Raw genomic sequence first — 115,343 nt, 5'->3', positions numbered from 1 at the left:
CACCACCAAGTTGCTTTCAGCCAACTGGTTTGACAGTCAATAATATTACTGGAAATGCCGCTTCAATTTCTTGGGTAGCATCACCATCTTCTCCTTCTGGAGGATATGATATTTATTACTCAACAAGCAATGTAGCTCCCATTTCTTCTACTACACCTACTATATCTGGTTTTATGGGGCTTACCACTACAATAAGTTCATTAGCCTCGTCTACCATGCATTATGTTTGGATAAGATCAAATTGTGGATCGGGTAATCTTAGTGCTTGGACGCTTTATCCGGTACTATTTAATACAGAATGTCAATCACCTACACTTACTTCTACAACAGGAGCAACAGTTTGTCCGAACCAATCGGCTACTTTATCAGCAGTTGCGCCAACAGGTGCTAATGTAATTTGGTATGATGCGCCAACAGGTGGAAATATTGTAGGAACCGGAAGTAATTTTACGACTCCGGTTTTAGCATCAACCACAACATATTATGCAACAGCATCCACAGGAAGCGGAACTATAACTACAGCAAAATCAACATATACTCCTAATCCTTCAAGTGGAGTAGGACTTGCAAATTTTGGGTTATTATTTGACGTAACGGCACCATTCACATTGAAAAAAGTAACCATTTATCCTATTAGTTCGGCGGGATCAGTGCTGGGTAATGTAACTATTGATGTAATTGACGCTGCCGGTACAGTCGTGCATACTAAAACAGTTGATGTAATTACCTCACCTTCTTTTGCGCCAGTGGCACAGGTTATTAGTCTGGATTTTCCGATGGCTGTAGGGACAAATTATAAATTAAGACCTAGTGCAAAGTCAGCTACTGTCGGGAATTTGCTTTTTGATCCTTCTGCGAATGCTACTGCCGGAAATTTTGGTTTCCCATATAATGTTCCTGGTTTTTTAACTATTAATTCAAGTACTTTGACCGCTGCACCGACTAATACACCTAGAACTGATTTGTATTATTATTTTTATGACTGGAAAATAGGATCAGGCTGCGAATCTCAACGTGTAGCGGTAACTGCTACCGTAGACTCAAACTGTCTTTCAACTTCAGAAAATGAAGCTAAAAATGTTATAAAAGTATATCCAAACCCATTCTCAGAAGTGGTTAATGTCACTAAACCGGAATTGGTGAAATCGGTAAGAGTTTCTGATCTTTCAGGGAAATTGATAGAGACAATTAATCAACCTGAATCAGTTTTAAGATTAAATGATCTTTCTGCAGGAATGTATTTACTGCAACTTGATATGAAAGATGGTTCTAAGCAAACCATTAAAGTAATTAAGAAATAATACTTTAACCATCAAATAAAAATCGGCTCTAAATTTTTAGAGCCGATTTCTTTTTATCTATCTTATTGTTGCAAGATTCCACCTGTGGTTTCGCTTTGGGTAGTTTGCTTGATCATGTTCGGATCTTCTTTTGCTAGTTTATTTTTGGTCGGGATTTTATAATTGACCGTAATTCCGAAACTTCGGCTGTCGAATTTGTTTGATGTAAAGACTTTCCCTCCTAAAGAATTTGCCACAATTACACTTTTATTCTGATTAAAAATATCTCTAGCGTAGAGCGAAAGATTAAGACGATCCGCCATGAATTTTTTTGATATCGTTAAATCAAAAGCATTATTCAAAGGTTTCTCAATTTGAAAATAATAGAAATTTCCTCCCTTTGGTATCACGTTATAATTCGCCTGAAGTCTGATGTCTTTTGGAAGAATAAACTGTCCCATTAAACTGAAAACCCAGAAACCTTTTGATTTAATATCAGGCATTTCCTGGATCTGATAACCTGCATAAACATATAATAAGTTCATTTTATCAGGATTTACATTAAATTTCATCAGCTCGCTGAAAGGCGTTGTGAAAAGCATAAACGGAATCGGCATTCCGAAATTGAAGTTGTGTGTTCTGATACTGTTTACTTGTACCTGTTCGTTTCTGATTAAATTACCTTCTCTTGAAACTTTCTGAACAATCTGATTTTTCACCCAACTCGTGTTGTAGCCAATGTACGCATAATCAAATGCGCTGATTTTGATTTCAGCATTGTCATAAATTGTTGGCTGTAGATCAGGATTACCACTTGTTGTAAGCGTTTCTGTACTAAGTGTTGTGTTATTTGGGTTTAAGAGCGAAACACTTGGCAGGCTGATTTTTTTGTTATAGTTTAAATTAACGAAAAGTTGTTTCATTAAATTATACTGCACACTTGCGTTTGGAAAAACTTTAAACTTTTTAAAAGGATTTAAATTATCCTGTTTCAGATTACCGGTCTTATCAATCATTCTGGTAATCCCTGTAATATCATAATTTTCGGCTCTTGCTCCGGCGATGAAATCAAACTTCTTTAAAGTTGCCTGAAATTCTAAGTACGCAGAAGTAGTCTGCCTTGTGTAATCAAGATTTACAATATTTCCATCTTTCGTTTCAAAATTTTGCTGGTCAAATAAACCTCCGAAGCTTACTTTTCCTTCATCCAAAATCTTCAAAGGCTGAGAATAATCGATTCTGAAATTGTATAAATTAAATAAAGAAGAGTTGTTTAATGATTTATCTCCAAATTGATTAAACTCTGAATCGCTGTTGGTATAAACTGCTTTAAAATCAAGCTTCTTATTTTTATCCTCAAATTTTTTCTGATACGTAGCAGCAACTTCTTGTCTTAACCCTTTAGAATCACTTCCAAAATTAGATGTTGAAGTACCATTTACAAAATTATCAGTCGCAATATCTGCGCCTCCATTGTTGTGATTGACATCGTAGTTCAACAACAATCTGTCTTTCCCAAGCTCAAAAGTGAAAGCAGAATTCATATAATACGTTCTTCCAAGCGAGTTGGAATGGTTTCTGGTAAGTGAATCAAACTCAGAAAGAGATAAACTTTCTCTATAATACTGCCCCAGATTGACCTGCCATCCGAACCATTTATTTCTTGAATTTAAGGCAATTGAATTATTAAATCTACTTCTGTATTTATCATAGTTCGAAAAACGGTAACCTCCGTTGTAAACAGCAGTAAGGTAATTTTTCGCAGATTTGCTTGTAATAATGTTTAAAATAGCACCTCCAGAAGTTGCAGGAAACTCTGCGCCGGGTTGCGTAATGATTTCAATCCTGTCAACCGAGTTTGCGGGCATGCCTTCCAGAAAAGCATTCAATTCGTTACTTGAAATGTTCAAAGGTCTTCCATCCATATAAACATCCAATGGTTTTCCCTGATACATCATTCCTACCATATCAGATACCACCAAACCTGGAAGTTTTTTGACCCCTTCCATTAAAGATCCTGAATTTAAGCTGGGCTGCTCAGAAAAATCAAAAATTGTACGGTCTGCTTTTTGTTCAACTGCTTTTTTAGTTTTGGTTATGACGACGCCTTCGATTTCTTTTTCCTTGGTTTCTTTGTTGTCTTTCGTTTCCTGTGCGAAACCTAAAATCGAACCTAAAATTGAGAGAGTAAATAAAGTTTTCTTCATAATGTGAGTAAATCTATTCTGTTAGACGAAGAAAAATCTGATTTGTTACAAAATTTTACTGTGCTCTATCTTTTTCTTCAAAATTGATGCTTTTAGTATTGATTTTCTTTTTGTTATTTCCTAACTTGTAATTTACGCTTAGACGAAAACTTCTGCCATCCCAATAATTATTAAAATGCTGGCTGTTGTCGCTGAAATACATATCACCACGATATTTTTGAGCAAAAATATTGGTTACGGTTGCGTTAATCTGCAGTTGTTTTTCCATCAGAGAAATTTTTATTCCCGAATTTAAATTTGAAAAATTATGAAAAGAAGAATTGACATTTTGGTAAGGTAAATTCTGACTGTAATTCAGAAAAAAGTATAAGGTTTTGTTTTTGTTCAGAGTGAATGTATTGTTAACCGAATAACTTAGAGAATGACCTTTTTGGGCTTCAGCTTCGATGTTATATACTTTAGAATCTGTGAGCGATCCGTTTACCGAAAGGCTTGCTTCCCAGAATTTGAAAAATTGATCAGTGTAAGAAACATTGAATCCGTAAAAGTTATTATCATAATAATTAAGATACGTTCCGATTTGCGAAATTTCGTCTATTAAAGAGATTTGCCCAAAACCGTTTTTAAGTTTTAAATAATAAATACTCGCAGAAAATTTGTTGTTATAAGTATATCCCAATTCTAAATTATTGATATAAGATGGCTTTAACAAAGGATTTCCTGAAGAATAAGAGTAAGGATTTTCATACCATCTAAAGGGATTCAGATTGCTCATGCTTGGGCGGTTAATTCTTCTCGAATAAGAAAGACTGAATACATTTTTCTTTTCTTTATACGAAACAAAAGTCGATGGAAACCATTGTCCGTAATTGTATGAATTACCAATATTGGTCGAAGGAGTGAAACTTTTTGCCTGTGTGTTTTCATAACGAAGTCCAGCTTTTGTTTCCCAATGTTCTCCAAAACTTTTAGCATAACTAAAATAAGCAGCATAATTTTCTTCCTGATATTCAAATAAATTAGTTCTTTGCAAGTCTGGAATATATTTGTTGTTGATGATGTTGAAATACTGAAGATCCGTAGAATTTTTAAACTGGTTAAATTTTAATCCGGTTTCTATCGTTCCAAATGAAAATGGAAGCTCGAGATCTCCCTGCACAGAAAAAACCTGTGGTGCCACAATTGAAGTCGTCTTTACATCCTGAATCGTTTGATCACTCAGTTTTAAAGTGGAAAAATTAACTTCCGTATTAGAATCATTCTTAAAATAGTTTCCTGCGAAGCTTAGTTTTTTTCCTAAGGAATCTAATTTCAAATCATAATAGGCACTCAATGTATGAGTAGGATTTTTCTCACGATGAAAGTTGCTGGTCAAAAGATTTTCAACTGTATAATCTGAGCTGATATTTTTTGTTTCATTAACGATATCCATTCCAGATTTTTCGTGAGCATAAATGTATTCCATCCCGATTTCAGAATTTTTATTAAGCTTATACGAAAGATTTAGGTTTGGCGTCAATTCTTTCCACATGTCTTTTCTTACGGAACGGCTGTAGTTTTGTACAACTCCTAAAATCGTATAGTTTTCTTTTGAACGTTTTGCTCCGTCCAGATAACCTGTTCTTAATGATAAACTCAATTTTTCAGTTTGATAATTCAGCGTTCCGTTTATGTTTCCGCTTGAATACGTTCGTTGATTTAATCCTGTGTTTACAGAGCTACTCCAGCCTAAGTTCGGATTTTTTCTCAAAATAATATTAATCAATCCGCTGTTTCCCTGTGCTTCATATTTTGCGGGTGGAGTAGTAATCACTTCAATTTTAGCAATATTTTCTGAGCGAATTATTTTCAGATAATTTAAAAGAGCCACTCCTGAAAGATTAAGCATCCTTCCGTTAATCATAACATTTACGCTACTTTTCCCTGTAATTGATATGCTTCCGAGATTATCATCAACTTTCAGCATAGGAACATTGGCTAAAGTTTCTGCGGCATCCATTCCCTGTGAAGCAATTGAAGCTTCTACATTGAAAATAAGTCGGTCAGCTTTCCTTTCTAAGAGTAATTTTTTCTTTCCATTAATGGTAACAACATTTATATTTTTGACTTGTAAAGTATCTTGTTTTTGAGCAAGAAAGGAAATGTATAAAAATGAAGCAGCGATGATGAATGTCTTTTTCATAGGATAAGAATCGTTTAGTTTTTAAAATAGAAGAATTATTTTTTTTGACCTAAGTTGAAAACTCAACATAATCATATTCAGGAGAAGAAGTGAAAAGTTGTCTTAAGACTGAGGCATGACCGTTCCCTACAATAACCAAAATCCTATCTTCAGCATTTTTCGGAATCTGCTGAATTTTTCTGAATATTCTAAGATTTCTGCTATACCAATATAAAGCAAGCAAGTCTGCACCGTCATGTTCCCTCAGTTTAAAATCTCCTGTTAAATACGCTCCGTATTCATATTGATGATATTCTCTGCTGTTCATATATTTGAACATATCAAGAAGTGATTTAAAGTTTTTTGGTTCTGTATTTTTAATGAAAGTAGTATACTGTTTAGAAATTTTGTCATCATTTAAAAAATCATAATCTTCAAGGAGGTTTTTAAAATATAATGAGTCTTTCTTTCCAAATTTTTCGGTAAAATCATCCAAAACTGATTTTGCATCAATACTGTATAATTCATTGATTTTCAATTCTGCTGCGATACGCATTGCTAGTTGATAACGCTCGTCTCTCTGATCTCTTTTTTTACCGTCTTTGTATTCTTTTAATTTTTCGTTGGCTTTCCAATCTGGCCAGGCTTCAATAGCAATTTTTGTAGGCTTGAATTTTTTAATGTAATTAACCAATTCTGTCACTTCTGCTGCTGTCTTAGGTTCTAAAACATCTACCTGGTCACTTTTTGCAGTCTTATGAGCATCAAAATTGGGATATTCAAAATGAAATGAACCAACAACCAAGACTTTGGTTTTAGGATCTGGAAAATATTCAGATGGCTTTTTCTGTCCGAATAAAAAAGTTGATATAGTTAATAATACTATTAGAATTGACGATTTCATAATGTTTTGTTTTAAATATTTTTGACAAATTTATATCTCACGACAATTTGATGAAATAAGGTTTCGACCAATCAGGAATTATCTCAGTTTAAAATATTTTCATCGGGAAAAAGCGGGTGTTCATAGATTTGAAAGGTTTTAGAAATGCTTTTGTATCTATTTTTGGTAAATGAAAAATATAATTCTTCTTTCGGGAGTGATTTTTATACAGTTTTTTGCGGGTAATCACAAAGTGGATGTTTGGAAAACAATAACAATTACTCCAAACGAAAGTATTGATATTAATAAAGTAAAAGCGCCAGTAACTTTAGAAATAAAAAATTTTTCAGATGAAAATATAGCCTTAGTTTCTGAGCTAAAGATACCTGCTGAAATTTCGGGAAAGTCCGAATTCAAATATAGATTGCCTAAAAAAGGTAGTTTAAAGTTAGAAAACAGAAATACAAAACCTGTTTCAATATATTTGCATCATTACTCTTCCAAAAGTATTTTTATTAACAACAAAGAATTAAGATGAAAAAAAAGCAAGTCATCCTTTTGCATCTTTTATATTGGTTATTTTTTATTTATTACCAATTTAGATTTGCATTTTTACCGAAAGAATCAGGTGCAGAACTTCAAAGCTATATTTTAAGTTATTCTTTTCTATTTGTTAATCTGTCAACTTTTTATGTTAATTATTTTATTTTAATGCCTTGGGTATATAAGAAGCAGAAAATGTATGCAATTATTGGTGGAATTGTTAGCATATTTTTATTTTTCAGTTTGTTAAGGTATTCGATTGAAGAGGTTCTTTTTCCTATTGTTTTAGGTTTTAGAAATTATCATGAGAAAACAACTTTGGTTTACTATATTTATGATAATATTTTCTTCAGTTACAATGCTATTTTTGTGGCTACTTTAATTTGGTTATTGAATAATGCACTAAAAACAGAAAGAGAAAAGCGTCAATTAATTGAAGAAAATAAAAATTCACAACTCCAGGCTTTAAAAACTCAAATCAATCCGCATTTTATTTTTAATACTTTAAATAATATTTATTCCTTAGTCTATCAAAATTCAGAAAAAGCGTTGCCTGCAATTGAAGAATTAGGGCAATTATTAAGATACAGCACAAAAGATCTTGAGAAAGATTTTATTACTTTAGATAAAGAAATCGGCTATCTCGACAGTTTAATAGCTTTAGAAAAACTAAGAATCAAAAACCCTGAATTATTGAATGTTGAAAAAACACTAAATCATCCATTACTAAATATTTCGCCAATGCTTTTAGTTCCGTTTGTTGAAAATGCTTTTAAACATGGAGATTTTAGAAATAAAGGTTTTGAAATGAAAATTTCAGATGAAAATAAAATGCTGCATTTTTATCTTTTCAATTATAAAAAAGAGAAAATGAAAGACGTTGTTTCAGGAATCGGGATTGAAAATGTTAAAAAACGTCTCGAAATTTTGTATCCTAAAAAATATGAACTGAATATTGTTGAAACTGAGACTGATTTTACAGTAGATTTAAAGATTGATTTGAAGGATGAAGAAAATTAAATGCATTATTGTTGACGACGAGCCGCTTGCTGTTTCACTTCTTGGAAATTATGTCGAGAAAATCCCGTTTCTCGAACTTGTTTTTTCTACTGAGAATCCAATTGAAGCTTTAGAATTTATTCAAAAAAATGAAGCTGATCTTGTGTTTTTAGATATTCAGATGCCGGAACTGACGGGAATTAATTTCATGAAAATTCTCGGAGACAAGCAAAAATATATTTTAACAACTGCTTATTCCGAATATGCATTGGAAGGCTACGAACACAATATTGTTGATTATCTTTTAAAACCTATTTCTTTTGAACGGTTTTATAAAAGTGCTTTGAAGGCTCAGGAACGTTTTGCAATCAATGAAAACAAAGAAGATTCCCATTTCTTTGTAAAATCTTCCGGACAGCAATATAGGATCATTTTTGAAGATATTTTGTACGTGGAGAGTATCAAAGATTATGTGAATATTAAAACTTCAGAACAGGAATATATTGTTTTAGATACCTTAAAATCTATGGAGCAGCAACTTCCGGAAAGTTCTTTTGTTAGAATTCATAAATCGTTTATTATTAATTTAAATCAGATTAAAAGTTTAGGAACGAAGAAAGTCACGATAATTTCTGAACAGGAAATTCCGATAGGAGAGAGCTATCGAATGAATCTTTTGGCTAGGATAAGGTAAATTTAATTGGTTGGGAGATGGAAGATAGAAATCGGAAGTTTTTTGATAATCGTTTTCCTAATATCGTCAATAAAAGTATTTCTTTAACAGCTAAGAATTTTAATTTTATGTTATTAGAATTTAAATTATTTTAGCATTCTAAAATTATTCCATGAAAAATTCATTATTATTAACCATTATGATGGTTTTTGGATTATGTTTAATCCCTTTTCAATCTTGTGCACAAGGAGCAGGAGCTTATATTTCTTACAAGGTAGATGGAGTACAGTATAAATTGCCGGAGAAGCAACTTATAACTTTTTCAAGCTCAAATACCGATTCATCAGATCAGACTAAAAAACTCAGTAAGTATATTCATTTGGGCATTTTGGATATCGAAACTGTAAAATATGCAATAGAGCTTTCTTTAAGTATTGATTTAAAGAAGGAGTTTGAGCCGGGACAGTATCGTTGGCAGAAGACATTGCATTCTACAATGTATTGCCAATCGGAAATCTTGCATTAATCAGAAAATTTGATGGCGATAAATATGAACACTTTAGTACAGAAGAAGGTGCCATTGGAAATATTACCATCACAAAAATAAATGGAAAATATATTGAAGGTACATTTGAAGGAGAGGTAATCCCCGCAGTATCAGGAAACGAAAGTTCCTTTAAAAATTACGGAAGGCAAGTTCAGAGCAACCTTTGACTGGCAGGACTAAAAAAGATAATAAAAAACAAAAAAGCAACTCCAAATTTGAAGTTGCTTTTTCTATCATTAATTAAAATCTAACAATTAATTTCCCTGTTGTTTGATCAAATTAAGGGCAGAACCAGCTTTAAACCAATCAATCTGTTGATCATTATACGTGTGATTTGCCATGATAATATCCTTCGTAGAATCTGTGTGAATGAATTCTAAAGTTAACTGTTTCCCCGGAGCAAACTGATCCAGATCTAAGAAGTTAACCACATCATCTTCCTGAATTTTATCATAATCTGCTTCATCAGCAAAAGTTAATCCCAACATCCCTTGTTTTTTCAAGTTAGTTTCATGGATTCTTGCAAAAGATTTTACCAAAACGGCTTTTACACCAAGATGTCTTGGCTCCATCGCTGCGTGCTCTCTTGAAGAACCTTCACCGTAGTTCTGATCTCCCACAACGATTGAAGGAATTCCCGCAGCTTTGTAAGCTCTTTGTACGGCTGGAACTTCACCATAAGCACCATCTAATTGGTTTTTTACTTTGTTGGTTTCCATGTTGTAAGCGTTTACAGCACCGATCAACATGTTGTTTGAGATGTTATCAAGGTGACCTCTGTATTTCAACCAAGGTCCTGCCATAGAAATGTGGTCAGTCGTACATTTTCCGAAAGCTTTTATTAAAATTCTCGCTCCTGTAATGTTTTTACCATCCCAAGCCGGGAATTCTTCTAATAACTGAAGTCTGTCAGAAGTCGGGCTTACCTTTACTTCTACGCTAGAACCATCTGCCGAAGGTGCTTGATAACCATTGTCATCAACTGCAAATCCTTTTTCAGGTAATTCAAAACCTTGAGGCTCGTTTAATTTTATCTGTTCACCGTTTTCAGCGGTTAATGTATCCGTAATTGGATTGAAATCTAATCTTCCTGAAATTGCAATAGCGGCCACCATTTCCGGTGAAGCTACAAATGCATGGGTATTCGGGTTTCCGTCTGCTCTTTTCGCAAAGTTTCTGTTGAAAGAGTGAATGATTGAGTTTTTCTCTCCTTTTTCAGCACCTTCTCTGTCCCATTGCCCGATACAAGGTCCACAAGCATTGGTAAAGATTCTTGCATTTTCAAATTTTCTGAAAGAATCTAAAAATCCGTCTCTTTCTGCGGTAAATTTCACCTGCTCAGAACCTGGGTTTATTCCTAAGATAGCTTTTGGTTTTACGCCTTTCGCGACTGCGTCTTCTACAATGGAAGCGGCTCTCGATAAATCTTCATAAGAAGAATTGGTACAAGATCCGATTAATGCCCATTCAACTTCAATTGGCCATCCGTTTGCTTCAGCTTTCGCTTTAAACTCAGAAACGGGAGTTGCCAAATCTGGAGTAAATGGTCCGTTCAAATGAGGAGCTAATTCTGAAAGGTTTATTTCAATGACCTGATCAAAATATTGTTCCGGGTTTGCATACACTTCTGCATCACCTGTTAAGTGTTCAGCTACTTTATCGGCAGCGTCTACAACATCCTGTCTTCCAGTAGAAGCTAAATATCTTCTCATAGAATCGTCGTATCCGAAAGTAGAAGTGGTCGCACCAATTTCGGCTCCCATGTTACAGATAGTTCCTTTTCCTGTTGCGGATAAAGAAATAGCACCGTCACCGAAGTATTCTACGATGCATCCGGTTCCTCCTTTTACGGTAAGAATTCCGGCAACTTTTAGGATAACGTCTTTTGCTGAAGTCCAGCCAGACATTTTACCGGTTAATTTTACACCGATTAATTTTGGCATTTTCAATTCCCAAGCCATTCCTGCCATTACGTCTACGGCATCTGCACCACCAACACCGATGGCAACCATTCCTAATCCTCCTGCGTTTACCGTGTGAGAGTCGGTTCCGATCATCATTCCACCTGGGAATGCGTAGTTTTCTAAAACAACCTGATGGATAATTCCGGCTCCCGGTTTCCAGAACCCAATTCCGTATTTATCACAAACAGAACCTAAGAAGTTAAAAACTTCAGAGTTTTTATTAATTCCTTCCTGTAAATCTGATTCTGCACCTACTCTTGCCTGAATCAGGTGATCGGCATGAGCAGTTGAAGGAACGGCCACTTTAGGTTTTCCAGCCTGCATAAATTGTAAAAGAGCCATCTGAGCTGTTGCATCCTGCATGGCAACTCTATCCGGAGCGAAATCCACATAAGAATTTCCTCTTTCATGTTCTTTTGTTGCGTTTCCTTCCCACAAATGTGTGTAAAGAATTTTTTCTGAAAGTGTTAATGGTTTTCCTGTAATTTGTCTTGCTGCCGCAATACGTTCAGGATAACGTTCGTACACTTTTTTGATCATGTCAATGTCGAAAGTCATATCTTAATTTAATTTTTCTGTTTTTTGTAAATTCTCTATTCTTAATCTTGAACACAAAGCACACAGAGGCTTTTTTTCACTACTAAATGCTTTTAAGGTTCACAAAGCCGTAAACTTAAAGAAGAACTCAAAGGTTCATCAATCATTCAATCTAAAGTAGAAAATTTTAATCCTTTATAATTCATCAAATACCGTTCCTCCATCTATAATAAAGGATAAATATGATGAATGACTGAGATTATTTCTAACTATCAAGTTAAGAAAAAATAAAATTTCGGTTATTGATTTAAGATAAAATAAATAAGATGAGGCTTAAATGGAAACGTTCTAAACAAAAAATGGAAGACTTCAAAAAGAAATCTTCCATTTATATTTAAAAAAGTCTTTTGACTAAAAGTTAAAATCTATTAGTGACCAACTGTGACCAATTCTTTTATAGAGGGAACGAAAGTCGTCAAGTCAATACCTTCAACTGCTGTTTTGTATTCTTCAATATTAGGAATTCTTCCCATAATGGCAGAAAGTACGACAACTGGTGTAGAAGCCAATAAAGATTCTCCTTTTTTACGTTCTGAATCTTCAACCACTCTTCCCTGGAAAAGTCTTGTAGAAGTTGCCAAAACAGTATCTCCTTTTTCAGCTTTTTCCTGGTTACCCATACAAAGGTTACATCCCGGACGCTCAAGGTACATCATGTTTTTGTACTCAACACGTGCTGCACCTTTTGGAGCATTGTCGTCAAATTCAAAACCCGAATATTTCTCCAATAATTCCCAATCACCTTCAGCTTTTAATTCATCGATGATGTTATACGTCGGAGCTGCAACAACAAGTGGTGCAAGGAACTCAACTTTACCATCTCTTTTTTCGATGTTTCTTAGCATTTGAGAAACGATTTTCAAATCGCCTTTGTGAACCATACAAGATCCTACGAAACCAAGGTCTACTTTTTTGTCACCTCCGTAATAAGTCAAATCTCTGATGGTGTCGTGAGTATATCTTTTAGAAACATCTTCGTTGTTTACATCCGGGTCAGCAATCATTGGCTCAACAATAGTGTCAAGGTCAACAACTACTTCTGCATAATAACTAGCATTTGAATCCGGAGTTAACGCTGGTTTTTCACCAGATTTAATTTCTGTGATTCTCTTGTTTGCTTTGTTGATTAATCCCTGAAGAACCTGATTGTGGTTATCCATTCCTTTGTCGATCATGATCTGGATTCTGCTTTTTGCAATTTCCAATGATTCAATTAAAGTATCGTCTTCAGAAATACAGATCGAAGCTTTTGCTTTCATTTCGGCAGTCCAGTCTGTAAATGTAAATGCCTGATCAGCAGGAAGCGTTCCGATATGAACCTCAATGATTCTACCCTGGAAAACATTTTCTCCACCAAACTGTTGTAACATTTGCAATTGAGTTGCATGAACCACATCACGGAAATCCATATGATGTTTCATATCACCTTTGAAAGTTACTTTTACAGATTCCGGGATTGGCATCGATGCTTCACCAGTCGCTAATGCTAAAGCAACAGTTCCTGAATCAGCTCCGAATGCTACACCTTTTGACATTCTTGTGTGTGAGTCACCACCAATGATGATTGCCCATTCGTCAATCGTAATATCATTAAGTACTTTATGAATCACGTCTGTCATAGCGTGATATTCGCCTTTCGGATCTCTTGCGGTAATCAAACCGAAATCATTCATAAATTTCATCAATCTAGGAATGTTCGCCTGAGCTTTTTTATCCCAAACTGATGCAGTGTGACATCCAGATTGGTAAGCACCGTCAACAATTGGAGAAATTACGGTCGCAGCCATAGATTCTAATTCCTGTGCAGTCATCAAACCGGTTGTATCTTGTGATCCAACGATGTTAACTTCTACACGAACGTCTGAACCAGCGTGTAAAACTTTGCCCGGAGCTAAACCAACAGCATTTTTATTAAAGATTTTTTCAACAGCAGTAAGACCGACTCCTTCTTTAGTAATTTCTTTTGAGGGAGCATAAACGGTAGGAATTTCAATTCCTAAAATACCTGATGCCCAAGTTTGTAATTTTTTACCAAAAACAATGGCGTAAGAACCTCCAGCTTTGATGAATTCCATTTTTTGCGGCGTGAATGACTTAGAAATGTCTTTCAATTCCTGGTCGCCGTTGTATAATTTTTTAGTCTTTGTATTAATAGTAAGAACAGTTCCTGTGGCTACAGAATAAACTTCCTCAAGAATCGGTTCGTTGTTTTCGTTACGGATAACATTTCCTTCTGCATCCAGTTTTTTCACCCAGTTTTGAAGGTCAATACCAATTCCACCAGTCACGTCAACTGTAGTCAGGAAAATCGGAGAAATCCCGTTTGTTCCACCAACAATTGGTGCGAAATTCACAAATGGAATATAAGGACTCGCTTGTTTACCCGTCCAAAGTGCCACGTTGTTTACACCAGACATTCTTGATGAACCAACTCCCATCGTTCCTTTTTCAGCGATCAACATCACGCTTTTGTCAGGATGTTGTGCCTGCAAAGCTTTAATCTCCTCTTGAGCTTCCGGAGTCATCATGCACTTTCCGTGAAGTTCACGGTCTGATCTTGAGTGCGCCTGATTTCCAGGAGATAATAAATCTGTCGAGATATCACCTTCACCAGCAATATAGGTAACTACTTTGATTTCTTCAGGAGCTTCAGGAAGTTTTGTGAAGAATTCAGCCTGTGCATAACTTTCAATAAGTTCTTTTGCAATTTCGTTACCGTTGTGGAATGCTTCTTTTAAACGATCCGTGTCAGCTTCGTAAAGGAAAACCTGAGTTTTTAGAACGTTTGCAGCTTCTTTAGCAATATTAGTATCGTTACTTAGAGCTAAATCCAACAATACTTTGATTGAAGGACCTCCTTTCATGTGAGATAATAACTCGAATGCAAAAGCAGGAGTTATTTCTTCTAATACGGATTCACCTAAAATGATTTCTTTTAAAAACTGAGCTTTCACAACTGCAGCAGGTGTTGTACCCGGTAAACTGTTGTAGATAAAGAATTTCAGAGAATCTGCTCTGTATTCGTTATTCTTATCTTTAATTTGTGCAATGATTGCGCTTAAAAGTTCTGCACCATCAATTGGTTTTGGGTGAAGACCCTGAGTTTTTCTTTCTTCAATCTCTTGGATGTAATCCTGATAAATATTCATAAATAGAAGTTCTTTTTAAAATTAAAGGTAGATTAAGAGATAGTTGTCATCTGAAAAGTACAGAAGCAAGTTGTATAATCTACATCATTTCTAAAAATGTGAGATAATAATCTGTCCCGATGGGTAAATAGTAAAAGGACTTTCTCTGAAAATATAAGTGGTTTACCTGCAATCTGTCTCGCCGCAAAAACTCTTTTCGGATAAAACGTTTGGTGGCTTTTGATGTATTACAATCAAATGTTGTGGCTTAAAAACGTTTTAATATTATCAAACATTTAAAAATGTTCCCAAAAATACGGAATTTTAATATTTTTTTTGGTCTAAATTATTTAGATTCTGTATAAATATGTGTTTTATATTTTCTATTTTTGGCAGATATTTTGAACACAAACAGCCATGAAGAAAATTTTCTATGTTATTTTTATTCTTTTATCGATAAGTTTCGCTGCTCAGTCTAAGGTTTTGAAAAGTAATAAGTTAGTTGCTAAGAAGAATCCGACAAAACAGATTGTTAAGAAAAAACCTGAGAGTAATTTGGTGGTTATTAACGAAAATATTCCTTTGCTAATTCCGCAAAGATTGAATGGTAGTTTTGGATATGTCAATCAAAAAGGGAAATTAGTTATCGCTCCTGAATACCACATCGCCATGTTTTTTGCTGAAGATTGCAATCTTTTAAATTCACCCAACCCCAAAGCCAAGAAATTTGGTACAGCTCATTTTGCCACCGTTGAAAAGAACGGTATTTCATACAGAATCAATCAGGCTGGAAAGAGGTTATACCAATTTAAAAATGCAGATTTGGGAAAATGCCAGACTGAATTTAAAAAACAACTTTTTCATGCTTATATTTTAAATGGCTCTTATGGAATTATAGAAGATTCAAAGTTTAGCAATCCTGCAGACCGCTCACATTTTAAAATTTATCCAAAATATGAATATTTACATATTTTAGAAGGAGATGATTTGTCAAATCCTATGATTGTGGCTTCACATAAGGATAAATTTGGTATCATCGATGTCAACAACAATATTATTATTCCATTTGAATATGCTGATATTAAACGAAACTACAGCTGGAAATTGGGGAAAATGTTTGAAGTAACCAAAGATGATATCAACTATTACTATATTGATTCCAATAACAAATCCTATTAAATTTGCAACATCATCAAATTTTTGTAATTTTGCGCTGAAATTAAAGGGGTGCTCCAATGGGGGCTGAGATTATACCCAATGAACCTGGAACGGGTAATGCTGTTTAGGGATGTTGTATCATAATATCTTATCGATCCCCTTTTATTCCATTAAATTTTAAAAATTTATAAGAATGAAAGGATTTATTTTTTTAGGACTTACCGCAAGTTCTATGGGTTTTGCACAAACTCAGAATACAGATTCTCTGAAAGTCAGAGAAATCGAAACTGTCAACTTTACCAAAAGGTTGCCGGTTGCCAAAGAAATTATCAATGTACAGAAGGATTTAGACGGCAGAAACCTTGGGCAGGATTTACCAATTCTCTTAAAAAATCAAACCTCAATTATTTCAACTTCCGATGCCGGAAATGGCGTTGGATACACGGGTTTTAGAATTCGTGGGGTTGCAGGAAGAGGAATTAATGTGATGATGAATGGTGTTCCGTTCAACGATTCTGAAAGTCAGGGAACTTTCTTTGTCAACGTTCCGGATCTTACGAGCTCAGCGTCTCAGATTGTCATTCAGAGAGGAGTAGGAACTTCCAACAACGGAGTTTCGGCTTTCGGGGCAAGTATCAATGTGATTTCTAAAGAGCCTGAAGAAAAGTTTTATTTTAAAACAGATGACAGTTACGGTTCATTTAATACCTATAAATATTCTGCTGAGGTTGGCTCGGGGAAATTTTGGGAAAACCGTCTTTCTGTGATGGGAAGATATTCGCATATTCATTCTGATGGATATATCGACAGGGCTTTTTCAGATTTGCATTCTTACAACTTTACAGTATTATTTGAAGAAGGGAAAACAAAACTTCGTCTCATGGCTTTTGGTGGAAAAGAAAAAACCTATCAGGCATGGAACGGAATCGACAGGCAGACTTTAGAAACGACTCCAAGATTCAATACAGCAGGTGCTATTTACAATAATAGTGGTGGTATTTCGGGTTTTTATGATAATGAGACAGACAATTACAGACAAAATCATTATCAGTTACTTTGGGAACAGGGAATTAATGATACATGGAATTTAGAAACCACGGTACATTATACCAAAGGACGAGGTTTTTACGAAAACTACAGACAGGGTAACACATTTTTAAGATACAATCTTCCGAATATTACGGAGGGAACAACTCTTTTGGAACGTTCAGATTTTATCAGAAAAAAATGGTTGGATAATGATTTCTACGGTGTAGTTTCTACTTTATACGGAAAATTTGAAAATCTCGATATTAATTTCGGAGCCGTGGCCAATCAATATAAAGGATCGCATTTTGGAAATGTAACAGGCGTTTTTCTTCCGCAGATTAATGAACACGAATATTACAGAAATAAATCTGTGAAAAATGAAGTTTCCGGTTTTGCAAAAGCTTTAATAAAAGTTAATGATTTTGAGTTTTTTGGAGATTTACAATTAAGAAACATCGATTACGATACTGAAATTTTAATGGCTGGGGACAAAGAAGGAGCAGATTTAAATAAAAATTGGTTATTCTTTAATCCAAAAGCTGGAGTCAATTACAGAATAGGCAATGGAAAGGTTTTCCTTTCGTATGCGCATGCACAACGTGAGCCAAACAGAGCAGATTTACTCGCAAACAGTGATGTAAAAGTCGAAAAATTGCACGATTTTGAAGCTGGTTTAGAAAGACAGTTTGGAAAGGTATCTGTAACTGCCAACTTATATTATATGTATTACGTCAATCAATTGGTTTTGAATGGGCAATTGGATGATGTCGGAGCAGTGATTCGAACTAATTCTGGTGAAAGTTATAGAAGAGGAGTTGAGTTGGGCGCTTTGGCGAAACTTTCTAAACAATGGGAAATCTCAGGAAATGTAAGTTTAAGCCAAAACAGAAACCTTGATTTTAATATAGAAAACAACAATGTCGTAAGAGAATTAGGCAACACGGAAATTTCTTTTTCACCCAACGTCATTGCGAATTTAGGATTGAGATTTACACCCAATAAAAACTTCGAGTTTGCTTTGATGAATCAATATGTTGGAAAGCAGTATTTAGACAATACAGAAGATAAAAATCTACAGCTGAAAGATTATTTTCTAACCGATTTTAATGCACAATATCATTTTAAAATAGCTAAAAATGATATCGCGTTAAAATTATTGGTTAATAATTTATTCGATAAAAAATATGTTAACAACGGAGCAGTTTGGGAAGGCAAGCCGTCGTATTATTCTCAGGCAGGAACCAATTTCATGTTTGGGATCAGCTGGAAAATTCAGTAATAAAATTAAACACCATTTCATATCATTATATTTTCAGTAAAGTTCAGATTAAATTTTTGAAGACTGCTTTGGCAGTCTTTTTTTGTTTTAAATTAAAAAAGAGAAAATAATTAACTCTCAAAGGTTAAGAAGATTTGAGTGTTTAAAGCTGTTCAGACATGCAAAACATCTTTGTAAAGTTGATTTGCAAATAAAAAGATCTGTGTTGATCTGTGTAATCCGTGGGAAACAAATTTCATACTGTATGATACAAACAAATCTCTGAAAAAGTCACGAAAAAGTTATAAATTTGCCGTCAAATGAATATTTCAGCTTACATTTTAGACTATTTGAAACAATTTGGAACGGCCACCGTTCCGAAGTTTGGTGTATTTTCTCTGGAAAATTCTAAAGCAGTCCTCAACTCAGAAAACGGAAGCATCCTTCCACCTTCTACCAAAATTGCGTTCCATTCTGATTATCAGGTTTTATCTGATGATTTGGTGCAGTTTATCAGCAGTCAGAAAGCGGTTTCAAGAGAAGCAGCAGAAAATGAATTGCAGATTCAAACTGATTTTTGGAAGAAAAAACTACAGTCAGAGCAGGTTTTGGAGATTCAAGATCTTGGAACTATTTTCATCGAAGACGGACAGCTTCATTTTAAAGGAAACCGTTTAGAATCTGATCATCCCGATTTTTATGGTTTAGAAGAAATTCACTTTTCAGATATTAACAAAGGGGAGACTTTCGAAACGCCTAAAAATATAGAGAAAGATTACAAATTCAATAAATCAATCCTTTGGATTTTCCTGTTCATCGTTCCGATTTTAGGAATGTTGTATTTAGCATACACTCAGCAGGAGTTGATTTTTGGAAAAAAATCTTTTGATGACGTTTCTGTACAGACCAAAACGAAAAGGATTGAAAAGAAAATTCCTGTAAAAATTGATTCAGTTCAGATAAAGAAAGCAGATTCTGTAAAAGCTTTTAAGGCAGATTCTTTAAGAAAAGATTCAATAAAACAAGCTGCAAAAACTTGGAAACCAAGCTCCCAAAAAAGAAAATCAAGATGGCAAAAATAAAAAAAGCGTCAGAATCTCTGACGGTGATGACCAATATCGTACTTCCCAATGATACCAATCAGTTGAGAAATCTTTTCGGAGGCGAATTATTGGCAAGAATGGATCGCTGTGCTTCCATTTCTGCAACCAGACATTGCGAAAGAAGAGTAGTAACAGCTTCTGTAAACCACGTTTCATTTGATCATCCAATTCCAGAAGGAGGAATTGTTGTAATGGAATCTAAAGTTTCACGTGCATTCTCAACATCAATGGAAATTTATGTTGATGTTTGGTTGGATGACCCAATTAATCATAAAAAAATTCAGACGAATAAAGGAATTTATACTTTCGTGGCCGTGGATGAGTTTAATAGACCAATTCCAATCCCGGCAATGGAACCTGAAACCGAACTTGAAGTGGAAAGATTCGATGCCGCGTTAAGAAGAAAAGAGCTTTCTCTAATTCTTTCAGGAAGAATGAAGCCATCAGAATCTGTGGAACTTAAGAAATTATTTCAAGATCCGATTTAAAAACAAACCCTAAGCGATAATCATTACGGATTTTCTGTAAAAATAAAGTCATGCGAATTCTCCTTTTAGATAAAAACCATCCCCTAATTACTGATCAGCTCTTGGCTAAAAACTTTATTCTGGAGGAAGATTTTACGTCTTCTTACGATGAGGTTTGCCAGAAGATTGAAAATTATGAAGGGGTCATCATCAGAAGCAGAATTCCTCTAGATCAAAATTTTTTAGAAAAAGCAAAAAATCTGAAATTCATTGCAAGAGTGGGAGCGGGAATGGAAAATATTGATATTCCTGTTGCTGAAAAATTAGGAATTCAATTGATCAATTCTCCTGAAGGAAACAGAGATTCTGTTGCAGAACACGTTGTCGGAATGTTATTGATTTTAATGAACCGACTTTTCATTGCCTCAAACGAAGTGAAAAACGGAATCTGGTTGCGTGAAGAAAACCGTGGTGACGAATTACTCGGGAAAACTGTCGGGTTGATTGGTTATGGAAATATGGGGAAAGCAACTGCCAAAAGACTTTCGGGTTTCGGGTGCAAAGTAATTTTTCATGATATTCTTCCTGGTCTTTCAGATGAATTTGCGACGCAGGTTTCTTTAGAAGAATTGAAAGAAAATGCTGAGGTTTTGAGCCTGCATATTCCTTTGACAGATTCAACAAATTATTTAGTGGATGCTGAATTTATTTCTGAGATGAAAAATGATTTCTACTTTGTCAATACGGCAAGAGGAAAGAATGTAGAAACGAAAAGTTTAGTTAAAGCTTTAAAATCAGGAAAGGTAAAAGGAGCTTGTTTGGATGTTTTAGAATACGAAAAGGCTTCATTCGAAAATCTGGAGACAGATAATGAAGATTTAAAATATCTTTTAAACTCTGAAAAAGCTATTGTGACACCGCATATTGCTGGTTGGACGCATCAGAGCAAACAAAAATTAGCTCAGGTAATTGTTGATAAAATTTTAGCTTCTTATTTGAATTAAGCATTTTCGGATTATGTTAAATAATTCACAATTTACAATGATTTTTCACGATTCATTTTGAGTTTTATTAAATTGCCACTCATTTTTGAAACTCATGAAGAAGCTTACTTTTGTACTTGTTACAACCTTATTTTTATTCCTTTTTTCCTGTAAAAACAAATCCGAAAACCAAGAGTCTGTCTCAGAAAACACCACAAATCTGCCCAACTACGGAAATGTAGATTTGGGGAACGTATTTTCTCCGGAAGATGCTATTCTTTCAAACAAAGACTTTATTGTTAACTATATCGATCAGTATTATAAGAAAGTTTGGGAAGGAAGTGACCTAAGCGGCGGAATTCTGATTGCAAAAGGAAATGATATTCTGTTTGAAAACTACAGAGGTTTTGCGAGAGAAGGTAATCAAATGCCTATTGATAAAAATACTCCTCTGCATGTTGCATCAGTTTCAAAAACTTTGACTGCGATGGCAATGCTGAAATTGATAGAGGCAGGGAAAATAAAATTGTCAGATCATTTAACGCAATATTTTCCCGGATTTCCTTATCCGAACGTGACGGTTCAGACTTTATTAGACCAAAGAAGCGGGCTTCCGAAATACGAATATTTTATCACAAAAATTCAACCGGCTCCGGCAGAACTCTCAAAAAAATATATTACCAATCAGGATGTTTTGAATATGATCATCAAATATAAACCTGAATTGGCGAGAGACACCGACACTGGTTTTATGTATTGCAATACCAACTTTGCGCTTCTCGCTCTGTTGATTGAGAAAGTAACGAAAACACCTTTTCCACAAGCAATGCAGGAGATGGTTTTCACACCTCTGAAAATGACAAATAGTTACATTTTTCAAGAAAAAGACATTCCAACTGCGGCTCAATCATTTTATTACGGGGGAAACAGATTATATCCTTTGGATCGTTTAGATCTAATTTATGGGGATAAAAATGTTTACACCACGCCAAGAGATCTGTACAGTTTTTCAAAAGCGATGTTTTCAAAAGATTTTTTAAAACCTGAACTGAAAGAGATGATTTTTGCACCTTATAGTAATGAAAAGGCAGGACAAAATAATTACGGCTTAGGATTCAGAATGAAAATTTTTGATAATGGTGAAAAATTGACGTATCACAACGGATGGTGGCACGGAACAAACTCGGTGTTTGCTCATCTTTTAAAGTCTAAAGTGACCATCGTTGCCATTGGTAATAAATATTCAGGGAAAGTATATTCTGCGTTGGCGCTTTCAGGGTTATTCGAAGATTTTCCGCCTCAGAAAGATAAGCTGAATCACATTATGAATGATAATAAGGATACTTTGAAAACTGGAACTGAGGTTTTTGGAGAATAATGTTTATTTTTGCTCAAATATATTCATGAAAAGAATTCTTCTCTTACTGATTGTCAGTTTTCTTGTGTATTCTTGTGCAAGAGTCGGTTCGCCGGTTGGTGGGCCGAAAGATACTTTGGCTCCACAGTTTTTAAGTTCAAATATTGACACGACCAGAGTCAATGTGAGAAGAGATATTAAAGAACTGAGAATAGATTTTGATGAATACATCACATTAAAAGACATTAATAAAAATCTAAACATCTCTCCGCCAATAGAGAATATCACGAGAATTCTACCTTCAAATATTGCCAATAAATATTTAATCATTCAGTGGTCAGATACGCTTCAGGCAAATACGACTTATAATTTTAATTTCGGAAATTCAATTGCTGATAACAGCGAATCTAATATTTTAAGATATTATAATTTTGCTTTTTCTACAGGTGAAAAGTTAGATGATCTTTATATCAGTGGTGAAGTAAAAGACGCTTTCACCATAAAAAAACAGAACAGCAGCGAAAATAAAATGGTTGTCGGCTTATATCAGTTGAAAGACACTATTGATTATAAAAAGAAACCTTACTATATCACAAAGGTAGATGACGACGGATATTACGAGCTTAATTATCTAGCTCCGGGTAAATTTAAAATCATAGCATTTGACGATGAAAATGGGAACTCCATTTATGATCCGGGAAAGGAGAAAATAGGTTTTCAAAAGGATACGGTAAACATTGAAAAGTCGATTTCAGGTTTAAATTTAAAACTTTATCCATCTAAAAAGCTATTCAAAAAACCTGAACTGAAAGAAATTCAGGGTGGTATTTTGATGTCATTTGAAGGAAATCCGGGTGAAGTGAAAGTTGTTTCTAAAAACGAAAAACTTCAGGATTATAAAGTGACGCATAGTCCAAAATCAGATTCTGCACGAATTTGGTTTGATGCAGTTAAAAGCAACATCGGACAAACGGTTACTGAGAATCTTAAATTTGCTTATGAAGCAGACGAGAGAAAAGATTCTACATCGGTTTTTTATAAGTATAATGCAAAAAATACAATGACAGTCGATAATAATATCGGCGGTTCTATACTTCCTCCCAAAAGCGATTTCAGGTTAGTTTCAAATTATGTGGTGGATAAAATAAGCCCAGAAAAATGGACTTTAAAAGTAGACAGTCTTACCACCCAGAATTTCATAGCTAAAATTTCCGAGTCAAATCCTTACGAGATTTTGGTTCAGTCTGATTTTATTGCCGGGAAAAAATATCAGTTGACAATTCCTAAAACCACCGTTTCTTCTTATTATGAAAAGAATGCTGAGTCTAAAAGATTTGATTTTGAAGCCGATAAAGTTGAAAATTATGGAAGTTTTAATTTTATGCTTACCAATGCGCCAACTACAAAATATTGGATTCAATTATTAGATACATCAGAAAAGGCAGTTTATCAAAAATATACCAGTGGAAATGCTGTTAAATTTGATATTGTAAAACCGGGTGACTACATCGTAAGAATTTTGGTTGACAATAATGGCAATAAACGATGGGATGAAGCCGATTTCGTCAATCAGGTTTTTGCAGAAGATTCATATTTGTATTACAAAATGGTTGTCGCGAGGCCTTTGTGGGAGTCTAAAGAAGAGTGGGATCTCAATGATAAAAGAACTTTTGAAGGCATTAAAGAAGCTCCTAAAAAGAATAATGAAGATACGGAACAACCGCAGCCAGGTTTTAATAACAACAATGGTACTTTAAATAATCCTACACAGTCAGGTACAAGAACTAGAACGCCACAACTTACGAGATAATGGAAACATTCAAAAAAATAGTGTTCTGGAGTCTGGTGGCTTTTGCGCTGATTCAGTTTATACCCACCGATAAGATCAATCAGCCCGTAAATAGTTCTGTCAACTTTATCGAAGTTAAAAAATCACCTTCAAAAGTTGTCGGATTATTGAAAAGCGCTTGTTATGATTGTCATTCTAATGAAACAATTTACCCGAAATATGCTTACATAGCACCTTTCTCATGGTCGGTGAAAGATCATGTGAATGAAGGAAGAGAACATCTCAATTTTTCAGTCTGGAATACTTACAACAAAGATTTGAAAGAAAATATGCTTAAAAATGCTGTACAGACTCTTCAGAATAAATCAATGCCGATGCCCGCATATATTGTTTATCACGACGAAGCTAATTTATCTGAAGCGGAAAGAACTGTTTTGATCAATTATTTCGAGGAAATTTTGAAGTCTAAATCTTATTAGACCAAAAACAAAAATCCCACACCTTTTAAAAATTTACCAAAATTTTGGTTGTTTTAAAACGTGTGGGAAATTATTTTAAGCTTAAAAATTCTTTAAGTATTCTTCAAAAAATATTTTTTGAGAATCAAAGGCAATATCATCAAGGTTAATTTCCAAAACAGGAATCCAATGAGTTTCTGAAATTTCAGAGAGTTCTAAATTAACTTTAAATTTTTCTGAAACTTGGTATTCATAAAACAAATCAATAGTGTTGTAATCAATTTCTTTATACTGATAAACATTTGGAAGGCTTGTTAGATATTTTAGATTTGTAATGTCAATTTCTAACTGAAGTTCTTCAAAAAGTTCTCTTTTGCAAGTGTTTTCTGCGCTTTCTTTTGGATCTACAAAACCACCTGCGAGGTCAAGTTTTCCCTTTTTAGGTTCCTGATTACGTCGGGTAAGATAAATTTCGTCGCCACATCTTATTACGACGGCAACAGCTCCTGCAACGTTATTGTATAAATTGAAATTGCAATTGGGACAACTCCATTTTTTTTCGCCGTCCCAATTCAATGATTCTTTGCCACAGTTTGGGCAAAATTTCAATATTTTCATTCAGTAAGTTTAGCCTTATTTCGCGGATGATAGTTTAAGATAACATCACGAAGTTCTTCAGTTTTCAGATGCGTATAAACTGCGGTTGTTGTAATACTCGAATGACCGAGCATTTCCTGTATATAACGTAAGTCTACCCCGTTTTGAAGCAAATGCGTAGCAAATGAATGTCTGAAAGTATGCGGTGATATTTTCTTGCTTATTCCGGCTTTGTCAGTAAGTTCTTTAATAATAATAAATACAATCACACGAGACATAGAGGTTCCTCTGCTGTTTAAAAACAAAGTGTCTTCATGCTTTTTATTGATTTTAATGGCAGAACGTACCTCACTAATATAGTTTTGTAGTAAGTCTGCAGTGTAACTTGCTAGAGGAACAAAACGCGTTTTATTTCCTTTACCTACAACTTTAATGTAATTTTCTTTAAAATTGATATTGGATATTTTAAGATCGATCAATTCAGAAACACGAATTCCGCAGCCGTACAAAACTTCGATGATGCAATGATTTCTTTTTCCAAGATCAGTGTGAATTTCAATAGCATCAATAATTTTGTTGATATCTGAAAGGCTCAATGTATCAGGTAAATATAAACCTAATTTTGGGCCTTCCAGCAATGCTGAAGGGTTGTCTTCACGAATTTCGTCTTCCAAAAGAAATCTGAAAAATGCTTTTATGGAAGAGATCCATCTTGCCTGTGATCTTTCACTGAATTTCTGTTTAGAAAGTGTGAAAATGTACTCCTGAAGATTTTCATACGCAATCACGTCAGGACCAACATTTTGAAGGTCTTCTTCTGCGTAATCTTTAAGTTTTTTGATGTCGCGAACGTAAGCGTCTAGTGTGTTTTCTGAAAAGTTTCTTTCAAATCTTAGAAAAATTTCGAAATCTTTAATTTTTTCATCCCAAGTCATTGTGTTGTGTTTTTTTTTAAGTTTTTAATTCATTTTCGGAAACTTGTATTATTTCAATACCATGGCTTTGTAAAAATGATATTCCTTCGTTATCTGAATAAGCATTAATATATACGAGTTTTTCAATTCCTGCTTGTAATATCAGCTTACTGCAGTCTTTGCAAGGTGAGAGCGTGAGGTATAAAGTCGCTCCCCGGGCTGATTGATTAGAACCGGCTAGTTTTAAAATCGCATTTGCTTCTGCGTGTAGGACGTACCAGTGTGTTTTACCGTTTTCGTCCTCACAGCAATTCTCAGATCCAGAAGGGGTACCATTGTAACCATCTGAAATAATCATCCTATCTTTTACGATAAGAGCTCCTACTTGTTTCCTTTCACAGTAGGAAAGTTTTGCCCATTCAAGAGCCATTTTCAGATAAGCTTTGTCAAACTTATTGTACATCTGCATTGCGTTTTTTCGAAATAATTTGTGATATTAGAAGTTAGGCTTTCTTTTTTCAATGAAAGCAGAAACTCCTTCTTTTTTGTCTTCTAATTCAAAAAGTTCTCCGAAATATTTAATTTCAGTTTCAAAACCTTTATCAGTGTCAGACAGATTGGTGGCTTGTATTGCTCTGGAAATTGCCATTGGAGAATTATTCGCAATTGTTTTTGCTAATTCTTTCGTCTTGGTCAATAATTCTTCGATAGGGAAGACTTCATTGACAAGACCAATTTCTTTTGCTCTTTGCGCAGGAATCATTTTAGCTGAGAAAATCATCTCGTTGGCTATCCCTTTTCCTACTAGTTTTGGAAGTCTCTGTGTACCTCCGTATCCCGGAATCAATCCTAAAGTAACTTCAGGAAGACCAAGCTTTGCATTTTCAGACGCATATCTGATATGGCAAGACATTGCTAATTCTAAACCTCCGCCCAAAGCGAATCCATTTACAGCAGCAATTACTGGTTTTGATAAGTTTTCAATCTTGTTGAAAAGAATATTTTGCCCATTTCTTGCTAATTCTTCAGCTTTTTCTTGATTAAAATCACTGAATTCTTTAATATCTGCTCCCGCTACGAAAGATTTTTCTCCGCTTCCTGTCAATATAATAACCCTTACCTCATGGTCAGACGCTAACTCATCTAACGCAGAACTGATTTCTTTTATTGTCTTTGCATTCAGTGCATTTAGGCTTTCAGGTCTGTTGATGGTGATGATAGCAGTCTTGTCTTCTCTGCTTAAAATTATATTTTCGTAGCTCATTAGCGATCTATATCTTTAATAACCTGCAAATTAAAAATTATTTTGCAAAAAAAAGGGAAAAAGTTTAATTTTTTCCCTTTTTCTTTTATTTATAATAGTTTATTTTAAATGATTCATCATGTTTGAGTCAATATTGATGTGTAAACCGGAAGCTACTTTCATGCCAAGCTCAATGTTTGCACGGAAAAAATGACACAATTGGCGGTTGATAATTTCATCTCTTTTCGGTCCGTCGATACCGCTCATATTGTCAATAATATTATGAATCAAACGGTCTCTGTCTTCCTGATTCATTGCTTTTGTATACAATAATCCAGGTTGGGTGTAATGATCGTCATCATTTTCGTTACGATTGTAGTTTGCAACATGATTGCTGTCTAATTCATATTCGAAATTTTTATAAGATGAATCGGGTTGAATATCGTCAAAGCTGTTAGGATGGTAATTAGGTTTATCCTGATATTCACTGGAATCTGCCATAAATCCGTCTCTTTGATAATTATTGACTGCGAAAGGGCATCTGTTTACTTCCAATTGATGTGCATTTACCCCCACTCTGTATCTGTGAGCATCGGGATATGAGAATAATCTTCCCTGAAGCATCTTGTCTGGTGAAAAACTGATTCCGTTTATTAAGTTACTCGGAGAAAACGTAGATTGTTCTACATGTGCAAAATAATTGACAGGAACTTCGTTCAATTCCATTTCGCCCACTTCAATTAACGGGAAATCTGCCTGAGACCATACTTTTGTAACATCAAAAGGATTCCATCTGAATTCTTTTGCCTGCTCTTCAGTCATTACTTGGATGTACATCGTCCATTTTGGGAAATCACCGTTATCGATTGCGTTGCAAAGGTCTTCCTGAGCAAAATCAGGATTTTCTCCTGCCATTTTTGTAGCTTCTTCGTTGGTGAAGTTTTTAATTCCTTGTTTTGTTTTAAAATGAAATTTCACCCAAGTTCTCTGATTGCTTTCATTAATCATTGAGAAAGTGTGAGATCCAAAACCATGCATGTGACGATAGCCATAAGGCGTACCTCTTTCAGACATTAAAATAAGAACCTGATGAAGCGATTCCGGATTTAAGCTCCAAAAATCCCACATCATCGTTGCACTTTTCAAGTTCGTTTTAGGAACTCTCTTTTGAGTATGAATAAAATCAGGGAATTTTTTAGCGTCTTTAATAAAGAAAACCGGAGTGTTGTTTCCAACTAAATCCCAATTTCCGTCTTCTGTGTAGAATTTTAAAGCAAATCCACGAGGATCTCTTGCGGTGTCTGCGCTTCCTTTTTCACCACCAACGGTTGAAAAGCGGGCAAACATTTTACAAGAATTTCCTATTTTTGAGAAAAGTTTTGCTTTTGTGTATTGTGAAATGTCATGAGTAACGGTGAGTTTTCCATAAGCGCCGCTACCTTTCGCATGAACAATCCTTTCAGGAATTCTTTCTCTTACAAAGTGAGCAAGATTTTCCTGTAAAATAAAGTCCTGTAACAAAACTGGGCCTCTTGAGCCTACAGTTTGAGAATCCTGATGCTCAAAGTACGGAGCACCGCTGCTTGACGTTAATTTTTTCGAATCCATAGAGTTATAATTTGATTGATTTTTTCATTTTTCAAGAGCTGTATTCAGCTTAATAATTATCAAATTTAGTAGAAATTTTTATTGGTTATGCTAAAAACGTCATATCTTTGTCATAGATAATATTAATCAAATGAACATTCAGCAATTGGAATATCTTATCGCTGTCGATAAGTATAAACATTTTGGTAAAGCTGCTCAGGCTTGTTTTATAACCCAGCCGACTTTGAGTGCAATGATACAGAAGTTTGAAGATGAGCTGGATGTGAAGGTTTTTGACAGGACGACCCACCCGATCCGTACTACTGATGTGGGATTACAGATTATTGATCAGGCTAAAGTCATTATTGAAGGGGTAAATGAACTTAGAAATAAAGCGAATTTATTAAACAATATTTTAGGAGGAACAATTAACTTGGGAATTATTCCAACGGTTTCATCATTTATCTTACCAACAGAAATTTTCCATTTCTTGGAAGAAAATCCTAAGATTCTGATGAATGTAAAGGAGATGACCACGGATAATATTATCAAAGCTTTAAAAGCTGGTGAATTAGATGCAGGAATTATTTCTACTCCATACGATAATGCCAACGAATTTTATCAGGATTTCTTATTTAATGAAGAACTGATGATTTACAGTTCAGATACTGAAGCCAACAAGAAAAATACATTTATTGTTCCTGACGAATTGAATGTAGAAAAAGTTTGGCTCTTGGAAGAAGGAAACTGCTTGAGAAATCAATTTGAAAATATCTGCCATTTAAAGGAAAACAGATTAAAGCCTAAAAATCTTGAGTTTTTAGCTTCGAATATTCAGACTTTGGTTCACATGGTTGATAAAGTTGGCGGAATCAGTATTTTACCGGAATTGGCTCTTAATCAGTTGTCTGAAGAACAAAAAAATAAAGTTTTCAGATTTAAAAAACCTTTTCCTTACAGAGAAATCAGTATTATTTATTACAAGCCAACTTTCAAACAAAAAATCATCGATGAATTGAAAATTTTCATTAAAGATTCATTGACTACAAAGCTGAATTTTAATGAAAATCCTAAAGATTATGTGAGCATCAAGCCTCAATAGTCTTATTCAAGCTTACGTAACCTAGTAATTTCAAGAAAAGTATAAATACCACGCAAAAGTTTTGAGTATTAGGAAAATAGTACTTAAATTTGCTGACGTTTATAACGAGGAAAAATTTGACCTGATTGCAACCTCTCTAAAAAAATGCTAAAACAGTATATTCTTTTTAGCTTTTCTGGGCAATTATTCATTTTTTTCTTCTACATTTAATTTTAAAAATACAAGAATAATATGTCTTATTTATTTACGTCTGAATCAGTTTCAGAAGGGCATCCTGATAAAATTGCCGACCAGATTTCCGATGCGTTAATCGATAACTTTTTAGCATACGACAAAACTTCAAAGGTAGCTTGTGAAACTTTGGTTACTACAGGTCAGGTTGTTTTGGCTGGTGAGGTAAAATCTGATGCTTATCTTGACGTTCAGACGATCGCAAGAGAAGTAATTAACGGAATTGGTTATACAAAAGGTGAATATATGTTCAACGGTGATTCTTGTGGAGTAATTTCTGCTATTCACGAACAGTCACCGGATATCAATCAAGGTGTTGACAGAGCTGTAAATGACGAATCTTTCGAAGCTAAAGCAAACGCTCAAGGTGCAGGAGATCAGGGAATGATGTTTGGGTATGCAACGAATGAAACGTCTAACTATATGCCTTTGGCTTTAGATCTTGCACATACGATTCTTAAAGAACTTTCTGCAATCAGAAGAGAAGATTCTGCAATCAAATATCTTCGTCCTGATGCAAAATCTCAGGTAACAATTGAATATTCTGACGATCACAAACCGGTAAGAATTGATTCTATCGTAGTTTCTACTCAGCACGACGATTTTGCTGCTGAAGAAGAAATGCTGAATAAAATCAGAGAAGATATCAAAACTATTTTGATTCCTAGAGTTGTTGCTTTGCAGACTGAAGAAATCAAAGCGTTATTCAACGATCAGATTAAATATCACATCAATCCTACAGGAAAATTCGTAATCGGAGGTCCTCACGGAGATACAGGTCTTACAGGAAGAAAAATCATCGTTGATACGTACGGTGGAAAAGGTGCTCACGGTGGTGGTGCATTCTCAGGAAAAGATCCTTCAAAAGTAGACAGAAGTGCTGCGTATGCTACAAGACACATCGCTAAAAACTTAGTGGCTGCAGGGGTTGCAGACGAGGTTTTAGTACAGGTTTCTTACGCTATCGGTGTTGCTGAGCCTTGTGGCTTGTACATCAACACGTACGGAACTTCTAAAACTGGTTTGAATGATGGAGAAATCGCTAAAAAAGTTTCTACAATTTTCGATCTTAGACCTTATGCAATTGAGCAAAATCTGAAGTTGAGAAATCCTATCTACCAAGAGACTGCTTCTTACGGTCACATGGGAAGAGAGCATTTCGTTGCTGATAAAACTTTCAACAAAGGTCATAAAAATGAATTGACTCTTACAGGTCTTGAATTTTTTACTTGGGAAAAATTAGACAAAGTAGAAGAAATTAAATCCGCTTTTGGAATTTAATCTTTTCTTTTAGATATTTAAACTGCTTTATCTTCATGAGATAAAGCAGTTTTTTTTAATTTTACGTTTTAAATAAAATAAGATGAAGAACTTTCGTTGGGTAGCGGCAATTGTATGTGTATGTTTTCTAAGTGTTTTTGCAAAAGCTCAGGTTACAATACATAAAATGTTGAATGTAGGATATGTGTATCAAAACCAAAGTTTTGGTGAAGTAGGAGGGAAGTTGCTTTTCTTGAAAACAGATGATGTCATCTACCGATTAGGTGCTTCCGCATTGATGGGCTCTGCCAATTCTGAATTTGCGATCATGCCGAAGGTAAACGCTGATATTTTATTGAATTTTGAAAAAAATGTAGATTTTAAACATTCCTATTATTTTCTTGCTGGAGTTGAAGGAACCAACAAATATGTAGCTCCAAAAATTGGTGTTTCATTATTTGGACTTCTGGATTTAACCGGAGGATATGCCTTTTCTATAGCAGATTCAAGATTAAATGGAAAAGAATTGAAAGGTTTGAATATTAATTTCACACTAAATATTCCTACGACGTTCTTACATGATATGTTTAAGTAGGTTTTATTAAATATTTATTCTAAATATTTAATAATTACTTAACAGTTATTAAAATTTTATTTATATTTACAGCATAATTTAATGCTTATTGATAAGACTTTACTCTAACAAACCTTGTAGCGGAAAATAAACCAGTCAGAATGACGGGAGACAGTTTGGCTACGGTATATACTGAGAAGAAAAGTCATGAAATCAACAGATAGCCTATTAATATCTCTTTACCAGAAAGGAGACGAAGAAGCATTGTCAACCCTTATACATCGTCATCAGAAAGACCTCTTTTCGTTTATTCTCTATAAGATAAACGATGAAGATTTGGCAAATGATGTTTTCCAAGATACTTTTATCAAAATCATTATTATGCTAAAAGAAGGGCGATATAATGAAGAAGGAAAATTTATTCTTTGGGCAAAAAGAATTGCACAAAATTTAATTATCGATCATTTCAGAGCAAAATCCAAAAACGTAAAAGTTTCGGAGACCACTTTTGATAATGATGAGTTTTCTATTTTTGATTTAATCAGAGAGCCTTCAGAAAATATTGAAGATCAGTTGGTCAGTATGCAGATTCAGGAAGATTTGCTGAAAATGCTGCAGTTTTTACCACAGAATCAACAAGAGGTGATAAAACTCAGGTTTTTTGACGGACTAAGTTTTAAAGAGATTGCAGATCATACAGATATGAGCATTAATACGACTTTGGGGCGTGTTCGCTATGCTTTGATTAACCTACGAAAAATCATGGAAGAAAATAATATTGTCTTAACGAGATAATAATTCACAATGTTTCACGTTTTAAAGAAAAACATTTTTTGCCTATGAAAAATAACGATTCTTTAAAAATTAAAAGTTTGAAACCCAAAAAACAAACCATTGATTTTTTGCTTAGTTTCTCAAAAAGTCTTGACGTTGTAAAGATTAAAAATAATCATTATCACGTTTCAAAAAATTAATCATTAATTTTGTGCTGTATGAAAATTCAGCACATTTTTTTTGACCTCGACAATACCCTTTGGGATCACCGCAAGAACGCATATCTTACCATTAAAGACCTTTTCGGAAAAGAAGAAATTACCTTAAAATACAATATAGATTTTGAAGAGTTTCATTCTGTGTATCATGAGATTAACGAAAAACTGTGGGAACAAATAAGAGATGGTGAAATTGATAAAGAGTATCTGAGAAAACATAGATTTTACGATACATTTAAACGTTTTGGGATTGATGATTTGGAATTGTCTATGTTTTTTGAAGAACATTTTTTAGATAAAATTCTAAATTACAACCACCTGGTTGAAGGCGCAGAGTATATTTTAGATTATTTAAAAGCTAAAAATTACACACTTCATATTATTTCAAACGGTTTTCAGGAAGTGACCGAGAGAAAATGTATTTTGTCTGGTATTGATCATTATTTTAATACGATTACGAGTGCAGATTCTGTTGGTGTAAGAAAACCAAATCCAGCGATTTTTGAGTATTCTTTAGATCTTGCTAAGGCTCAGAAAGAAGAAAGTATTCTGATTGGCGACGACTGGATTGCAGATGTTGTAGGAGCGCAGAATTGCGGAATAGATGTTATTTTCTTTGATGTTTTAAATGAAAATCCGGAGCAGGAAAATTTAAAAGTGATTAAGCATCTTTTACAGATCAAAGAATATTTATAAAAAATTGCTTTTGTGATTCATTCCTAATTCTTTCCTAAATTAATATAGAATTTTGCTTCATAATAACGAACAAAAAATTTTATATTATGAGAAAATTAAAAAAAATCACAGGAGCATTTACTCTTATTTTCCTATTAATGGCGGGCTTTGTTTTTGCACAGGAGAAAGTAATAAGTGCAAACCAACTGCCAAAAACTGCCAAAAACTTTCTAGCTGTCAATTTTAAAGGAGTTGCTGCAGGTTCTGTAATTGAAGACCGTGAAATTTATGGCGTTGACGAATATAAAGTACGTTTGGCCAACGGAATAAAAGTTGAATTTGACAGCAAAGGAAACTGGAAAGAAGTGGACGGTGAGCATCAGAAAGTCCCTTACGGATTTATTCCTGCCAATATAAGAAACTACGTGGCCAAAAGTTTTCCCAATACCCAGATTACTAAAATAGAAAGAAAAAGCTGGTCATATAAAGCCGAACTTTCTAACGGAATAGATCTTGAATTCGATAAAAACGGAAATTTTAAACGAATTGATGATTAATAACGAAAATTATACACCAACAAATAAAGACAAATTCTTAAAGGATATACAACCTCCTGTAATCAGGAGGTTGTAATTTTATATATTTGATAGAGCTTAACCATAAATGCAGATATGAAGATTTTAATTATAGAAGATGAGCCAGAATTAAGAAATGTGGTGAAAAGTTTTCTTGAAACAGAACATTTTATCGTAGAATATGCTGATGATTATCAATCAGGATTAGAAAAGATCATTTCTTATGAATATGACTGTATTCTTCTGGATATAATGCTCCCGGACGGAAACGGGATGGATCTTCTGAAGGAAATTAAAAACATGCACAAAAAAGATCCTGTGATCATTTTATCTGCGAAAGATTCTGTAGATGATAAAGTGAACGGATTGGAAATCGGAGCAGACGACTATCTCGCTAAACCTTTTCATCTGGCGGAATTGATGGCTAGAATTAAATCTGTCATCAGGCGAAAAAATCAGGATGGAGAAAATACAATTAGCTATAAAAATATTCACATCGACCCGGAAAGCAGAATAGTGAAGATCGATAATAATGAATTGATCCTTAATCGTAAAGAATATGATCTTCTCTATTATTTTGTTATAAATCCTGAAAAAACATTGCAGAAAACAATGCTTGCAGAAGCGATTTGGGGAGATTATATTGATCAGGCAGACAGTCTGGATTTTATTTATTCCCAAATAAAAAATCTTCGTAAAAAATTGAAAGAACTCAAATCTGAAGCTGATTTTCAGGCTGTTTATGGGATTGGTTATAAATTTATTTAATGAAAGTTTCTTTAAAATATTATACAATAAAGTACCTCATCACGATCTTATTATTGATCATTGCTGTTTGGGCCGCGTTGTTTTATGCTTATATTTTAGATGAAGTGTATGATAATGTAGATGATGGCTTAAAAAACAGGAAAATACAAATTATTAAGGCTGTATATCTTGACGAAAATTTATTAAAGTATAATGAATTTGGCTTTAATGAATTTAAGATAAATCCTATTTCTGCGTCAGAATATAAAGATAAAAACAGTCTGTATAATAAAATGTATTATATGGAATATGATGACGAAGAACAGCCATACCGAGTTCTTACAACTGATTTTATCGACCAGTTTGGAAAACATCAGCAGCTTATCATCAGAACGTCTACCGTAGAAGAAGATGAGTTGGTATACGACCTTACAACAGCATTGATTGTTCTGTATCTTCTCTTGGTAATAAGTATTGTTGCCGTTAACGGATTTCTGCTTCATAAAGCCATGCGGCCATTTTATTTAATTTTGGATAAGCTTAAAAAATACCAGTTTGGTGTTTCTTCTTTTAATGAACCTCAAAATTATTCTATAAAAGAATTTGAGGAATTAAATATTGAAATTAATGAAATGATCGAGCGTAACGAACTCGTTTTTCATCAGCAAAAGCAATTTATAGAAAATGCCTCTCATGAATTACAGACTCCATTGGCAATTGTGATTAATAAAATTGATCTCTCCATTCAGAATGGCGAGCTCGATAAGAAAAATCTCAACTTTTTGAATGACGTAAAAAATGATCTCAGAAGAATGGCGGGATTGAATAAATCTTTGTTAATGCTTTCTAAGATTGAAAATAATCAGTTTAATAAAATATCCAATGTCAATTTTAATGTATTGATCAATGATTTGGTAAAAAGCTATGAAGATTTTATTGAATATAAAAAGATCGATCTCAATGTGGTTGAAAAAGAGGTTTTTGAAGCAGCTTTTGATCCTGATCTTGTCAATATTCTTCTTTCAAATTTACTTAAAAATGCAGTAAAATATAACAACCAAAACGGAATTGTTAATATTATCACAGAAAAAGAAAGACTAATATTTCAAAATACAGGCTCAGAAATTCCTTTAGATAAATCTCAGATTTTTAATCGTTTTTATAAACAAGGTTCAGATCAGGGATCTACAGGATTGGGACTGTCTATCATTAAGACTATTATAAAACAATATCCGCAATGGGATGTTACATATAAATTTGATGATGGTATGCATTATTTTATTCTTTCGAAAAATTAATACACAATTAAAAAACAAAAGCCTTTCAACGTGAAAGGCTTTCCTATATTTAAAAAATTTAAATTAAATTCCCAAACTTTCTCTTACTCTCTGAATGGTCTGTGTGGCGATTGCTCTCGTTTTTTCTGCTCCTTCCTGAAGCTTTGCTTCCAGTTCATCAAGATTGTTCATGTAGTAAGAAAATAGCTCTCTTTCTTTTTCAAATCTTGTTAGAATTAAATCTAAAAGTTCTTTTTTAGCATGACCGTAACCAAAATTTCCGGCTAGATATTTGGCTCTCAATTCTTCAGTTTGTTCAGGTGTAGCAATTAATTCAAAAATAGCAAAAGTCTTATCTGTAGACGGATCTTTTGGCTCTTCTAAAGATTTAGAATCACTTTCTATACTCATTACCTGTTTTTTCAATTCCTTTTCAGGCAAGAAAATATTGATGATGTTTCCTCTAGATTTAGACATTTTGTGTCCATCAAGTCCGGGAACATATTTGGTGTCTTCCTGCAATTCGGCCTGAGGCAAAACTAAAACTTCACCCATCTGATTATTAAATCTTGAGGCAACGTCACGGGCAATTTCAAGGTGTTGAAGCTGGTCTTTTCCTACAGGAACGATCTCTGCGTCGTACAATAAGATATCTGCCGCCATCAAAATCGGATAGGTAAATAATCCAGCATTAACATCTTGTAAACGATCTGCTTTATCTTTAAAAGAATGCGCTAAGGTCAGTCTCTGATAAGGAAAAAAACATGATAAATGCCAAGATAGTTCACAGGTTTCAGGGATGTCGCTCTGTCTGTAAAAGAATGTTTTTTCAGTATCCAATCCGCAGGCAAGCCAAGCTGCAGCAATTTCGTAGGTGTTGTTTTTTAATTCTTTTGCGTCTTTGATCTGCGTAAGTGAGTGCAGATTCGCAATAAATAAAAATGATTCGTTTCCTGCTTGCTTTGATAGCTCAATCGCAGGAATAATAGCACCCAAAAGGTTTCCAAGGTGCGGAGTTCCGGTGGCTTGTATGCCGGTAAGAATTCTTGACATTTGTTTAAAATTGTTTGTGCAAAAATAGGGAAAATTTAGAATTTATCTTGTTCAAAACTACCGTAGAGTAATATAAAATTATCTCTATTAAAAAAGTTAGTTCTATTCAAATTTAGAAGAATTATTTCTTCAATTCAATTGTGTATTTAAAAGTTAAAACCTTTAAATGCCAGAGTGTTAAGGTCTGTTCTGCTGAGATGATATCGTTTTGTGAACCAATAATCAAACGGTCACGGAATGAACTGATGAATTGCGACCAATAATCACCCTTAGAATCTTTTAGTAAAAAATAAAACCCGGCATCACCAAATTTTTTTCCTGAAGAATCTAAAATCAATTCCCCATTTTCTCCAATACTTGGATTCATCAACACTGTTGCATTCCCATTGGGAAGGGGGAAAACGGCTTTTACACAGGTTTTTCCTGAAGGTAAATTGCTAATTCCATAAACGCCGGAGTAGATCACCTGTCCGCTTGATTTAATAGAGCGAAACCAAAATGTGTATTTTATCTCATTGCTTTTTGTATCGACCAGATTGATAATCTCGCTTTTTAAAGATTCTGATTCATCAATATTCTTGGTAGGAATATTTAATTGATTGATTCTGTTGCTGAATAATTTATTAATCAAAATCCCGAAAAATTTGAAAAACGGATTCCATTGTACGGAAAATTGCAAGTTGTGATTGTCTGTTTTTTCATAAAACCCAATCACACTTTTAGATAAATTAGAAAATTCGGCTTCAGATAAATTCAATTTCTGCATTGAGGGGATAATGCCTTTTGCCTTAGAATCTTTTTGAATAGTTAAATTTTCTTTTTCCGCAAATTTGAAAATGAAATCTTCACCTATCGCATCCAGATTTCCAAACGGTCCCATAAGCCAAGGAAAATCTTCTGGCTTTATTTTTCTTCCACGCAGAATCACCCATTGCTGAGTCATCCAATCCTGAAACTTCTGCATCGGATAAGCGAATCTCATTTAATTACTTTTGAGATTTGGAATAATGTTGCGTCGTCCGTTCCATTCACCAAATTCCGAGATGGGTTTGAAGCGCAACGTTGTAAATTCAAAATGAAAATCTTTTCGATTTCTTTCTTTCATTGCATCAGCGTGTCTTTCTGGCTTTGAAACTTTGCTGTGTCCATGAACCATATCGGTCATTTCTTTCTGCGTTTTCCAAATTGAAAAAGTAGAAACGGTATTTGGGAATTTAATGGAAGCTAAAGACAAGGTGGTTGCGGGATGATCTCTAACCAATTTCTCAACCGGTCTTCCCCAATGAATAAATCTTGGGATTTGCAGAAATTTCATTCGTGCAATAGTGACAGCGACAACTGGAGAATCGGGATTTTCAAATTCTAAAGTTTCATCCGGAATTTCAAACTTATTGAATTTCCCCCATTTTCTCATAAAAGTTAATCTTGTATGCCAACCTTTAGATAAGATTTTTCCAAAGTTATTTTTAGCTAAAAAATTATCAACATCACTTTCCTTTTCCCATTTAGCAAATACTGCGATTTGTCTGATCAGCATTCGTGAAGGTGAAAATATAGCAGAGCCAAGCGTCATTGCGGTCATATATTCTGCATGAATCAAACCCGGAGTATTTTTTGGCTTCGGTGAAAACAAAAGAATTCTAAGCGCAGAAAAGTAGTTTGTTTTTACTAAATGATAAGTGAAGACACTCATTTTTCTCAAGAGTATTTATTAGTTTTTATATTAAATTTTAAAAAAACTAAGGAATTAAAATTTTATCTCCACCAAACTTCGGTTCAACTCCAAAAATGAAATCCCAGAAAACCTTTGCTCGCGCCAGTTTTTCTCTTGCATTGGTTTTAAAGCCGGCATATTTATTCACATCGGCAGCATTGTAACCGAATGCTGCAATTCCATTTTTTCTGGCAAGAAAAACGGCTCTCTCATTGTGAAAATTCTGTGAAATAATGATGTAAGAATTTTGCCCGAAAATTTCTTTCGCCCGAACGACTGAGTCTAAAGTTCTGAAGCCTGCAAAATCTTCAAAGATTCTTTCTGCAGGAACTCCGGCTTTGATGAGTTCGTTTTTCATTTCCTCCGGTTCATTGTAATCCTTTTGAGAATTATCTCCGCTTACAATAATATTTTGAATTTTTCCGGATTTATATAAGTCTGCAGCGGCTTTTATTCTGTTAAAAAAATATGCGTTCGGATTTCCGTTTGAAAGTGTTTTGCTCGTTCCAAGGAGAAGTCCTGTTTTCTCGGTAGGTAGTTTTGAAAGATCTGAAGTAACGAAATTTTCCGCCTGATCTTTAATGGTGAAGTTTGACCAGATGACAAAAATAATTCCTGCCACAAAAAGCAGCAGGAAGATTTTGATTGTATTTTTTATAATTCTTTTCATACATTTTAAACCCTAAAAGGTTTCATAAAAGTATGAAATATTTTAAAATTCTAATCCATTCGGGAAAGCTTTCTTTCTGAAAATCAATAAAAATGCAGCACCCACAGTTATTGCAGAATCGGCAACATTGAAAATGTATTTAAAGAATTCGAAGTGCTTACCTCCAATTAACGGCCAGCTTTCGGGAGCAGTCCAGTCTACCAAAGGAAAATGAAGCATGTCTACCACGCAACCTTTCATAAATGTAGAATAACCCTCACCGAAAGGAACCAATTTAGAAACTCCGCCGTAACCAATCCATTGATTAACGCTTTCGTCATAAACCATCCCGCTGTCGAAAATTAATCCGTAAAACATTCCGTCTATAAGATTTCCGATAGCTCCGGCAAAAATAATGGACATTGGAATAATCAGATAATTAGATTCACCTCTTGCCAACCATTTTTTAAACAGATAAACCATTCCGCCTATCAAGAAAATACGAACGATTACCAAAAAATATTTGCCAAGCATTCCTCCAAAATGAAAGCCATAAGCCATTCCTGGATTTTCGACAAAAGTTAATTTAAAACCTGGAAAAACAGAAACACTGTCATTAAGGCTAAAATTAGTTTTAATATAAATTTTTGATGCCTGATCGATCAATAAAATAAGAAAAGTGATAAGTGCAATCTTCTTCATTACAAATTCGGCTTTGGTTTGTCTTTAAAGTTTCTTACAGGCTTATCCTTTTTTACTGCAGGAGTACGAGGTTCAAAAGTTTGAGTTTTTGCGCCTCTTGTGTGAAATTTTTCGTAACGAATTCCCATATCTTTCATCACGCTTTTCAGCGCATTCAGCTCCATTTGGTTTTTTGGGTGTACAATTAATGCTTCCATTTTAATTTATTTGAAACGCTGGTAAAGGCTAAAGCTTCACCAACGCTTTATGTTTAATGTTAATGCTTAGAAAGTTCGTCTAATCTTTTTCTGTCTTTTGCAGACAGGTCGTTGATTCCGTTCTTGCCCATTTTACTGAGAAGTCTGTCGATTTCCTTTTCCCTTTCTCGCTTGTCTGAATTGAACTGTTGATCAATGGTCAGGTTTTTAGGCTTGTCGGGATAGAATCTATTTTTGATTCTGTCTCGGTTAAAATACCATAAAACTGCCACAAGGATGATTCCTAAAATCAAATATTCACTCATAGATATAATTAAAAATTAGGTTTATACAATGTTGAATAACATCATATAAACCCAATTAATTATTTACAAAAATAAGATAAAAATAATTATCTCTGCATATTTTTAGCTTCGATGCTCAAAGTAGCGTGTGGAACTGCTAAAAGCCTCTCTTTCGGGATCAGTTTTCCGGTTACTCTGCATACACCGTACGTTTTGTTTTCAATTCTGATTAAAGCATTTTTCAGATCTCTCACAAACTTCTCCTGTCTTCCTGCCAAAATAGAGTTTTGCTCTTTGCTCAGCGTTTCAGCACCTTCTTCAAAAGCTTTGAAAGTTGGTGATGTGTCGTCAGTTCCGTTGTTTTGATCGTTGATGAAACTTTCTCTAATCAACTGCAAATCTTTCTCTGCTTTTTCTATTTTATCTTTGATTAACTTTTTAAATTCCTGTAAATCAGAGTCGTTATATCTTACCCTTTCGTCTTGCATTTTCTTTTTCTTTTTTAATAAATTTATGAAATGGATTTTGAAAAAACAATAATTAAATATTAATTTTTTTCAACATTTACTTTAAAATTAAGGTCATCGATGTCGATTTCGTTAAAATTTGAAAGTGAAGATACAATTTCTATTTTATTTGACAAGACCTCAGATGAAATATATTCTTCATTTTGTTTGATTTGTTCCAAAAATGGTGTGTTTTCTTCCAAAATGATGCTTATTCTGTCTGTTAATTCAAAATCTTTCTCTTTTCTAAGATTCTGGATCCTGTTAATAAACTCTCTTGCGATACCTTCAGATTTTAATTCTTCTGTTAGCGTCAAATCTAATGCCACAGTTGTTTTCCCGTCAGAAGTTACTGTCCATCCCGGGATATCTTTTGTCGAAATTTCTACATCGGTTGTTGTAATTTCATACCCTTGAATTTCTGTTTTTCCTTCTTTTTCTAAAGATGAAATTTGCTCTGGTGTGAAATTAGAAATCTCATTACCAACAACTTTCATATCTTTTCCAAGTCTTGAACCCAGAGTTTTAAAGTTTGGTTTGATTTGTTTTACAATTAAATGCGACGCTTCTTCGGCATTGATTAACTGCAATTCTTTAACGTTAACTTCTTGTTTAATTAATTCTGAAACCGCTAAGATCTGCTCTTCAGTTTTCTTATCCAAAACAGGAATCAACACTTTTTGTAAAGGCTGACGCACTTTTATATTTTCCTTTTTTCTCAGAGAGAAAACCATACTTGTAATGCTTTGTGCTAAATGTGTTTTTTCAACCAAATCCTGATCGATTAAACTTTCATCGGCAACAGGGAAATCTGTCAAGTGAACTGATTCAAATGCTTCTTTTCCGGTAGCTGCATTCAAATCCTGATACAATTGATCCATAAAGAACGGAGCGATTGGTGCAGATAGTTTAGCAACAGTTTCAAGGCAAGTATATAAAGTCTGGTAAGCAGAGATTTTGTCATCAGAATAATCTCCTTTCCAGAAACGTCTTCTGCATAATCTTACGTACCAGTTACTCAAGTTATCATTCACAAAATTGCTGATCGATCTTGCCACTCTTGTCGGCTCATAATCTTCGTAGAATGCTTTTACTTCTTTAATTAAAAGATTCAATTCAGATAAAATCCAACGATCGATTTCCGGTCTGTTTTCAATATCTTTTTCAGAATACTTAAATCCATCTACATTCGCATATAAAGTGAAGAACGAATAGGTATTGTACAATGTTCCGAAGAATTTTCTTCTCACTTCGTCAATTCCTTCAATGTCAAATTTCAGGTTTTCCCAAGGGTTTGCATTCGAAACCATGTACCAACGTGTTGCATCCGGTCCGTAAACTGCTAAAGTCTCGAATGGATCCACTGCATTTCCTTTTGATTTTGACATTTTAAGACCATTTTTATCCAAAACAAGTCCGTTGCTCATTACATTTTTATAAGCAACTGAATCAAAAACCGCAGTTCCAATAGCATGAAGTGTATAGAACCATCCACGAGTCTGGTCAACGCCTTCAGCGATGAAATCTGCTGGGAATGCTTTATTGTTATCAATTAATTCTTTATTTTCAAAAGGATAATGCAACTGTGCATAAGGCATAGAACCTGAATCGAACCAAACGTCAATCAGGTCGCTCTCACGGTGCATCGCTTTTCCTGATTCAGAAACCAAAACAATTTTGTCAACAATGTTTTTGTGCAAATCAACCAATGAGTAGTTTTCTTCAGACATATTTCCGATCTCAAAACCTTTGAACGGATTTTCTTTCATCAATCCTGCTGCGATAGATTTTTCGATCTCATTGTATAGTTCTTCAACAGAACCGATAATGATTTCTTCCTGTGCTGAGCCTGTCGAAGGATCTGTTCTCCAAATTGGCAACGGAATCCCCCAATATCTTGAACGGGAAAGATTCCAGTCATTAACGTTTTCCAGCCAATTTCCGAAACGACCTTCTCCTGTAGCTTTCGGCTTCCAGTTGATTTCTTTGTTTAAATCTACCAAACGGTCTTTTACTGCCGTCATTTTGACAAACCAAGAATCTAACGGATAATATAAAAGAGGCTCATCTGTTCTCCAGCTGTGTGGGTAACTGTGAACATATTTTTCAACTTTAAAAGCTTTATTTTCTTCTTTTAAACGAATTGCAATTTCTACATCAACAGACTTTTCTGGTGCTGTTCCTGCATCATAATATTCGTTTTTCACATATTTACCTGCGAAATCTCCCATTTGCGAAGTGAACTTTCCTTGCAAATCTACTAATGGAACCGGATTTCCGAATTCATTTAAAACCAACATTGGCGGAACTTCAGGTGTCGCTTCTTTAGCAACTTTCGCATCATCAGCACCGAAAGTAGGCGCAGTGTGAACGATACCTGTACCGTCTTCAGTCGTAACGAAGTCTCCTGAAATTACTCTGAAAGCATTTTCCGGGTTTTGGTACGGTAAAGTGTAGGGTAATAGCTGCTCATATTTAATTCCAACCAAATCAAAACCTTTGAACTCCCCAAGAATTTGGAAAGGAATGGTTTTGCTTGATGAAGTATAATTAGCGAAATCTTCGTCAGTTCCTTCGATGAATTTTTTCCCGAACTGTTTTCCAACCAAAGGTTTAGCCAAAACAATATTAATCGGCTCAAAAGTGTATTGGTTAAATGTTTTTACTAAAACGTAATCGATTTTTGGACCTACCGTCAAAGCAGTGTTCGAAGGCAACGTCCATGGAGTGGTCGTCCATGCTAAGAAATGCACGTCTCCAAAACCTTGCAAAAACGAAGGTAATGTTTCAAGAAGTGTCTTGAATTGTGCTACAATTGTTGTGTCGGTCACATCACGGTAAGCTCCGGGTTGATTAACTTCGTGAGAAGAAAGTCCCGTTCCTGCTTTCGGAGAATACGGCTGAATCGTGTACCCTTTATACAACAAATCTTTGCTGTACAATTGCTTCAACAACCACCAAACGGTTTCCATGTATTTTGATTTGTACGTGATGTACGGATCTTCAAGATCTACCCAATAACCGATTTTCTCGGTCAGGTGATTCCAGACATCTGTATAACGCATTACTGCTTCACGACAAGCTTTGTTGTAATCTTCAATCGAAATTTTTTTGCCAATATCTTCTTTTGTAATTCCGAGTTCTTTTTCAACTCCTAATTCTACGGGAAGTCCGTGTGTGTCCCAACCTGCTTTACGGAAAACCTGTTTCCCGTTCTGAGTTTGGTAACGACAGAAAATATCTTTCAACGCTCTTGCCATAACGTGGTGAATTCCGGGCATTCCGTTTGCTGAAGGCGGACCTTCATAAAACACAAATTCAGGATTTCCTTCACGAGTTTCAACACTTTTTTCAAAGGTTTTATTGGCTTTCCAGAATTCCGCAACATTCTCGGCTACGTCTATCAGGTTGAGGTTTTTATATTCTTTAAATTGGCTCATTGTAATTTCTCAATTTCGTTGATTAATCAAGTTTGCAAATTTAGTGATTTTTGTCGGTTTATAATATATGTTTTATTTTGATTCGGATTATTGAAACGTTAGTGAAAATTGAAGCGTTTTTGAAAGTGAATTTTAAATTGTCAAATGTGAATTTTTAAATTGTTTTACTAATAAAATCTGTGATTTTCATCAATAGAAGCAGGCTTTAGCCCGCTTTCAATGTTGCTGCACGATATTGGCTTTAGCCAAAACTTACATTTCTCTCGCAGATTTTGCAGATAGCGCAGATTTGTTAGATGAATTTTTAAAACAATAATCTGTGAAAATCTATGTGATACGTGGGGAAAAATTTAGCATCCAACTTTTAATTTTAATTTAAATAAATTTGTCTTCTAAATTTAAACTATTGGAACTCTTCCCACTCATCGAGAAATCAAGTATTCAGGACATCAAAAAATTTCAGGAAGAAAAACTTCAGGAGCTTTTGAGATATTTGGAAGCAAATTCGCCTTTTTATCAAGGGTTATTTAAAGAAAATAATATTCAGATTTCTGATATCCGGACTTTAGAAGATTTGCGGAAAATTCCGACAACATCAAAAAATGATATTCAGCAGAACAATAACGACTTTTTCTGTGTTCCACAAAATAAAATTGTAGATTACAGTACGACTTCAGGAACATTGGGTGATCCTGTAACTTTTGGACTTTCTGAAAATGATATGGAAAGAATTGCTTACAACGAAGCAATATCTCTTGCCTGTGCTGGAATTCAAAAAGGCGATGTTGTACAAATGATCACGACCATTGACAAAAGATTTATTGCTGGGCTCGCCTATCTTTTAGGTTTAAGAAAAATGGGAGCAAGCGTCATCAGAATGGGACCGGGAATTCCTGAATTGCAATGGGATTCAATTTTTAGATACAAACCTAAATATTTAATTACGGTTCCCTCATTTCTTTTAAAAATGATTGACTACGCTGAGAAACACGGCATTGATTATAAAAATTCAAGTATTTTTGGTGCAGTTTGTATTGGTGAAAGTATCAAGAATCAGGATTTTACGGATAATATTCTTTCACAGAAGATTAAAGAAAAATGGAATATTCAATTATATTCTACTTACGCTTCAACGGAAATGAGCACAGCTTTTACAGAATGTGAATTGCAAATTGGCGGACATCAGCATCCGGAATTAATCATCACAGAAATTCTTGATGATGAAGAGAATCCTGTGGAAAATGGAGAAAGCGGCGAACTGACAATTACCACTTTAGGTGTTGAAGCACTTCCTTTATTAAGATTTAAAACGGGAGATTTAGTTAAAGCCCATTATGAACCTTGTCAATGCGGAAGAAATACAATGCGATTAGGTCCGGTTGTTGGTAGAAAACAACAGATGATTAAATACAAAGGAACTACTTTGTATCCGCCTGCGATGAATGATATTCTGAATGATTTTAACGGAATTTTATGTTATCAAATTGTAATTCAATCCAATGAAATAGGTTTGGATGAAATTATCATTAAACTCAGTACAGAAAGAGAAGATGAAAGTTTTGAAGGCGAAGTGCGCGATCACTTTAGAGCAAAATTAAGAGTAAGTCCAAAAATTGAAATGGTCGATTTTGATGTTTTGTCTAAAGTGGTTCTGAATCCAAATAGTAGAAAACCGATTAATTTTTTAGACTTAAGATGAATTCAAATAAATAAGAAATATTTTTATTCTGCTAAAGCTTAATTTTATCTGAAATCTTATATTTGCTAAAATTTAAATAAAATATGAAAAAATTATTTCTTGTCTTGATACTTGCTTTTAGTACAGCAGTTTTTGCGCAAAACCAAATGAATGTTGTGCAGGGAAACTTTGATTTTCTTAGAGAACAGGCTGATGTAAATGTCGAAATCAAATTCGAAAATGCAGTCTTTCAGGTAGAAAATTTTACTGAAGAGAAATATCTTGAAAAAAGAAAAACAGAAACTTTAGCCAAAAAAAGTGAACTTGCTTGGCAAAAGTGGATTGCTGACTGGGAGAGATTTAAATCAACAGAGTATAACGCTTATTTTTTAAAAGGTATTAATTCTAAGTCAAAAAAAATAAATTTTAAAAATGACGGGAATTCAAAATACACTTTGATTATTGACTCAAAATGGATATACGCAGGATGGCACGGAGGTTTGATTGGTCAGGAAGCGAAATTGACGTCGGATCTAATATTCGTAGAAACAGAGAATCCTTCAAAAGTAGTAATGAGGTTAAAAGGAGATCAGATTTTAGGAAAACCTCAAAATAAAGATTTTGTAATGGAATATGGTAGAATTGCTGGGGCGTATGAAGCAACAGGTAAGGAACTAGGAAAAATGATAAAAAAAGCAACTAAATAATAAAATAAAAACGGTCTGAAAATTTTCAGACCGTTTTTTTATGCTTGTTGTTTTTCTGCTTTAATGAAATTCGCAAGGTTTACGATTGCAGTGTCGTGTATTCTTACAAACGTATTCTTTTTGTCCCAAACGTAACCAGCCAAAACAGCACAGATTTTTCTTTTCACATCAGGGTTTTCCGGCTGATGGAAAAATAATTCTTGAAGATTCCCGGTGTACCATTCCTTCACATAAGTTGTAAAAACGTTGACGCCGTACAATATATAATCTGCAAATTCTGTTTGCCAATCTATTTTTTCACCGTTTAATTGTCTAATCGCAAGTTTTGCTGCAGTCATTCCGCCTTCGGTGGCAAATGCCATTCCTGATGAGAAAACAGGATCTAAAAATTCTGAAGCATTTCCAGTCAATGCAAATCCGTCTCCGAATAAACTTTTCACCGAACAAGAATAATCTTTTAGATGTCTCGGTTCAAATAAAAATTCCACATCTCCGAAACGTTTTACGTAATAATCGGAAAGTGAAATTGCTTTTCTCAAAGCTTCTGCTGTATCTCCGTTTTCAGATAACTGATCAATATATTCAGTCGGGCCAACAATTCCTATACTTGTATTTCCATTCGAAAAAGGGATTACCCAAAGCCAAACCTCCGTTTCAATAATATCAAATGAAATTAAAGTTCCCTCTTCGCCTTCTTCTCTGTTAATATCTTCTACGTGAGCAAAAATCGCAGAGTGTGGAGATAATTTTGAAGGTTTTTCTAAATCTAAAAGTCTTGGGAGAACTCTTCCGTAACCACTCGAGTCAATTATAAATTTTGCATGAATTTCCTTTGTTTTTCCGTCTTTGTTTTTTACGGTGGTGATAGAATCAGTTCCGTTAAATTCAATGCCAATCACTTCAGTTTCAAATTCAAGATCAACTCCTTTATTAATCACTTCCTGAGCCAAAGTATTGTCGAAATCAGCTCTCGGAACCTGCCACGTCCAGTCCCAGCCTTCTCCGAATTTGTTGCTGAAATCGAAAATGCAGACTTCGTCTCCACGCATAAAACGTGCGCCAAGTTTTTTTTCGAAGCCCATTTTATCTAATGCAGGAAACAGTCCGGCCTCGTCAAAATGATCCATCACTCGCGGTATAAGGCTTTCGCCAACTACAAGTCGAGGAAATTTTGTCTTTTCGACTACCTTTACATTGATCCCATTCTTCTTCAGATAAGCAGAAGATACGCATCCGGAAGGTCCAGCTCCAATTACTAAAACATCAACAATTTCTTTGTCCATTTGTTTAATAAAACTTTTTATCTTTGCGCAAAATTAGTGACAATTAATTATATTTTACAAAAATATCTCTTATTACTTTAATTAATGAAAATAAATAAATTTTTAGAACTGAAAGATTTTCAGAGAATTATTATTGAAAACGAAAGCATAGAATTAGATCCATCACTTCTCCAAAGAGTGAATGAGAGTTTTTCTTTTCTGAAAGAATTTTCAAAAAATAAAGTAATTTATGGTGTGAATACAGGTTTCGGACCGATGGCTCAGTTCAAAATCAGTGATGAAGATACACACCAGCTTCAATATAATCTGATCAGAAGTCACTCTTCGGGTATCGGAAATCCGCTTCCGGCAGATGAAGTGAAAGCTTGTATGTTGGCAAGATTAAACACTTTGTCATTAGGGAATTCAGGAGTTCATGAATCTGTTGTGAATTTACTTAAAGAATTAATAAACAGAGATGTTACGCCACTGATTTTCGAACATGGCGGAGTAGGAGCAAGCGGTGATTTAGTACAGTTAGCCCATTTAGCTTTAGTATTAATTGGCGAAGGCGAAGTTTTTTATAAAGGCGAAAGAAAATCGACCAAAGAAGTTTTTGAAAATGAGGGATTAGAACCGATTCAGGTGGAGATCCGCGAAGGCTTAGCTTTAATGAACGGAACTTCGGTTATGTCTGGAATTGGAATTGTAAATGCATACAAAGCCAATCAGTTAACTGAAATTTCAATTAAACTATCTTGCGCTATCAACGAAATTGTTCAGGCTTACGATGATCATTTTTCGGAAGTACTGAACGGAACAAAACTTCACGTAGGTCAGCAAAAAATCGCAGAAAAAATGCGTGTTCATCTGTCAGATAGTAAGTTGATCAGAAAAAGAGCCGATCATTTATATACTCATTTTGAGGAGCAAGAAAAGGTTTTTAAAGAAAAAGTACAGGAATATTACTCGCTAAGATGTGTTCCTCAGATTTTGGGTCCCGTCTTAGATACATTAGAATATACCGAGAAAGTGTTGGAAAACGAAATCAACTCGGCAAACGATAACCCGATCATCAACGTGGCAGACCAACACGTTTACCATGGCGGAAATTTCCACGGAGATTATATTTCTTTGGAAATGGATAAGCTGAAAATTGTGGTGACGAAACTCACAATGTTGGCAGAAAGACAATTGAATTACCTTTTAAATTCAAAAATCAACGAAATCTTGCCTCCTTTCGTAAATTTAGGTAAATTAGGTTTTAATTTCGGGATGCAGGGCGTTCAGTTTACAGCAACTTCTACTACGGCGGAAAGTCAGATGTTATCGAACCCGATGTACGTTCATAGTATACCTAATAATAATGATAATCAGGACATTGTAAGCATGGGAACGAATGCTGCGGTGATTTGCAGAAAAGTAATTGAAAATGCGTTTGAAGTTTTGGCAATCGAAGCCATTACAGTCGTTCAGGCAATTGAATATTGTGGGTATCAGGATAGAGTTTCATCTAAAACAAAAGAATTGTATGATGATATCAGACAATTAATACCGGCTTTTTCGGATGACATGGTAATGTACCCGTATCTTCAAAAAGTGAAGGATTATTTGAAGAAATAAGTGGTCTGAAAATGAGAACCCGAAGGGTTCAATATGAATAGCCGTAGGTGAAACCTATGACAATGAATCAAATTACAAAAGTGTTCAACAATTGGATACCGATCAGATAAAAAAATATAACACATATGAAATGTGCAATCATAACAGGTGGTTCCCGCGGAATCGGAAGAGCAATCTGTATAAAACTGGCTGAAGAGAAAAATTATCATATTTTAATTAATTATACTTCAAACGAAGCTGCAGCCAAGGAAACTTTAGCCAAAGTTAAAGAATTAGGCTCTACAGGAGAAATTCTTAAATTCGATGTTGGAAATGCCGAAGAAACCCAGAAAGTTTTAAACGAATGGCAGGACAATAATCCAAAAGCTGTCGTTGAGGTCATCGTCAACAACGCTGGAATTACTAGAGATGGATTATTCATGTGGATGCCAAGCGAAGATTGGAATTCTGTGATTAATACGAGTTTAAATGGATTTTATAATGTTACCAATTTCTTCATTCAGAAATTATTGAGAAACAAATACGGCAGAATCATCAATATGGTTTCTGTTTCCGGAGTGAAAGGAACTGCGGGACAAACCAATTATTCAGCTGCAAAAGGAGCTTTAGTCGGAGTTACAAAAGCTTTGGCTCAGGAAGTTGCTAAAAGAAATATTACAGTAAATGCTGTTGCTCCCGGTTTCATTAAAACTGATATGACGCAGGATTTCAACGAAGACGAACTGAAAGCTATGATTCCCGCCAACCGATTTGGTGAAGCGGAAGAAGTGGCAGATTTAGTCGCATTTTTAGCATCAAAAAAATCTTCGTACATCACAGGAGAAATTATTAATATTAACGGAGGAATTTATTCGTAAAATAATGTGCCAATATAACAATGTATCAGTTTACCAATGTTTAAAATTGTTACATTGCTAGACTGATACATTGTTAAATTTAAAAAGATGGAAAATAGGGTAGTCATTACCGGAATGGGAATTTATTCTTGCATCGGAACTTCTTTGGAAGAAGTGAAAGAATCCCTGTATCAAGGTAAATCCGGAATTGTTTTAGTTGATGAAAGAAAGGAATTTGGTTTCAGATCTGGTTTATCCGGAGTTGTTCCGAAACCGGATTTGAAGAATCATCTTAACAGACGCCAGCGTGTAAGCATGGGCGAGGAAAGCGAATATGCTTATATCGCAACACTTGATGCTTTAAAGCAAGCAAATATAGATCAGGATTTTTTAGATGAAAAGGAGGTCGGAATTTTATACGGAAACGACAGTGTTTCTAAAGCAGTTGTAGAATCTATCGACATTGCGAGGGAAAAAAAAGATACGACTTTAATGGGTTCAGGAGCTATTTTCAAATCGATGAATTCCACTGTGACGATGAATCTTTCTACGATTTTTAAATTAAGAGGAATCAATTTAACGATCAGTGCTGCCTGTGCAAGTGGTTCTCATTCTTTGGGATTGGCTTATATGATGATTAAAAACGGTTTTCAGGACATCATCGTTTGTGGTGGAGCTCAGGAAACAAACAAATACTCGATGGCAAGTTTTGACGCATTAGGTGTTTTCTCAACAAGAGAAAGTGAGCCAGCAAAAGCATCAAGACCTTTTGATTCAAATCGAGATGGCCTTATTCCGAGTGGTGGAGCGGCTACTTTAATTGTTGAAAGTTTAGAATCGGCTCAGAAAAGAGGCGCAACAATTTTAGGAGAAATCGTGGGTTATGGTTTTTCTTCAAACGGAGCTCATATTTCTACACCCAATGTTGAAGGCCCGGCTTTGGCAATGAATAGGGCTTTAAAACAGTCAGGTTTAGAAGTGAAAGATATTGATTACATCAATGCTCATGCGACTTCAACGCCAATAGGTGATGCTAATGAAGCGAAAGCAATTCACGAGATTTTCGGAAGTGAAATTCCGGTAAGTTCGACCAAATCGATGACCGGTCATGAATGCTGGATGGCGGGTGCAAGTGAAGTGATTTACTCCATTCTGATGATGCAGAACAATTTTGTGGCTCCGAACATCAATTTAGAAAACCCTGACGAAGACGCAAAAAAGATAAATTTAATCTCTGAAACTAAAAATCAAAAAATTGACGTATTTTTGTCGAATTCTTTCGGATTTGGGGGAACCAATTCCGCATTAATCGTTAAAAAATTTGAATAAAAAAACATGGAAAGAGAAAAAATTGTTGCCATTGCTAATGATTTTTTAATCAATGAGTTTGAGGTAGATGGTGACGAAATCAGTAATGATGCCCATTTCAAGAAGACTTTGGGCTTAGACAGTTTAGATTATATAGACTTGGTGGTGGTAATTGAGTCTAATTTTGGAATAAAATTAGGTGAAGCAGACTTTAAAGACATTATCACTTTTGATGATTTCTACTCTACAATAGAAAACAAAATCGCTAAAAAAAACGCATAGCTATCGATTAAATATTTACTTTAAAAAATGTAGCAATATAACAGTTTAGTAATGTGCCAATGAGAATTAAGATTGTTACATTGCTGAATTGATAAATTGGTAAATTGAATTATGAATAAGTGGAAAGGCAAGTCTAAAGGTACCATTTTAGGTTACAGAATCTTCGTATGGTGCATTAGAAATATGGGAATCCGCACTTCTTATTTTGTTCTTTATTTTGTTGCAGCCTACTATTCGCTTTTCGAAAAGAAAAGCAATCTTTACATTTCTTATTATTTTCAAAAAAGATTAAACTTTGGATTTTGGAAATCAAAAGTTTCAATTTTCAAAAGCTATTTCACTTTCGGAACAGTTTTGATTGATAAAACCGCCATTTCTGCGGGTTTAAGAGATAAATACACCTACGAATTTGACGGAATAGAAAACCTCAGAAACCTTTTAGCCGAGAAAAAAGGTGGCGTTCTCATCAGCGCGCACATCGGAAATTTTGAAATTGCCGAACATTTTTTTGCCGACATCGATTTCGATTGTCAGATTAATTTAGTCACAACAGATCAGGAAGTTACGGTTATTAAAGAATACCTCGAAAGTGTTACTGTTAAAAAAAGCAACATCAAATTCATCTACGTAAAAGATGATATGTCGCATATTTTTGACATTAACGAAGCTTTGTCAAAAAATGAACTCATTTGTTTCACAGGTGATCGTTATTTCGAGGGTTCAAAGTTTCTGGAAGCTGATTTGCTTGAAAAAAATGCTAAATTTCCCGCCGGTCCGTTTCTGATTGCTTCAAGATTGGGCGTTCCGGTCGTTTATGTTTATGTGATGAAAGAAAAAAATCTTCATTATCATTTGTACGCAAGAGTTGCTCAGCAAGTCAAAAAACGGGATGCACAGGGACTTTTAAACTCTTATACTCAAAATCTTGAATCAATGATTCAAAAATATCCGTTGCAGTGGTTCAATTACTTCGATTTTTGGGATGATATTGATTAATTTTCAATATTTTTAGGGCAGCTATTTCCGCCTTCCGCTCCCAATCTTTTTTTACCAAAGCTTTTCCCGAAGCAAAAAAAGGATTTCCGCTCAAGTCGGGCTGCATGCAATTCAAAATTTGTTAGCATTTAAAAGTCCTGAAAGGAAGATTTAGCAAAGGATGGGATGAAGTCTTATCATATAGAAGTACATCTAAAAGTTGAAAAAAACATACGACATATTGGTCATTGGCAGCGGTCTCGGCGGTCTTGTTTCGGCGCTTATTTTAGCGAAAGAAGGCTTGAAAGTCTGTGTGCTCGAAAAAAATAATCAGTATGGCGGAAACCTGCAGACATTTTCAAGAGATAAATTAATTTTCGACACAGGAGTTCATTATTTGGGTGGACTTTCAAAAGGGCAAAACCTTCATCAGTTTTTTTCATATTTAGAAATTATAAATGACCTCGAACTCCAAAAAATGGACGAGGATTGTTACGATAAAATCACTTTTGGAGATGATGAAATCGAGTATCCACATGCACAGGGTTACGATAATTTCGTAAAACAACTTTCAGAATATTTTCCTGAGGAGAAAGAAAATCTGGAGAATTACTGCGAGGAAATTCAGAGGGTCTGCAATTATTTTCCGAGATACAATGTGGTCGGACAAAACAATTACAACGAAGAGATCGTACATCTCAACACCAAAAGATTCATTGAGTCAATCACTTCCAATGAAAAACTTCAGGCAGTATTGCTCGGTTCCAACTTTCTGTATGCCGGAGATTCTGAAGATACGCCGTTTTATGTTCATGCGCTGACGGTCAATTCCTATATTCAAGGTGCTTATAAATGCGTAAAAGGTGGTAGCCAGATTTCAAAATTACTCATTAAAAAATTGCGGGAATACGGAGCGGAAGTTCACAAACATTCTGAGGTTTCTGAATTTATCTTTAATGAAAACAATATTTTGACATCCGTAAAAACAACAGCGGGAAAAGAATATTCTGCCACTCAGTTTATATCAAATATTGAGATTCGTTCTGCCATAAAATTGATTGGAGAAAGTAGGCTGAAAAAATCTTTTCTGAACAGAATCTTAAGTTGGGAGCCGGTTTCATCATGTTTCAGTGTGTATTTGGTTTTAAAACCAGACGTGATTTCTAATTTCAATTACAACGTCTATCACTTTTCATCTAAAGATTTAGTTTGGAAGGCTTTTCAATATAAAAAAGAAAACTGGCCGGAAACATATATGCTGTCTTCAACGCCTTCAACGCATCATCCTGAATTTGCAGAAAGTCTAACGGCAATCTCCTACATGGATTTTGCAGAGGTTAAAGAATGGGAAAATACGTTCAATACGATAGCCAACCAACAGGAAAGAGCTGAACTGTATGTGAAATTTAAACTCAAAAAAGCTGAAAAAATGATTCAGGCTTTGGAAAAGAAAATTCCCAATCTTAGAGCATCGATTAAAAATATTTATACGTCTTCACCTTTGTCTTATCGTGACTATATAGGAAGTTTTGAAGGAAATATGTACGGTTACATCAAAAGTTCAGAAAATCCCTTGAAAACGATGGTTTCGCCACGTACCAAGATTGAAAATCTTTTCCTTACAGGTCAATCAGTTAACATGCACGGAATTTTAGGCTGTACAATTGGAGCATTCAATACCTGCGCTGAAATTTTAGGGAAAGAATTGATCGATGAGCGTTTATCAAAAATTTTAAATCAAACGGATGAAAAGTAAATCTTTATTTTTTCTTTTTCTGGTTTTAAATCTTATTTCATGTGGGACAAGAAGGTCTGTTAAACACATTCCGGAAGTCAAACAATATGCGCTGGAAATTCCGAAAGTTAATAAGATAAACGACTCTACTTTTTCATTTAATCAAAATTATTTAACCAAAAATAAGCAGCAGCTCTGGGAATTGTATATTAAAGGAAATCCTTTGCAGTTAGGCTATAATAATGGAGCTTTAACACAAAATTTAATGCAAAAGCAGGAAGAAATTTTCTTTTCTAAAGTGGAAGGTTTTGTTCCGTCAAAGTTTAAGCAAAAACTTCTGAGAGGTTTCCTGAAATGGTACAACCGTAAGATGTATCTGAATGTAAGAAATGATTTTCAGGCAGAATTATTTGGTTTGTCTCAATATTCATCAGACAAATATGATTTTATCGCGCCAAAATTCAGAAGAGCAATGTATCTGCACGGAGCGCACGATATCGGTCACGCAATGCAGGATTTAATGGTAGTAGGTTGTACATCTTTGGCTGTTTGGAACGAAAATACAGAAGACGGAAATTTGTTGATTGGTAGAAATTTTGATTTTTCTGTAGGTGAAGATTTTTCTAAAAATAAATTAATTGAATTTGTAGAACCCGAAAACGGAATTCCATATATGTCTGTAAGTTGGCCAGGAATGATTGGCGTGGTTTCCGGAATGAATAAAGAAGGAATTACGGTGACCATCAATGCCGGAAAATCGAAAATTCCGATGACGGCAAAAACACCGATTTCTCTTGTTACGAGAGAGATTTTGCAATATGCCAAAAACATTGATGAAGCGATTGCAATTGCAAAAAAGAGAAAAGTTTTTGTCTCAGAATCTATTTTGGTTGGGAGCGCAAATGATAAAAAAGCCGTGATTATTGAAGTTTCACCTAAGAATTTCGGTATTTATGATGCGTCTAATTCGAGCAGGGTATTTTGCACCAATCATTTTCAATCTGAAGCTTATAAAAATGATAAAAAAAATCAAAAGCATATCATCGAAAGTCATTCAGAATACCGTTACGAAAAACTTCAGGAGCTTTTGCAGGAAAACCCAAAACTGAATCCTGAGAAAATGGCTTCTATTTTAAGAGAGAAATCCGGTTTAAAAGATAAAAGTATTGGTTATGGAAATGAAAAGGCTATAAATCAATTGTTAGCTCATCACGCCGTTATTTTTTCGCCTGAAAAAGGATTGGTTTGGGTATCATCAAATCCTTATCAATTGGGAGAGTTTGTCTGCTATGATCTGAATGAAATTTTCTCTGATGAAAAATTAAAAGATGATGGCTTTGCAAAAACGGAATTCAATATTGCTAAAGATCCATTTGTTGGGTCTAAAGAGTTTGAAGATTATGAAGAATTTAAGTTTGCGAATGGAGAAGTTCAAAGTGCAATTGATGGTAATGATGTTCTTTTAACTGATGATTTTATTCCTCATTATCAATTGTTGAATCCAGATTTTTGGTTGGTTTATTATCAGGCTGGGAAATATTATTTTAAACAAAAAGAATATTCTAAAGCAAAAATTGAATTTGAAAAAGCTTTGACGAAAGAAATTACGACAGTTCCGGATCGTGAGAATGTTGAGAAATATCTGAATAAAACTGTGAAGAAATTGAGGTAATCTGTTGAATCACTTCGTGGCTGTACGGAATGTTGAAAAATAGAGTGAATCTGCAGCCCGACTTGAGCAGAAATCCTTTTTTGCGTGACCTTCCAGTTGTATTTATATTGAGTCGTCTGTAAAAAAGATTGAGAGCCCTTCGACTTCGCTCAGGATAAACTCCAGGCGGAAAAAGCTGCCCAAAAAGATCAATTATTCTCCGGACTCACTTTGTTCAAAAAAAGAAAAGCAACAATTCCCGAAACCGTAGACATTGTTGACGCCAAAATAAGGCTTCCGATAATGTATTGCAGAAGATTGTTTTTTACCAAATCAAAATTCAGATCTTGGCTCAAAATATTAGAGTTTTCCGAAACGAAAGGCGCTCCCAAAAAGAGTGAAGCGGCAATAATGAACGGAATAAACGGCGGCAAACTTACATTGGAAGCCACAAATGCCAAAACTTTATTGAGTTTGAAAAGTACGGCAAGAGAAATCACCAGCAACGTCTGAAATCCCCAAAATGGAGAAAGTCCGATGAACACGCCTAAAGCAATTGAGAAAGCTTTTACACGATTGGTACCCTCGCTTTCTAAAACATCTTCTTTTATGAAACGTTTGAAACTTTTCTTTCTGAAATTCCGAATAAAATTTCTTGGAATGATGTAAAATAAAGTGATGGTAACCAACACCGTATTTAAAATACTGATTCGAGTAAAATCTTTGAACGGTCTGAAGTGAGAAACCCTTTCTGCGGGGTCATACAGAACTTTTATCGGAACATTTTTTACAGGAATATGTCTCCAGGCTGTCCGTACAATGATTTCAATTTCAAACTCAAATTTTGGAGTAAAATATTTTTTAGGAATTTTATTTAAAGGATATAAGCGGTAACCAGATTGTGTGTCTTCCAATTTAATTCCGGTTTCGAACCAGAACCAAAAATTTGAAAAACGATTTCCGAAACTGCTTTTCTTGGGAATTCCGTCTTGCGACATATTTCGGTTTCCAATCAATAAAACATCCTGATTTTCATTCAATAGTGCTTCTACAAAAACGGGAATATCGTTTGGGTAATGCTGTCCGTCAGAATCAATCGTGATTGCATGATGGTAACCTAATTCTTTTGCTTTTCTGAAACCGATTTTTAAACCATTTCCTTTCCCTTTATTTTCAGATAAATTGAGGATGGTAAGTTGAGAATAAGTTTTTAAAATTTCTGAAGTAGAATCTGTAGAACCGTCGTTGACAACAATGATGTTTTGAGTGTATTCCAAAACACCGTCAATCACTCTTCTCAGTGTCTTTTTGTTGTTGTAAGTAGGAATTAGAACGCAGATTTTCCTCTCGTCAATTGCATTCTGTACTTCAGAAAGTGTCATTTATTTCAACGAATTTTTTTCCGTTGCGGTCATGGTTTTAGACTGCATTGCAAATTTTTTAATGTAAACCTTCAGCGCAGCGTTTTGCTTTGAATAGTTACTCAAGATATAAGTTTTATCTTCTTTTAAATTTTTAGAATACCCTACGATTTTCGGAATATTTTCCTGAACGCTCATTCTGATCAATCTCAGTTCTACGTTATTGGGGTTAGATTTTATCACACTTTCTAATTCTGTAGCACCAGATTTAACGAAAGATTTTCTTTTATTCTTTTCTGTAGTTACTTTGGCTTCAAGAATTTCTGCAGCAGCTTTATATCCTTTAGTCAACGGATCGGAAGATGAATTTTTCTCCGCAATTTCAATGAAATTTTTCGCACCTTCATTAGAAAGATTAGCTTTAGAATAGGCGTTTCTCAACGCATCTAAATCGGATGTCTGGAAAAATAAAAACAAACCCGTGAAAAGAGACAATATCAGTTTCATGTTATATTGTTGTGTAATTAACTGACATTTTCAATGCAATAGTCTCGCCAAACGAAGTTATATTTTTTACCTTCACTTCATTTTCGCCTTCGTTAATATCAAGCTGCATCTTAAGATCAGACGTTTCGAAAGGATTGATAATCGCCATAAATTTCACGTTAGAAGCCGATTTTAGAAATAGTTTTCTACCTGTAAACTCTTCAGTCAGTTCTTTCACAATTTGCATCATACAAACTCCCGGAGTTACCGGATTTCCCGGAAAATGACCGTTAAAAATATCGTGAGCCTGATTTAATTTAATATTTGCGATAAAACTTCCGCTCTCTGTTTTTTCTTGAGTTTCTAACGTATAAAAGTCAGTAAGAATCGTTTGCATATTTATTCAGTTTCGGTAATTTGAAATAGTTTAATATTGATTTTGAAATCTTTATGTTCAAGATTAATCATCTCTGCAAAAGTAGGTTTTTTAGCTTCAAAACTAAAATTGATTTTCTCCTTATTATTCTTTGTGTAAACAATATTTGTGAGAAGAGAATTTTCCTTGTTGAAAGACAGATAGTATTTTTTTTTGTCTAGTTCTGATCGAAAAATACTGAAGTTTTCATTTTCAAAGCTTTCAGCGACAGGATATTTTTGTCTTAATAATTCCTGAAAGTCATTTTTTAGAAAATTAATAACCATTTTTTTGTCTAAATCTGCCAAAACATAGTTGAGCTTAAAATCACTTTCCGAGATTTCAAAATCAATCATTTTATTCCCAAAATCAGAGGTCATTACAACTCGATGTGTGGTATCAGATATTTTTTTAATAATTAAAATTCCACTGATGTGATTTTTATAAATATCCATCTGACATTTATACACGTAATCTTCTTTTGATGAAAAGTAAAGATTTTCAACCGGTTTTTCTGTATTTGAAACCGGTTTTACATCTTTAAGCTGATACGTTTTACACGAAATCAGCAGTAAAAAAAGCGAACTATAAAGAAAACTCAGCAGCAGGAATCGGCGCATTGATTTTGGTGTTTTTGAAAACAATATTGGTTGTGTCACCTGAAGCTTCAGTCATATTTACCTGTGAAACTGTTGTTTGGTTTTTAGGGAAATGAAGTTCAATCTGTTTGATGTACTTCAACAATTGAGCAGATTTCGGAGTAAATTTAGCAATATTTGAGGTTGAATTTTTTAAATAAACCACAGAAAATTCCGGATCGCTGAACATTTTTCCGTTTGAACTTCCGACAATTAGTTTGTTGATTTTCTCGAAGGTTTTACTTTTTGCATCGACTGAAGATTTTTTCCCTTGATCATTGATGAAAATTTTATTGTCCTTAAAAATAATGCTGTACTGATAAGGTTTTGTATACTTCCAGCTTAAAGTATTTGGAGATTTCAAAGACATTCTTCCTTGAGTGACAATGTTTTTATCTAAAAAATCCATTTTTTTGGTTTGAACGAAGTCGCTCTGCAAAGTTTTTATTTCTTTTGTTTCAGAAGAAATTTTGGTCACGAAGGCTTTTGATTCTGCGCTCGTCATTGCAGAGTTTTGCGCAAAGACAAAACTCGAAATTAATAAAAATGCTCCTAAGACTATATTTTTAAACATTATTTTTAGATTTAAATATTGAATCAATTGTAAAAGTTGAATACTTTTCACGCTCCAAAAATAACAATAATTCGACCAAAACATTGTACGTTTTTTCCGAAGTGTCGTGGAGCAGAATAATGCTTCCTATTTTCAAACCTTTTGTTACTTTCCTTAAAATTTTCTTCTCGCCCGTAATTACAGTGTCCAACGAACGTACATTCCAGCCGATGCTTTTTTTCTTTGTTTTCTTGATCGCTTTGGCAATATTCGGATTGGTTACTCCAAAAGGTGGTCGATACAAATCAGTTTTAAAATTTTCAATTTTCAACATTATTTCATCGCATTTCTGGATTTCTTCTATCATTTTTGAAGTAGATAAAAATCCTGTATTGTTAGAATGTGAATAGGTATGATTTCCAATGGTGTGACCTTCCGCAACAATTCTCTGGAAAGTTTCAGGATATTTTTCAATCTGTTTTCCGATGCAGAAAAATGTGGCTTTGATTTTATTCTCTTTTAAAATATCTAAAAACTTCGGTGTGAACTCGGTTGGGCCGTCATCGAAAGTTAAAGCAACTTCCTTAATTTTCATTCTTTTATGAGTAATGCTGTTGACAAAATATCCTAATTGAATATCAAACGAACCCCAAACGACAACCGCAGAAAAGAGTATGAAACAGAAAATATAAACCCAAATTGTTCCTTGAAAAGCATAAATAGAGAGATTCAAGAAAAGATAAAAGATAATAAATGGGTAATGTTTCATTTTCTCACATTTTAAAAACCTTCAAGGTTTAGTTTTAAGCCTTTTCCAGAAAAACTAAACTGTGGTCATTTCCTCCCAAATGATTATACAAAAGAATATTTTTAATGCTATCTTTTTTTACAGAATTAATCAACATCACTTCCGGAATCTCCTGATTTTTTATAATTTGACAAGCCATAAAGGTTGAAAATCCACTCGCTGTATTGAATTCTCCACTCAAATGTTTGTAATAAAGTAACGAAGAATTTGGAAATAATTCCGATGTATTTTGATAATAAGCATCCGAGTTTGAATCTCCGCTGAAACCTAAAATCACAGCATCAATATCTTCGTTCTTCAAATTATTCTTCGCTAAAAAATCATCAATGAATTTCTGAATTTCGTTTAATTCTAACGAATTAACAATCTGAATATCTTTTAATTGCGCATAAGAAGTTTCAGTTTTCTCTTTTCCTAAAACGAAAAAACTAGAACCTTCGCCCCATATCACACCTTCTGTTCTTGAATTTAAATAATCGACCGGAAGATTTTCTTCTTTTTTAATGGAATTATTGAGTTTGTACAATTCCATTGTTCGCTCGGTTTGTTCGTCTGTTGAACCCACCAAAACGTTGTCTGCCTCACCATCCAAAATCTGAAGTTTTGCATCAAGCATTGAAAACTCAAGAGAAGATGAACTGTTGACGTACGTGAAATTATAGCCGTGACATTGTAATCCCAAAGCAATTTGCCCGGCAACCGTATTATGAGTTGACTGAATGAAAAAAGTTGGCGTTAAAAATTCCTCATTGTTTTCCAGAACATTTTTCAGAAACTTTTCAGAATCCTGAGAACAGCCCATTCCGGTTCCAACGATGATGGCGTCGGGTTTTTCAATTCCAGCTTCCTGCAAAGCTTTTGTGGAAGCTACGGAACTCATTTTTACCGTTTTAGACATTCTTCGGCTCTTTGCTGGAGGAATGAATTCTTTATAATTGGGTTCGATGGCTTTTAAAATCTGAACTGAATTTTCAGGTTTTAAAGTGTTAAAGAAATTTTCGTTTAAAGTGTCCTGAACCGAGATGCAGGCGGCACTGTTGATGTAAACTGCACTCATTATTTAGAAAAAATTAAAGTTGAACAGTTTCCTCCAAATCCAAATGAATTGGAAAGTACGTGATTGATGTTTTTCTCTTTCAGTTTGGTAACCGGCGTCAAATCAAATTCTTCCATTTTCGTTTTAAAATTTAAATTTGGAAAAATCACATTATTCTGCATTGCCAAAATCGAATAAACCGCTTCAATTCCTGCTGCTGCGGCCAAAGTATGACCTGTAAATGCTTTCGTAGAACTGAATTCCGGAACCTGATTTTCGCCAAAAACCCGAATCATTGCAATGCCTTCAGCCAAATCATTATTCGGTGTTGCCGTTCCATGAACGTTAATATAATTGATGTTTTCTTTATCTAGACCAGAAACTTTTAACGCTTTTTCCATTGCTAAAAACGCACCTTGTCCGTTTTCCGAAGAAGCGGTTTGGTGGTGCGCATCGTTGGAATTTCCGTAACCCGAAAGATAAGCGAGTACTTTTTTATTTTCTTTTTTCACTACTTCATCAGATTCCAAAACGAGGAAAGCTGCTGCTTCACCCAGATTCAAACCTTTTCTGTCGTTATCGAAAGGTGTATTATAAGAATCCGTCAGAATCATCAACGTATTAAAACCATTCAAAGTAAACTTCGAAAGAGAATCCGTTCCACCAACAATCACACGGTCAAGAACGCCGTTTTTAATGAGTTTTGCGCCCATCATAATCGCATTGGCGGCTGACGAACAGGCTGTGCTGATGGTAGAAACCATTCCTTTCAAGCCTAATAATTCTGCAATCGCCAAAGATGAATTTCCGGCATCGTGCGAATCGATATATTTTTGCTTTTCAGGAAAATCTTCGTAGGTGTAGAAATATTTTTCGGTAATATCCATTCCGCCCACGCTGGTGGAGGAAATGAGTCCGGTTTTGTATTCATTAATATCGGGAATTCCGGCACTTTCTACAGCTTCCTTAGCGGCGACCATTCCCAACAAAGCAGTTCTTGTAACGTTGTTGTCCTCATTAAGCTGAAGTTTCTGAACAAGCTCTTCATTAGACAGTTTTATCTCGCCTGTTTTGATGCTTCCGGCGTGGCGTGTTTCAAACAGTTCGATATCTGAAATGCCGTGTTTACCGGTCGTCAGCGAAATAAAATTTTCCTCGACATTGTTACCAATGGAGGAAATGATGCCCATTCCTGTAATGGCAATTTTTTGACTCATCTTTTAATAATGTACCAATGTATCAATTTAACAGTGTAACAATATTGGTACATTGCCAGATTGATACATTGTTAGATTGAATTATTTTGTTCTGTTTTCTTCGATGTATTTCGCCATCACCTCGATAGACTGGAAGATTTCTTTTCCTTTTTTTGGGTCAGATAATTTGATTCCGTAGTCTTTGTCAAGAAGTACAATCAATTCCAAAGCGTCAATAGAGTCCAATCCAAGACCACCACCAAATAATGGATCTGTGTCTTTGATTTCTTCTATTGCAACGTCTTCAAGATTAAGAACTTCTATGATTTTGTTTTTTAATTCTAATTTTAAATCTTCCATTTTTTTAAAAATTTACCAATGTATCAAAGTACTAATTTACCAATTGAGACTGAATAGTATTGTTACATTGTTATGCTGTTATATTGTTAAATTACGTAGTCAGCAAATATACAAAAGCTTTATAACTTTCCTGATATAGTTCGACCCAGCCGCACAAGACTTTTTCAGCTTTCCCTGATTGCAGAATCTGTGCCGCGTATGAGTTTAAAAACTCTTCATCAAATTCATCCAAGACGAAAAAGGCATTTTCAGTCTGCATTTTATGTTTAATGCTGATTTCGCCAACGCAAATGTTAGGTAAAGTGTATACAAAAACGGCAGGACTCGGGAAATAATTTTCCTGAGAATTAATACTTTCCTGATATTTAAAATCGGTGTCTAGACTTGAGGATTTGTTGGCGAAAACCAAGGCAGTTTTACTGTGGTCGTCGTTTTTCAGAATCATTTCCGAAGCGAGAAAGGCCAGTTTGCTGAGGTTATCCATTTTATGAAATTTTGGATAACTCAGTTCTAAGATTGTATAAGCTTCTTTGGCGAAATCTGAGAAAGAAGATAATTCCGATTCAAAAATGATTTTATGATTAAGAATAATCTGAGCATTTTCAATAGTGCAAACGTGAAGTTTTTTCATTTACTGGTGTATCTATTAGGCAGTATGTCAATATTGATTTTTGAAGGGTTAATTTTCAAGGCTATAGACTAGAAGATTTTATTTTAATAAATGATATTTATCATCTAATAAATAACTTACAAGAATAGATAAATTTTCATAGTTTAGCTTCTTTTCTCAACACTCCATGTTTTTATTTCTTTAGCTTCTTTACATGTAAATTAACACTGGGTTTTAAAACATTAAAATTGATTATCTTCTTTTGTAAAATAACAAAAATTCTCAATTTCTATTATTCTCAATTCTACTAAACAAAAAAATGTTTTTTTTAGTCCGGAATGACGGTAAACCACCACACTAAACTGTTTCAATTTTTATGTTTAGAGTAGGTTATGTGTAAATCTCCATATTGTGGCTATGGTGCTTCATCCCCTTCAGCAAATTATAAAAAGAAGTTGTATCAAAGTGATGTTTTTATGTTTTTTAATATCAATAAAAAATTTAATACTAATCGAATTTTAAATAAATTTATAATTTTTAAATCTTAAAAAGAATCATATTCAAAAGTTGCTTTGCTTCCAAAATTTCCATTATTTGAGCCAATTTTATTTGGCAATCCATTTAAACTTATATCAGTTTCGTAATTAAAATAATAATTTGAAAATAATGACTGTAGTACATAAGTTGTTAAGCCATTTTTTGCATTTTTTGAAAAATAATCGACACTATACTCGCTATTTTCAAGACTTAAGTGTGCTAAGTAGGCTTGGAATTCTATCGGAAATGTAGAATAAGGGTTAATTATCGAATCATTGTAAGTGTATAATCTTGTAAAGTATGCATAAGATTCAGCATTAATCACTCCTGTAGCTTTACTATATTGTCCTGTAATAAAAGTTGCTTTTGTTACGTTTTCACCAGAAAATTCTAATTCCGTTATATTACAGTTGTTTAGAGTGTCGTTTATATAATCTTGTGGTGTATTATAAGTGGTTCTGATAAGACGATATATTTTAGAATTTTTATACTGAACAGTGTAACTTGTGTTTAGCAAGAAATTGCCATTTGTATCTTTGTGTAGATATACAATTTCTGAAAGCAAATTGTTGTTATATTTAAATTGTGCTTCATAATAATTAATAGAGGAGGAATTAGAAATTGATATTTTATCAATTTTACCCATTGAATTATAGGTTACCGAGTGTATAGTCGCATTGTAATTGTTATTGTAACTAGTATTCCATAAAACTATTTTGCCATTAGAATTTTGAAAGTAATGTGTAGGATTATTATCAGTAGATTTAATAAATTTCAATATTTTATTGGAATTCTGAGTAGGATTCTGCAAACTAGTATTGGTTGGAGTTGTTTGTACTTCATCTCCATTTGAACACGAATTATTGAAAAAGACAATAAAAGCCAATAACAAAAATGTGAAAATTTTAGAATTCATAGAAATTTTTATTATAGACAAATATATTCAAAAGTTTGTATAACCCCATTAAAAAATAGAATTTTCCTTAACATAAAATATAAGAATTTTGCAATAGTTAATGATTTAGAAATAAACTTTTTATAAAGATTCAATTTGTAATACTATCGCCGCATTACATCCACCAAAACCAGAAGCTGTTTTCAGAATGTATCTAATTTCTGCCGATTGATTTTCTTTAATAATATTCAAATCCTGAGAAACGCCCATTTCTTCGAAGTTTTTAGACGGAATCAAAATATTGTTCAAAGCAGATTCCATTGAAATAATACTTTCCAGCAAACCAGATGCTCCAAGACAATGTCCGTAATAGCCTTTCATACTGTTCAAGGGGACATTCTGCAAACCAATTCTGTTGAAGGCGATTGCTTCCATTTCGTCGTTGTACAGTGTTGCTGTTCCGTGAGCAGAAATGAAATCAATTTGTTCTGATGAAACATTTGCTTCTTTCATAGCATTTTGAACACTAGCAAATAACCCGTCGCCAGTTCTCGATGGTCCGGAAATATGATTAGCATCATTAATCGATGAATCGCCTAAAACTTTAAACTTAAATTTTTCGTTTTGTGAGGTTGCTTCGTCACTTTGTTCTTCGCAATGACCCGTGATATAAACTGCTGCCGTCGCTTCGCCCAAATTAATTCCGTTTCGATTTTTATCGTAAGGTTTGCAAGGTTCACTTGCAATCGCTTGAAACGAATTAAAACCCGAAATCACAAACTCAGAAATCTCGTCTCCTGCGACTACAAATGCATTTTTGTATTTTCCTACCTGAATCATATTCTTTGCCACAGAAATCGCCATTACGCCAGAAACACAAGCATTGGAAACGACAATTGGTTTGGTTTTAAATCCAAAAAAATCAGCTAGTTTTTGAGCTAATTTTGAAAGGTAAACGCCTTCTGGTAAAGTGGTTTCGTTTTTTAATAAACTGATATTTCCTTTTGTTGTTGAAAGAATAAAAGCTGTTTCATCTGAAATTTCATGTCTTTCTACCAAAGGTCTCAGGCTCAGCAAAAACATTTTTTCAAGTCTCGTGAAATTTTCATTGTCACTCTGAGCGGAGTCAAAGAATCTATTAAATTCCTCTTCCAATTTTTCAGAATCAATTTTAGAAACAAAAAAAGCGTCGTGATTGTCTATGATTTTATACAAAGCGACACCGGATTTCCCTTCCAAAAGTGCCTTCCAATTTGATTCAACATCAAAACCTAAAGGTGTGACGCAGTTGTAATCTGTAATGTAAACCTCGTTCATCATAATCCCATTTTATCTTTCCAGGTTTGGAAAAACTCCGGATTGTAAAGGCATAAATTATTTTCAGAATCCAGAAAAACCTGAATGGTTTCTCCGCTACAAACCAATTTATTATTCTTATTAAAAATCTCGTATTTATAAATCAATTTCGCAGAAACAGAATTCACAAAAGTCGTCACGATATTGAATGTTTCTCCATATTTCAAAGGAAGAAAGTGTTCGCAGGTACTTTTCACAATCGGTGTTACAAATCCTGCTTTCTGAATGTCGAGATAGGTCAAGCCGTGCTGTCTTCCGAAAGCCTCTCTTCCGTCTTCAAAATACACTATGTAATGCCCATGCCACACGATGCCCAGCGGGTCTGTCTCATTGAATCGTACGCGTATTTCTTCGGTACAAGTTAAGTTTTCTTTAGACTGCATTTTGTTTCCGTTCATATAGTAAAGAGATGGTTACCATCGCAATATAAAATAAAAATAAGAAAATCAGTTCCTTAGCAATTTCGCCAATGCCGCTGTTTCTTAAAATAATATCGTAATACGCATTCAGTCCCCAATTCATCGGGGAAAACTGCGCAATTTTCTGCATAAATTCAGGCATCAGGAAAACGGGAACCCAGATTCCGCCAATCGCTGCCAAAACTACCACCGAAGTCGCTCCAAATGGAGCCGACTGTTCCTGAGTATTGGACATTGTTCCTATTAATACTCCAAATCCAATCGCTGCCAATCCTGCAAAAAGAGTGACAATAAGTAGATGAAGCATTTTTCCGGAAACATCAAATTGAGGCAAGTCCATTAGCGGGAAAAGCCAGATGCCCACTGCAACCATCAGCAAAAACTGGATGACGCAGATGATGAGATAGGTAAATGTTTTTCCTAAAATATGAATGTAATACGGCGTCGGGCTCACGCGAACTCTCACGCTCGTTCCCTGACTTTTTTCTTTGACTAAATTAATGGAAAGTGGCACTACAATAAAGAAAATAGCAAATAATGCCCAGGCTGGAACGTTATGCTGAACGGAATTCGGAATTACATCTAGTTTTCCTTTGTTCGGTGTGATTTCTTTGAAGGTAATCAAGCTTTTATTTTCAAGGTCTTCCGTTGTTCCGAGTTGGTCTTGGAAGGCTTTGTATATTTTTTTATTCTCGATTTCGAAAACCATTTTGTTGATGGCATTCATCACAGAATTTTTGAAACCGGCGTTGGTTGCAGGGTCGAAATAGAGATGAATGTCTTTCGTTTTTGAAGCCACAGCTTTTGTCGCCGTAGAATCGGTTTCCAAACCAAACGAGCTTACGACGGTCTGAACTTTAGAATCGATATTTGAATTTAAATCTTTCGTTAAATTTTCCGGAATAACGATGGCCAGCTGATAATCTCCCGTAAACACAGCTTTCTCTGCCGATTTTTCGTTATAATCGGTAACGAGTTCAAATGTTTTGCTGGTTTCCAGTTCTTTTTTAATGACTTTGGAAACTTCAGATTTATCATTATCGATGAAAATAATTGGAATTTTTGAACCTTCCAGATTTTTGAATGTCGAATCCTGAATTAAAGTGATTGTAATAATCAATAACAAAGGCATTAGAAAAATAATGACAATTCCTCCCGAATCTCTTTTCAGTAACTGAATTTCCTTGATGAAACTTCTCCACAATTTATACAACATCTCTCAATTCTTTTCCGGTTAATGAAATGAAAACATCCTCCAAGTTTTCCGCATTTGCAACTTTTTCCACCAATTCTTCCGGCGTTCCTGTCGCATGGATTTTTCCGTGGTCGATAATGGCAATTTTTGTACAGAATTCCTCAGCTTCCGATAAGTGATGAGAGGTGTAAATAATGCATGTGCCTTTTTTATTTAAATCTAAAAGATAATCGATAATCGCTTTTTTCGACTGAACATCAACGCCAACCGTCGGCTCGTCCAGAAACAGAACTTTCGGATTGTGAAGCGTTCCGGCAATCAGATTGCAACGGCGTTTCATTCCGCCTGAAAACTGGTCGACTTTTTTATGGGCAAATTTCGTTAAACCCATTAATTCTAGAGCTTCATCGATGGCTTTGTGAAGATAATTGTTCTTCAAACCATACAAACTTCCGAAGAACAAAAGGTTTTCTTTCGCGGTCAGAGTCGGGTAGAGCGCATATTCCTGAGGAACAACGCCGATGATTTGTTTGATTTTCGAACCATCTTTTTTAGGCGACAATCCGTTGATGGTAAAACTTCCTGAGGTTGGTTTGATTAAACCTGAAAGCATAGAAATCAGCGTGGTTTTTCCCGCTCCGTTGGGACCGAGAATTCCATAGATTTCGTTTTTATCGATGTTCAAAGAAATATCATTAACCGAAAAGTCTTCCGAGTTTTTGTATTTCTTGTACAGATTTTTTATTTCGATGATATTCTCCAAACTATATCGCTTTTCTCAGTTTTTTATAAAACGCTTCCTCCAAATCAGCAATATGGAGCATCGATTTTGAAAGCTGATTGTAAATATCGCTTTTCGAATTTCTGTTTTTGTAAACTCGTGCAATATCGACAGCAAAATCTCTCCAAAGGTCACCGATTGCGGTAATTTCTTTGGATAATTCCTTTAGCTCATCATTTTTAAGAATCACAGCAGCTTCCTGTAAAAAAGCACCATAAATAAACCTAAATCCGCCACCGCCGGTACCGATTTCTTCCTGCATTCTGATTAATTGTCCGAGGTAATGATTGGTCACTTTCGTGCCTTTTTTCTCCGCCCATTTCGGGATGCTTTTTGCTACCCATCGCATTGCTTTTACACCGATAATCGGAACGGGAGCCAACATATTTTTGCAGGTATCTTTAATTCCTTTTTTAATAGCTTCTTCCAAGTTTACATTTTCCGGAATATGTGTCGGAAAATACATATGCCCTTTCGGTGCCAATGCACCTTTTGCGTAACGAACTTTTTCCAGTTCAGCTTCGGTCAAAGTTGTGGCAAAATCCATTACAGGGTCGCTGATAAGGAATTTCCCGTCTTCTTTTCCGTAAACTACAAGATTGTGGGCGTTGAAATGAAATTTATATTCTTCAGGAAAATAAGTCAAGTTGAAAACGCCTACTTGCAGACCTGTTGGTATATTTTGTTCTAAATTTTTCTCTAAAGCAGCCTGCGCTTCTTTTGGGTTTGAAAATTTAATTCTTTTGATTTTAATGCCCAGTCTTTTTGCCGCTTTGCTGAAAATGGCTCCCGGCATCGGACGGTAGCTGAAACCTGGCGCAAAATTTACTTTTAAGAAAGGCAAATACACGAAAAATAATCCGGAACCGATTCCGAAAATCATGGGTTCGCTGAGTTTTAAACCTCTGTTGAGAAGTAAATTGGAGGCAACACCGTTTTCGCAATGGGCTGTCTGATGGTGTTCAAAATTGATCTTCATTTATTTACCGTCGAAGTTTTTTAATTCATCTACTGAAATTCCGAACGTGTCGGCGTATTTTTTCAAAGTAGAATCGCTGAGTTTTTTAAATATTTTCGGTTTTGCGTGTCTTTTGACCGTCCATTGCCACTTTCCAACGTACGCTGCGAGAACCTGTAAATCCATTTTATTTAATTCCATAAAATAGATGATTGGACTCACGATATTGTTGGCCACATTTTGTTTTGCTTCTTCGATTCTCTCGTTGATGAGCGCCATCGACTCGTCAAGGGCTGCCTTTTTTGCTTCCCAGCCGATGCTTTGAGCGGTGGTATAATTGTTATTTTCATCAGTCACATATAACATTTCGGTCATATTTGCTGATTGAAGATTACTTTCGTCTTGTGGAATATCTTGTTTTTTCACCCGAAAAGATTGATGTTTTAATAATCAGATGATATTATATGCATCTGTTTCTTACTGATTTTTCAATGCGCTAAAATAATAAAAATGCAGGACATAGGATAATGGAATATATCGAGGCTAATTGCTCAGATTTAAAGCAAATTCTTTGTAATTCGTCGTGATTTGATATTTAATTACATCATAAATACATTGAACTTGTGTCGATCGGGATCTGAGAAAGTAAATCCGTAATACTTGTCACCAAATTCTTTCTGTTCAGATTCTATTTTTCCGCCAGCGTTTTTCACCGAGTCTGCCCAATGATCAACTTCTTCTTTTGTTTCCGCCGATAAAGTAAAAATAATTTCATTGGAATTCGGATTGTTCGAAAATTTGAGATCTGTATTTTTCTCTAAAATATCTTTTACGAAAAAATGAATCACAAAGTTATTGTCGCTAAACAAGAAACTTGTCAATTCATCAGAATGGCCATTTGATTTAAATCCTAATGCTTTATAAAAATCTGTAGTACAGTCAAGATCTTCCACGGCAAAGTTCGCCCAAATCATTTTAGTTTTCATAAGATATTATTGATTAGTAAGTTACTGAGTGCAAAATCTATTCCTTGTGAGCGTGTATTCGTTAAAATATATTCCAATCTTAGATTTACAGATAATTAAAGCTGAGAAAATTTTAATTAAAATAATAATTGCTCTATCGGAGCAAAACGTTTGTAGAAAAAGTTAAACGTAATTAAAGGAGAGCTCCGTAGGAGCGGCATTTCGATATAGCGAGATGTAAATTTCATAGGCTGTAACAAACACTTTCATTTTAAGACTAATCATTTTAATTAAAATGATTTAATAAATTCTACTATGAAGAAAGTTTTTATTTCTCTTTCATTCTTTTTCATGATCAATGCAATGGCGCAGAAATTTGATACGCAGACAGTGACCGACGGTCAGGGTTATACGTACGAAACTGTGAAAAATGATCAGGCAGGAGTGAGAGTCTATACTTTAAAAAACGGATTAAAAGTTTATCTCGCAAAGAACGATGATGCTCCGAGAATCCAGACTTATGTGCCTGTAAGAACAGGTTCAAATAATGATCCAAGTGATAACACAGGTTTAGCTCATTATCTTGAGCACATGGTTTTCAAAGGAACTTCTCATTTGGGAACTCAGGATTGGGCAAAAGAAAAAGTTTTGCTTCAGCAGATTTCTGACCTTTATGAACAACACAAAGCAGAAAAAGATCCTGAAAAGAAAAAAGCACTTTATAAAAAGATCGATGAGGTTTCTAACGAAGCTTCAAAATTTGCAATTGCCAACGAATATGACAAAGCAATTTCATCTTTAGGGGCGACGGGAACCAACGCTCACACTTGGTTAGACGAAACGGTTTACAAAAATAATATTCCGGCTAACGAATTGGAGAAATGGCTGAAAGTTGAAAAAGAACGTTTCTCAGAATTGGTTCTTAGACTTTTCCATACAGAATTGGAGGCGGTTTATGAAGAATTTAACAGAGCCCAAGATAACGACAGCCGCCTGGTAAATTATGCTTTAATGGAAGCGCTTTTTCCTAAACATCCGAACGGACAACAGACTACGATTGGTACTTCAGAGCATTTGAAAAGCCCTTCAATGGTAGCTATTCACAAGTATTTTGACACGTATTATGTGCCTAATAATATGGCGGTTGTTTTGGTTGGAGATTTAGATTTCGACAAAACGATAAAATTAGTTGACCAATATTTCGGGTCGTTCAAATACAAAGAACTTCCGATGAAGAAAATGGTTTCTGAAGAGCCAATGACTCATGTGGTAACAAGAACTGTAAAAAGTCCTTCTACACCAAGAATGACGATGGCTTGGAGATCTGATTCTTACGGAACAAAAGATGCAAGATTGGCAAGCATGATCGGTGAAATCTTAAGCAACAGCGGTGACGCAGGTTTGATAGATTTAAATATCAGCCAAAAGCAAAAAGTTCTAAGCGCAGGAGCTTATGAATCTCCTTACAAAACTTATGGTGCGTTTACAATGTATGTTGTGCCGAAAGAAGGACAAAGTTTTGATGAGTCTAAAAAATTGTTGCTTGGACAATTAGATTTGGTTAAAAAAGGACAGTTCCCGGATTGGATGCTGAAAGCCATCGTGAACGATATGAAAGTACAGCGTATGAAAGGTTGGGAAACTGCAGACGGTTTGGCAACAACTTTATACAATGCTTACATAAACGAAAGAACCTGGCAACAGGAATTAGACGAAATTAATGATTACGAAAAAATCACCAAAGCAGATATCGTAAAATTTGCGAATGAGTTTTTCAAAGACAATTATGTTGTCGTTTATAAAGAAAAAGGAGTGAATGACAAATTGGTTCGTGTACAGAATCCTGCCATCACGCCAATTAAACTCAACAGAGAAGCGCAGTCGCCTTTCCTTAAAGATATTTTAGGAACAAAAGCGGGAGATATCAAACCTCAGTTTATTGATTACAAAACGGCAATTGCTACTTCTGAAATCAAAGACAAAAAAGTAAGCTTCGTTGAAAACAAATACAACAAAGTAGCTCAGGTGAATTATATTTTCCCTTTTGGGACAGATAATGACAAAGAATTGAGCCTTGGAGTAAGTGTTTTACAATATTTAGGAACTGATAAATATACTCCGGAACAGCTAAAAGAAGAATTCTACAAATTAGGAATTTCAAACAGCTTCAGAACTTCAAATGACCAGACCATCATCTCTCTGAGCGGATTGGAAAACAACATGAAGAAAGGGGTAGAATTGCTGAACCACTGGATGACCAACGTAAAAGCAGATAAGGCAATCTACGACCAGACGGTAAAAACAATCTTAGAGTCAAGAGAAGTTGCTAAAAAAGATAAAGGAAGAATTATGGCAGCTCTTTCCAATTATGCGAAATACGGAAAGGACTCCAGAATGACTGATATTATTTCTAAGCAGCGTTTGGAAAGCATCAACGTGAATGAATTGATGTCAAAAATCAAAACATTAAACCAATATCCTTACGAGGTTTTCTTGTACGGAGAAGATCAGAAAGGATTGGAAAAAGCAGTGAAGCCTTTTATTGACAACACCAAACTACAGCCTGCAACTGCAAAAGTATATGCGGAGCCTGCAACTGAAGGTAAAGTATATTTCACCAACTATGACATGGTGCAGATGGAAATGGCGAAAGTTGCTAAAGGAGGCAACGTAAACTTAGCAGACTTCGGAAAGTCTAATGTATTCAACGAATACTTCGGACGTGGTTTGTCTTCTATCGTTTTCCAGGAAATAAGAGAGAGTAAGTCTTTGGCTTATTCGGCGTATGTTTCTTTTGGTACGGCTTCTGAAAAGAATCACCCGAATTATGTAACCAACTACATCGGAACTCAGGCCAATAAATTGCCTCTTGCCGTTAATGCAATGAATGATTTGATGGCCGATTTCCCACAAATTCCGGCACAGTTTGAGAACTCTAAAGGTTCAGCGTTGAAGCAGATTGCCTCAAACAGAATTAACAGAACCAATATTTTCTACAACCAATTAGCGTTGAAAAAATTGGGGGTTGATTATGACATCAGAAAAGATATCTATGCGGAAATTCAGACCTTAAGCCTGCCACAACTGACAAGCTTCTACAATACTGAAATCAAACCGTTGAAATACAACACCGCCATTATCGGGAAAAAAGAAAACCTGAATATGGAATCGATCAACAAAATGGGTGAATTCAAAGAAGTTACCCTAGAAGAAATCTTCGGATATTAATTTTTAATTAATATAAATTGTTTGAAGTGAGGCAGAAATGTCTCACTTTTTTTGTGGAGTTAACAAAACAATATAAAATAACTTGACGAGCCGAGATATCAAATTTATAATCTGTAAGTTACCATTTAACCCAAATTTTATTCTTTAAACATATTCACTTACGTTTTCTACGTACTTTTAAACGCTTTATATAGATGGATTTCGATTTTACACTTCAAATAATATATTTAAAATTTCATAAATCAATTTTAAGAATAAAAAAATCATTCTAAAACGTAGAAATATATTTGTTAAAATATAAAAAGTATATTTAAAACATAATCTTCGATGTTTTGTACGTATAATATTCTATGTTATGTGTGTTTTTATTACTTTTATCAATAAAATGTAATACAAATGAGTTTAAGAAAGTATCAGGAAAAAAGTACGTCTACGCATCCGCATATTGGTGCGATGGTTCGTAAAGTGATGATCAATAAGGCAGTTTCGCAGGCAGAATTGGCAAGGAGAATGCAGATCAGTTCGTCTTCATTGGCTCAGTATTTCCAAAATTCGTCATTGCAATTTGGGATTTTATGGAATCTGGGCATTGCATTAGAGCACGATTTTTTGACAGAGTTGAGCAATTATTATCCGGTAAACATTTCTTTCAACGAAAAATCTAAGCTGGTTGCCGAGTTGAAAGAGAAAACTGAGAAAATAACCGATTTGGAAAAGGAAATTAAAATTTACAAGTCAGCTTTAGGTATTAAAGATTAAGGTCGATAAATTATTGAAGAAAAATCAATAAATATTTTTGGAAATATAAGCTGCTCAGTTTCGGGCAGCTTTTTTATTTTTTTTTTTATTAAATATTACATTACAGGGTAGGTAATAAATTTCATGAATATTGTAAAAATTTCATTACGTAATGGAAGAAATATTAATTAATTTTACTTTACAAAATCATATTGATATGAAATCACCAAATCATTATCTCAATATTCTGGTTTTAGGATCGCTGTTGGGACGGTTTGTACGGAGGAATCAACAGAGATATTAGCGAACGATTTTCTCTGGATCTCAGCCTGCAATGGGGATTAGGATCTGCTTTTCCTTCATCATTTGCAGGGATCAGTTTCCCGATGCATAATGTATTTGCACAGATCGGCGGTGGATATAGGTTTTAAAAGTTTGCGAGAGAATTTTTCTTCAAAAATTTTAAGCTAGATGTCATATCCCACCAATAAGACCGTTGCGCATATCAATATAAATGCAATAATTAAATAAATTATATAGCTTAAGATACTTCTTACGAGTACTTCTTTTGCTGTCATTTTATTGAAAAACTGTCTATTCGTCCAAAAAATCAAAATAAAATCTATAAAGAGGAGAATATTTGTGATGATGTTGAAACCAGCCTCATTTTTCACAAAGTACATAACGGGTAAAAAGAGTATATGAACACCAAGTCGCTGAGAACATTTAAAAGCTTCAAAAATTATAAATTCGTAGAAGTTGTATCCGGTTTTTTTGAATGCAATGTAGGTGGTAAGTGCATAAATAGGAATGGTGGCAACCATAAACCAGTAATAATGCTCAAAGACTTTTTCTAATATCAGTCCGGAAGATGCATCAAGATCAGATCGATCATTCAGGTCGAGTAGATGATAAATTAGAGCATAGATTGTTGCCATAATAATCACCATAGAAATGGGTCTGAAATGATTGACACGCTTCCCTTCTATATAATCTTCAATCACGTAACCTGGTTTTTGAAAAAGTTTTTTCAGAGAATAGCCAATGCCTTTGTCATAATGTAAAATACCATGTTGAATATCTTCCCAAAGGAATTCGTAATCAATCCGTTTTGTTTTTGCAGACTGACCACACTGGTTACAGTATTTTCCTTCGAATACATTTCCGCAATTTTTACATTTCGTCATACGATGAGTGTTGATTAAGTTCAGAAAAAGAATTTATGCTTCATAATACTTTTAAAACTGTATAAAACTACTATTTATTTTTTTTAATTTTAATAAAAAAAAGATTGAATTCCAGAGGTTGTTGGGTTTTTACTTTTAAATAATTAATTGTTAATTTAATATGATTAAGAATTTATTAATTTTTATGTGATTACAGATAACAAAACAATAGCAAAAATAATTTAGAATAATCTATATAACCATGAAAAAAAAATTATTTTATTTACCAATGACTATGCTTCCGTTCTCATGTTATTTTGCTCAGGATTCTTTGATGATTGATACCAATTTTCAGAATCAAATCATCGAAACAGAATACAGATCCTCGAAACCTTTTTTCCAAAGAGAGTGGGTGGAAAAATCTACGGCTCCGGCATTATTGTTCACAGCATCAGCTGCTACTTGGGGAGAGAGGGAAAACATCCGTGAGATTAGAAATAGATACATACCAACATTCAAAGTGGGATATGATAATTATCTACAGTATGCTCCTACTGCAGCGGTCTACGGGTTAAAATTGGCTGGAGTAAAAGGAAGAAATAATATTGGAAGAGCTACACTTTCTTATGCTGCAAGTATAGGAATTATGGGGCTTTTGGTGAATTCTTTAAAGTATACCGCCAAAGTAGAACGTCCGGACGGATCTAGTAAGAATTCTTTTCCTTCTGGTCATACATCGATGGCGTTTACCAATGCGAGTTTTTTGCATAAAGAATACGGTTTGGTCAATCCTGCATACAGTATCGGGGGATATAGTGCAGCTGCAATTACAGGATTGGGAAGAAACTTAAATAACAGACACTGGATTTCAGATGTTTTGGCAGGAGCAGGAATTGGAATTATTTCTACCGAACTGGGTTATTTTTTCATTGATAAAATTTATAAAAATAAAGGCGATAATCTGGGAATGCTGGCAGGAATACAAGGAAATGAAAATCCTTCTTTTCTGTCACTCAAGTTGGGAACGGCTCTTTCTACGACCAATTTTCTGAAAGAATCTGCACTGAGCGATAAAAAGGAAATAGGTTTTGAAACCGGGATTGAAGGAGCTTATTTTTTCTCTAAAAAATGGGGTGTAGGCGGAGACTTTAGTTTCAGCAGCTTTCCTGTAAAACCTTTGGAGTTTCCGCTTGATGAGGAACTTGGAAATTTTGATATTAATACAGAATCTCTGGGATTTCTCAATTTTGGTATAGGACCATACTTTTCACACGAATTTTCGGAAAAATTACAATTAACGTTAAAAGCTACCGCTGGATATTCTTCACCCGCCAGCGGAAAGGTAATTGTAAAAAGTGAGTTATTTAATCTGCCTAATAATGAATTTCAAGTTGCGGAATATAAACCATCCAGCAGTTTCCGATGGAATAGCGGTGTGGCTTTAACGTATAAATTTAATCCGGAATTGGGGATTAGTTTGTATGCAGATTATAACCAGACTCAATCAAAAATCACCTATCATTTCAATGAAATACTGCAAAATGATGCTGAACTAAGTGATGATTTAAATGACGATTCTGCCAAAGAAAAAATAAATTATGTTTCGGCAGGACTTAAATTAACAGCGTTTTTTTAGATAAATAAAAGCTGCTCAGTTTTGGGCAGCTTTATTTCGATAGATAGTAAAAAGGTGAAAGATTAATCTTAGCGATGATCATTTACTTTCGTCTTTTATACTTTAAATGAACCAATAGATACACCTCATCTTTCTCTATGTCTTTGCACCAGGTACGCTCAGTAACCAATGCATTTTCGTAAAGATATAGATCTTCCATATTATTCACATATTCTAATCTTTCAGAAGTTTTATATTTAAAAAATGAAATCAAGTTCACCTCATCACCTACTGCAGGTGCAACGGGAAACTCTACAGAGTTTTCGAACTCAAATTCTATATCGTAGGAATAAAACCTTACTTTAACGCTCATAACTTTATTTTGATCAAATATATTGAAAATAAAGGGGTTTTAACGTGTTGGTCTAAAATCTCTAGTCAAATTTGATAGCTGAATTCTTGCCATTTCAATTGAAATTATAAACTTGAATTGTTTCGTCACGCCGTCAATTCGAGCGTTTTTCGAAGAAAAATGTATCGAGAATCAATGAACTAATCAAACTTCTCGATACGATTTTTTCAAAATCTACTCAAAGCGACGATATACGAATTAAAAATCTTTAATTATCCTTCTTCTTTTCTCTCATTATAGTAATTGAAGAATAAATAAGCAACAAAATTGTGATTGAGATTGTGAAAATTAGTTTTGTAAATGTTTGAGAAGGTATTTTGTGACTACTCACTAGAATCATGAAAGTGTAAAACAGAAGAATTAAGAGAAACACTATTGAAATTAATCTTACTATTTTTAAATAAAGTACTGCTTTATTAATCATTAAAAACTTTTTAAGCTAAACGTGAAATTTTTAAAAAAAAGCCAACTCAAAAAGTCAGCCTGTATATTTTAAAAACAATATTTTAAGATTTTAGTTCCTGAATAAACAAACTGATCTCTGTACGAATCAGTAATTCATCTCCTAAAAAAGTTTCGCAGAAAATCTGGCAGATATTTTCATATTGAGAAATTAAAGAAGCTTTTGAAATAATTTTGTCACCGACTTTTGGCAAGGCAAAAATCTCAATCTTCTTGATATTGGTGATGAAACCGATTACTTTAGTTCCGTCATCAGGACCTTTAAAAAAACTCTGCCCCAGAATTGAAGAACATGTTTGTGCCGAATGTTCTATAAGACCCGCTTCTACAAAATGATTATTGTGAACGAAAATATTGTCTGAAGTAATTTCAAAAGAAGTAATCACTTTTTCCGGAGTAAGCTCAAGAATATAATCAGCCATCAGCATCGGTTCGCGATGAGGTAAAAACTGGTGAATATTGATGATATTATCTTCTTTTAACTCCATGTAAATTTTTCTTCTAAAAAACTTTAATTATATCATTTCGTCACTTCGATTAGATCTTGAAAAAATCGTATCGAGAAGTTGATGTGCTAAAGTTCTCGATACAAATTCTTCCAGAATTTTACTCGAACTGACGAACTGTTTTTAAATCTATTTTACAACCGTTTTCATCTGTGATTTTGCAATTACGGTATCATTTATTTTAGTGATAATTTCTACTAAAGTTACACCCAGCATTTCATTCAGAATGGTAGCTTCAGTAACCAATTGATCACCCACTTTTGGTAAAGCATCTGCTTCAAAAGATTTGATGGCACCGATGTAGCCCGTCGGAGATTCTTTCCCTAAAAGAAAATATTTGTAACCGGTATGTAAAGCCACAGTCTGAGCCTGATGCTCGATTAAGCCTGATGCCTGAAAAATTCCTTCATATACAAAAAGATTGTCTTCCTTGATGACGAATCCTGAGATCACGTGGTTTTCGGAATATTCTGAAACCTCACCCACCATGACGAAAGGTGCTTTTTGTGGGATAAGACTTTCCACAAAAATTTGATCAGAATTTGGTAAAGTAATTTCCATTATACAACAGTTAGTAACGAGCAAGAATAGGCAAATCTTCCGCTTTCAGGTACACATAAAAGGATTTTTTCGCCTTTTTTCAGTTTTCCTGAATTCATCAATTGTTCTACGGCAACGAAGATAGATCCTGCGCCAATATTTCCAATTTCCGAAAGATTATAGAACCATTTTTCCCAAGGGAAATCTAATCCAACGTTTGCAAATTCTTCTTTTAAACCTTCTTTGAAATATCCTGAAGAAATATGCGCCAAAACGTGATCCACAGATTCCGGATCAAGTTGGTGTTTGTCAAAAGATGCTCTTAAACTTTCTGCACCTTTCACCAAAATATATTTATCAAGAATTTTAGTATCTTGTTTTAAGGCAAAAATAGATTGCTTCAGCCATTCGTCTGATGGGTAATCTGCCCAAGATTTCAAGCTTCCGTCTTCCTGCTTTTCACAACCGGAATACATACAAGCTTCGATTTCGTGAGCGTAAGAATAGAAGTCTATCCAATCGATTTTTAACGAAATTTCGTTTTCTCTTGGCTTGTTTTGCAATAAAAATGCACCGGCACCGTCAGAAAGCATCCATCTAAGGAATTCTCTTTTGAAAGCAATAATTGGTCTTTCTTCTAAAAGTTTTAGATTTTCTGCTTCATGATCAAATTTATCGGCAGTCATCCAAGAAGACATTTTTTCAGAACCAGCACACACGGCAGTTTCCTGCACTCCGGCTTTTATGGAAAGAAAACCGTAGTTCAAGGCATTCATCCCGGAGTTACAAAGTCCTGTTGCTGTATTTATTTCGATAGATCTCCCAATATTAAGCTCACCGTGTACCATAGATGCATGTGAAGGCTGAATCTGATCCGGCGAAGTAGTTCCTACGGACAAGAGTTTCAGATCTTCTTTTTTGAAGTTCTCATCAAAGAGTCCTTCCACTGCCTTTGCGGTAATCTGAGCATTAGAGTGAGTAGATTCTCCGTTTTTATCTAAAGCGTAATATCTCGTAGTGATTTTATTGTTCCTTAGAATTAAAGCTCTCGCTTTAGAGGGTGTATTATTTACCAAGCCAAGATAGCTTTCCATTTCGTCATTCGAAACCGGCTCATTCGGCAAGTATGTTGAAGCTTTTGTTATAAATACGTCTTGCATTTCTATTTTAAATTAATTCCTTGTAAATATTCTTTTTGCTTTTGTCTTTTAGACCACAAAAGGGGTGCTAATAAGAGATGAAAAACCAATACGATTGGCGAAATGATCCAAATTGCTGCCATCAAATATACTTTAAAGAATTTTATCAGCAAAGGTCGTTTTTCTTTTTTCTTGATAATCAGATTACTCCAAATGGTAAAGATTTTGTTTCCTACTTTCTCTACACGCACCAGGAAGGGTCTTATTTCAACAGCTCCATTTTTCACCAAGTCGGGCTGTAGGTTGGTGAAATCATTGTTTTCAAAGTGATTTTCGATGATCTTTCCATATTTTCCGGCTCCGTTGATTTCTTCATCTGAAACTCCGGCTGCAGGAAGCATTCCCGATTTTTCTTTTTGTCCCGTTGTCAGCCAGCGAAGAATCGTCAAAACACTGGTGTAATTGTCGTGTCTGTCTACCAAAGCGATATTTCCGATCAGTTTGGCATTTAGATTTTTTAAATAAACTTTTAATTTTTCCTGAGAAAGCATCCACATATTTCTGGTTGCAGAAACGGTAACGATGGGAGTGTCTTTTAATAAACCTTCTGCGTAACCACTTTTCAAAAATGAAATAATAGGAATAGAAGGTGTCAGATACCAAACCTGATATCCGAAAAGAATGAGGTCATATTTTTTATTCAGTACATTTTCCGGTGGCGGGAGAATCTCGCTCGGAATCTGCAAATAAGATTCGGGGAAAGTATTAAAAAAAACATCACTCGGCCAGGGAAAAGGAAAGTCTTCTTTGAGCTGAATGTTGTAATAGGTGACAAGATATTCGTCTTTCTTATCCTCAAACGGCTGGGCAATATTTTTCATAATATCCTCCAGCTGACCCGTCTGTGTATAATAGAGAACAAGTACGTTTTTCTGCATTAATATTCTTTATGGATTACAAAAATATGCTTTTAAAATTTATTATTCGTGTCGGAATACTCTTATTGATTCCGAAGTGAACACTAAGTTAAATGAAGGGTTTTCAAAAATAATATTTTCAGTGTTTACAAAAATAATGGTTTCCGGAAGCTGAGTGATTTCGGTTACATTAAATTTGGGATCTGAAATCAAAAGAACATCAATGTCTTTGGCGATTTCAGAAGTGTTTTTGATGTAATTTATTTTTCTTGTTTTAACGACATAATTGTTTTCTGCAATTTGTCTTTTTTCTTCATCTTTAATTAAACTGAAAACTCTTCTTCCGGCTTGCTGAAGCGTCATCAAAACATCTTTTTGACCAAAATCATCTGCGATGTGTAAGATGTTTCCATCTTTTGCAATATGTTTGTTCAGTTCAAAATAAACAAATTTATTTTTTTTGAAATCCTGTTTGACTTCTTTTACAACTTCGGTTTCTTTGTAAAGGAAGCTTAAAAATAATTTCTTTTTAAAATAATTTTCGTCTTCAATTTCATTTCTCAGTTTGGCAAATTCATTTCTGAAATAAAAATTGATGTTTTTAGCTCTTTCTTTATAAGTCGTTCCAAATGATAAGTCGTTTTTGCTGAGTCTGTCACCAACTTTTACAATAATATCGCCATCGTAAATAATGAAATCACCTTTTGGTAAAACTTCAGAATTCCCATGAATGTAAAGTGGTAAAATATCCAAACCAAATTCTTCAGCAAGATAAAAAGCTCCTTTGTGGAAACGTTTCACATCATTCGTATAAGATCTTTCAGCTTCGGGGAAAACGACTAATGAATACCCTTGGTCAATTTTCTCCTTTAATTTTTCTTTCCCATTTTCGATGCCTTGAGAAACCGGATAAAATCCTAAAGCCTTTACAAGTTTGCCAAAAACCGGAGAATCATAGACCCAATCATTGACCAGATAAACAATTTTATGTGTTGCCATCGCAATAGCCAAAGTATCTAAGAATGATGTATGATTGGCAATGATAATCGCTGGTTTGCTGAAATCTTCTTTCTGGTTTGTAATTACTTTTTTCTTTACAAAAGGTGAAAGATGTAACACTGATTTTAAGAATAAAGCAATTGATTTTTTTATGAAATTTAAAGTTTCCCCTTTTGCTTTTCTCACAAAAAAATGTCCGAAAAATGAGAAGAAAAGTCCACCCAGACCATAGTAAATAAAAGACAAAACGGAACGTGCTAATAATCTCAAAGTTATCGGTGAAAGTCCTTTTTTAGTTCTATTGATAATTAAAAACCTAAACCAAAACGGATACAAAGTTGAAGTAATGATAATCACAGAAAGCATTCCAATCAGTGCAACCAAAGCTAAAGAATGTAAAGCTGGATGTTTTGCAAAGATCAAAGAACCGATGGAAAGAATTGTCGTGAAAACTGCCAGAATAATCGAGATTCTATACGTTGGAAGTTCATTTTTTCCGGTCGTGTGTTCTTTCTGCATTGCTTTCGTGAGAAAAATACTGAAATCATCCCCAACCCCGAAAACCAATGTACAGACAACGGTACTGAAAATATTTAATTCTAATCCTAAAAAATAGAGAATTCCTGCGGTCACAACTCCCGTCAAAACAATTGGAAACATTGTAAGAAGGGTTAATTCAAAATTTCTAAAGAAAACGATAATCGTAAGAAGAATGGCTAATAATGAATAATTAATCAATGTGTTGAAATCTCTTTTTAGCAAGCCTAAAAAGTTCTCATTCATCTGCTGACGGTCGATGGCGATGGCATCGTGTTTCTTTTCAATGTCTTTGATGAAAGCGTCGCGTTTCTTCTCGTCTACCTTTACCACATTCGAAACCGTATAAAAACCATTTTCCTGACTGAGAAATTCTGAGATTTGCAGGGCTTTAATTTTTTCGTAATCTTTTAAACTTAATGGGGAGTAGCTTTTATTTAAATTTTCATTAAACTGATCGAATGCTGAAGAGTTAAAACCAAATTTATTTCCGTTATTGACCAATTCAGAAACGGTTTGGTTTTTCTTGTTCTCGTTCCAGAATTCCTGCCAGATTTCTACTTTTTTCTGCTGGTCTTCTTTAGATAAAACAACGTTTCCAAGAGAATTGTAGCTTAAAATTTTCCCTTCCTTTTTTTCTTTCTCCAAAAACTGACTCAAATCTGAATTTCTTGCCAAAGCTTCTTCCTCAGAATTTCCATAAGAAATGGTGTAAATAGATTTCGAAGTGATGTCGGACAATTTTTCAAGTTTTGCCTCACTTATTTTTAAATCTTTCGGAATGTAATTTAAGTCGCCAATATCTTCATTGAAACCAACATGTCGGAAACCAAACAAACACGCAATAATCACTAGCGAACAAACTATAATCAAAGGTTTGTTTTTCTCGTAAGGATAATGCCCGATTTTGTCTATAAAGTTTGTGTTTAGTTGATTTGATTTTTCTTTCGGATGATACAATTGCGGGACAATAATCAATGCCGAAACCGAAGAAAACAAAACCGTAATCGATGCAAAAAGTCCCAAATCTTTCAACGCTTCAGAACGTACAAAAACCAGGCATAAAAATGAAACCGCCGTGGTTGCACTACTCAGAATAATCGGCTGAGTGATTTCTTTATAAAGCTCTTCAATATTATTATTGTGCTTGTAGTGCGTGAGAATGTGAAGCGCATAATCAATCGTAATTCCAATTAAAATGGCTCCGACGCTTAATGAAATGGCTGAAATTTTATCTTTAATAAAATACAAAACCATCAACGCAAGCAATACCGAAAATAAAGTCGGTAGAAAGATAACTATAGGCGTGAAAAAACTTCTAAAATAATAAATCAATAAAATCATTAGCACAGTCATCGAAATAATAACCGTATTCTGAATGTCTTTCTTGATTTGTTGCGCATTCGCAACAGCAATTACCGGCGAGCCGAAATAGCTGATCTCTGTTTTTCCTTTGAATTCTTTGTTGAGGTTGTCTTTGATTTCATTGAGTTGATTGACGAAAGCTTCGTTGTTTTTGGTGTCGTTGCTTTTATTTTTCGGTTCGATGAAAAGCAGAAGATTTTTTCCGTCTTTGGTTACGACGTAGTTGTCTTCGAGTTTAAAATCTTTGCTGATGTTTAAAGCGTTCAGTTTTTTGATTCCTAAAAAAGTAATTCCAAGTGGATCTTTTTTAATGAATTCTTTCGTTACCAAACTCGTCGGAGAAACTAATGAAACATAATTGTTCTCAACTTGTTTTGCAATGCTGTCTTTGTTGAGCTTCCTTTCAATTTCTTTGTAATCGTTTTTGTCTAAAAATAAAGGCAGATTCTGATTGACAAAATCAAAGGTTTCTGAAATCTCATTATCATTCACCTTTCCCTGAATCGAGCCGATGTATTTCTGTAAAGGCTGGGTTTTTTCTAAAAATTGATCAGCTGTTTCGGATAACTGAAAGTTGTCGTCTTTCGATTTTTTTTCGATAATGACGATGATTTTGTCTGAAAAATTAAGTTGTTTCAAAACTTTCGCCGTCAAATCAGACTTTTCGCTTTTGGGAATGATTTGATTGATGTCTTCTTCAAAGTTGATTTTTGAAGCAAAAAATAAACACAAAACAGCAACTCCTAGCGCCGTTGCGATGGAAAGAATTCTGTTTTTGGCAATCAGATAATATAAAAAAATAAAAAAGCGATGCATGAGATTCTCAAATCAAGTTTGCAAATTTAAATTTTTATAGAGTAGTTTAAAACATTTGTGAGAGAAGTTTTCGCTGAAAATCAATAAAATATTCCATTTAAAATGAAAAAATCTTTTACTTTTGCACAAGTTTCCTTTTTTGCTACTTATTTATAAAACACGAAATTATTTTTAAATTGAGGGACATCTTGTATGTTGAAAAATTTTGTTGAAAAATTAAACGGATTTCTATTTGTAGTAATTTTCCCATTTCTGCTGTTTTTCATGTCTTATTATGGCTTTGAATCGTCGTATGTAAAGCTCAAATCTATGGAGAAAGCTCCGGATTTTATGTTTACATCGGTGTATGCCTATCGTGTGATTCCTAATTTTCTGATGGTGCACGTAACAGATTTGCTCAATTCTTTTATCAATCTTTTTCTACCATCTGCAAAACCAATGCTTCTGAAGAACGGAACTGTTTTTTATCACAGTATTTTTCTAATCAACAGTTTCTTTTTTGTGCTTTCATCTTATATTTTAAATTTAATTTTAAAGTATAAGCCCGTCAGTACTCTTTTCAATTCAAATATAAAATGGCTGGTTCATCTTTTGGCAGTTTTCTTTATTGTCATTGTTCAGTATGTGCCCACAAATTGCGATTGTATTGCAATTTTCTTTTATCTTCTAGGAGTTTTGTTTAGCTTAAAATATTACCATGAGAAGAAAACTTCCGATTTTATCTTTTTATGCCTCACTGTTTTTGTTTCAACTTTTGTGAGAGAAACCTCTTGTCTGAATATTGCTTTTTTCGCTGCGATTTTTATTGATTTCGAAAAACTTAAAGCTGGAAATTTTAAATATATAAGAGAAATTGCCTTTCTGGTTTTGTCTTTTGTTTTCCCATACATCGGACTGAAATTGATGATTCCCCAAAATACATCGTTTTTTGAAGGGGTTTATTTCGTTAAAAATTTCACCAGCCCTTTTAATCTTGCAGGATTGTTTTTTGGATTGCTTGGTTTTTACTTTACGTTCAGGCTTTGTTATGATTACGGAAAATTAATTTTAAAGAAATATCTTATTTTTTCATTACCCTATTTGGGAATGATTACTTTTGTCGGGCTTTTTTGGGAAACCAGACTATTTTTGCCGCTTATTCTTACAGGAATTATTGTGGCTTTTCATCAGTTTAAAATATCCATACCGCAACAATGAGTTTACTGCATCCGTATTATATTATCGCACTTATATTTTTGGTTATTTTCAGTTTCCAGGAGGTTTACGGGCAGAAAGTTGAAAAAAAATGGCTGTGGTTTTTAGGAGGGTATTTAATTGTTCTTGCAGGTTTACGTAATCAGGTAGGCCCGGATTATGGAAGTTATATCGGGATTTACAATTATTCGGATACAAAAGATTATGTAAGTATTATTCTAAAAGCCCTCTATCTCGATGGTCCGCAGCCGGTAGAGCTCGAGTGGTTATTTGTTTTGATTAATAAGGTTTTACTCAATGTCTTCAATGCTCCGTTTTATATGTTGACGTTGGTGATTGCGATGATTACTATCGTTCTCAAAATAGAGTATATTGATGATAACACCTTTTATCCCTTTACCTTTATTCTGTTCATGTTTATTCCTGGATTTTTTATTGGGGAAAGCGGGCAGATCAGACAATGTTTGGGGTCTTTTATTGTGTATTACGGAATAAGATACATCAAACAGGAAAGGCTTTTCATGTACTTGCTATGTATTTATCTGGGTGCGGGTATCCATAATGTTTGTTATGTGTTTTTACCGATGTATTGGGTGGCACGTATTCCTCTGAATAAATTTTGGATGTTAATTTTTATTATCGCCTCTATTTTTGCGTCTCCGTTTGAAGTGTATAGGATTTTTGGAGATTTCATCAGTGGCATCGCCAGCGATAATATGCTTGTAGAAGGTTTTAACGGATATGTTGATGAGACATCTGAGCGTTTGAATGGAGGAATTGGTATTCCCGAAGGATTGATGGCGATTCTGACGTTTTTCCTTTTCTTTTTTGATACTCCAATGAAGGAGAAGTATCCTTACTACGAGTATCATAGGAATTACGCAGTAATCGGAATTTGTTTTTACTTTATTTTCAGAAACAACCCTGTCTTTTCTTCGAGATTGGCGGGTGCATTTATCGGATTTTCTTATATCATTATACCTAATGCCATGTACGTGGTTTCTTTGGGACAGAAAAAAATAATTCATACATTCATTATTGCTTTGTTTGTGTTTAACTTTATTGTCTTTGCAAGTTTCAGAAATATTGTGAACGGTAACTTTACCATCGACCGCTACCACAACTACTTATTGCCGTAAATTTTTTTTACATTTCTTCACATTTTTTACTACAAAATTTAAGCTTTTTTAATATTAAGAAAAATTGACTCTGCGCGTGTTCGTTTATTCGCAGATTATTGTATTTTTGTCCAAAATCATTAAATGAAGTTTTCGTTAAAATCAATTTAATTTTGATTATTTGATAATATAAGTGTTATATATTTTTCTTATATTTAAAACAAAACGATTATTGTTTATTTTGATTTAAAATTTGAAAATGGTTTGATAAGTGCAATTCTTTAAGTATGAAAGGTAAAGTAAGTAAGAACCTAATAGCAATATTTTGCTTAGCTTCTTTAAATGGTTATTCTAAAAATAGTTTAGAAAAAGACAGAGATTTTGGTACATCTAAACCGTATAGCTTTATTGAAAAGGATACTTTAGATAAAATCTCAGGGAATGTAAATGACGAGTTGCTTAGTCAATCGCGTGTTGCGGTAGCTCCGGACTGGACGAAAGCTCCTAATAGTTATATTTTTGACCCCGCTCAAAACGGTGAAGGATTGTATATTCCTGTCAAAAAAGCCTATGAAATGTGGCGTAGCTACAAATATTTGGCAAGTGCAGGAGCTATAAAAGGTAAAATTAGTGCTGAAGTACTCTGGGAAGACGTTCATGGTCTTGTAAAATCGGGAACAAACTATAATTTAGAAATTGTAGACTCTGGTGAAAACGGGAAAATAAAAGTCATGATCAACAAAGCAAAAAAAGGAAATGCTGTTGTGGCTTTTAGAGTAAATGGCGAGATTTTCTGGTCTTGGCATATCTGGGTTACGGATGATCCTACCAATGGGTCTACTTACAAAAGTTTTGCTGGTGTAAAAAGAGAAAGAAAAAACGGAATAATAGAAGATATTCCCGATGCCGAATGGAAATGGATGGACAGGAATTTAGGAGCCATGACCAACAGCAATACCAGCGGTGATTGGAATCGCAGCGGAGGACTTCTTTATCAATGGGGGAGGAAAGATCCTATTCCGCCTTTGGTAATGAAAGGAGAAGATTTTTATGAGGTTTCGGGTACTATCGGAAGGGTAAGACACAGAGGTGCAAAAAATTTCACAAATGCGATAAATTTTGATGCTTTCAGAAAATTTGTATTGTTTTCTAATGCTACTTTAAGCAATAATCTTCAGCTTTCTGTTAAAAATCCTTTAAGCTTAATTTATGTCAATAAAGATGACAATTCGGGACCTGCTTATTACAACAATAATGCAAATTTGATGGTCAATTGGTTTGGTAGAGCTGCGGGCGTTAATGACAGCAGATTACCAGAACTTAATTTATGGTCAGACAATTCAAAAGGTATTTTAGCAACAGACTATAACAATGATAATAGTGCCGCGCCTTATAGAGATAAATCTCCATTTGATCCATGCCCGAATGGCTGGAGAATTCCTTCAATGCTTGTTGCTAATTTAGCATCAGATGCTTCCGTAGATGATATCAGGATAGATTATTCGCCTTTTGGGGTGAGAACCAATTTAGGTAAAAATGCTTTTGAAGCTAATAGTTATCATATTGTAAAGCCAAACGATGCCAATACGCCTTCATTTATGGCTGGATTCAAATTATATTCTAATGTCGGTTTCGATTTATCAAACGTCGGCGGAAATAACATGGGAATTTTTCCTGGTACAGGGCAATTAGCGATCAACTCTCAGGCAGGCCAGTATACCGATCAGCATCATGTTTCTTTGTGGACGGCAACAATGACGAGGCTTTTTGATACAACGCCGGCGGTAGGAGCAAGAGCACTCTTTATGCTTCCAGATAAATACCAGAATGATATCCCGGATCCTGCTAATCCCAGCGTGAAAGGCAGATATTTTTACATTCCCACATCAAGCAGTAAAACATCCGATGCCAATGGTTGCAGATGTGTGAAAGATCCATTGTATGTGGTGAATGGCTATGATTTTCCTACACAATATTTAAATGCCAATGTAGAATATACAGAAGGTTTAAACAATCCAAATACGTATCAGGTCGTAAAAAGCACTGCTTTGTCAACAGTGGAAATTCCGGTTTCTAAGGCATTTTCTGCTCAAAGTCAATTATTAAATAATCCTGCGATTCTTAATCCTGCAAGTTTTAATGATTTAAAAGCAAATGTTTTATGGACAACCAATACAGGTTTAATTAATACGGTTACCATTAGTAATCCTTCACCAAGCTCAACGTTAGGTCTTGCTAATTCTAAAATTTTAGTGACTTTAAATCCCAATCAGAGCGGAAATGCAGTAGTTACTTTGCACAATGGAAGTATTACGAATCCTGTTTACTGGTCTTGGCATGTTTGGGTTACAGATACGGCAATTGGTTCTTACAATTATACCACAGAAACACCTAATGCTGCAGCAACTAATTATGTAAATTATGTTCCGAAAGGGGATGTTTTAAAAACAGAATTTATGGATAGAAACCTTGGGGCAACTGATGCTTTCCCGATTGTAGCTAATCCTTTGACTCCTACAGCTGCTGAGTATGCAAAAATAAGAGCTTCTACAGGTTTGCAGTATCAGTGGGGAAGAAAAGATCCTATTCCATCATTTCAACATGCAGATACAAGAGCTTCTTACAATGTATTTTTAGGAAATGTAAATGCGAATGGCGGCGTTGCTTACACGACGCTTACTTTAGGTACTTACAATAGTCTTCCAGGTAATTATATTGTTCCTTACGACACCTATACAAATACTTCAAATGCGAATGTTTTAGCGACTGATAAAACTTCAGACAAAATAGCAAAAGTGCTGTCCTATTCAGTTAAAAATCCTTTGGTGTATATGATTCCGAGTGCTTTTGCTCCTTACAACAGTGCAGTTCCAAATTATACAAACGGAACCGATTGGCTTTTAAATGAACCAAATGTCGCCGCAGACCGATGGGGAAGAGGTGGCGAAAAATCTCCTTTTGATCCTTGTCCGGAAGGCTGGAGGATTCCTGATCTTACGGGTGTAGCAATCTTGGCAAACCGTGATTATGGAATTTCACCTTGGTATAAATTTGATAAAAAAGTAGCAACGGCATACAGTGTGATTAATGATTATGCAGGGGTAAGAGTGAGAAATACTACCACAACTACAATTGGCTATATGTTTAATGATGCAAGTTATTCTGTGGGGAATTATCCCAATTCAGGATCGCGTGGTTTCAGAAGTGTGACGGCTAACCAGACCGCATCGGGAACATTTACGGTAAATAATTTCCAATATCCGGGAGTATGGACGGCTGCTTTGAATTCAAATTACATCGGAAGACCAATCAATATACTTTTTGATGCTGCTTCATCCGCAAACCGTTTGATTGCCTTTCATGACAATAACGATCCGTATTTCGGAATGAATTGCCGTTGTGTAAAAGTTAAGTATGATCAAAACGGAAACGAGCAAGGTCCAATTCCTGCAATTCCGGTTACCGCTGGTGCAACGGTAAAAGCTTCTAATGTTTTCACTAAAAATGAAATTGCCGAGATTACCAAAGAAAACAAAATCACATTGTTCCCGAATCCAGTGAAAGATGTTTTGTATATCAAGGCTACGGACACTAAAGATTATCACTATCAGATTTACAACGCATCAGGTCAGATGGTAAAGTCAGGCAAGTTTGAAGACGCTAAGACCGATGTTTCTTCGCTCGTGCAGGGTGTTTATTTGGTGAGAATCAATAATTCTGAAACCGTAGTGAAGATTGTGAAAAAATAAAACTACAAAAGAATTTTCTTTAAATCTTATAGTAAAGAGAAACAAAATAGTGCTTAGCTATTTGTAAATCCCTATTTTTGATTTCACAAAATCAACGGATTTATATAATAATTTAAGAGCTGTTTTGTTTCTCTTTTTTTGTTTGAATAAAGCTGAGAAATTTATGATGATACGCGATAAAATTTTATTTTTTTTTAATATTAAGATCTTTATTTATGTTCTTATTGCCGCAACAGCCTTGTTTGCGCTTGCTTTTACCTATCTCCACAATGCAAAATCAGACGGCTATATCTTAGGAGATTGGCTCATCAATTATCAGGATGGTGGTTTCAAAAGAAGAGGACTTTCCGGAAGTTTCTTTTTTCTTTTGCAGGATATTTCAGGTTTAAAATTAAATTTATTAGTCTACTTTTTTCAGGTAATGATCATTTCAGGCTTTTTTTATTTTTATTTTAAATTGATTCAATACAAAGAAGCTACCTTTCTTTATCTCTCACTTTTACTTTCATCCATAGGCTTTGTAGGACTCTTTAACTGTGTAGATTATGTAGGTAAAAAGGAATTTATTGTATTCTTTTTGTTTGCATATTTCATTTATCATTTAAATAAAAATTCACTCACAAAATCAAAAGAATATTGGGTTTGCATCGGACTTTTCATCGCCATGTTTTTCCATGAAATCACCTTATTTTTCATTCCCTATTTTCTGATTGCATTGTATTTAAAAACCGAGAAGGTTGAATTTAATAGATGTTTAAAATACATCTTCTCAGTTTTTGTTCCGGCAGTTTTCATTGCTCTGTTAGGAAAAAATATCAATGAAGGACAATCTTTACAAATCCTTCAGGAACGTGGGGTAATTTTAACGAAAGGTATTTTCTTTTGGGATATCAATGAAAAACAATACATCATTGAACATATTAAAGAATACCGATTATACATCATCAGTTTTTTAATATCAATTTTTCACATTGGGTTTTATTTAAAATATCAAACTCATCGAAAGGCAACATCTATTTTATTAATAGGTGCATTACTCTTCTCATTACCGCTGTTTTACTTGGCGATCGATTGGGGAAGATGGATGTATATTCACATGATGTTTATGATTGTGCTTTTTGCCATGCAGTTGAAGGATAGCACGGATTCTACAAGTTCTGAAGTTTTAAAATTAAATCCAAAATTCTACATTACCTTATTCATTATTATTTTATCGTTGACCTATCGTGTGGAAATGTCGGGAAGAGGCTTTACTTTTGAAGGTTTTTTCTATAGAATCTTCATTGCACCGATAGAATTATTGCATAAAATGGTCTGATAGAAAAATGATATAATAAAAAAGCTTTACTTTTGCAAAAATTTAGAGGATGTCGAAAAATTTAGTAATCGTCGAGTCTCCGGCAAAAGCAAAAACTATTCAGAAATATTTAGGGAAGGATTTCGAAGTCAAATCGAGCTTCGGGCACATCCGTGATCTTCCGAAAAAAGGAATGGGAATTGACCTTGCCACCTTCAGTCCGGATTACGAAGTTTCCGCCGATAAAAAGAAACTGGTAACAGAATTAAAGTCTGCTGTAAAGAAAGCCGAAATGGTTTGGCTCGCTTCCGATGAGGACCGCGAGGGTGAAGCTATCGCCTGGCATTTGGCAGATGAATTAAAACTGAAACCTGAAAACAGAAAAAGAATCGTCTTTCACGAGATCACCAAAAATGCTATTCTTAAAGCAATAGAAAATCCGAGAGATATTGATCAGAACCTAGTCAACGCCCAACAGGCAAGAAGAGTTCTAGACAGAATCGTAGGTTTCGAAATGTCTCCTGTACTTTGGAAAAAAGTAAAACCGGGATTGTCTGCAGGAAGAGTGCAATCAGTTGCCGTAAGATTGGTGGTTGAAAGAGAAAAAGAAATTCGCCAGTTTACGCCAAAAGCAAGTTTCAAGCTTGACGGAGTTTTCTTAAATAAAGCAGAGCAGGAAATCGCTGCAAAACTTAAAAAAGATTTCGATAAAGAAGAAGACGCAGAGAAATTCTTAGAATTAGCAAGAACCACAGAATTCAAAGTTCTGAATGTGGAAACCAAACCGGGAACACGTTCTGCCTCTGCACCGTTTACAACGTCTACACTTCAGCAGGAAGCTTCTTCAAGATTAGGTTATAATGTAACCAACACGATGCGTCTGGCACAGAGATTATATGAAGAAGGTTTCATTACTTATATGAGAACTGACTCTGTAAATCTTTCTCAGGAAGCTATTGAAGGTGCTAAAAATCAGATTACTTCAGAATATGGGGCAGAATATTCTGCACCTAGAAAATATACGACAAAATCGGCTTCAGCGCAGGAAGCTCACGAAGCAATCCGTCCGACAGATTTTTCTGTAAAATCGATTGGTGATGTTCAGTTGAGTAAATTATATCAGTTAATTTACAGAAGAACGTTAGCTTCTCAAATGGCAAATGCTAAAATTGAGAAAACCGTCATCGAAATCGGGAATACAAAACTTCCACAACATTTTGAAGCGCAAGGTGAGGTGATCATTTTTGACGGCTTCCTGAAAGCTTACGGAATCGTAAAAACTGAAGACGAAGACGAAGAAAGCAACGAGAAATTATTGCCGAAAGTTACAGTAGGTGAAGTTTTAGACTATAAAAAAATCACTGCTACAGAAAAATTCACAAGACCTGCTGCAAGATTTACCGAAGCAATGTTGGTTAAAAAACTGGAAGAATTGGGAATTGGTCGTCCGTCAACTTACGCACCAACTATTCAGACGATTCAGAATCGTGAATATGTAGACAAAAGAGAGCTTGAACCTCAGACTCGTGAGGTGGTGAAAATCTCTTTGGCTAAAGATAAAATCAAAAAAGAAGTTCTTGAAGATAAATTCGGGGGCGACAAAAATAAATTTATTCCTACTGATATTGGTGAGGTTGTAAATGATTTCTTAACGAACAATTTCGCGGAAATCCTTGATTACGGTTTCACGGCAAGAGTGGAAGAAAGCTTTGATGAAATTGCCAACGGTGCGCAGAAGTGGAAAGAAATGATGACCGATTTCTACTCAAAATTCCATCCGAGAATTGAAGATGTAGAAGAAAATGCAGACCGTGCCAATGGAGAGCGTCTTTTAGGTGTAGATCCGAAATCAGGGAAAAATATTTATGCTAGAATCGGAAGATTCGGGCCGATGATTCAGATTGGTGAGCAGGACGATGAAGAAAAACCAATTTTCGCATCATTGATGGCCGGACAAAATATTGCAACCATCGCTTTAGAGGATGCTTTAGAATTATTTAAATTACCTTTTGAACTCAATAATTTTGAAGACCAATCAGTGACAATCGGTGTCGGAAGATTCGGGCCTTATGTGAAATGGGGTGAAACGTACATTAGTATTCCGAAAGGTGAAGATCCACTTTCTGTAGACCAGAAACGTGCAGAAGAAATCATTGCTGAAAAGAAATTAGCCGATGCACCTATTGCCAACTTCAAAGGTGAACCAATTACTAAAGGAACGGGGAGATTCGGACCTTTTATCAAATATCAGAGCATCTTTATCAACGTTCCGAAAAGATATGATTTCGACAATCTTTCTCAAAGCGACATCAACGAATTGGTGGAAGCTAAACTTGAGAAAGAAGCAAACAGATACATCCAGCAGTGGGAAAAAGAGAAAATCTCTCTTGAAAACGGAAGATGGGGACCATTCATCAAATTTGGAAAAGCAATGTTCAAAATTCCAAAGAAGAAAGATGACACCAAATACGAATCTGACGAGCTGAAAGAAGTCTCTCTCGATGAGGTTAAAAAGTGGATTACTGCACAGGATCCTAAAGCTTTCGCTGAGAAAAAGAAACCCGCAGCGAAAAAGCCAGCTGCTAAAAAAGCGACTACAGCGAAGAAAGCTCCGGCTAAGAAACCAGCTGCTAAGAAATAATTAGTTTTAAACGTAAATATAAACCCCTTTTGATGATTTCAAAAGGGATTTTTTGTCTCTGAAATAAGCATTTTTGTATTTTCTCATTCAACGGGATAATCAAAGCCTTTAATTCAGGACATAGAGTGCTTTTGTAAGAATGTTTTATTAATTACAGTTCTATTGTCCATGTTTTATTTATGTAGTTAATATGAAATGATTTACAACGTTTAAGAAAATCAGTTCCAATAATAATTTTATACATAAAATTAAATGGAATGCTATAAAAATTTTCTGTAATTCTATAATCCATCATTCCAGCTAACCTAAATTCCAGACTGTAAACACTTACTTCGGCAACTTCATTCAGAGCTAAATATGCAACTCTCTCATTCTCTCTTTTTTCCAAATTTAGTGCAAGAGCCAATTCATTTTCTATTGAATATTGTGTTGCTCCTGTATCTAAAAGTGCTGGTACAAATTTCTTTAAAGGCTCAATCCAAAAATCTATAATTGGTTTTTCGGTTGGTAAAACGATCCCTTGCAAAGTAAGCCCTAATTCAAATGGTTTATGTATCATTACTCTAAAATAAAAGTTTTGTCATTATTTATTTTTAATATTAATAACCAAATATACTGACAATTCGCAATCAACACAAAAACTCATATAAATCAGTTATTTACCATTCAATTCATCCTCTGAATTCCGATATCGCGGATTTGCAATCCTTGCTGTTTATTTTTACTGTAATTGAAGTCACGGTTAGCGGTAGTTTTTATTCAATCAGCTTGAAGTTTGTTCACTCTTTTTCTGAATAACAGAAATTCTAAAGTTGTAAAAAATAGATAAATTATTGAAAAAAAAACAAGATTTTTGAATATAGTAACAGTGTTATTGTATAAAAGACGGTCAGTTAATATGTTAATAATTATAAAAATTACATAAAATAATGGTATTCCTAAAAATGTTAATAACGACAGATAAAAATTATTTCTAATCTTATCTATCAGATTCAGAAAAATTGCAAACGAACAAAAAGCCATTGCAATAAGATATATAAATGAATAAGCTAGGTTTAATAGTATATCTAAAATTTGTAAAATCCATTCAATAAAATTCCCATCAACTTGATTTGTTTCTGCAATTACAATTCTATAAGTAACGAATAGCGCAATACTTATTAAAATATTTATTAACCAAAACTTAAATATAATTCTTTTCATTTCAGATCAATTTTTATTGTAAAATTTTTCCGATAGCGCAGATTTGCTGTTTATCTTTATATTATCAATTGAAATCACGGACTGCAAATCCACGACATCGAGTTTTGTGTTTGTTAAATTTGAAAGTGAGTTGAACGCTTACTGATGTATTCGCTCCTTAGTCTCCGTAAGCAACTAATCCACTTTGTTTTTTGTCAGCAATATCAAATAATTGAATTAACTTTTTAACATCAATATCAGACTGCAATTGCTTTTCTAAAATTGTTTGTCGGATTTGTTTAATTAAAAAAATCTCTAATCTAAAATCTGAGTAAAAGTCAAATCGCCTATCAATTATTCCTTTATTCTGCAAATTGTCAAATGTTTTGCAATCAAGTTTACCGATAAATTCAAGTCCTAATTGCTCGGGATAACTTGGTTTTGCTTGAGCATCTCCTATAATGTAAAAATCTAGCATCTCGTGTCTATTTTAGTTTTACATTCTTCATCCACTCAATAACATTTTTCATCGGCTTTTCATCTTCTGAGAACGCCGTATTATGACCTAATTCCGGAAATAATCTATACTCATAACGTTTGCCTTTTGTTTTTAATGTATTCAGATGTTCAATGGATAAATTTACGGGTACCTGAATATCTTTACCACCAAAAATCCATAGTCCAGGGATTGATAATTTGGAAAGGACATCTTGCGGATCAGTATCTGTAAATTCGTATTTGTCCGGGTCGGTCATGGTGTGTTTGCGGGCATCTTCTTCTGTGTGCGTATCCCAGAATTTTGAATTTCCATTGGTGTAAAACTGAAACCTAAGTTGCTCTTTCACCGTTATCAATGCACCACTGAAAATCGCCATAAATTTGACTTTCTTATTCTTCTCTGCAGTCAACGGAATAATCCATCCGGCCTGGCTTGCACCCGTTAAGCCTATTGAGATTTGATTGTTTGATAAATATTTGGATAATACATCCACTGCAGCACTTGCATCCAGAGATAAAAGATTAAGATTTGATGCGTCCACATTATTGGTTCCTACTTCAGGTCCGGCATAGATACCGCCAGATTCTCCGACACCACGTTTGTCATAAGTTAAAACCGCAATCCCATTTTTAGCCAGTTGCGTTGCAAATTTCGTCATCCTTTTTTCTTGTCCGGAACCATGAACCATTACAACAGCCGCAGAAAAATGATCGGGCTTATAAATAGTTCCGGCAAGCGAGTCTCCTTCACTGATGAATTTTATATTCTTGGTTATAAAGCCTGGCGGAACTGCCATCACGTGAGTAGCAGTGGCCAAAAGAAATAATACCAAAAGAAAATTTCTGCAAAATTGTTTTCTATTTACGATCTTTTTACAAACAGTCGGTTTATTTATAGTTTTCATTTTCATTTTTGGTTTAGTCGCTCTCTATTAGTAATGAAGTTTTGCGGTTGTGTTAGCGATTTTTTTTTCTATTATTAATCAGTCAAATATAACGATTTTCCCACTCCAAAAATCTTTACTAGCCAATCCTTCTTACCTTAATTTCTATCCTTTTAGACTGAATAATATTAAAAACATTATAAACAATATTATTTAAAACGTAAACCCGAAACCGCAGGACACTATTTGAATAGCTTTCTTCTACATTAGCTGAAAATCAAATACAATGAGCCAGTCAAAATACACCCGCAGAGATTTTTTACAAACTTCAGCCTTGGGAATTGCAGCAGTATTCTTCAGTTCATCATTTACTCGCGCATTTGATTTTTCAGACAAGCCTTATTTTAATTTAAAACCCATCGGAAGATCTTTAGAATTGGACGGTTACTATATTTGGTGCTCTTCTCCGATTTGGGGCGAAGACGGTAAAGTGCATCTTTTCTACTCCCGCTGGAAAAAAGAAAAAGGAATGGGCGGCTGGCTCAACGGTTCTGAGATCTGCCGTGCAGAAGCCAACTCGCCTTTTGAAGAATTTCAACATAAACAAGTTATTCTCGCTCCGAGAGGGGGCGGATTTTGGGATGCAACAACCTGTCATAATCCATTGATCAAAAAAGTCGAAGATCAATATTACCTGTTCTTCATGGGGACTTCCAACGGAAAGACGAATACCAAAAGAATAGGATTGGCTACTTCAAAAAGCCTAGATGGAGACTGGACTAGACCTGAACAACCATTGCTTCTTCCCGGAGAAAAAGGTGCTTGGGATGATCATTGTACCACCAATCCTGCTTTTGTAAAAGGAAACGACGGAAAATACTGGCTGTTCTACAAATCATGGAACACCGAAGAATATGAAACCCAAAAAGGAGCAGTCCGAGGAAACCGAAAATATGGATTGGCAAAAGCCGATTCTCCAGCTGGACCTTACCAAAAAGTTTCTGAAAATCCGGTGATTGATTTTTCATCTTTGCCCAATAATGCTCAGTTAGAAGATGCATTCATTTGGAAACAAAACGGGAAATTTCATATGGTCGCCCGGGATATGGGATTTTTTAATCATGAATATGGTTTGCATTTAACCACAAAAGACGGCATCAAATGGAAAAAACCCGAAATTGCCTACCTCAATATGCAGCATTATATACAGGAAGCAACGCCGCCGAAACATTTAAAAAGATTTGGAAGACTTGAGCGTCCTATGATTTTGATGAGTAAAGATGGAAAAAGACCTCAGTTTTTATTCGGAGCCACGCAGGGCGGGAAGTTTGAGACTTCTACGACTTTTGTGTTTGAGATTTTGAAAGGTTGAGACTATAATACATGTTTGGAAACCTTGTCAAAGTTTCAAACTTTGACAAGGTTGGATTTTCGCAAAAGGAATCAAAAAATCGATTTCAATTTTAAAATCTGATTTCTAAACTCTGCTTACTCATTTAATTTTAATATTTTTGAGCTTTAATAAGTATTTGAGCACATGGATTTTGAAGATTTTATCATTTCCCCAAGAAATTTCAGGACAGAAAACTGGCAGATCGGCAGTAAGATTACCAAAGAAATAAAAGAAGACAGCATTGTTTTGCTCTTTGTTTCCGATTATCGTGGTGCAAATGGCGATGCAGAAGTGCAGGATTTCACAGCAATCAGAAGAGAGTTTTACAAACTTTCACAACTTGATTTTGAAATTCCGGTAGTAGATTTGGGAGATTTGGTTTCAGGGAAATCTGTGGAAGATTCGCATTACATTTTGCAGGAAGTTTTGTCGGCTTGTCATTCAAAAAGAGCCATTCCGGTGATTATTGGTGGTTCCAATGATTTTGCTTTTTCTTTATTTTCAGGATTAAATTTTCATCAGCAAAATATCAACTATACTCAAATCAGCAATATTATTTCATTGAAACAAGGTGAAAGTATTGATGAGCATACTTTTTTAAGCAAAATTTTAGGCTCGAAAAATTTTTCTATCAAAAATTATCATCATCTCGGTTATCAAAAGCATCTAAACGAATCAGATTCGGTAAAACTCATCAAAGAGGTTGAATTTGACATTGTTCGTTTGGCTGAAATGATGAATTCTACTGAGAAAACAGAACCTTTTTTCAGAAAAGCAGATTTGGTGACGGTAAATTGTGATGCGATTGAAAGTTTCAGTGATGCTTTTTCGATGAATCCGCAGGTGAATGGTTTAAACAGAAGAGAAATCTGTGCATATATGAAAGAAATCGGACTGAGTGAAAACCTGAAATCAGTTGGGATATTTAATTATAATATTTATACTGAAAATCAGCTCAATCATCAGCTTTTGGCACAAATGATTTGGTATCTGATCGAAGGAATCAATATTCAGCAGTCGCATCCTAAGGAAAGACAATATGAAATGTTCTATGTTTTGATTGAGGACAGGCAATATGCTTTCAAACGAGATACGTTCAGTAATCTTTGGTATTTTGGAGACGATGAAAATATTGAAAACTGTATTCCGTGTTCGAGAAAAGATTTTGATGAAGCCAAAAAAGGCTGGCTAAGCGCAAGATTTACAAAAAGCTAAACGATGATAAACGTTCCCTCTTTAATTTCTATCATCGTTCCGGTTTATAATGTCGAAAATTATTTGGCTAAATGTCTTGATTCTTTAATGAATCAGACGTATCAGAATATTGAAATTCTGGTAGTAAATGATGGAAGTAAAGATTCTTCTGAGAGAATAATTCAAGACTACGCTCAAAGATTTCCCGAAAAGATTAAAGCTTTTAATAAAGAAAACGGAGGTTTAAGTGATGCCAGAAATTTTGGGCTAGACCATGTAGCTGGAGATTATGTAGGATTTGTCGACAGCGATGATTACGTTACGGAAACGATGTTTGAAGAAATGCTGAATTTAGCATTAAAACATCAGGCTGAAATAGTCATCTGCAACATCCAGAAAGTTGATGAGCATGGAAATGTAACTCAAAAGCTTACGCAAATTCCTAATATGCCCGAGAAAATTGATTTGGAAAGTCATTTTTCTGTCTTTTCAGATTTAAGCTATTTTGCTTGTAATAAACTGTTTAAAAAAGATCTTTTTAAAGATAAAAGGTTTAAAAAAGGAATTCATTATGAAGATATTCAGTTGATTCCGCAGTTATTGCTGGAGTGTAAAACTTTGGCACAAACGCAGAATTTTCATTATCAATATTTGGAACGAACTGATTCTATTTCAAAAACACATACAGAAAAAGGTCTTGATATCTTAAATGCAGTGAAAGATGTGGAGGTTTTTTTCCAAAAATCACAGTATTCTACCAAACTAAAAGAGCTGAAGAATTTCCAAATTTTGGAAGGTATTTATACCTTTTTGGCGTATTTAGCATTTGTGAAAGATGAAAGTGTTTTCTATGAAATGGCGCATCAATTAGACGTTTTCATACAAGAACGGAATATTAATTTTAAAGATATATTGAATTACAATCGTTTTGATACGAATTATATTTTATCTTTGCCCCTGAAAAAAAAGATATTTTATCTGCTCTTTTTTGCTGGACAAAAAAAACTGATAAGAAAATTAATGTAAACACAAGTGATAAGAAATTTGTCAGAATAACAAATGACTGACAAATATTTCACTAAGACATTTCGGTCAACTAAGCCCGAAAGGTACTTAACAGAAAAAAAATGAAGAATTTTGAATTGTTCTTATATAGCTCTGGAATTTCTATTTTTTATGTAAAAATAGGTCTGGGCTTTCTATTCTCTTTTTTAATCACATTTTTCTCAATTCCCACCATTATTAAAATTTCCAGAAGAAAAAATCTGATGGATGAACCAGGCGTTAGAAGTTCGCACCTTAGAAAAATCCCTAATCTTGGTGGCATTGCGATGTTTTATTCAATCGGTATCTGTACTTCGGTTTTTGCTTACGAACTTTTTGATTTATATAAATTTCTCTTTGCCTCGCTCATTGTTCTGCTTTATGTGGGCGTGATGGATGATATTGTGGTGATGAGAGCATACAAAAAATTGGTGGCTCAAATTATTGTTTCTGCATTTATCGTCATAGGTTCAGATATCAGAATCAGAAATCTTTTCGGGATCTGCGGAATTTATCAAATTAATTACCTGATAAGTATAATTGTTACCATTATTACTTTTGTTATATTGATTAATGCTTTTAACTTAATTGATGGAATTGACGGTTTGGCAGGCGGTTACTCAGTAATATGTTGTGCGCTTTTTGGCATTAGCTATTATCGTTTAGGGGAATATAATTATCCTCTGGTTGTGCTATCTGTAGTGATTATTGGCTCGGTGCTCGCATTTCTGTACTATAATTTGTCAAATTACAGAGCAACCAAAATATTTATGGGAGACACAGGATCTATGCTTTTAGGATTTTTACTGGCATTTACCTGTATTTGTTTTATTGATATTTTTATTGATAAAAAACTTCCGAATATCCCGAGATATCATTTACAATCAGCTCCGGTAATTGCTGTAGCCATTTTGATTTTGCCGATTGTTGATACCCTCAACGTTATTTTGGTCAGACTTTGGAATAAAAAATCTCCTTTTGAGGCAGATAAAAATCATATTCACCATAAACTATTAAAGCTTGATTTAACGCACAGAAGATCTAGCTTTTATATCATAACTTATTATCTTTTTATTATTGCAGTAGCTTATTTTATGAGACACAGTAATGTGAATTTTCTGCTGATTTTAGTTTTAGCATTGGGTTTCTTGGGAGCTTATCTTCCAGATGTCTTTTATTTGATGAGAAATAACAATAATTTAAAAAGTAATAATTAAATTTCTATTTTTGCAAACTACATTTAATTATGATGAAAATCTTTAAGTATATTTTATTTTTAATTTTACCATTCCTTTTATCATCTTGCATCACTTCAAAAGATGTGAAATATATGCAGCCAAGCGAAAGTCTGGTGATTAATGAAGAAGGTCTGATTCCTTACAATATTCCCGTGTATAGAATTACTAAAAATGACATGTTGATTCTTAATATCGTAACGACCCCCAAAGGTGATGCTGCGCAATTTTATTCTTCATTGAACTCATCGACGGGACAAAGTACTATAAGCGTAACAGGTGGTTCAGGATCAGGAGGCAATGCTATCATTTATTTTAATGGTTTGAGAGTTGATTCAAAAGGAGACATCAATGTTTTCGGAATTGGTTATATCAAAGCTGAAGGCAGAACTACTGAAGATATTAGGTTGGAAATTCAGGAAAAAGTCAACGAAAACTTTCAGGAAGGAAAATCTGAGGTTAGGCTAGATACCAATGGTATTACTTATTATATTTTAGGTGATGTTGAAACAACTGGTATGACAGGAGAAAAGGTTGCACACAAAAATACTTTGACGCTTTCTGAAGCGATTGCCATTAATGGAGGATTAAATAGGACGATTGATAGAAAAAATATTGTCATTCACAGAAAATATCCAGAAGGAATTAAAAAAGCGAAAATAGATCTTACTAGAGAAGATGTAATGAATTCTCCATATTATTATGTGCAAAACGGTGACGAAATATTCCTTACTACACAGAGAAGAGCACTTAATGGTTTCGGAAAAGATCCTATACAGACTCTTATAAGCGGGGTTTCTGTAATTACTACCGCATTATCAATTTATCTACTTCTTAAAAACCTTTAATTATGATTCCAGGAAAAGATGCTACTGTAGATAAAAATGCAGCTCAGAAAGAAAAATTTGGATCATTTGCACTTTTTGATGTTGAACATTTCTTAAGAAGACTTTTAAAAAATTGGTATTGGTTTGTTTTTATGCTTTTGTTAGGCTATGGCTTTTCATGGTTTTATGGGAAGTATTATGCACAAAGTATTTATGCATCAAACTTATCTCTAAGTATCTCAAGCAATACTGCAAGTTACTTCACACCAAGCCAATCGATTAATTTCATTTGGGGACAAAATGGAAATCAGGATGGAGTTTATCTTAAAAAGATGCTTTTGTCAAGATCTCATAATGAATTTTTGGTGAAGGAGCTCAATTACTTTGTCAATTATCAGACAAAAGGACTCATTAAGTCTACTTATTTGGACAAAGATGATTCACCAGTGTTCCTAGAGGTTGACAGAAAACATCTTCAGCAGGTCAATTATCCGATTACATTGATTCCAAAAGGAAATGGTTCCTATGAAGTAGTTTTGCCGGAGGAAGGTGAATCTACCAATCTATACTCCTACGATTTTGAAGGGTTCCAGAATATTAATGCTTTTGAAAGACCTGCCAATAAGATAATAAAGGTCAACGAGTGGTACACTTCTCCAAACTTAAGATTTAGATTATTGCCAAATCCTGTGGCTCCTAAAATCAAATTAGAAAATATTATTGTTAATTTAACTACGGTAAATGATGCTGTAAACGGGATTATTAGTACTGTAGGGGTTGATTTTGATAAAGAGATTAATACAATCATGATTATCACCAAAACAGGTTTTAATCTTAATAGTACAGTTAATTTCTTAAATAAATCGGTTGCAGAATTGCAGAAGAAAAGATTTAATGATAAAATAAAAGTAGATAAAAATACAGAACTTTATCTTAAAGAAAGTTTGGGAAGCATACGAAAGAAGTTAGATTCCAGTGGTGCTGTTCTTAATTACTTGAAAGTTACTGAAAAACTATATGATATTTCGAATCGTGACGAAAAGTCGCTCACGAGAATCAAAGATCTTGAAGCAAAAAAAGCTGAAATTCTTAGCAAAATGTCTTCTTTGAGTAATATCAGAAATTCTGTAGAAACTCAAAATTTTGATAAAATGATCAGCTCTTCGGCCGCAGGCTTTGATGACGGATTGTTTACTGCGTCTGTATCGGAGTTGAAAGCTTTGTATCTCAAGAAAAGAGAATTATCTACAATCTATACTCCGAATTCTGAACCCATTAAAGAAGTCAACAGGCTTATCAGCGAAGCAAAACAGAATTCTTCAGGTTCATTAAGAAATGTTTATAATGTATATACCGAACAACTGAGCAAGATAGATCAGCAAGTTGGTGAAGCAAATTCCGAACTATCAACGTATCCTGAAAAGCAAAGAAAATATTTGGATGCTGAAAGAGGGTACAACATGATTGAAGCTACCTATAACAGCTTGTTGAGCAGGCAAAACGAGAGTCAGATGAGATTGGCGACCAATCAATCTGATATGACGGTCATTGACCCGGCAAAGAATCTGGGACAGAGCCCAATCGGACCGAATGTGAAAGGTACTAAAATGGCAATCATCGGAGGTTTATTGGCTCTTCCATTTATATTTATACTGATTGGAGGACTTTTAGACAGCAAAATTAGAAATATCAAAGAATTACTAAGCGCAACAAAAATCCCACTATTGGGTGTTATTGGAAATAATAACAGTGAAAATATGTTGACCGTTTTAGAATCTCCAAAATCATCTGTTTCTGAAGCTTTCAGGGGAATTAGAGCAAATATGAGATTCTTATCGAATGAAGATGGTAAAAGTAAAGTTATCTTGATAACTTCTTCTGTAGGAGGTGAAGGGAAAACCTATGTTTCTATCAACTTAGCTTCTGTATTAGGATTAAGTGATAAAAAAACAATCTTATTAGGGATGGATCTTAGAAAGCCTAAAATTTTCGGAGATTTTAATATAGATAATAAAAATGGTATTTCAAATTACCTTACAGGTGAGGTGACGATTGAGCAAATCATTAATAAAACCAAAATTCCTAATTTGGATGTTGCTACATCGGGGCCTATTCCGCCAAACCCATCTGAGCTTTTGATGAGTGCAAGAAACCTTCAGTTGATTGAGGAGCTTAAAACCAGGTATGATTTTATCATTATCGACTCTCCGCCAGTAGGTTTGGTTGCAGACTCTTATGATTTGATGAAGCATTCGGATGCCAATTTATACGTAGTGCGTCATGAGTATACAGAAAAGTATATGCTGAAAATGATTACAGAAAAATATCACAATGATGAGATCAAACATCTAGGATTCGTGTATAATGATTACGTAGTGAAACAGGGTTACGGCTACGGTTATGGCTACGGTTACGGCTATGGCTATGGTTATGGTTATTTTGATGAAGACAAAAATTACAAAGAGCCAATGCTTATAAAAATACGAAACATAGTTAAAGCAATTTTTACTAAAAATAAATAATATCAAGCCCTCAATAAATGGGGGTTTGTTGTTATCTGAGAAAACAGAATCTGTTAAAAAAAGAATAATTTTGCTTGTTTGTCGTTTACTTTATAACAAATTATGTTTTTTTGTTTATTTTTAACGAAACATTAAGGTTATCATTAATATAAAAATGTTTTATATTTGCAAAAATTAATTTTTAAAATAACCATAAATCCATATTCTTCTATGAATAAAAAATTATTGTTTAGCTTCCTTACCCTCTTAGGCACAATGGTAAGTATAAAGGCACAAAGAAATGAATTGGGAATTCGTCTTGGGATGAGTAATTTAGTAGGTGATATAGGAAAAACCAATTACATTCTGCAACAACCATTGGATTTTGACAGGGTTTCAGATTGGGGAGTTCCTTTTTATGGTGGTTTGTTATATAGATTCAATTTTAACCCTCACCAGACTGTGAGAGTAGATTTAGGTTACAATCAAGTGCAGTTTAGTGATAAAGCTGCTAAAGAAGAGTATAGAAGAAATAGAAATTCATTTGGTAAGAACAATGTATATGAAGCAAGCGTTGTATTCGAATACAATTTCTTCCCGGTAAATAATGAGCAGTTAAGCATGTTGAGTCCTTATATTTTTGCTGGTGTTGGAGGTTTGATGTATGATGCTCCAAAAGCAACATTAAATCATGACTACAGAAGAAATGCTGATGGGGTAGCGCAAGCGCCGGTTGATGAACTAGATTTCGTTACCACTACAGAATATACGATGGGAAGAAAAACTGTTGCTCATATTCCTTTTGGAGTTGGTTTAAAATATAAATTCAATCATGGTTGGGCAATATTTGCAGAAGCTACATTCAGATATACTTTGACAGATCAGTTAGATCACAGCAAAATATTATCTAAAGATTTGATTTCAAATTATAATGCTGATATCATAAATCCTTCTACTGGCGGATCGCTTTTGCAGACAGGAGATTATTTTGCAGTTTCAAAAGAGAGAGAAGCCGCTTTCTTAAATAAAAGAACAGTCGGTGATCCCGAGTCAAAAGATTGGATGAATACCTTTAGTTTAGGATTGACCTATTCTTTCGGAAGGCCACCATGTTATTGTGATTAATTAATTATGTCGTTGATTAAAGATAAAATAGATTCCGAGAGTTTACCGCAGCATGTAGCCATCATTATGGATGGTAATGGAAGATGGGCAAAATCTCGAGGTGAAGAAAGAACGTATGGTCACAAAAATGCCATTGATGCAGTAAGAAATGCTATTAATGCATGTAATGAAATCAGCATACCCTATCTTACACTCTACACATTTTCCTCAGAAAACTGGAAGCGTCCTACTGATGAAGTAAATACGCTGATGTCTCTGCTTACAGAAACCTTGCTTTTGGAGGCCGATGAAATCTTCAGTAAGGGTCTGCGTATGCACGTAATCGGGAATCTGGATAAATTACCACCTTTGGTGAAAGAACAACTTTTAAAGGTTGTTGATTTAACTAAAGAAAACGCGAAAGGCAATTTGGTTTTGGCGATAAGCTACGGCTCGCAAAACGAAATCCTTAATGCCGTTAAAAACATCAGTTCCGACGTAAAAGAAGGGAAAGTTGATATTGAAAATATTGATGAAAAATTATTTGAAAACTATCTTTATACCAAAGATTTTCCACCTGTAGATTTGTTGATCAGAACCAGTGGCGAAATAAGGATAAGCAATTTTCTACTTTGGCAGATTGCCTACGCAGAATTGCAGTTTCTAAATGTTTTGTGGCCGGATTTCACAAAAGATATCTTCTTCCAATGTATTGTTGATTATCAAAACAAGGAAAGACGATATGGCCTTACGGGCGAACAAATACAAATCCAGTAAATTAAGAAAAGAAAGATTACGATAAAATGAAGTTTAGACTATTACCCATCATTATGTTTGCTGCTTCTGCACATTTTTATGGACAGGTGACGCCACAAGACAGCACAAAGGTAAACACTACCTCTGTTCTTGCGGAAAATCAAACAGGAACTTACACTCTGAAAGACATTGTTGTTGATGGGGTAAAAAAATATACACCTGCACAAATCTTAAGATTTACAGGTCTTACCAAAGGTGAAGAAGTTGATATTCCGGGGCAGAAAATCAGCAACGGTATCAAGAAGCTTTGGGACTCTCAATCTTTCTCTGAAGTAGAAGTTTACATCGAGAGTATTGAAGGAAAAACTGTCGTTTTGAAGTTTTATCTTCAGGATTTAAAAGACCTTGGTGAAGTAAAATTCACTGGGAAAGGGATTGGTAAATCTAAAAACGAAAAATTAGCCAAAGATAATAACCTGAAGCCAGGTACAAAAATCACCCAGAATCTTATCTCCAGCCTTAAAACAAATATCCCTAAGGATTATGTGAAAAAAGGTTTTGCAGATGCTAAAATCAGCATCGAAGATAAGGTGAATGCGGGTGATCCTAATTTGGTTGACTGGACGATTAATGTAGATAAGGGCAGAAGAGTAAAAATCAGCCATATCGAGTTTGAAGGTAACGAAAGTATTACTGATGCTAAATTAAGAAAGAAAGCATTCAAAGAAACTAAACAAAAAAGATTTGGTATTGGTGGTATTTTAAAATCTTCAAAATTTATCGAAGAAAAATATCAGGAAGACAAACAGAGTTTAGTTAATTATTATAACTCTTTAGGATACAGAGATGCTCAAATTGTTTCTGATTCTGTTTGGAGAAATAAGAAAAATAACTACGAAATTAACGTAAAACTGAAAGAAGGTAAAAAATACTACATCGGTGATATTACTTTCACCGGAAATACAGTTTACGCTACAGAATATCTTCAAAGAAAGTTAGGATATAAAAAAGGTGATATCTATGATGCGGTAGGATTCAACAAAAAAGTTGGGGAAGACGGTGGTAAGGAAGACGATTCTGATATCAAATCGATGTACATGAATAACGGTTACCTTTTCTCAAACATTACACCGGTAGAAAAATCTATTTCAGGAGATAACATCAACCTAGAAATCAGAATCAATGAAGGAGAGCAGGCAACTTGGAACAGAGTGACTTGGGAAGGAAATACAACGACCCATGACCACGTTATTTTAAGAGCTTTAAGAACAAAACCGGGAGAATTATTCAAGAAAACAGAAATTAAAAGAACGTATTTTGATTTAGCAGGGATGTCATTCTTTGACCCTCAGCAAATTGGTCAGGATATTCAGCCTAATCAGCAGGATAATACGGTAGATATCAATTGGAAATTGGTTGAAAAAGGATCTTCTCAGGTTCAGTTGCAGGCAGGTTATGGTGGTAACAGCTTTATCGGAACTTTAGGATTGACGTTCAACAACTTCTCTCTTAGAAATTTCTTGAAATTCAAAGACTTCAGACCGGTTCCTCAGGGAGACGGGCAAACATTGTCTATCACAGCACAAGCAGGTCAGTATTTCCAAAACTATGGTGTTTCTTTTGTAGAGCCTTGGTTATTTGGTACGAAGCCAACTGCACTTTCTGTAAGTTTAAATAACTCAAGAGTAAATTATAGTCAGGTAAGCGGTCCGGATCAGAGATTAAATATTTTCTCGGCAACGGTAGGTCTGAACAGATTGTTGAAATGGCCGGATGATTATTTCTCATTATACACTGGTATTCAGTTCCAAAAATATAACTTCAGTAACTATCCGTTTGAGTTTGGGGATACTACAGAATTGTATGGTAACGCCAATAACTTAAGTTTAAATATTGGATTAAGTAGAAACTCTGCGGGTATCGATCCTATTTTCCCAACAACGGGTTCTAATATTGAATTGTCAGGTAAATTTACTCCGCCATATTCATTGTTTAGCAATAAAGACTACTCTACAATGTCTCCTACAGACAAATATAAGTGGATGGAATTCTATAAAATCAAATTTAAAGCGGACGTTTACAACGAAGTTGCCGGTAAATTGGTTTTAAGATCTTCTGCTGAAATGGGATTCATGGATGGGTATAACAAGCAATTGGGAGCTCCGCCATTTGAAAGATTCTATGTAGGTGGTACAGGACTTTTTGGAGGTAGATTTGACGGTAGAGAATTAATTCCTTTGAGAGGTTACGAAAATGCTTCTACTTACGGAGGAGAATACGATGATATTACCCCACGAGGTGGAGGTACTATTTACAATAGATTTACGTTAGAACTAAGATATCCGATATCAATGAGTCAAACTGCCAAAATTTACGCATTGACTTTTGCTGAAGGTGGTAATGTTTGGAACACTTGGAGCAAGTACAACCCTTTCCAGTTGAAAAGATCAATTGGTGTTGGTGTAAGAGTTTACATGGGGGCATTTGGTTTGATCGGATTTGATTTTGCTTATGGTTTTGATAAGACAATTTTAAGTACAGAACCTCATGGAAACCAGACCCACTTCCTAATGAACCAATCTTTATAATAAAAATGAAGAATTTTAAAATACTTTTCACATCTTTAGCGCTCTTGCTTTTCGGCTTCAGCAATGCTCAGAAAATAGGCGTTGTTGACACCAATTATATTTTGAATATGATGCCGCAATATAAAGAGGCAGAAGCAAGATTAAATTCTCAGATTGATACTTGGGAACAAGAACTTCAAAGTATGCAGGCTGAGTACGACAAGAAAAAATCAGCCTTCGAAAACGAAAAAGTTTTATTGATAGGTGATCAGTTGAAGTTGAGAGAAAAGGAAGTAGCAGATTTAGATAAAAACATCAAAACCACTACAAGTTTAAGATTCGGAAAAACAGGTGAGATTCACCAATTAAGAGCCAACTTGGTAGAGCCATTCCAGGATCAAATCTTTACAGCCATCAGAACGATGGTACAAAAGAATGGTTTGGGCATAGTTCTTGATAAAAGTAACGACATTAATGTGATTTCTCTTGAAAAAAGATATGATTATACAGACAAAGTATTAGATATTCTATTAAAAGGAACAACAGATAAAGAAAAAAAATCAAGTAAAAAAAAGTAAAATTAGTTTCTCAGAATTAACTTTTGCTTAAATTTAAAATCTAAAAACAAAATTAATTATTTATTACCCCGTTATGAAAAAATTAAGTGTATTATTTGCAGCAGCGATGATGGTTGTATCTGTAGGTATGGCAAAAGCCCAAAAATTGGCTACGTTAGATGTCGCAGGTATTCTTAATGCAATGCCAGAAAAGAAAAAAGCTGATGCAGATTTAACAGCTTTTGTAAATGCTAAACAAGCTGAAATAAAGAAAAAGGGAGAAGCTGCACAAGCGAAGTATGCGCTTTATCAAAAAGAAGCTCCTACGAAAACCGAAGCTGAAAACAAAGCAAGAGGTGAGGAAATGCAAAAACTTCAGGAAGAGATGGCTCAGATGGAAGACAAAATGAGAAAAGACGCTACTGCTAAGCAGGATGCCCTTTTCGAGCCTATCGAGAAAAAATTGATGGAAGTTGTAAACAAAGTTGCTAAAGCAAACGGTTACGATTATATCATGGATGCAAACTCTACTGGTCTTGTTTACAAGAATGGTCCTGATGCAACTGCAGCTGTTAAAAAAGAATTAGGTCAGCCTTAATAGAGATATTAACAAAGATTTATAAAAACTACCACTTCTATTAGAGGTGGTTTTTTTATTTTTGCGCTATGGAAAAAGAAGTATCAACTACGGTAAAAATAAGATTCAGCGATTGTGATCCTATTGGGCATCTGAATAATGTGAAATATTTAGATTACATGTTTAACGCCAGAGAAGATCATGTAGAAGAATTTTATGGTTTCACTTACGAAGAATACACAAAAAAAACAGGCTGCACCTGGATTGCTATTCAAAACGAAATTGCATATTTACGGGAAGTGAGATACAATACCCAAGTTGTCATCAGCAGCAAAACCATAGAAATACAAGACAGAACGGCAAAGGTCGAAATTTTAATGAAAAGTCTCGATGAAAAAACTGTTCATGCAGTTCTTTGGGTGACTGTTATTTATTTCAATGTCAAAACAAGAAAGTCAGAAGTTCATCCTGAAGACATAAAAGATACTTTCCACAAATTCTTTGTAAATTTAGAACAGAAAGATTTCCAGCCAAGAGTTAAATTTTTAAGATCACAAAACGCAAAAAATTCATAATAATGAAAAAGATAGTAGTAATAGGCAGCAACGGACAATTAGGAAATTGTATCAGGAAAATTGCTCCCAATTTTGAATTAGATTATGAATTCGTTTTTACAGATTCAAAAACTTTAGACATCACCAGTGAAGAGCAAATCAATGAGTTCTTTTCAGAACAAAAACCGGAATTCTGCATTAATGCTTCAGCATATACTGCAGTAGATCTTGCCGAGCAGGAAAAAGAAAAGGCATTTGCAGTGAATGCGTATGGAGTAGAGAATTTGGCAAAAGCTTGTTCGGAGCACCAAACGGTTTTCATTCACGTTTCTACAGACTATGTTTTTGATGGCGAAACCAACTTAGATTATTCAGAAGATGATTTTACAAATCCCATCGGAGTTTATGGTGAGTCTAAAAGAATTGGTGAAGAACTAGCTTTAGAAGCAAATTCTCAAACCATTATTTTAAGAACATCTTGGTTGTATTCGGAGTTTAATAAGAATTTTGTTAAAACGATGCTGAATTTATTCTCTCATAAAGACGAGTTAGGAATCGTAGGTGATCAGTTTGGTCAGCCTACCAACGCAAACGATTTGGCAGAAGCAATTATGGAGATCATCGAAAACCCGAAAAAAACTTTCGGAATTTTCCATTTTTCCAACTATCCCGAAACTACATGGTTTGAGTTTGCAAAAAAAATCGCAGACTTTTCAAAATCATCTGTGAAATTAAATTCTTTAACCACTGAGCAATACCCAACTCCGGCAAAAAGACCAAAGAGAAGTACGATGTGTTTAGATAAAATTGAAGAAATTTATAAAATAGAACCCAAGCATTGGGAAAACAGTCTGGAAGAATGTGTAGAAATTCTTTCTAAATAATTTTACACATGAAAAATCTTATCATTGCTTTATTGGTTTTCTTTGTTCAAATAATCAATGCGCAAAACGTGTTCTTGACTAAAGTCGAAAAAACCAACGAGAATCAGGATAAATTTCTATATCATATTATAGAAATCAACGACGCAGAATATTTGGGTGAAATCGAAGTTCAGGGATTCTCAAATGACGATGCTGCTGTATTTTCTCAAATCTATAAGAAAGCAAAAGAAGTTGGAGCCAACTCTTACACTGTAAAACCATTCGAAAATGTCGATGGTAATTTTCAGAAATTTAATGCTTCAAATTATAGACTTAAGCTCTATCATATTTCTTCCGAAAAATTGGCACAGGAACAAGGTGATTTATATCTGTTTGCATCCTCATCAAAAGATCAAAAGATAAGCATCAATAGAAAAGACTACAATATTTCTCCACGTACTTATTTAAAGATTCCCTTAGCTTCTGGCGAAGTGTACACCATTTCAACAAAGAAACTTTTGGGTTCCACAATAAAAATTCAGAAAGGTGCAAAAAATTCCGATCAATATTATCAGATTTCCTCAGCACGATTAGGAAACAGCTCCCAAAACGACGGAACTCTTCATCTAAAATCTGGTGACATCGTTGGTTTAGAAAAATCTTTCGCCGAATTTCTGTCAGTCATTTATCAGGAAACAAAATAATATTGAATTTAAACGATTTTAAAATATTGCCTCAGAGAATTTCTGGGGCATTTCTTATTAAAAAATAGTTTCATATATCACAACTCCGTCACACTTCATTTTTATTATTAGCTTTCTCCCGCTATCCACTCATACTCCTCGCGCCAATGCTTTTTCCAACGCTTGCTGTGGGGTAACCGTTTCTATCGGGGCTAGGGTAGTGGTCATATATCAAAACTTGTCAAAGTAAAAACTGACTTTCTACATTAAATATATTAGAGTCAAGTAAACCTCATAATCAACATCTCAACAAAACTTCCGATATGCTTTTATCAATAAGACCGACAGGTAAAAAAAAAATCCCGAATCACTCATAAGCTCTATTAGGGCCTCTATGTTTATAACATCACGTTCAAACATTAAATCATAAGCTCCATCGGAGCGTGATGTTTGTAGTGTAATTTACAATAAAGAGAATGAGCTCCGTAGGAGCGCCACATGACATTGTTGTTTCCGACACATTCACGTTAACCCCCATCCTCCAACCTCTAACCTAATGAAAATTTTTCTCCCACGCTTTCAAGGTTTTACCGTCAAATATGAATAAAATATGAATTTTATGTTAAATAGATTTGGAAGTATGGGGGTAAAGTTGGTACTTTTGCCCCACTGAAAACGAGAGTATATCAGTAGCGCAGGAGGGCCTTCGGGCATATAATTTAAGTTACTTTAACGGGATGTAAATCAGAAAAAGATTCATTAAATTTTTAGCGATAAAAATTTGTGAGAATAAAAAAGATTTGTATCTTTGCAATCCCAATACGGGAAGCGCAGGAGTAGCAGATTGAAGGTTTAGGAAAAGGGTTTAGGGTTACTTAAAAAACTTTAAAATTTCTTTAAAAAACATTTGGTCAATTAGAAATAAGTTATTACTTTTGCACACGCAAATACGGCAA

General features: G+C 34.5%; 101 protein-coding genes (1 of these 101 running past the window's edge). 53 read left to right on the top strand and 48 right to left on the bottom strand.

Annotation, left to right across the window (positions count from 1 at the left end):
• On the top strand, positions 1-1,301 hold the 3' portion of the coding sequence (locus tag MQX03_RS09205; RefSeq protein WP_242802678.1) for an Ig-like domain-containing protein. Its footprint begins 814 nt before the window's first position; the window shows 1,301 of its 2,115 coding nt (coding positions 815-2,115); its start codon lies beyond the left edge, outside the window; the stop codon is at positions 1,299-1,301.
• 62 nt (positions 1,302-1,363) lie between these two features.
• Here MQX03_RS09205 and MQX03_RS09200 read toward each other — a convergent pair whose 3' ends face one another.
• Genes MQX03_RS09200 through MQX03_RS09190 form a run of 3 tightly spaced genes read right to left on the bottom strand, consistent with a single transcriptional unit; the run spans position 1,364 to position 6,552 of the window.
• On the bottom strand, positions 1,364-3,487 hold the full coding sequence (locus MQX03_RS09200) for an outer membrane beta-barrel protein (protein WP_242802677.1): 2,124 nt from the start codon (positions 3,485-3,487) through the stop codon (positions 1,364-1,366).
• Between the two features lie 55 nt (positions 3,488-3,542).
• Positions 3,543-5,669, bottom strand: a complete 2,127-nt coding sequence (locus tag MQX03_RS09195) for an outer membrane beta-barrel family protein (protein ID WP_242802676.1) — start codon at positions 5,667-5,669, stop codon at positions 3,543-3,545.
• 49 nt (positions 5,670-5,718) lie between these two features.
• Positions 5,719-6,552, bottom strand: a complete 834-nt coding sequence (locus MQX03_RS09190) for a DUF5694 domain-containing protein (RefSeq protein ID WP_242802675.1) — start codon at positions 6,550-6,552, stop codon at positions 5,719-5,721.
• 169 nt (positions 6,553-6,721) lie between these two features.
• Between MQX03_RS09190 and MQX03_RS09185 the strand changes: the two genes are divergently transcribed.
• The 5 genes from MQX03_RS09185 (at position 6,722) to MQX03_RS09165 (ending at position 9,460) form a co-directional block, all read left to right on the top strand.
• Positions 6,722-7,069 carry a hypothetical protein gene (locus MQX03_RS09185; RefSeq protein ID WP_242802674.1) on the top strand — a complete coding sequence of 116 codons (348 nt, stop codon included), beginning with the start codon at positions 6,722-6,724 and terminating at the stop codon, positions 7,067-7,069.
• Positions 7,066-8,094: a sensor histidine kinase gene (locus tag MQX03_RS09180; RefSeq protein ID WP_242802673.1), complete on the top strand. Its 1,029-nt coding sequence runs from the start codon at positions 7,066-7,068 to the stop codon at positions 8,092-8,094. The genes MQX03_RS09185 and MQX03_RS09180 overlap by 4 nt, the downstream gene beginning before the upstream one ends.
• Positions 8,081-8,767, top strand: coding sequence for a LytR/AlgR family response regulator transcription factor (locus MQX03_RS09175; protein WP_242802672.1), 687 nt, complete (start codon positions 8,081-8,083; stop codon positions 8,765-8,767). The genes MQX03_RS09180 and MQX03_RS09175 overlap by 14 nt, the downstream gene beginning before the upstream one ends.
• Before the next feature lie 151 nt (positions 8,768-8,918).
• Positions 8,919-9,272 (top strand): hypothetical protein, encoded by a 354-nt coding sequence (locus MQX03_RS09170; protein ID WP_242802671.1) that lies wholly within the window; start codon positions 8,919-8,921, stop codon positions 9,270-9,272.
• Positions 9,248-9,460, top strand: coding sequence for a hypothetical protein (locus MQX03_RS09165; protein WP_242802670.1), 213 nt, complete (start codon positions 9,248-9,250; stop codon positions 9,458-9,460). The genes MQX03_RS09170 and MQX03_RS09165 overlap by 25 nt, the downstream gene beginning before the upstream one ends.
• 87 nt (positions 9,461-9,547) lie before the next feature.
• On the opposite strand, the gene MQX03_RS09160 is transcribed toward MQX03_RS09165, so the two are convergent.
• On the bottom strand, positions 9,548-11,815 hold the full coding sequence (locus MQX03_RS09160; protein WP_242802669.1) for an aconitate hydratase: 2,268 nt from the start codon (positions 11,813-11,815) through the stop codon (positions 9,548-9,550).
• Between the two features lie 407 nt (positions 11,816-12,222).
• The gene (locus MQX03_RS09155; protein WP_242802668.1) at positions 12,223-15,003 is read right to left on the bottom strand and encodes a bifunctional aconitate hydratase 2/2-methylisocitrate dehydratase; all 2,781 of its coding nucleotides are present in this window, start codon (positions 15,001-15,003) and stop codon (positions 12,223-12,225) included.
• Positions 15,004-15,399: 396 nt separating this feature from the next.
• On the opposite strand from MQX03_RS09155, the gene MQX03_RS09150 reads away from it, so the two are divergent.
• The 8 genes from MQX03_RS09150 (at position 15,400) to MQX03_RS09115 (ending at position 24,605) form a co-directional block, all read left to right on the top strand.
• Positions 15,400-16,161, top strand: coding sequence for a WG repeat-containing protein (locus MQX03_RS09150; protein WP_242802667.1), 762 nt, complete (start codon positions 15,400-15,402; stop codon positions 16,159-16,161).
• A gap of 172 nt (positions 16,162-16,333) precedes the next feature.
• The gene (locus MQX03_RS09145; protein WP_242802666.1) at positions 16,334-18,448 is read left to right on the top strand and encodes a TonB-dependent receptor; all 2,115 of its coding nucleotides are present in this window, start codon (positions 16,334-16,336) and stop codon (positions 18,446-18,448) included.
• 299 nt (positions 18,449-18,747) lie between these two features.
• Positions 18,748-19,509, top strand: coding sequence for a hypothetical protein (locus tag MQX03_RS09140; protein ID WP_242802665.1), 762 nt, complete (start codon positions 18,748-18,750; stop codon positions 19,507-19,509).
• Positions 19,497-20,018 (top strand): acyl-CoA thioesterase, encoded by a 522-nt coding sequence (locus tag MQX03_RS09135; RefSeq protein WP_242802664.1) that lies wholly within the window; start codon positions 19,497-19,499, stop codon positions 20,016-20,018. Before MQX03_RS09140 ends, MQX03_RS09135 begins: the two co-directional genes overlap by 13 nt.
• Before the next feature lie 50 nt (positions 20,019-20,068).
• Positions 20,069-21,001 (top strand): 2-hydroxyacid dehydrogenase, encoded by a 933-nt coding sequence (locus MQX03_RS09130; RefSeq protein WP_242802663.1) that lies wholly within the window; start codon positions 20,069-20,071, stop codon positions 20,999-21,001.
• A gap of 94 nt (positions 21,002-21,095) precedes the next feature.
• Complete coding sequence (locus MQX03_RS09125; protein ID WP_242802662.1) at positions 21,096-22,358, top strand: serine hydrolase domain-containing protein; 1,263 nt, start codon at positions 21,096-21,098, stop codon at positions 22,356-22,358.
• A 25-nt stretch (positions 22,359-22,383) separates the two neighbouring features.
• Positions 22,384-24,147 (top strand): Ig-like domain-containing protein, encoded by a 1,764-nt coding sequence (locus tag MQX03_RS09120; RefSeq protein ID WP_242802661.1) that lies wholly within the window; start codon positions 22,384-22,386, stop codon positions 24,145-24,147.
• On the top strand, positions 24,147-24,605 hold the full coding sequence (locus MQX03_RS09115; protein ID WP_242802660.1) for a heme-binding domain-containing protein: 459 nt from the start codon (positions 24,147-24,149) through the stop codon (positions 24,603-24,605). The genes MQX03_RS09120 and MQX03_RS09115 overlap by 1 nt, the downstream gene beginning before the upstream one ends.
• Positions 24,606-24,686: 81 nt before the next feature.
• On the opposite strand, the gene MQX03_RS09110 is transcribed toward MQX03_RS09115, so the two are convergent.
• The 5 genes from MQX03_RS09110 to MQX03_RS09090 form a co-directional block, all read right to left on the bottom strand.
• On the bottom strand, positions 24,687-25,202 hold the full coding sequence (locus tag MQX03_RS09110) for an NUDIX hydrolase (protein ID WP_242802659.1): 516 nt from the start codon (positions 25,200-25,202) through the stop codon (positions 24,687-24,689).
• The gene (gene xerD, locus MQX03_RS09105) at positions 25,199-26,116 is read right to left on the bottom strand and encodes a site-specific tyrosine recombinase XerD (protein WP_242802658.1); all 918 of its coding nucleotides are present in this window, start codon (positions 26,114-26,116) and stop codon (positions 25,199-25,201) included. Before xerD ends, MQX03_RS09110 begins: the two co-directional genes overlap by 4 nt.
• 16 nt (positions 26,117-26,132) lie before the next feature.
• Positions 26,133-26,564: a deoxycytidylate deaminase gene (locus tag MQX03_RS09100; protein ID WP_229982781.1), complete on the bottom strand. Its 432-nt coding sequence runs from the start codon at positions 26,562-26,564 to the stop codon at positions 26,133-26,135.
• Between the two features lie 27 nt (positions 26,565-26,591).
• The gene (locus tag MQX03_RS09095) at positions 26,592-27,359 is read right to left on the bottom strand and encodes an enoyl-CoA hydratase-related protein (protein WP_242802657.1); all 768 of its coding nucleotides are present in this window, start codon (positions 27,357-27,359) and stop codon (positions 26,592-26,594) included.
• A 99-nt stretch (positions 27,360-27,458) separates the two neighbouring features.
• Complete coding sequence (locus MQX03_RS09090; protein ID WP_242802656.1) at positions 27,459-28,946, bottom strand: catalase; 1,488 nt, start codon at positions 28,944-28,946, stop codon at positions 27,459-27,461.
• Positions 28,947-29,076: 130 nt separating this feature from the next.
• Here MQX03_RS09090 and MQX03_RS09085 point away from each other — a divergent pair, with 130 nt between their 5' ends.
• The 8 genes from MQX03_RS09085 (at position 29,077) to MQX03_RS09050 (ending at position 36,379) form a co-directional block, all read left to right on the top strand.
• A complete protein-coding gene (locus MQX03_RS09085) occupies positions 29,077-30,027 on the top strand; it encodes a LysR substrate-binding domain-containing protein (RefSeq protein ID WP_242802655.1) in 951 nt (316 codons plus the stop codon).
• A 231-nt stretch (positions 30,028-30,258) separates the two neighbouring features.
• A complete protein-coding gene (gene metK, locus MQX03_RS09080; RefSeq protein ID WP_242802654.1) occupies positions 30,259-31,539 on the top strand; it encodes a methionine adenosyltransferase in 1,281 nt (426 codons plus the stop codon).
• Between the two features lie 82 nt (positions 31,540-31,621).
• Positions 31,622-32,113: a hypothetical protein gene (locus MQX03_RS09075; protein WP_242802653.1), complete on the top strand. Its 492-nt coding sequence runs from the start codon at positions 31,622-31,624 to the stop codon at positions 32,111-32,113.
• Positions 32,114-32,299: 186 nt separating this feature from the next.
• Positions 32,300-32,887 carry an RNA polymerase sigma factor gene (locus tag MQX03_RS09070; RefSeq protein ID WP_129535767.1) on the top strand — a complete coding sequence of 196 codons (588 nt, stop codon included), beginning with the start codon at positions 32,300-32,302 and terminating at the stop codon, positions 32,885-32,887.
• A 197-nt stretch (positions 32,888-33,084) separates the two neighbouring features.
• Positions 33,085-33,780, top strand: a complete 696-nt coding sequence (locus MQX03_RS09065) for a YjjG family noncanonical pyrimidine nucleotidase (protein WP_242802652.1) — start codon at positions 33,085-33,087, stop codon at positions 33,778-33,780.
• An 86-nt stretch (positions 33,781-33,866) separates the two neighbouring features.
• Positions 33,867-34,316, top strand: a complete 450-nt coding sequence (locus MQX03_RS09060; protein ID WP_242802651.1) for a PepSY-like domain-containing protein — start codon at positions 33,867-33,869, stop codon at positions 34,314-34,316.
• A gap of 114 nt (positions 34,317-34,430) precedes the next feature.
• The gene (locus MQX03_RS09055) at positions 34,431-35,102 is read left to right on the top strand and encodes a response regulator transcription factor (RefSeq protein WP_242802650.1); all 672 of its coding nucleotides are present in this window, start codon (positions 34,431-34,433) and stop codon (positions 35,100-35,102) included.
• The gene (locus MQX03_RS09050) at positions 35,102-36,379 is read left to right on the top strand and encodes a sensor histidine kinase (protein ID WP_242802649.1); all 1,278 of its coding nucleotides are present in this window, start codon (positions 35,102-35,104) and stop codon (positions 36,377-36,379) included. Before MQX03_RS09055 ends, MQX03_RS09050 begins: the two co-directional genes overlap by 1 nt.
• A 63-nt stretch (positions 36,380-36,442) precedes the next feature.
• Here MQX03_RS09050 and trpS read toward each other — a convergent pair whose 3' ends face one another.
• From trpS to ileS, 9 genes are all read right to left on the bottom strand, one after another.
• Complete coding sequence (gene trpS / locus MQX03_RS09045; protein WP_242802648.1) at positions 36,443-37,411, bottom strand: tryptophan--tRNA ligase; 969 nt, start codon at positions 37,409-37,411, stop codon at positions 36,443-36,445.
• Positions 37,412-37,532: 121 nt separating this feature from the next.
• A complete protein-coding gene (locus tag MQX03_RS09040) occupies positions 37,533-38,393 on the bottom strand; it encodes a hypothetical protein (protein ID WP_242802647.1) in 861 nt (286 codons plus the stop codon).
• Positions 38,394-39,104, bottom strand: a complete 711-nt coding sequence (locus MQX03_RS09035) for a hypothetical protein (RefSeq protein WP_242802646.1) — start codon at positions 39,102-39,104, stop codon at positions 38,394-38,396. It abuts the gene before it with no gap.
• A gap of 46 nt (positions 39,105-39,150) precedes the next feature.
• Entirely contained in the window at positions 39,151-39,795 is a 645-nt protein-coding gene (locus MQX03_RS09030) for a SanA/YdcF family protein (RefSeq protein WP_242802645.1), read from the bottom strand.
• A gap of 42 nt (positions 39,796-39,837) precedes the next feature.
• Positions 39,838-40,476: a lipoprotein signal peptidase gene (locus tag MQX03_RS09025; protein WP_129535776.1), complete on the bottom strand. Its 639-nt coding sequence runs from the start codon at positions 40,474-40,476 to the stop codon at positions 39,838-39,840.
• Entirely contained in the window at positions 40,476-40,673 is a 198-nt protein-coding gene (locus MQX03_RS09020; RefSeq protein ID WP_129535777.1) for a DUF2683 family protein, read from the bottom strand. Before MQX03_RS09020 ends, MQX03_RS09025 begins: the two co-directional genes overlap by 1 nt.
• Before the next feature lie 59 nt (positions 40,674-40,732).
• Positions 40,733-40,978 (bottom strand): DUF6576 domain-containing protein, encoded by a 246-nt coding sequence (locus tag MQX03_RS09015; protein ID WP_242802644.1) that lies wholly within the window; start codon positions 40,976-40,978, stop codon positions 40,733-40,735.
• Positions 40,979-41,064: 86 nt separating this feature from the next.
• Positions 41,065-41,445, bottom strand: a complete 381-nt coding sequence (locus tag MQX03_RS09010) for a TraR/DksA family transcriptional regulator (protein WP_129535779.1) — start codon at positions 41,443-41,445, stop codon at positions 41,065-41,067.
• A gap of 59 nt (positions 41,446-41,504) precedes the next feature.
• Positions 41,505-44,903 (bottom strand): isoleucine--tRNA ligase, encoded by a 3,399-nt coding sequence (gene ileS, locus MQX03_RS09005; RefSeq protein WP_242802643.1) that lies wholly within the window; start codon positions 44,901-44,903, stop codon positions 41,505-41,507.
• A gap of 406 nt (positions 44,904-45,309) precedes the next feature.
• Here ileS and MQX03_RS09000 point away from each other — a divergent pair, with 406 nt between their 5' ends.
• Together MQX03_RS09000 and MQX03_RS08995 are read left to right on the top strand one after the other, a co-directional pair.
• The gene (locus tag MQX03_RS09000; protein WP_242802947.1) at positions 45,310-46,602 is read left to right on the top strand and encodes a phenylacetate--CoA ligase family protein; all 1,293 of its coding nucleotides are present in this window, start codon (positions 45,310-45,312) and stop codon (positions 46,600-46,602) included.
• Positions 46,603-46,685: 83 nt separating this feature from the next.
• Entirely contained in the window at positions 46,686-47,288 is a 603-nt protein-coding gene (locus MQX03_RS08995) for a hypothetical protein (RefSeq protein WP_242802642.1), read from the top strand.
• 38 nt (positions 47,289-47,326) lie between these two features.
• On the opposite strand, the gene MQX03_RS08990 is transcribed toward MQX03_RS08995, so the two are convergent.
• Positions 47,327-48,571: an NAD(P)/FAD-dependent oxidoreductase gene (locus MQX03_RS08990; RefSeq protein ID WP_242802641.1), complete on the bottom strand. Its 1,245-nt coding sequence runs from the start codon at positions 48,569-48,571 to the stop codon at positions 47,327-47,329.
• Positions 48,572-48,655: 84 nt separating this feature from the next.
• Here MQX03_RS08990 and MQX03_RS08985 point away from each other — a divergent pair, with 84 nt between their 5' ends.
• The 7 genes from MQX03_RS08985 (at position 48,656) to MQX03_RS08955 (ending at position 56,981) form a co-directional block, all read left to right on the top strand.
• Positions 48,656-50,173 (top strand): HAL/PAL/TAL family ammonia-lyase, encoded by a 1,518-nt coding sequence (locus MQX03_RS08985; protein WP_242802640.1) that lies wholly within the window; start codon positions 48,656-48,658, stop codon positions 50,171-50,173.
• Between the two features lie 125 nt (positions 50,174-50,298).
• Positions 50,299-51,030 carry a 3-oxoacyl-ACP reductase FabG gene (gene fabG / locus MQX03_RS08980; protein WP_242802639.1) on the top strand — a complete coding sequence of 244 codons (732 nt, stop codon included), beginning with the start codon at positions 50,299-50,301 and terminating at the stop codon, positions 51,028-51,030.
• An 87-nt stretch (positions 51,031-51,117) separates the two neighbouring features.
• Entirely contained in the window at positions 51,118-52,338 is a 1,221-nt protein-coding gene (locus tag MQX03_RS08975; RefSeq protein WP_242802638.1) for a beta-ketoacyl-[acyl-carrier-protein] synthase family protein, read from the top strand.
• Between the two features lie 6 nt (positions 52,339-52,344).
• Complete coding sequence (locus tag MQX03_RS08970; RefSeq protein WP_242802637.1) at positions 52,345-52,599, top strand: acyl carrier protein; 255 nt, start codon at positions 52,345-52,347, stop codon at positions 52,597-52,599.
• A gap of 111 nt (positions 52,600-52,710) precedes the next feature.
• Complete coding sequence (locus MQX03_RS08965) at positions 52,711-53,595, top strand: LpxL/LpxP family acyltransferase (protein ID WP_242802636.1); 885 nt, start codon at positions 52,711-52,713, stop codon at positions 53,593-53,595.
• 199 nt (positions 53,596-53,794) lie between these two features.
• A complete protein-coding gene (locus MQX03_RS08960; RefSeq protein WP_242802635.1) occupies positions 53,795-55,330 on the top strand; it encodes a phytoene desaturase family protein in 1,536 nt (511 codons plus the stop codon).
• Entirely contained in the window at positions 55,320-56,981 is a 1,662-nt protein-coding gene (locus MQX03_RS08955) for a C45 family autoproteolytic acyltransferase/hydolase (protein ID WP_242802634.1), read from the top strand. The genes MQX03_RS08960 and MQX03_RS08955 overlap by 11 nt, the downstream gene beginning before the upstream one ends.
• 188 nt (positions 56,982-57,169) lie before the next feature.
• Here MQX03_RS08955 and MQX03_RS08950 read toward each other — a convergent pair whose 3' ends face one another.
• The 18 genes from MQX03_RS08950 to MQX03_RS08865 all read right to left on the bottom strand — a co-directional run bounded on the left by MQX03_RS08950 (position 57,170) and on the right by MQX03_RS08865 (position 71,550).
• On the bottom strand, positions 57,170-58,342 hold the full coding sequence (locus MQX03_RS08950) for a DUF2062 domain-containing protein (protein WP_242802633.1): 1,173 nt from the start codon (positions 58,340-58,342) through the stop codon (positions 57,170-57,172).
• The gene (locus MQX03_RS08945; protein ID WP_242802632.1) at positions 58,343-58,828 is read right to left on the bottom strand and encodes a hypothetical protein; all 486 of its coding nucleotides are present in this window, start codon (positions 58,826-58,828) and stop codon (positions 58,343-58,345) included.
• 1 nt (position 58,829) lies between these two features.
• Positions 58,830-59,204, bottom strand: coding sequence for a 3-hydroxyacyl-ACP dehydratase (locus MQX03_RS08940; RefSeq protein ID WP_242802631.1), 375 nt, complete (start codon positions 59,202-59,204; stop codon positions 58,830-58,832).
• 2 nt (positions 59,205-59,206) lie between these two features.
• On the bottom strand, positions 59,207-59,842 hold the full coding sequence (locus MQX03_RS08935) for a hypothetical protein (RefSeq protein ID WP_242802630.1): 636 nt from the start codon (positions 59,840-59,842) through the stop codon (positions 59,207-59,209).
• Positions 59,808-60,434 (bottom strand): LolA family protein, encoded by a 627-nt coding sequence (locus tag MQX03_RS08930; protein WP_242802629.1) that lies wholly within the window; start codon positions 60,432-60,434, stop codon positions 59,808-59,810. The genes MQX03_RS08935 and MQX03_RS08930 overlap by 35 nt, the downstream gene beginning before the upstream one ends.
• On the bottom strand, positions 60,427-61,182 hold the full coding sequence (locus tag MQX03_RS08925; protein ID WP_242802628.1) for a polysaccharide deacetylase family protein: 756 nt from the start codon (positions 61,180-61,182) through the stop codon (positions 60,427-60,429). The genes MQX03_RS08930 and MQX03_RS08925 overlap by 8 nt, the downstream gene beginning before the upstream one ends.
• Positions 61,183-61,216: 34 nt before the next feature.
• Positions 61,217-62,278: a beta-ketoacyl synthase N-terminal-like domain-containing protein gene (locus MQX03_RS08920; protein ID WP_242802627.1), complete on the bottom strand. Its 1,062-nt coding sequence runs from the start codon at positions 62,276-62,278 to the stop codon at positions 61,217-61,219.
• Complete coding sequence (locus MQX03_RS08915; RefSeq protein WP_242802626.1) at positions 62,278-63,474, bottom strand: beta-ketoacyl-[acyl-carrier-protein] synthase family protein; 1,197 nt, start codon at positions 63,472-63,474, stop codon at positions 62,278-62,280. Before MQX03_RS08915 ends, MQX03_RS08920 begins: the two co-directional genes overlap by 1 nt.
• An 81-nt stretch (positions 63,475-63,555) precedes the next feature.
• Positions 63,556-63,813: a phosphopantetheine-binding protein gene (locus tag MQX03_RS08910; RefSeq protein WP_129535801.1), complete on the bottom strand. Its 258-nt coding sequence runs from the start codon at positions 63,811-63,813 to the stop codon at positions 63,556-63,558.
• Positions 63,814-63,904: 91 nt separating this feature from the next.
• Positions 63,905-64,444: a 3-oxoacyl-ACP synthase gene (locus MQX03_RS08905; RefSeq protein ID WP_242802625.1), complete on the bottom strand. Its 540-nt coding sequence runs from the start codon at positions 64,442-64,444 to the stop codon at positions 63,905-63,907.
• A gap of 523 nt (positions 64,445-64,967) precedes the next feature.
• Positions 64,968-65,897 carry a hypothetical protein gene (locus tag MQX03_RS08900; RefSeq protein ID WP_242802624.1) on the bottom strand — a complete coding sequence of 310 codons (930 nt, stop codon included), beginning with the start codon at positions 65,895-65,897 and terminating at the stop codon, positions 64,968-64,970.
• A 99-nt stretch (positions 65,898-65,996) separates the two neighbouring features.
• Entirely contained in the window at positions 65,997-67,175 is a 1,179-nt protein-coding gene (locus tag MQX03_RS08895; protein WP_242802623.1) for a beta-ketoacyl synthase N-terminal-like domain-containing protein, read from the bottom strand.
• A complete protein-coding gene (locus MQX03_RS08890) occupies positions 67,172-67,609 on the bottom strand; it encodes an acyl-CoA thioesterase (protein ID WP_394801742.1) in 438 nt (145 codons plus the stop codon). The genes MQX03_RS08895 and MQX03_RS08890 overlap by 4 nt, the downstream gene beginning before the upstream one ends.
• Positions 67,584-68,846 (bottom strand): ABC transporter permease, encoded by a 1,263-nt coding sequence (locus MQX03_RS08885; protein WP_242802622.1) that lies wholly within the window; start codon positions 68,844-68,846, stop codon positions 67,584-67,586. Before MQX03_RS08885 ends, MQX03_RS08890 begins: the two co-directional genes overlap by 26 nt.
• The gene (locus tag MQX03_RS08880) at positions 68,836-69,588 is read right to left on the bottom strand and encodes an ABC transporter ATP-binding protein (RefSeq protein ID WP_242802621.1); all 753 of its coding nucleotides are present in this window, start codon (positions 69,586-69,588) and stop codon (positions 68,836-68,838) included. The genes MQX03_RS08885 and MQX03_RS08880 overlap by 11 nt, the downstream gene beginning before the upstream one ends.
• A 1-nt stretch (position 69,589) precedes the next feature.
• On the bottom strand, positions 69,590-70,585 hold the full coding sequence (locus tag MQX03_RS08875) for a BtrH N-terminal domain-containing protein (protein WP_242802620.1): 996 nt from the start codon (positions 70,583-70,585) through the stop codon (positions 69,590-69,592).
• Positions 70,586-70,990, bottom strand: coding sequence for a hypothetical protein (locus MQX03_RS08870; RefSeq protein WP_229986252.1), 405 nt, complete (start codon positions 70,988-70,990; stop codon positions 70,586-70,588).
• A gap of 173 nt (positions 70,991-71,163) precedes the next feature.
• A complete protein-coding gene (locus MQX03_RS08865; protein WP_242802619.1) occupies positions 71,164-71,550 on the bottom strand; it encodes a VOC family protein in 387 nt (128 codons plus the stop codon).
• 294 nt (positions 71,551-71,844) lie between these two features.
• Between MQX03_RS08865 and MQX03_RS08860 the strand changes: the two genes are divergently transcribed.
• Both MQX03_RS08860 and MQX03_RS08855 read left to right on the top strand, forming a co-directional pair.
• Positions 71,845-74,757: a M16 family metallopeptidase gene (locus MQX03_RS08860; protein ID WP_242802618.1), complete on the top strand. Its 2,913-nt coding sequence runs from the start codon at positions 71,845-71,847 to the stop codon at positions 74,755-74,757.
• Between the two features lie 396 nt (positions 74,758-75,153).
• A complete protein-coding gene (locus MQX03_RS08855) occupies positions 75,154-75,516 on the top strand; it encodes a hypothetical protein (protein WP_242802617.1) in 363 nt (120 codons plus the stop codon).
• A 446-nt stretch (positions 75,517-75,962) separates the two neighbouring features.
• Here MQX03_RS08855 and MQX03_RS08850 read toward each other — a convergent pair whose 3' ends face one another.
• The gene (locus tag MQX03_RS08850; RefSeq protein ID WP_242802616.1) at positions 75,963-76,682 is read right to left on the bottom strand and encodes a DUF3667 domain-containing protein; all 720 of its coding nucleotides are present in this window, start codon (positions 76,680-76,682) and stop codon (positions 75,963-75,965) included.
• Between the two features lie 241 nt (positions 76,683-76,923).
• Here MQX03_RS08850 and MQX03_RS08845 point away from each other — a divergent pair, with 241 nt between their 5' ends.
• Complete coding sequence (locus MQX03_RS08845; RefSeq protein ID WP_242802615.1) at positions 76,924-78,297, top strand: phosphatase PAP2 family protein; 1,374 nt, start codon at positions 76,924-76,926, stop codon at positions 78,295-78,297.
• 82 nt (positions 78,298-78,379) lie between these two features.
• On the opposite strand, the gene MQX03_RS08840 is transcribed toward MQX03_RS08845, so the two are convergent.
• The 6 genes from MQX03_RS08840 to MQX03_RS08815 form a co-directional block, all read right to left on the bottom strand.
• Positions 78,380-78,649 carry a hypothetical protein gene (locus tag MQX03_RS08840; protein WP_229986242.1) on the bottom strand — a complete coding sequence of 90 codons (270 nt, stop codon included), beginning with the start codon at positions 78,647-78,649 and terminating at the stop codon, positions 78,380-78,382.
• Positions 78,650-79,194: 545 nt separating this feature from the next.
• Positions 79,195-79,638: an ABC transporter permease gene (locus MQX03_RS08835; RefSeq protein ID WP_242802614.1), complete on the bottom strand. Its 444-nt coding sequence runs from the start codon at positions 79,636-79,638 to the stop codon at positions 79,195-79,197.
• A 147-nt stretch (positions 79,639-79,785) separates the two neighbouring features.
• Positions 79,786-80,217: a hypothetical protein gene (locus tag MQX03_RS08830; protein ID WP_242802613.1), complete on the bottom strand. Its 432-nt coding sequence runs from the start codon at positions 80,215-80,217 to the stop codon at positions 79,786-79,788.
• Positions 80,217-81,356 (bottom strand): beta-ketoacyl-ACP synthase III, encoded by a 1,140-nt coding sequence (locus MQX03_RS08825; RefSeq protein WP_242802612.1) that lies wholly within the window; start codon positions 81,354-81,356, stop codon positions 80,217-80,219. The genes MQX03_RS08830 and MQX03_RS08825 overlap by 1 nt, the downstream gene beginning before the upstream one ends.
• A 2-nt stretch (positions 81,357-81,358) precedes the next feature.
• Positions 81,359-82,273, bottom strand: coding sequence for a dialkylrecorsinol condensing enzyme DarA (locus MQX03_RS08820; protein WP_242802611.1), 915 nt, complete (start codon positions 82,271-82,273; stop codon positions 81,359-81,361).
• A 42-nt stretch (positions 82,274-82,315) separates the two neighbouring features.
• Positions 82,316-85,969, bottom strand: a complete 3,654-nt coding sequence (locus MQX03_RS08815; protein ID WP_242802610.1) for an MMPL family transporter — start codon at positions 85,967-85,969, stop codon at positions 82,316-82,318.
• A gap of 192 nt (positions 85,970-86,161) precedes the next feature.
• Here MQX03_RS08815 and MQX03_RS08810 point away from each other — a divergent pair, with 192 nt between their 5' ends.
• The 5 genes from MQX03_RS08810 (at position 86,162) to topA (ending at position 95,968) form a co-directional block, all read left to right on the top strand.
• Positions 86,162-87,166 carry a hypothetical protein gene (locus tag MQX03_RS08810; RefSeq protein ID WP_242802609.1) on the top strand — a complete coding sequence of 335 codons (1,005 nt, stop codon included), beginning with the start codon at positions 86,162-86,164 and terminating at the stop codon, positions 87,164-87,166.
• A complete protein-coding gene (locus MQX03_RS08805; RefSeq protein WP_242802608.1) occupies positions 87,163-88,302 on the top strand; it encodes an EpsG family protein in 1,140 nt (379 codons plus the stop codon). Before MQX03_RS08810 ends, MQX03_RS08805 begins: the two co-directional genes overlap by 4 nt.
• 266 nt (positions 88,303-88,568) lie before the next feature.
• Entirely contained in the window at positions 88,569-92,030 is a 3,462-nt protein-coding gene (locus tag MQX03_RS08800) for a T9SS type A sorting domain-containing protein (RefSeq protein WP_242802607.1), read from the top strand.
• A gap of 163 nt (positions 92,031-92,193) precedes the next feature.
• Positions 92,194-93,348, top strand: coding sequence for a hypothetical protein (locus MQX03_RS08795; protein WP_242802606.1), 1,155 nt, complete (start codon positions 92,194-92,196; stop codon positions 93,346-93,348).
• Between the two features lie 49 nt (positions 93,349-93,397).
• The gene (gene topA / locus MQX03_RS08790) at positions 93,398-95,968 is read left to right on the top strand and encodes a type I DNA topoisomerase (RefSeq protein ID WP_242802605.1); all 2,571 of its coding nucleotides are present in this window, start codon (positions 93,398-93,400) and stop codon (positions 95,966-95,968) included.
• A 151-nt stretch (positions 95,969-96,119) separates the two neighbouring features.
• On the opposite strand, the gene MQX03_RS08785 is transcribed toward topA, so the two are convergent.
• From MQX03_RS08785 to MQX03_RS08775, 3 genes are all read right to left on the bottom strand, one after another.
• Positions 96,120-96,527, bottom strand: coding sequence for a pepsin/retropepsin-like aspartic protease family protein (locus tag MQX03_RS08785; protein ID WP_242802604.1), 408 nt, complete (start codon positions 96,525-96,527; stop codon positions 96,120-96,122).
• An 801-nt stretch (positions 96,528-97,328) separates the two neighbouring features.
• Positions 97,329-97,628 (bottom strand): hypothetical protein, encoded by a 300-nt coding sequence (locus tag MQX03_RS08780; protein WP_242802603.1) that lies wholly within the window; start codon positions 97,626-97,628, stop codon positions 97,329-97,331.
• 7 nt (positions 97,629-97,635) lie between these two features.
• The gene (locus tag MQX03_RS08775) at positions 97,636-98,553 is read right to left on the bottom strand and encodes an alpha/beta hydrolase family protein (RefSeq protein ID WP_242802602.1); all 918 of its coding nucleotides are present in this window, start codon (positions 98,551-98,553) and stop codon (positions 97,636-97,638) included.
• A 265-nt stretch (positions 98,554-98,818) separates the two neighbouring features.
• On the opposite strand from MQX03_RS08775, the gene MQX03_RS08770 reads away from it, so the two are divergent.
• The 14 genes from MQX03_RS08770 (at position 98,819) to MQX03_RS08705 (ending at position 114,408) form a co-directional block, all read left to right on the top strand.
• On the top strand, positions 98,819-99,904 hold the full coding sequence (locus tag MQX03_RS08770; RefSeq protein WP_242802601.1) for a glycoside hydrolase family protein: 1,086 nt from the start codon (positions 98,819-98,821) through the stop codon (positions 99,902-99,904).
• Positions 99,905-100,069: 165 nt separating this feature from the next.
• The gene (locus MQX03_RS08765) at positions 100,070-101,140 is read left to right on the top strand and encodes a formimidoylglutamase (RefSeq protein ID WP_129535822.1); all 1,071 of its coding nucleotides are present in this window, start codon (positions 100,070-100,072) and stop codon (positions 101,138-101,140) included.
• Between the two features lie 3 nt (positions 101,141-101,143).
• Positions 101,144-102,145: a glycosyltransferase family 2 protein gene (locus tag MQX03_RS08760; protein ID WP_242802600.1), complete on the top strand. Its 1,002-nt coding sequence runs from the start codon at positions 101,144-101,146 to the stop codon at positions 102,143-102,145.
• 101 nt (positions 102,146-102,246) lie between these two features.
• On the top strand, positions 102,247-103,380 hold the full coding sequence (locus MQX03_RS08755; protein ID WP_242802599.1) for a glycosyltransferase family 4 protein: 1,134 nt from the start codon (positions 102,247-102,249) through the stop codon (positions 103,378-103,380).
• Between the two features lie 29 nt (positions 103,381-103,409).
• Positions 103,410-104,246 (top strand): polysaccharide biosynthesis/export family protein, encoded by an 837-nt coding sequence (locus MQX03_RS08750; protein WP_242802598.1) that lies wholly within the window; start codon positions 103,410-103,412, stop codon positions 104,244-104,246.
• 2 nt (positions 104,247-104,248) lie between these two features.
• Positions 104,249-106,747, top strand: a complete 2,499-nt coding sequence (locus MQX03_RS08745; protein WP_242802597.1) for an exopolysaccharide transport family protein — start codon at positions 104,249-104,251, stop codon at positions 106,745-106,747.
• Positions 106,748-106,957: 210 nt separating this feature from the next.
• Entirely contained in the window at positions 106,958-107,851 is an 894-nt protein-coding gene (porG, locus tag MQX03_RS08740; protein WP_129535827.1) for a type IX secretion system protein PorG, read from the top strand.
• A gap of 6 nt (positions 107,852-107,857) precedes the next feature.
• Positions 107,858-108,607, top strand: a complete 750-nt coding sequence (uppS, locus tag MQX03_RS08735) for a polyprenyl diphosphate synthase (protein WP_242802596.1) — start codon at positions 107,858-107,860, stop codon at positions 108,605-108,607.
• A gap of 26 nt (positions 108,608-108,633) precedes the next feature.
• The gene (locus MQX03_RS08730; protein ID WP_242802595.1) at positions 108,634-111,174 is read left to right on the top strand and encodes a BamA/OMP85 family outer membrane protein; all 2,541 of its coding nucleotides are present in this window, start codon (positions 108,634-108,636) and stop codon (positions 111,172-111,174) included.
• Positions 111,175-111,179: 5 nt separating this feature from the next.
• Positions 111,180-111,731, top strand: a complete 552-nt coding sequence (locus MQX03_RS08725; protein ID WP_242802594.1) for an OmpH family outer membrane protein — start codon at positions 111,180-111,182, stop codon at positions 111,729-111,731.
• A 73-nt stretch (positions 111,732-111,804) separates the two neighbouring features.
• Complete coding sequence (locus tag MQX03_RS08720; protein ID WP_242802593.1) at positions 111,805-112,308, top strand: OmpH family outer membrane protein; 504 nt, start codon at positions 111,805-111,807, stop codon at positions 112,306-112,308.
• Between the two features lie 68 nt (positions 112,309-112,376).
• A complete protein-coding gene (locus tag MQX03_RS08715) occupies positions 112,377-112,862 on the top strand; it encodes an acyl-CoA thioesterase (protein ID WP_242802592.1) in 486 nt (161 codons plus the stop codon).
• A gap of 2 nt (positions 112,863-112,864) precedes the next feature.
• Complete coding sequence (rfbD, locus tag MQX03_RS08710) at positions 112,865-113,725, top strand: dTDP-4-dehydrorhamnose reductase (protein ID WP_242802591.1); 861 nt, start codon at positions 112,865-112,867, stop codon at positions 113,723-113,725.
• A gap of 8 nt (positions 113,726-113,733) precedes the next feature.
• On the top strand, positions 113,734-114,408 hold the full coding sequence (locus MQX03_RS08705) for a hypothetical protein (RefSeq protein WP_242802590.1): 675 nt from the start codon (positions 113,734-113,736) through the stop codon (positions 114,406-114,408).
• The last annotated feature ends 935 nt before the right edge of the window (positions 114,409-115,343 follow it).

The sequence above is a fragment of the Chryseobacterium aahli genome, assembly GCF_022699665.1.
Lineage (GTDB): Bacteria > Bacteroidota > Bacteroidia > Flavobacteriales > Weeksellaceae > Chryseobacterium > Chryseobacterium aahli.
Note: the sequence above shows the minus strand (reverse complement) of the source record. Positions and strands in the feature narration are given on the sequence as shown.

Bases quoted from the DNA above. Each gene is read 5' to 3' on its own strand.
- MQX03_RS09130 (WP_242802663.1), top strand. From the start codon at position 20,069: ATGCGAATTCTCCTTTTAGATAAAAACCATCCCCTAATTACTGATCAG.
- MQX03_RS08995 (WP_242802642.1), top strand. From the start codon at position 46,686: ATGAAAAAATTATTTCTTGTCTTGATACTTGCTTTTAGTACAGCAGTT.
- MQX03_RS08990 (WP_242802641.1), bottom strand. From the start codon at position 48,571: ATGGACAAAGAAATTGTTGATGTTTTAGTAATTGGAGCTGGACCTTCC.
- MQX03_RS08890 (WP_394801742.1), bottom strand. From the start codon at position 67,609: ATGAACGGAAACAAAATGCAGTCTAAAGAAAACTTAACTTGTACCGAA.
- MQX03_RS09040 (WP_242802647.1), bottom strand. From the start codon at position 38,393: ATGAGATTCGCTTATCCGATGCAGAAGTTTCAGGATTGGATGACTCAG.
- MQX03_RS08985 (WP_242802640.1), top strand. From the start codon at position 48,656: ATGAAAATAAATAAATTTTTAGAACTGAAAGATTTTCAGAGAATTATT.
- MQX03_RS08925 (WP_242802628.1), bottom strand. From the start codon at position 61,182: ATGAAACATTACCCATTTATTATCTTTTATCTTTTCTTGAATCTCTCT.
- MQX03_RS08780 (WP_242802603.1), bottom strand. From the start codon at position 97,628: ATGCTAGATTTTTACATTATAGGAGATGCTCAAGCAAAACCAAGTTAT.
- MQX03_RS09055 (WP_242802650.1), top strand. From the start codon at position 34,431: ATGAAGATTTTAATTATAGAAGATGAGCCAGAATTAAGAAATGTGGTG.
- MQX03_RS09115 (WP_242802660.1), top strand. From the start codon at position 24,147: ATGGAAACATTCAAAAAAATAGTGTTCTGGAGTCTGGTGGCTTTTGCG.
- MQX03_RS09050 (WP_242802649.1), top strand. From the start codon at position 35,102: ATGAAAGTTTCTTTAAAATATTATACAATAAAGTACCTCATCACGATC.
- MQX03_RS09025 (WP_129535776.1), bottom strand. From the start codon at position 40,476: ATGAAGAAGATTGCACTTATCACTTTTCTTATTTTATTGATCGATCAG.
- xerD (WP_242802658.1), bottom strand. From the start codon at position 26,116: ATGACTTGGGATGAAAAAATTAAAGATTTCGAAATTTTTCTAAGATTT.
- MQX03_RS09060 (WP_242802651.1), top strand. From the start codon at position 33,867: ATGAGAAAATTAAAAAAAATCACAGGAGCATTTACTCTTATTTTCCTA.
- MQX03_RS08715 (WP_242802592.1), top strand. From the start codon at position 112,377: ATGGAAAAAGAAGTATCAACTACGGTAAAAATAAGATTCAGCGATTGT.
- MQX03_RS08915 (WP_242802626.1), bottom strand. From the start codon at position 63,474: ATGAGTCAAAAAATTGCCATTACAGGAATGGGCATCATTTCCTCCATT.
- MQX03_RS08835 (WP_242802614.1), bottom strand. From the start codon at position 79,638: ATGGAGTTAAAAGAAGATAATATCATCAATATTCACCAGTTTTTACCT.
- MQX03_RS08760 (WP_242802600.1), top strand. From the start codon at position 101,144: ATGATAAACGTTCCCTCTTTAATTTCTATCATCGTTCCGGTTTATAAT.
- MQX03_RS08730 (WP_242802595.1), top strand. From the start codon at position 108,634: ATGAAGTTTAGACTATTACCCATCATTATGTTTGCTGCTTCTGCACAT.
- MQX03_RS08975 (WP_242802638.1), top strand. From the start codon at position 51,118: ATGGAAAATAGGGTAGTCATTACCGGAATGGGAATTTATTCTTGCATC.
- MQX03_RS09150 (WP_242802667.1), top strand. From the start codon at position 15,400: ATGAAGAAAATTTTCTATGTTATTTTTATTCTTTTATCGATAAGTTTC.
- MQX03_RS08860 (WP_242802618.1), top strand. From the start codon at position 71,845: ATGAAGAAAGTTTTTATTTCTCTTTCATTCTTTTTCATGATCAATGCA.
- MQX03_RS09140 (WP_242802665.1), top strand. From the start codon at position 18,748: ATGAATATTTCAGCTTACATTTTAGACTATTTGAAACAATTTGGAACG.
- MQX03_RS08745 (WP_242802597.1), top strand. From the start codon at position 104,249: ATGATTCCAGGAAAAGATGCTACTGTAGATAAAAATGCAGCTCAGAAA.
- MQX03_RS08945 (WP_242802632.1), bottom strand. From the start codon at position 58,828: ATGAAACTGATATTGTCTCTTTTCACGGGTTTGTTTTTATTTTTCCAG.
- MQX03_RS08755 (WP_242802599.1), top strand. From the start codon at position 102,247: ATGAAGAATTTTGAATTGTTCTTATATAGCTCTGGAATTTCTATTTTT.
- MQX03_RS08800 (WP_242802607.1), top strand. From the start codon at position 88,569: ATGAAAGGTAAAGTAAGTAAGAACCTAATAGCAATATTTTGCTTAGCT.
- MQX03_RS09200 (WP_242802677.1), bottom strand. From the start codon at position 3,487: ATGAAGAAAACTTTATTTACTCTCTCAATTTTAGGTTCGATTTTAGGT.
- ileS (WP_242802643.1), bottom strand. From the start codon at position 44,903: ATGAGCCAATTTAAAGAATATAAAAACCTCAACCTGATAGACGTAGCC.
- MQX03_RS09020 (WP_129535777.1), bottom strand. From the start codon at position 40,673: ATGGAAGCATTAATTGTACACCCAAAAAACCAAATGGAGCTGAATGCG.
- MQX03_RS09110 (WP_242802659.1), bottom strand. From the start codon at position 25,202: ATGAAAATATTGAAATTTTGCCCAAACTGTGGCAAAGAATCATTGAAT.
- MQX03_RS08820 (WP_242802611.1), bottom strand. From the start codon at position 82,273: ATGCAGAAAAACGTACTTGTTCTCTATTATACACAGACGGGTCAGCTG.
- MQX03_RS09180 (WP_242802673.1), top strand. From the start codon at position 7,066: ATGAAAAAAAAGCAAGTCATCCTTTTGCATCTTTTATATTGGTTATTT.
- MQX03_RS09175 (WP_242802672.1), top strand. From the start codon at position 8,081: ATGAAGAAAATTAAATGCATTATTGTTGACGACGAGCCGCTTGCTGTT.
- MQX03_RS08705 (WP_242802590.1), top strand. From the start codon at position 113,734: ATGAAAAATCTTATCATTGCTTTATTGGTTTTCTTTGTTCAAATAATC.
- MQX03_RS08845 (WP_242802615.1), top strand. From the start codon at position 76,924: ATGAAAAAAAAATTATTTTATTTACCAATGACTATGCTTCCGTTCTCA.
- MQX03_RS09065 (WP_242802652.1), top strand. From the start codon at position 33,085: ATGAAAATTCAGCACATTTTTTTTGACCTCGACAATACCCTTTGGGAT.
- MQX03_RS08840 (WP_229986242.1), bottom strand. From the start codon at position 78,649: ATGAGCGTTAAAGTAAGGTTTTATTCCTACGATATAGAATTTGAGTTC.
- MQX03_RS08885 (WP_242802622.1), bottom strand. From the start codon at position 68,846: ATGTTGTATAAATTGTGGAGAAGTTTCATCAAGGAAATTCAGTTACTG.
- MQX03_RS08785 (WP_242802604.1), bottom strand. From the start codon at position 96,527: ATGATACATAAACCATTTGAATTAGGGCTTACTTTGCAAGGGATCGTT.
- MQX03_RS09185 (WP_242802674.1), top strand. From the start codon at position 6,722: ATGAAAAATATAATTCTTCTTTCGGGAGTGATTTTTATACAGTTTTTT.
- MQX03_RS09120 (WP_242802661.1), top strand. From the start codon at position 22,384: ATGAAAAGAATTCTTCTCTTACTGATTGTCAGTTTTCTTGTGTATTCT.
- MQX03_RS09015 (WP_242802644.1), bottom strand. From the start codon at position 40,978: ATGAGTGAATATTTGATTTTAGGAATCATCCTTGTGGCAGTTTTATGG.
- MQX03_RS08905 (WP_242802625.1), bottom strand. From the start codon at position 64,444: ATGAAAAAACTTCACGTTTGCACTATTGAAAATGCTCAGATTATTCTT.
- MQX03_RS09070 (WP_129535767.1), top strand. From the start codon at position 32,300: ATGAAATCAACAGATAGCCTATTAATATCTCTTTACCAGAAAGGAGAC.
- porG (WP_129535827.1), top strand. From the start codon at position 106,958: ATGAATAAAAAATTATTGTTTAGCTTCCTTACCCTCTTAGGCACAATG.
- MQX03_RS08950 (WP_242802633.1), bottom strand. From the start codon at position 58,342: ATGACACTTTCTGAAGTACAGAATGCAATTGACGAGAGGAAAATCTGC.
- MQX03_RS08965 (WP_242802636.1), top strand. From the start codon at position 52,711: ATGAATAAGTGGAAAGGCAAGTCTAAAGGTACCATTTTAGGTTACAGA.
- MQX03_RS09090 (WP_242802656.1), bottom strand. From the start codon at position 28,946: ATGGATTCGAAAAAATTAACGTCAAGCAGCGGTGCTCCGTACTTTGAG.
- MQX03_RS08875 (WP_242802620.1), bottom strand. From the start codon at position 70,585: ATGAAGATCAATTTTGAACACCATCAGACAGCCCATTGCGAAAACGGT.
- MQX03_RS08805 (WP_242802608.1), top strand. From the start codon at position 87,163: ATGAGTTTACTGCATCCGTATTATATTATCGCACTTATATTTTTGGTT.
- MQX03_RS08750 (WP_242802598.1), top strand. From the start codon at position 103,410: ATGATGAAAATCTTTAAGTATATTTTATTTTTAATTTTACCATTCCTT.
- MQX03_RS09095 (WP_242802657.1), bottom strand. From the start codon at position 27,359: ATGAGCTACGAAAATATAATTTTAAGCAGAGAAGACAAGACTGCTATC.
- rfbD (WP_242802591.1), top strand. From the start codon at position 112,865: ATGAAAAAGATAGTAGTAATAGGCAGCAACGGACAATTAGGAAATTGT.
- MQX03_RS08895 (WP_242802623.1), bottom strand. From the start codon at position 67,175: ATGATGAACGAGGTTTACATTACAGATTACAACTGCGTCACACCTTTA.
- MQX03_RS09195 (WP_242802676.1), bottom strand. From the start codon at position 5,669: ATGAAAAAGACATTCATCATCGCTGCTTCATTTTTATACATTTCCTTT.
- MQX03_RS09100 (WP_229982781.1), bottom strand. From the start codon at position 26,564: ATGCAGATGTACAATAAGTTTGACAAAGCTTATCTGAAAATGGCTCTT.
- MQX03_RS08970 (WP_242802637.1), top strand. From the start codon at position 52,345: ATGGAAAGAGAAAAAATTGTTGCCATTGCTAATGATTTTTTAATCAAT.
- MQX03_RS09035 (WP_242802646.1), bottom strand. From the start codon at position 39,104: ATGAGTGTCTTCACTTATCATTTAGTAAAAACAAACTACTTTTCTGCG.
- MQX03_RS09010 (WP_129535779.1), bottom strand. From the start codon at position 41,445: ATGCAAGACGAAAGGGTAAGATATAACGACTCTGATTTACAGGAATTT.
- MQX03_RS09075 (WP_242802653.1), top strand. From the start codon at position 31,622: ATGAAGAACTTTCGTTGGGTAGCGGCAATTGTATGTGTATGTTTTCTA.
- fabG (WP_242802639.1), top strand. From the start codon at position 50,299: ATGAAATGTGCAATCATAACAGGTGGTTCCCGCGGAATCGGAAGAGCA.
- MQX03_RS08825 (WP_242802612.1), bottom strand. From the start codon at position 81,356: ATGCAAGACGTATTTATAACAAAAGCTTCAACATACTTGCCGAATGAG.
- MQX03_RS08720 (WP_242802593.1), top strand. From the start codon at position 111,805: ATGAAAAAATTAAGTGTATTATTTGCAGCAGCGATGATGGTTGTATCT.
- MQX03_RS08940 (WP_242802631.1), bottom strand. From the start codon at position 59,204: ATGCAAACGATTCTTACTGACTTTTATACGTTAGAAACTCAAGAAAAA.
- MQX03_RS08930 (WP_242802629.1), bottom strand. From the start codon at position 60,434: ATGTTTAAAAATATAGTCTTAGGAGCATTTTTATTAATTTCGAGTTTT.
- MQX03_RS09190 (WP_242802675.1), bottom strand. From the start codon at position 6,552: ATGAAATCGTCAATTCTAATAGTATTATTAACTATATCAACTTTTTTA.
- metK (WP_242802654.1), top strand. From the start codon at position 30,259: ATGTCTTATTTATTTACGTCTGAATCAGTTTCAGAAGGGCATCCTGAT.
- MQX03_RS08795 (WP_242802606.1), top strand. From the start codon at position 92,194: ATGATGATACGCGATAAAATTTTATTTTTTTTTAATATTAAGATCTTT.
- MQX03_RS09125 (WP_242802662.1), top strand. From the start codon at position 21,096: ATGAAGAAGCTTACTTTTGTACTTGTTACAACCTTATTTTTATTCCTT.
- MQX03_RS08765 (WP_129535822.1), top strand. From the start codon at position 100,070: ATGGATTTTGAAGATTTTATCATTTCCCCAAGAAATTTCAGGACAGAA.
- MQX03_RS08830 (WP_242802613.1), bottom strand. From the start codon at position 80,217: ATGGAAATTACTTTACCAAATTCTGATCAAATTTTTGTGGAAAGTCTT.
- MQX03_RS08910 (WP_129535801.1), bottom strand. From the start codon at position 63,813: ATGGAAGATTTAAAATTAGAATTAAAAAACAAAATCATAGAAGTTCTT.
- MQX03_RS08725 (WP_242802594.1), top strand. From the start codon at position 111,180: ATGAAGAATTTTAAAATACTTTTCACATCTTTAGCGCTCTTGCTTTTC.
- MQX03_RS08955 (WP_242802634.1), top strand. From the start codon at position 55,320: ATGAAAAGTAAATCTTTATTTTTTCTTTTTCTGGTTTTAAATCTTATT.
- MQX03_RS08855 (WP_242802617.1), top strand. From the start codon at position 75,154: ATGAGTTTAAGAAAGTATCAGGAAAAAAGTACGTCTACGCATCCGCAT.
- MQX03_RS08810 (WP_242802609.1), top strand. From the start codon at position 86,162: ATGTTGAAAAATTTTGTTGAAAAATTAAACGGATTTCTATTTGTAGTA.
- MQX03_RS08815 (WP_242802610.1), bottom strand. From the start codon at position 85,969: ATGCATCGCTTTTTTATTTTTTTATATTATCTGATTGCCAAAAACAGA.
- trpS (WP_242802648.1), bottom strand. From the start codon at position 37,411: ATGTCAAGAATTCTTACCGGCATACAAGCCACCGGAACTCCGCACCTT.
- topA (WP_242802605.1), top strand. From the start codon at position 93,398: ATGTCGAAAAATTTAGTAATCGTCGAGTCTCCGGCAAAAGCAAAAACT.
- MQX03_RS09030 (WP_242802645.1), bottom strand. From the start codon at position 39,795: ATGAAAAGAATTATAAAAAATACAATCAAAATCTTCCTGCTGCTTTTT.
- MQX03_RS09085 (WP_242802655.1), top strand. From the start codon at position 29,077: ATGAACATTCAGCAATTGGAATATCTTATCGCTGTCGATAAGTATAAA.
- MQX03_RS08850 (WP_242802616.1), bottom strand. From the start codon at position 76,682: ATGACGAAATGTAAAAATTGCGGAAATGTATTCGAAGGAAAATACTGT.
- MQX03_RS08865 (WP_242802619.1), bottom strand. From the start codon at position 71,550: ATGAAAACTAAAATGATTTGGGCGAACTTTGCCGTGGAAGATCTTGAC.
- MQX03_RS08770 (WP_242802601.1), top strand. From the start codon at position 98,819: ATGAGCCAGTCAAAATACACCCGCAGAGATTTTTTACAAACTTCAGCC.
- MQX03_RS08935 (WP_242802630.1), bottom strand. From the start codon at position 59,842: ATGCGCCGATTCCTGCTGCTGAGTTTTCTTTATAGTTCGCTTTTTTTA.
- MQX03_RS08775 (WP_242802602.1), bottom strand. From the start codon at position 98,553: ATGAAAACTATAAATAAACCGACTGTTTGTAAAAAGATCGTAAATAGA.
- MQX03_RS08920 (WP_242802627.1), bottom strand. From the start codon at position 62,278: ATGAGTGCAGTTTACATCAACAGTGCCGCCTGCATCTCGGTTCAGGAC.
- MQX03_RS09145 (WP_242802666.1), top strand. From the start codon at position 16,334: ATGAAAGGATTTATTTTTTTAGGACTTACCGCAAGTTCTATGGGTTTT.
- uppS (WP_242802596.1), top strand. From the start codon at position 107,858: ATGTCGTTGATTAAAGATAAAATAGATTCCGAGAGTTTACCGCAGCAT.
- MQX03_RS09160 (WP_242802669.1), bottom strand. From the start codon at position 11,815: ATGACTTTCGACATTGACATGATCAAAAAAGTGTACGAACGTTATCCT.
- MQX03_RS09155 (WP_242802668.1), bottom strand. From the start codon at position 15,003: ATGAATATTTATCAGGATTACATCCAAGAGATTGAAGAAAGAAAAACT.
- MQX03_RS09135 (WP_242802664.1), top strand. From the start codon at position 19,497: ATGGCAAAAATAAAAAAAGCGTCAGAATCTCTGACGGTGATGACCAAT.
- MQX03_RS09170 (WP_242802671.1), top strand. From the start codon at position 8,919: ATGAAAAATTCATTATTATTAACCATTATGATGGTTTTTGGATTATGT.